Below are 115,343 nucleotides of genomic sequence, written 5' to 3' on the forward strand. Positions count from 1 at the left end.
AGTAGGTGTTTTTGAAATAATTTAGAAATTTTTTAAATTAATCAAAAATAAGTGTTGACACTACCACCGTTTCCGCTTAATATGTGCACCTCGATAGCGAGGAACATTAACGAGTTAGCAGTATTTATGATAACAAGTTAAGCAACAAACTATCGTGATAATAGAAATTTTCGGAGTGTGGCGCAGTTTGGTAGCGCATCTGGTTTGGGACCAGAGGGTCGTAGGTTCGAATCCTATCACTCCGACCATCTATTTTTAAGAGCCTTACAGGCTTTTTTTTATGTATAATGGTTTAGTTTCTGGTATATTTAGAACTGGCTTTAATGTATAAAAGTCCTCTAAGAGCGCCTGTAGCTCAGCTGGATAGAGCATCTCCCTTCTAAGGAGGTGGCCGCAGGTTCGAATCCTGCCAGGCGCACCATTTAGCCTGCAAATTTTGTCTTATCAGGCAATAGTTATGGCGGTTGTAGCTCAGTTGGTAGAGCCCCGGGTTGTGATCTCGGTTGTCGTGGGTTCGAGTCCCATCAGTCGCCCCAATTTTTTCTGCATTACCTCTCTTTAGTATTTCTAGCTTTACCTCACTATAAATCTCTTTATAAATAATCAGTCTCTGCCACTTTTGGCGATTTTTTGCGTCTATACGATTTGTTTTGATGACAAGTCTTCTGTATAAGCGACCTGTCTCTGTACCTTCTTCATTATTCCTTAATGGCTATTATATGAGCCAATAAAGATAAACTTTTAAGTTGTGCATCATGATAAAGTTTTAAAGACGGTTGGTATAGACGATTTATTCAATACAACATCAGTTATAGTCCATCTTCTATAAATTGGATACGGTGTCAGGCTCGCTTAGTCTACTATTTATAGTACTTTCACTAGCCTTCTTTATATCCAAATTATACTGAACCGACTATATCAAATAAAAATAGCTAGAGCCATGTCGTAGTCATAGCAAGCTTAGTGCTGCCGTACATAGATTTTGCTTGCTTATAGTATGGTTAAATCTATATTAGTCTAGAACACTACGTACATATCGTATATCAAGCGACACTACTACCGTGGCGATTCATAATTGTTTGGCTATAGGCGGTGACTGATCTTATATTATCGAAGGGGCAACTAATGGATGCATTGAGTGTACTGCTGCAAAATGTGCATTTGTTCGAAACCAAATATTATCGCCTGAATGGTACTGGTAATTGGTCTTACTCAATCACTCGGCAAGATACGATTTTATTTTATTTGGTCATGTCTGGTAGTTTTTGCATTGACGTTGGTAATGGTCTGCGGCAGGCACATGCTGGTGATATGATTATGATTCCTAATGCGCATAGGCATGTTAGCTACGCGTTGAACCATCATGGCGATGCTGCAGAATCGTTGGATGACTTACTGCCTAATTGTAAGAGTAATACGCTTGAAATCAATGGTAACGGTGATCCCAATTCATCTTTGATATTGATTGAATGCAAATATGACAAAGAAATGATACGTCCTTTACTATCTGTACTGCCTCCGATTTTGCCTGAAATTAATGATGCAGCCGATGGTAGGTTCGAAGTCATCGATGTCGAGATTAAGCTCTTAACACTAGAAGCTGAACGTGAACGCATGGGTAAGACTGCGGTCATTAATCACTGGGCAAGTATTATGATGATTGAGTGCTTACGTGTGTATATTGAAAGTCTGCCTGAGGCCACAGAAAACTGGCTCAAGGCGATGAAAGATCCATTTCTAACCAAAGCGTTGGCCGCGATGCATGAAGACCCAAGCCAAAGTTGGACGATTCATAATCTCGCCGAAGTAGCGGGTATGTCACGCTCAAGCTTTGCACAACGTTTCAAAGATACAGTTGGGATGCCGCCGTTGACCTATTTAATTGATTACCGCCTACGATTGGCAGCACGCTATTTGCGCTTACAGCAAAACAGTATCAGCCGTATTAGTTCGCTGGTTGGCTATGCGTCAGACTCGACCTTTAGCCAAGCATTCAAGCGTGTTTATGGGGTGTCCCCTAAAGTGTATCGTCAGCAATATCAAAAAAAAATAATGGCTTAGCTTGTGCTCATCGCACTTATTTACATTAAAAGCGTTAAGGGCACCACTGAGCCTTTAGCGCTTTTTTTATTTTTAACCATGGTGAATGAGATGTCGATAGAGACTTTTTATCTGACTGCTACGCCTGGTATTTTGATGATGTATGGCTGACAATGTGCTCGTGTTAAGGTACTATGGAATAATGAGTTGTCTAGGCGTGCGTGCTTATTTTTAGCGTATGATATTTCACTGTATGGCAGGAATATCGTATGGTCTAGATGATGTTTACTTTTGCTGCTGATGGTATGTTATGACTGAACCGACCGCAAAGCCAAGCGCACAAGCCAATAGCCAAAAAGGCTCTGCTGCGTCTGCCAAAAAACAAAGCAATACAAGTACAAACAACGCTACAGACAAGGTTGAGGATAATCCATGCCTTGTAGAAAGTACGGAACAAGACAATATAGCCGAGCCACTTGATAAGGCGACATTGCTAGCGCTGTTTACCTTACCAAATTCAGAAGAGATGGTGGCTGAAGGGGTAGAGGTTGAAGTAACGTCTAAAACTTCATCTACTGGGCTTGCTCATAGCCATTCGACCACGCAAAAACCTGCTGATAACCAGAATAATATTGCTGAACAGAGAGTGGCGCTTTATCAGGCTCAGCATGAGCGTACTCGGCTGTTATATATGGCTTCTGCCAGTACACGTCCGACTTATCTGGTACAAACGCTTAAGTTACAGTTTGCAGAACATCAGCAGTATCTACTTGCTCAACAGCTCGATAAGCGCGGTTTGATGGATACGGATGGGCTAGAGCGTCTTTGGCAGCAGTTACATGTGGTTGATGATATCATCGCCGATATTATCCGTCACATGCCAGCCCAACAACCAGTAGGGTGGCAGTTGACTACCCAAGATGGTCGCAACCCGTTGTGTTTTGCAACTGTGGGTAAGCTAAAATATGGTAAACCTATTCGTGATCAAGGCAGTCTCAATAGCTATGTGCTTGGCCACTTTGGTGTGAGTAGCTTTACCTATGACCGCGGCTATTATATTGGGCATGTCGTTGGTTACTTATTTAGCTGTTATTTCTGTGCTCATTTGTCTATCAGCTACGGCGTTACGGCCCTTAGTCAGCCGGTCGTTGCAGATTATGACTATGCCAGTCTCGAGACCCCGCATATGGTCAGGCTGTTGCAAGGGTTAGATGGTTATTGTAAAAAACGTATCTATCAATTGGCGGTTATCTGTGCGCGATTGAGTGTGTTTGCTAGTGACAAGCGTATTGAAAGAATGCTGATTGCAGAAGTAAATGACTTTGACAAAAAACTGCAACAACAGCATTTAGATGTTCTGCTATTGCAAGGAATAATGCCAGATAGTAGCGACTCTACGCCACTTCTTTAAGTTTTGACTCTCTCAAATTTATCGTTAGATATTATTATTGAGTATGGCTGTATTTGTATTGCTCTTTAGCGCTCTGTCTTTCCTAATTTTGCCAAAGATTCGAATGGTTGGAGCGAGCGTTATCACTGATTACTTGACTTGTTCCTTTCATTATCGAATGTCCAATATAGCTACTTTCTAAACCTTACCTTAGCTTTCTTAATATTTGCTTACTGTTGTATATTATTGACTGAGTCACATTTTTACTATGGTAAAACCAGTCATCAAGCTATAGTGAGCCTTATTTGAGAAGTCAGTATTATCCAGAAGCGATTCTTATAGAAATTAGCCATTATGCTATTCATTATTATTGAGAGTATCAGTACAGAGTTCTACTAAAAGAACCGTGTATAGGTGGGATGTTTGACTATTTAAATGAGTCATCGCTCAAAATCAATCAATAAGGCAATTATTGGTTGATGTTTTTTATCAAGAGATAAAATAAAAGCCGTTATATAAAGTCTTTACGTTATAAAACTTTGTATGAGACAGTCATTTTTAGATAATTTGGATACAAGAAAGCCGGTCTAGGTTTTTCCCATCAGTCCTTAAAAGTAGCAATCAAAGGTAGTTATTCATGTCAATCCAAACGTCAACATCAGCCGCAATAGAAAAGCGTGCGGCTAACAAATCTTACGTGCTTGCATTTACTGTGATGAGTGCTTCGTTAATGGCTGGATTGTCAATGACATCCATGAGTGCGCAGGCAGCTGGTTTGGGTGAGCTGTTCAATAACAGTAATACCAAATCAAAGTTTTTGCCTGTTGATGAAGCCTTTCAAGTGGTTAGCAGTACTAAGGCGACATCTAAAGGCACGCGCTTATCGATTAATTTTGATATCACACCAGGCCATTATGTCTATAAGAATAAATTAACCTTAAATTTTCCTAAAGGCGTGAGCGCCACGCCGTTTACTTTTAGTCAATCCCCTGTCTCAATTGATGATCCAACCTTTGGTAAGGTACCTGTGTTTACGCAAAGAAATATGGTGGCCACCACGATGCTGACCACGAAGAATAGCAAAGGTGCTAAGAATGTGCCGGTTGTGATTGGCTGGCAAGGCTGTGCCACTGCAGGTTTGTGCTATCCACCAGAAAAGGTAAAAACAACGGTCGATATTGCTGTTAGATAGCTAATAAGTCGCTCTATATCTTGGTCATAAATAGAATATTGGTAATAAATAGGTAGCCATTCATGTCGATTAAGGCAAAAGAAAAACCCTCATCGCTAACGCTAAGCCGTCCTGCTAAAGAGTCTTATCTACTGGCATTTGCGATAAGCAGTAGCTCGTTATTTGCAGGACTGTTACCTACTGGTGTAGTTGCTACTGGGTTGGCAGCGACGTCTATGACCACGCAAGCGGCCGGATTGGGTGACTTGTTTGGCAATAGTAAGAGTGACGCAAAGCAAAAATTCCTACCAGTCGATCAAGCATTTCAGGTCATTACCGACACTAGTGCTACAGGTAGTGGCACACGCTTAGCCATTAATTTTGATATAACGCCTGAGCATTATGTTTATAAAGATAAAATCAAGCTAACGCTGCCTGATGGGGTGACAGCAGCACCGTTCACCTTTAGTCAAAAGCCTGTACTGATTGATGATCCCACCTTTGGAAAAGTACCTGTATTTGATCAGATCAATATGGTCGCAACCACGACTTTGACGAATAAAAGTGGAAAAAGCGTAGACAATGCCGCCGTCGTCATTGGTTGGCAGGGTTGTGCCAAGGCAGGGCTATGCTATCCACCTGAAAAAATTAATACGACTATCAGTATCGCTGCTACAACGCAGCAGTCTGTAGAAAACAGCACCAATACCTCTAATGCTGATTTAGCAACTGACGCTAGTCTAGCAGATGACCCACAGGTGCCTGAAAATGATATTGATACAGACAATGCTGAAGCAGGGCAAGCACAGGCAGATGATGAGGTTATTGATTATGCTTTACTAGATGAAGGCTCGCTAGATGGTGAGCTGACAGCGACTAATACAATTTCCGGAGCAGATGGAGAGACCACGGCTAACAATGTTAATGCTCAAAGTGATACGGTAGCGGCTGCCAATAGTGTTGTCGATAGCGATCCTTTTGGCTTAGGAACGCATCCTGGCTTGGCACTGATTTTACTGTTTTTAGCAGGTCTTGGTTTGGCTTTGACACCATGTGTATTGCCCATGCTGCCTATCGTCGCCAATATTGTCGCTCGTGAAGAGAACCCAACGGTTAAACGTGGCGTTATCTTAACCACCAGTTATGCCATCGGTGTAGCGACCGCGTATGGTATTTTGGGCGCTGTCATTGCGGTGTTCGGTGAGTCATTGGGCATTATTGGTTGGCTACAAAATCCCATCATCCTAATCAGTTTTGCGATCGTCTTCGTTTTACTGGCGTTTTATATGCTAGGTCTGTTTAGTATCCGATTGCCAAGAGGCATCAGTAGTAAAATGCAAGGGTTGAGCCAAGCAGGTGATAGTAAGCTTGGGAGTACAGGTGGTAGTTTGATCGCTGGTTTCTTGTCAGCTTTAGTGGTGTCGCCTTGTGTCTCTGCCCCATTATTTGGTGCGCTGCTTGCGGTGTCTACGATTGGCAGCCCGTTGCTCGGTTTCGCTGCTCTATTCATGCTTGGGTTTGGTTTGTCTGCCCCGCTTATTTTAATCGGTGCAACCCAAGGCAAAATCATGCCAAAAGCTGGCGAGTGGATGAACTGGGTCAAGCAAGGTTTTGCCTTACTACTCTTTGCCGTGGCATTATTATTGATTGAACGAGTCTTTATATCACCAGTGATGCTAGTAGTGTGGGCACTATGGTTCATGGTAGTAGCGACATGGGCGTGGAGCTGGTTGGGTAAAGGTCGCATGCTCACCCAAGCATTCGGTTTACTCGCAGGTATTTGGGCGGCTTGTTTGATGGTAGGTGCCGCATTAGGTAACGATGATAGTTTACATCCGCTTGCATCATTGAGTGCATCGCCAACGACACAGTCGATGACGAACCCATCAGCTGCTAATAATGTCACAGATCAGACGGTCACTACGTTGGCTGAGTTGGATGTCATTATCGCTGCCAATCCAAAAGTCATAGTAGATGTCACCGCTGAGTGGTGTATAGAATGTCGCATCATGGACAAGAACTTGTTCCATAATCGTCCTCTACAGATGCAAGACTGGCAATTGGTTAAACTTGATATCACTGAGACTACTGCTGACTCTAAAGCTATTTTGTCACGCTATAAATTATTTGGCCCACCTGCTTTACTGTATTATCAAGAAGGTCAACTGGTCAATCAACAAGTTGGTGAAATTGGTCGTTCAGAGTTTGAGCAAACACTGACGATGCTTAATAACTGATAATGAGTAGCTCGTACCTAACGACTCATACTTAGCGACTTATCATCAATAAATCTTACTTAACAACATGAGCAAGTCTTTTGCTAAGGCTTGATAATTTGAAAGAGCCAACATACTACGGTGATAGTATGTTGGCTTTTTTAATGTGCTCAAAGATTATCTATCATAATGAGACTAAGCACTTGGTTTAACATCTTTTATTCATATCTACATTTGTATTATAAGGCAATAACGCTAGTATAATATCCATATTTTCATTACAATAAAGCAACAATGCTAAAGACGCATGTCCGATGACAGTTTTGGACTTTTATATCCGAATATTATGGGTCTTGTTCTATTTTAGCGATGACGATAATGGTCAACTTCATTACTTCATATACTTGCTGGCGATGATGCCAGTGGGACAAAGGATACTTATGTTTCCCCATATCACTGCACAGCGCCCATTTATGCCCCTTACCAAAGCGAGAAAAAATATCTTACTTCAAACAGAGAAACATCATCTGAACATTGCTATCGGAATCGCATTAGCTTGCTTGACAGTGCAAGTGCATGCTGCCGACAATACGCAAACTTACAATGAGTTGCCAATACCAGAGACAGCATTTGACTATGAAGATTCTGAAATACCACAAGGTATGGATGAGCAGTCAAAAACCTCAAGTACGGCTGAAACAAACCGCAAAGTAGTGAGCAAAGAGTTTGTTGCTGAGCAGGCAAAGTTGTTTTTTGATTGTACCCAAGTACAGATCAGTTCCGCACGCTTAGCCTGTTTTGACAAAGTTGCTGAGCAAGGTAAGACCCCAAGCTACACATCGACTAAACAGCCATTAGATTTGGCAAAAACCTTCAAAAGCACAATATCTGGTAATCCACAAGTGGTGTTGGCTGAGGCTGAGAGCACGATGAAAGGCACGACCGTTGAAGATGCCGAGACGGTTGTAGTGAGTAACCAGCGATATGCTGCAAGTAAATTAGAGGCAAGTAATAGCGCAGAGTTAACTAGTGAAACTCAAAATACGGCGCAGATTTTAGAAAATGTTGGTGTCACTCAAGCAGATATTGAAAAATACTCGCCACTCAGTCTAGCCTATGATCTAGATCAAAACAGTGAGCGCGGTACATGGACTATTAGACCGCACAATCCTAATTATCTTTTGCCCGTATTTTATACTGCTGATCCTAACTTGAGTCCAAGCACACCGTCACAAGATACAGTCAATCTTACTGCTAATGATAGACGTGAAACCGAGCTCAAATTTCAGCTGTCTTTAAAAACTAAAGTCGCTGAAGATTTGTTCGATACCAATGCTGATCTTTGGTTTGGTTATACGCAAGAGTCGCATTGGCAGGTCTATAACGAAGACAACTCACGACCATTCCGAGCAACTGATTATCAGCCTGAAATATTTTTGACGCAACCTGTAGCGGCTAACTTACCCTTTGGTGGGCGTCTGCGTATGTTAGGCGCAGGAGCAGTGCATCAGTCAAATGGACAGGATGATCCTTTGTCACGTTCATGGAATCGTCTTTACTTGATGGCTGGTGCTGAGTGGGGTAATTTCTCGGTTGTACCTCGTTTATGGGTCAGAGTAGACGATGATGATGATCAAGATGATAACCCAGATATCGAAGATTATATGGGCTATGGCGACGTCAAATTCTTATATGATTTGCCAGATCAACAGAGTATCAGTGGCACCTTGCGCTATAATCCAGATACCAATAAAGGCGCTGCTCAAATTGACTACGTCTATCCACTAAGCAAAAACGTTAATGGTTACGTACAGTTGTTCCAAGGGTATGGTGAGTCTCTTATCGATTATAATGACGAAACTACCGCTATCGGTATTGGTGTTATTCTCAATGATTGGAAAGGATTCTAGTAGCATGGGCATTGATAGTCATTTATGTGGCGATTAGCGCTCTATCAAACTGGGCTATGGCTGGCAGAGTATCTAGACGTACGCTGCCAGTTATGCCGTGTTTATCGTAGTTCATCACAGTCTCAGCTATTACAAAGCCAATCAGCGCTAAATAGTAATGATTCACTAAATACCAATGCAGTATTTAGACCCTCAAATGATAATCCTTTCTCTGCCAAATTGATGCAACAGGCTTATCGCCTCTTAAATAGAGGGCTACTGTGTGCTCACTGTCATCATAGTATAGCGTGGTTACCCAAGCCTTTCGAGGTTGATATTTCTGCTGGTACTTCATTGTCTATTCAGGCTGCCACCTATTATGACTATCCGATTCGTCAAGCCATTAGAGCCTTTAAACATCACGAAGATATAACCAAACTGCCAATACTGCTACATGCTATACGTCAGTTACCACGACCGCGTGGTTGTCATCATGATAATAGCGTGATTGTTGCAATGCCAACGACCGATCAACGATTAGTAAAACGTGGGTTCGATCCAGTGAGTATTTTATCAGCACAACTGTCTAAGCATTGGCGGATACCATTGTGGCACGGCATCATGAGAGTTGATGATACGATCAGTCAGCAAGGACTCACGCGTGCAGAGCGCTTAAGTAATTTAGACAATGCCTTTGTATTGATAGAAAATCCACCCGTCAAACGCTTATTACTATTCGATGATGTTGCAACCACAGGTGCCAGCTTACAGGCATTAGGACGTGTACTGTCTGTACCAAAAGCAACCACGTTAGGTAACCAAAATCATAATAAATATTCCTTGTCCGCCTATGCTCTAGCACATGGAAGCCAACCTTAATAGCTACTTTCATCTACTCAGAACATGCTAACATGTTGCTAATTTGTTACCTTAGCGCTATATTGTGAAAACTGTATATAGTAATTTGTTGGCTATCAACAAAACACTTCTCTCACCGCTGAATTGAATAATACGATAAAAATGACAAGTTCTAGATAGCTTGTACTATTGACGCATCCGCTATTACTTCGTTATTAGATAGCAACTAAAAATTGTGGAATAAAAATTGCAGGTTTTATGTTCTATAAACATAAAAAGTTTAGCGAAAATACTATAAAAATATGAGTCCATGATTAATGCTTTCAGCGGAACTTAGCATCGCTATCAGACAGACAATGGCCGTTATAAATAGGGATTTGATGTGAACGCATCTACAAATAGTCTACCAATCAGTTTACGAATGAACAGCTCCGGATTTACTCTAATTGAGCTGATGGTAACCATTGCTGTGCTTGCCATTATTGTTAGTATCGCGGCGCCTAGTATGAATACTCAGTTTGCCAATCAGCGTGTGAAATCTACTACTTCGACACTACTTACTGCATTAAAAGAAGCCAAGGTCGAAAGTATTATCCGCCGTCAAGATATAACGGTTATATATGATGACACTGTTAGCCCTCAGACGATTACACTGCAAGCTAATAATGTCGATATCTCTAGCTACGATATTAGTGACAGGAGTACGGTCACTCAGATGATTACACCGTCTACTGTAAATAACATTGTTTTTAAACCAAATAAGACAATAGATAATAGCGCGACAGTCCTATATACGATCTGTGATAGCGGGTCTGATAATGAGACACCTAAACAAGTAGAACTCACTACAATTGCTAATGTTAATACTATAAATGCTGGGAGCTGTTGATGAATACTAAAAGCACGCAAGCAGGCGTAGGACTAATAGAAGTGATGGTGTCATTACTGTTACTAGCTGTGGCTGTTTTAGGATTTAGTGCCATGCAAATGTCAGCGATAAAAGCAACAGATGAAAGCCTAATGCGCACACGCTCTTTGACTATTATGAGAGGAGGTGCAGAGACAATGCGCACCAACCCAAGTGGTATTAGTGCTTTTAAAACCGCTATAAATAGCACCTTAAATTCTATCAATGTTGATGGTACCGGTATAACGAAAGATAGCTGTATAAAAAATACAGATACTGCACCGACAGTAGCAGACAGTTGTACTATTGATCAGCTTGCGACACGTGATGGACTATTAATAAATTCGTATGCAGGTGAGAATGATATTAGCATTGGTATGGTTCCAGGCGGCTGTCCATCAACATCAGGCAACCAAGAACGTCAGTGCTTTGTAGCTAGTTGGGGAGACACAACAGTTGCATTAGATGATACTGCAGCAGATGCATGTGCTAATGCAAATGGTACTTATAAAAACGGCGCAGAGTGCTTTATTATGGAGGCTTACTGATGATATTTCCTCATAACCGTGAATATAGCCATTACAATCAGGCAGGTTTTACTTTAATAGAGCTAATGATCTCCTTAGTACTTGGTCTAATAGTATCTGCTGCTGTCATTCAAGTTTATATAATTAATGTAAAGACCAGTAGTATTCAAGCGAGTGGTAGCGAGTTACAAGATGCTAGTGTGTTTGGTCTACAGCAACTAGAACAACATATGCGCTTGGCGAATTTAGGAAATCCTTCTACTCAAATTGATAGTGCTACTGTAAACGGTGGCATCGTATTAACAGGTGTCAATCTTGGTATTACAGCAGCGACTTACAACGATACTGGTTATTTGACGAGACGAGCTGGTGATAGCACTAGTGGCACTAATGGCTGGACGGGCGTTTCAAACACTATTGTAGGTAGCGACCAGTTAACGATCCAATATACTAATATTACAGACGATACTTTAAGTGATTGTGAAGGGTCAGATATTGCAGTAAACGATATCGTAGTAGAACGTTATTTTTTGCGTCAAGCAACAGGTTCGAGCAGTACGGGAGTTATTAGAGACTTAGTTTTAGCCTGTGATGCGGGACGTGTTAATCAGTCTGGTGGCATAGACACGACGCCAACGGACTCACGTCAGTTCGGTCAAGCAGGTCAGGAGTTTATCGTTAATGTCGACCAGTTCAAAGTTTTATTAGGTACCCAAGAGGCGAGTGGTGCCAATGCTGGACAAGTGATGTATTTGCCAAGTAGCGCATACATGGCTATGTCTGACAAGCCCGCAATAATATCGCTCAAGATAGGTATTATTGTACATGGAAGCACGGCTGTATTCGGTAGTACTGACCAAGATGAATTTACTTTGTTAGGTCAAGACAATAAGCTAAAAACAGATGCTAATCGTACGCAACAAGTACGTTCGACTTATGAGACTACGACCTTACTGCGTAATGCCCGTGTAGTAAATGTCAGTACTAGCTTACAAAACTGAGTAGAGAGACTAAAGATGATTTATGACCGCTATCCATCAAGTTTGAAATCAAAAAGTGTCGATATTAACCTGACATATCGTAGTAGTGAGCAAGGTGCAACATTGATAGTGGTGTTATTGTTTCTAGTTCTCATAATGTTGGCAGGAGCAATAGCGGTCAGACAAAGTAATACAAATCTTAAGATTGCAACTAGCGATCAGATCAATACGGTTTTATTACAATCATCTGATAGTGCCAATCAAAAGTTAGAAGCGATGATCAATGGTAGTTCGACATCGACTGAATACAAAGACGCAACCAGTGTAGCAGGCGTGTTTGGTCATTTTTTATTAAATGAAGAAAACTCAACAAACGAGTTTATTTATTGCTTTAATCCTCGTACAAAAAGATATTTGACAGCAAATGCGACGGTGAGACAACCTACTGGTGGTTTCTGGAGTAGCTTAAACAATGGTATATGTGATTATACAAGTGCAGATGGCTATACTAGTGCCAGGCAAACTGTGTTGACGCAAGTCAGCGTAACAACGACTCCTACTGCTGCCGGTGCAGAAGCCTTTTCACATATGGTTCTTGGTAAAGAAGTGGAAGATAGAACCAGTAAAAAATATCAGTTTGATATTCGAGCCACTTCTGCTTTGCCCTCTTATAGTGAGCCTAAAGATACAGATGGTTCTTGTTTTGCAAAAACAAGTATCGGCGCTAATGTAGCATCAGGGAAAAACTCATTGAATGACTGTCTGCTAAAGGCTACTACGCCAAGCAAAATGCTATATGAGCAAGCTGATGTTGAGAACGTTTCTTCTGCTACCTTATGTATCCCATTTGGTACAGGATCAGGATCACTGGATACTCAATGTGTGCTCTCAACCACACCTTAGTCCGATAAATCACTAGCTTTATCTTATATACAAGGACAAAAGTCATGAAACGACTTGACAACGTACCGCTATCATCTAACAAACTTCAGGTATCACTAAAGTACTTAGTCGTCGTCATGGCATCTATGATGGTGATACCTGTGTCGCAGGCAGATGTGGCCGGAAAAAAAATTGGTGATTTAGAGATCTATAAAGCGGCTGAAGGTGGCAAGACTACCATTACCATGATGCTAGATACATCAGGTAGTATGACTATAAATCAAGTCAATTATGCTTGTGATTTACCTGGAGGAAAAACCTTTTCTGCAGTTGGAGCTGAGTGGTCAAATACTAATCCTAAATACATCAGAAATTTCTGTAGTAATAACGCCCGATATTTTTATCGTTTAGATGTAAATGATAAAAATAAATGGTACCGCTGTGGTTCTAGCAATGGCTCTGGGTCTAGTGATTATAGCTTTGCCGATTGCGATAAAAAGCTTAATCAGGCACCATCGATTGCAGGATATGAATATATAACTTCTGGTAGTGGCAATCAGTACTATTTTACAGGCGAAAAGGTATATGATCGCCTGACTCGTCTAAAAGATGCCATTTTTACTTTGATGGATAATACGCTGTTGGATTCCAAAAAAGTATCTATTGGGATAGGACAGTTCTCTACACAAAGTAATGAGAATAATATACTCAAAACTGCCGATGGTAGAAGTGGCAAAATTCTAGTGCCAGCAGCTTTGCTGAATAATACTCAACGTTTAGCAATTAAAACAGCAGTAGCCAATTTGGTTGGATTTAATGGTACACCAACAGCAAACGCTTATGCAGAAGTTGGCGCTTATATGTTAGGCACTAACACGCCTACTAGCAGTAGTTATAGTGGTTTTAATAATTCTGTAACATCTTCAAAAAATAGTAGCAACTATATCAGCCCACTGTCATCAGCTTCTAGCTGTGATGGCCGTGGTATTTACTTTTTAACCGATGGTGAGCCAAACACTGCTCCTGACCCTGTGCCTTTAATGAAGGCTGCATTAGGAACTAAAGGAAATGCTTTCTCGGTTACAGCATCGAATAGTTTGCCACAAGGCAGTAGTACAAGTAATGGTAGTTATGATAGTGGTACACCTGCGGTCGGGGCCTTTGCCAAAGCTTTACGTGACCCAACAAAGAATCCATTAGGTACAGATCGAGAAATATATACTGCAGTGGTTGGTTTTGGTTCAGTTTTTGATATTGATAGAGTAGCAGATGAAAAGAAAACAAATATAGAAGACAGAATCATTCGTAACTTACCTTATACTAATCCAAAAACAGGCGTCACCACAGATCGAGATTTTTATAATTGTGAAAAAATAGGAACCGTAGATGCAAGAAACGCGTGTAACTGGGGAGAAAAGTCTCATGATGAGTTAACTGGTGTTGGCGGCTTCGGTGAAGGTGGCTTTTACTCGGCACAGTCTACAGATGATATTGTCAATAGTATTACAGCCTTCGTCAGTGACTTGAATCAAGAACTACCAACTACTCCTTCAGGTACTATTATCATTCCTGATGATCCCTATCGTGCCAATAGTCAGCTCGCGGTTGCTTATTATCCAACATTACAGTCCAAGGTCGCTGAAAATTCAGTAATCTGGAAGGGTAATATGAAAAAATATAGCTTAAATGAAGGCACGTTGTATGGTCAAAATAATAGAAAGCTGTTTGAAAATGTAGCAGGGGAGTTAGATCCAGCGACTCAAGATCTATGGTCAGATAGGGATTACCCTAATGCTAATAGCGGTGTGGCATCTGGTGGGTTTTATGCACGACTTAATACACCAACGACAGGCGTCTCTACAGTCAGAGCTTTATACGTAGAAGATTTGAGAAGTACGACTGTTAATACTACCGATGCTGATGCTACGGTATTGAGAAAATTCGGTGTGAATAATGCAGGGCAAGTGACTTTAGATAATACGCCTTTGTCGAGTACTACGTTTAATGACTCAACGACTTATTCTGAAGATACTTTAAGAAAGTTACTTAACTTTTTAGGATTTGATACCCTTCCTAGCACAGCGACGCTTGTCAAAAACATGACGTTGACGACTGCTAACGCTTCAGTACCGATCAAAGTTGTTGGTGCAACGCTACACTCAACGCCAGCTTCAGTCTCCTATTCTGCTACTTTAGATGTTGATGGCAAAGTAACAGACCAACGTGATGATTATGTACTATTTGGTTCTACTGAAGGTGGCTTGCACTTAGTAAATGCTGACGATTATAGTGCGACAGGTGATGGTGGCAGAGAAAGGTTCGTTATTATCCCAAGAGAGATACTAAAAGACTCAAACAAATCAGCTGGACTCGTTAAAGATGCAACGAAGACTGATATAGGGTCACCAAATTTCGGTATCGATGCACCATGGCTAGTGACTGCTGATTACAAATATGACTTCCCCAACTTAAGAGTTGATATTGATACTACTAATGATAAAGGCCTTTTTGCTTATGGTGGCCTACGTCTAGGTGGTGAAGCTTTTTATGGTATGGATCTTCACGATCCAGACAACCCTAGTATGCTGTTTTCTATCACTCCAGCGACATCTAACTTTAGTAGAATGGGGCAAATTTGGTCAAAGCCTACTGAAGCAAAAATAAAAACCAGCGAGACTGATACTGGTACAGATGTGTTGGTGTTTGGTGGTGGTTATGATACGTGCTACGAAAACGAAAGTTTTCAGGTTGGCATCATCGATACAGCACTAGGTACTTGTTCAAATACATCATCGGCCAAAGGTAATGCTGTCTATATCATCAATGCCAATACAGGAGCGTTGATATGGTCTGCTTCTAGTGACAGTACTGCATCAAGAACGGTTAGTAGTATGACAAACAGTATCGTCGCTGGTGTTACTACCCTAGACCGTGATAATGATGGTTTTATGGATCATCTCTATTTTGCAGATTTAGGTGGTCAAATATTTCGTGCAGACTTTACCAATGCAGGTTTTGTTAAGCCTGTTACATCAGGAGCAGCATCACCTGAGAGCTCGTTTACCAACACAAGAGTTACTCGTGTACTAGCAAGTGCATACACAGGCACTGATACAAAATACAATTATCGTTTTTATGAGCGTCCTGTTGTGAGCTTTTATCGTAACTCAGTGAATAATACATTATTTGCTTTAGTGAATGCTATTTCAGGCGATCGCAGCTCACCTTTATCTAAAATACGTGATACCACAAAATCCGATCGACTATATGGCATCATCGATAATGATGTGACTAAAGCAGACACTATCTTTTATGCAAGCGATTTTGCGACGACCAGTGGTAATCAGGATGTCGTTGATTTAAATGATGCAGCATTAACTGCTTTGCCCGCGGCTCTCGGTACTCAGCCAACTGATGGTTATACATTTGATCAGAAAGATGCAGCGATCAATACTATGAGAACTGGTGCAAGACAAGGTTGGTACTATCCCCTCAATCGTTTTGATGGTTATAACAATGTTAGATATACCAAAGGTATTGGTAAATCAGAAGTGATCAGTAATTTCCTGTATACCACTGTATATAATCCAGATATGAGTTATGGAACCACAGATTCTTGTACAGCACAAATCGTTGGTGGCTCAGAGCGACAACTTTACTGCTTGCCTTATGGTATCTGTACAGATGATACGTCTGAAAACGGTACGGGTGGATTTGCTAGAGCAGGTCAGGGGATCCAAGAGCTAACACTAGGCCCTCGTAGTTCAACATTGTCTAATCAGCGTTTACTTATTGGTACGCAAACACTGACTGAACGTACTCAAGATAGAGTTGATTTTGGCACTGATTCGAGTAAAGGTGGTGATAGCCCTATTGATGAACGCCAAGGTCTGACAGTGGCTGACCAAATTCTAGGTGATGGGACAGCCGGTGAGTACATATTCAATGATCGCTTCACTCTACAGCCAAAAAGATGGTATGAAGTAGATTAATAGGGGTAATCGCATGAATATGAAAACATTAAAAAGTCAGTCTGGATTTACCCTTATTGAGCTGATGGTAGTCATTACGATAGTGGCTATCTTAGCCGCTATTGCTATTCCGTCTTATCGACAGTATCTTGTGAGGAATGTTGAGTCGCAAGCTCAAGCACGTATGCAGCAGCTAGAGATAGAACTGAATCGTTGGCGCGCCACCGCGCTGACATATAAAGGCTTTCAGCCAAGAAAACTGGCAAGTGATGGGTCGATCAGTCATGGCTATGACGATACAGTTACTAATACAATAGTATATGTGCCAGATGGAAGTGATAGTACAAACTATGATTATCAGATTACCCTCGTAGATGGTGCTACAGGCAACAGTTTGACACCTACAAGTACGGCTTACTCTACTGCTGGTAACTCATGGCGTATGTTAGCGGAGCCAAATGAAGGGTTTAAAAATTCAGATGCTCATATTATTATGACCACGAGTATAGGTGTACAGTGTAAAAGTACCGATAGAACAGTTACTAGCACTTCGATTGACTGCGGTACTGGGGAGGAGAAGTGGTAATGTTTATGGTCAATAAAACATCTAACAATTCATTACTACAGCAGCGTGGCTTTACATTAATAGAAATGATGATAGTCGTCGCTATTATTGGTGTGCTTGCAGCGATTGCTTATCCAAGCTACCAGCAATACGTCATCAAAACCAAACGTACTGATATGATGAGTGAGCTGCAAAACATAGCATCAGAGATTGAAAGCCGAAAACTAGTGCAAGGCAGTTATAGTAATGCACTCAAAACTGGATTAGAAGGTAACTATCCTAGTCAAGGTACTCCGCTATATACTGTAGTGATTACTCCTGACCCTCTTACTCCCAAATGGACTATTACAGCGACGCCAATATTAGGAAGTCAAATGGCAGTTGATAGTAGTCTTAGTTTAAATTATCAGAATATTAAGTGTCGCTCGACTACTTGCGGTACTGGTGATTATTGGAATAAATAAACTCGTAATTTGTAAATAATTGGCTTTGAAGTTCAAATGATTTTATCTGATACGTATATAGCATGTTTCAAATACTGTAAAAGGTCTGTCCTAGATATTTTTATTATCTAGGACAGACCTTTTTTATTCGGCTGTCAATAATATTGAGTCAGTAGCTTGACAAAAAATGTCACGCCACTTTACCTTAGACATCTAATTGTCACTTAAATTGACAATTTTCAGTAAGTTAACAGTAACAATCATTAGTAGACAAAAATTGTCATCAGCCTATATATGCTAATTTGTAGCTGTTTTTTCATTTTAAGCTTAGGATAAATACTGTTTAATACCTTATTTCTAGTGGCTTTACATACTATAAACCAAGTGAATATAAGCTATAGATAACTAGTATACATAAGCAAAACTGACTATCAGTAGCAGTACTTTCATAGTAAAAAATCAAGGTAGACTAAAAAGTTGGCACATTACCTGCAACAATAATAACAAGACAGTTAGATGAGTAAGTTAAGTCACTACTCAAACTAACAAACCCTATATTTATAATAGATGGCAGATAGTGATACCGAATAGTGTATCAATAGATTTGTTATCACCTTACCCTAAAGGACATACTATGAACGCTCAAAAAGGTTTTACCTTAATCGAATTAATGATCGTTATCGCTATCATCGGTATCCTAGCTGCGATCGCTATCCCTGCTTACAGTGATTACACAGCCCGTGCTCGCGTGACTGAAGCTGTTACTACGGCATCTTCTATGAAAGCAACTGTTTCAGAAAACATTATTAGCGCTGGTGGTACTACGATAAGTACAACAAATGATAACTGTGCAGGAGTTTCGCTTATTGGTGCTTCAAATGCTACAAATAACGTAATATCATCTGATTGTGCGCCGACAACAGGTATTATTCTTGTAACGACAACAGCAGACGCTAAATCAGTTCCTCTTACTTTAACACCTAAATATGATGGTGGTGGTGTAACATGGGAATGTACTACAGCTACTGGCTTCGAAAAATATGTTCCAGCTGAATGCCGTTAAACATAAGTTTAATTCAATATAGATGCTAATTTTTTATCTAATAATAGGGCTAGGTTATCTTAGCCCTATTATTATGTCACCATGGGTGAGTGCATTTCAGGATTTATGTGCTATCTCGGCCTTAATAATATTAATATCATCACAAATTTATCGTAATAATATCGAAATTGATAAAAGAGTCGTGTATGCCTTTGGCTTTATAGCATTCATTCCTCTAGTTCAATATTTATTCGGAATATTGTTTTTTACCCAAGAGTTTGTTTTATCACTTATCTATATCAGTGTTTTTTTTCTAAGTATAATTAGTGGTGCTAATTTTAATAAGTCATCAACAGATATAGAAAGACTCTCTGTTTTCTTCGTCTTCGTGAGTCTATTTTGTGTAGTACTACAGTTGATACAGTGGAGTGGTCTTTACCATTCTGTATTACTATTAGATAGTAGCTCGCGCCGACCCTTCGCAAATATAGGTCAACCTAATAATTTAGCTACTCTGCTATTCATAGGGTTCTTTTCTAATCTGCTCTTATTTAAAAATAACAAAATAAAAATACAGCTCTATACTGTAGTAAGTATTATTTTAATGACAGGTATAGTGCTTACTCAGTCTAGAACGAGCTGGTTGGTATTCATCGCCATACTATTTATCACTTTTTTCAAAAAACAACTGAACCTTTTTAGCACTATGTTAAGAAGTTCTATGCTGTTTTTCTGCTTTGCCGTGACTTTACCCTATATTACTTTGTTTTTCCAAAATGAAGGTCTAACTGTGACGGAAAGAATCAGCTCTGATTCTTCACGACTCTACATATGGAAACAAATAATCATAGCCATAATGGATAAACCATGGTTTGGATATGGCTGGAACCAAACTTCAGTGGCGCAAACATCGGTAACGCTAAAATATCCTCTTGATATCTGGCTTGAGTATTCACACAATTTATTTTTGGACATTATAGTCTGGACTGGCATACCTATAGGTATATCAATCATAGGGATTATGGTTATTTGGTTTCTGCAAACCTTAAAAAAAATAAACACTCCGAATCAACTAATATTCTTCCTTGTTATTACTGCTTTTTTTATACATTGTATGCTTGAATATCCATTTGCATATGCCTACTTTTTATTACCAGTTGGTCTTTATGTTGGTATTCTATATCAAGAAATATATGAAACTAAACAGGTAAAGGTGAATGCTCTGTTAATGACTCTAATGAGCGTATTAATAGTTACAGTTTTAATTATATCGAGAGATTATTTTTTATTTAATAACAAAAGAGCTACTTACGCTTCCGAAAGTCTATTTTCTCAACAGGTAAAACCTATATCATCAAAAGTATCACTATTAGATGCTTTAGATATGAACAATGATATTTTGTTTCTAGAAGAATGCTATGTTTTAAGAAGCAATCCTGTTAAACGTTTTAGAGATGTATTTTATCGTTATCCCACAAAACTAAACTTAGCTATGTATTATAAATCTACTATATATTATGAAGCATCTTCTAAGGATGCCGAACGATATATGACGATCAGTTATCCAGGTTATAAACAGAATCTAAATCAATACAGAAAATGCTCTTGATGTTATTTGATAAATTTTAAACAAATTGTAGTAGTCTTGATAAGAGAGATGCCTTATTTAATGTTTTTACAGGAATTTTAGGGATAAACATGAAATATATTATTGGTGCGGCACTGATTAGCGCTCTTATTTTCTTTTTAGGCGCTTTATTTATAAACGGTATTGGTGTTATGCCTTCTCAAAGTATATTAGAATATGGGCTCGTAGCTTGGTGCGTACTAATGGTCTTATGCTACCCTTTAGCTAAAAAAATTATGGTTTAAGCTGCGCAATATATTTTATACACCAATAAAAAAGTAATAATTTTTGAAGCTACTTATTTCCAAAAAATGAGACAATAAAAAACCACCTAATAGGTGGTTTTTTATTGCCGCAAGACGGATGAAGCTGTCTCAAAGAGTTACTCTACTTCTCTAAATACTGAATCTTACCTTCCACGCCATCCCACTTTGCCGCTTCTGGCAATTGGTCTTTCATCTCAGTGATATTCGGCCATTTTTGCGCTAACTCTTCATTGAGTTGGGTGAACATCTCTTGGCTTTTTGGTACTTCATCTTCTGAAAAGATGGCATTGGCAGGACATTCAGGTTCGCATAGCGCGCAGTCGATGCACTCATCAGGATCGATGACGAGGAAGTTTGGACCTTCATAAAAGCAGTCCACAGGACAGACTTCTACACAGTCGGTGTATTTGCAAAGGATGCAGTTATCTGTAACGACAAAGGTCATAGTGATGTCTACCTGTTATTGGCTTAGGGCTAAATAGAATAGATTAAAATAAAGCGTATTTTAACGCTTTTACGACTAATTGACAATTCCCTTTAATGACTAATGATTTTCTTTAAATGATAAAGTAAATCATGTGCTTGCTTGGGTGTTAGGCTGTCAGGATCAATTGCATGAAGTTCATCTTGTAAGCTAAACAACTGATTTTGTTGTGAAATAACTTCCATGCTTTTAGTTTGTATGTCTACCTTGTTGACTTCAGCGCTGTCAATACTATTGTAATGCTGTTCACGTTTATCCTTTACTGACTTAGCTAAGTCATTTTTATCATCAATAGGTTGTTCATTTTCCGCTTTTAGATTATCTAACTTTACATTATCTGCCGTTAAGTTATCTAATAAGTAGCGTTTAGCGTCATTCAGCACTTGAGTGGGGATACCCGCCATCTTTGCTACATGTAGCCCAAAGCTAGAGCTTGCTGCACCTTCGCGGATTTGATGCAATAGTAGCAACTGACCATCGATCTCACTGGCCGCAACGTGCACATTACGTATACTAGCGTGATCTTTCTCATTATTTTGCGCCAATTGTGTTAGCTCAAAGTAATGAGTGGCAAATAGTGTCAGGCAGCCAATTTCTACCAACCGATTGACACAGGCGTGGGCGATGGCAAGTCCATCCGTGGTGGCAGTACCGCGTCCCACCTCATCCATTAATACCAATGACTTATCCGTCGCCTGATTGAGAATATTAGCGGTTTCAATCATCTCCACCATAAAGGTCGACTTACCGCCTGCCAAATCATCAGCTGAACCAATACGGGTAAAAATACGATCGATATCACCGATATAAGCACTCGCTGCTGGGACAAAGCTACCGCAATGAGCGAGTAGAACAATCAGCGCAGTTTGGCGCATGTAAGTAGATTTACCACCCATATTAGGCCCAGTAATCATTAGTAGTCGCTCAGCGTTTTCATTGCTGCCTACTGTTTGACCAAGAATACAATCATTGGCAACGAACTGGGTAGGGTGTTTCGCCTTACTTTGAGTAACGCTATTCGTTGGCTGTAAGGCTGCTTCAACGACGACATGACGGCCTTGTTTAATATTGATGCTAGTTTGATTGTGAGTATTTATAGTGTGTTCTGAGTCGTTACTCATCACTGGACGCTGCCAATTATAATCCAAAGCGAGCTGTGCCCAGTTACATAGCACATCTATTTGCGCGATGGCGGCGCTAAGCTGTTGCAGTTCGGCTAAATGACTGCTCAAGACGGTTAATAGCTCTTGATACAACTGTTTTTCCCGAGTTAATGCTAACGTCTGTGCGCTCAGATATTCTGTCTCGACTTCTTTTAGCTCGTCTGTGATAAAACGCTCGCTACTTTTGAGTGTTTGCCGACGGATAAAGTGCGCTGGTGCATTTTTCGCCTGCATTTTGGGCAACTCGAAATAAAAGCCGCTAACTTTATTGAAGCCAACTTTTAGACTGGGCAGTTGGCTATCTTGACGGACGCGCTCGACCATTTCATCCAAAGTCACTTGGATATTGTCATGTAAATGGGTCAGGCGATCAAACTCTTCATCATAGCCAGTAGCGAGCATGCCACCATCCCGAATATGCGCAGGTGGCTCTATGACAATGGCGCGCTCAATCAGCTCAGCTACGGATTGTATGGCAGGTAACTGGGCTGGCAATTGCTGCATAAGCATCGGTAATAGACCAGCATTCTCATGGCTAATGCCTGATTCATTGAGTAAAGTAGTAAGTTGATTGCTACTGGCGATACCCTCGGCAAGTTTACGCAAGTCGCGGGGCTTAGCGCTCATCAGACCGATGCGACTACTGATTCGTTCAACATCACCGATGGCGTGTAGCGTTTCGCGTATGCTCGTGACCAGTGTGCTCTTGGTTTCGTTATTTGCTAATATTTGCTCAGAGCGATTTGGCGAATGTTCTGTATTTAAGAGACTATCTATTGCATCCAAGCGTAAGTTGATACGTGTATGTCGACGTAGTGGGCGCTTCATTTGCTGTACTAGCAGTCGTCTGCCCATTGGAGTCTGGCAGTGGTTTAATACGGATATCAATGAAGTTCCGTTGCTGCTAACAGGCGTAAACAGCTCAAGGTTCTGTTGGCTATTGGCATCGATAATCAGATAGTCGTCGCTATATTCGACGATTAATTGATTGACTTGTGGCACGTGGCGCTGCTGAGTTTGCCGTGCATAATGAATAAGCGCTGCACAGCTAGATTGAGCCAGTGGTGCATCACTAATACCCAATCCATCGAGACGTTGTACTTCAAATTGCTGGCATAGGGTCGAGCTGGCATGCTCAGGATGAAAGTCATTGACAGCGACTTCTATAATAGGGCAGTCAAGATTTTGACGTAACCACAGTATCCACGCTGCATCAGTATTGCCAATACTGTCACTGAGCACTTCACTAATAATGCATTCACTAGGAGCAAAGCGTGCGAGTACTGTCAGCATTTGAGTTTGCAAACCTGCGGTATCATCGTTATCTGCACTGAGAGTTTGTGTGGTCAAAGTCCCAGCGGCCAAGTCCATTTGGCTAATAGCTGCTTGTAGAGGCTGTTTGCTATTCGCCCTAGGAATGGAAATATCAATGGCGACGACCGTAGGCGTATGATTTGGCGCAATTAATGCATCATCTGTAATCGTCCCTGCTGTCAGAGTTTTGACCACTTCACGGCGCATGATGCTACCAGCGGCCGATTTACTTTTGTCTTTCTTCTGCTTATCGCCCATCGCAGGGGCATTATTGCTAACATTGCCAGTGGTTGATTCGTCAATTTGCTCACAGACAACGACTGTCTGCCCAGCAGCAATTAATCGTGCCATATAGCTATCGGCAGCATGGAACGGCACACCTGCCATGGCAATCGTGTTGCCAGCTTTATCCGTACCACGGCGAGTGAGCGTGATATCTAATATGTGTGCTGCACGCTTGGCATCGTCAAAAAACAGCTCATAAAAATCACCCATCCGGTATAGCAGCAGTGCTTGTGGATAGTTGGCTTTCATGGTTAGATATTGCACCATCATCGGCGTATGATCGGCCAAGTTATAAACGCTATCGCCTATCATTAAATGGTCAGCAGTTAATGGCTCAGAGCTGTGTTGAGCGCTAACTTTTTTTGACGTAGTATCTATTGATGGATTAGATTTTTGAGCGGATGGTTTAACGGTCATGCAGAGTCTCTTATAGTTTTAAATATAAATGGTGCTTAAACATTAAATGAATTTTTATTGATGATTTTCAGTAAAGAGGCATTAGATAAGCAGGTTTAAATATTAAATATAGGTATTGCATCAAAGAATAAGTGAGAAAAGTATTAGATGAAGCGTTCGTATGATTTTGGTTGAATCGTACTAAAAACCTTCCTTTATAATGGGTTATAACGAGCGAATTACACCGTAATAAATCCAATAGATTTAAGTGTACAAGCATCATTTTAACACGTCCTACTGAGCTTTTATGTTGGCAAATATCTACTCGTTGCCCTTGTATCCATCAGCACCATAACCATATATAATGGCGTCACACTTAATTGGGCAATACTTCATTAGGCGATACTTCATTAGATAGTACTTAGTCGGGTGATGACAAGGCAACGAGCTAAGCCTTGGCTAATGCGCACTAATTATCGAATATTTCCATAGGTCAAAAAATTATGTTATCAAAGATTATAGGCAGTGTCGTTGGCACTAAAAACGAGCGTGAATTGAAACGCATGCGTAAAGTGGTCAGCAAAATCAACGCACGAGAGGCCGAAATACAAGCCCTGTCTGATGAGCAATTACAGCAAAAAACCGCAGAGTTTAAAGCACGTCATCAAAACGGTGAGAGCTTAGATGCATTATTGCCAGAAGCTTTTGCCGTCTGCCGCGAAGCATCACTACGTGTCAATGGCATGCGCCACTACGATGTGCAGCTAATCGGTGGTATCACCTTGCACGAAGGCAAAATCGCTGAGATGAAGACCGGTGAGGGTAAAACCTTAATGGGTACCTTGGCTATGTACCTAAACGCGATCAGTGGTAAAGGTGTGCATCTGGTCACGGTCAATGATTACTTGGCTGCGCGTGATGCTGAATTGAACCGTCCGTTGTTCGGATTTTTGGGGATGACGGTTGGCGTTATTTATTCGCAGCAGCCACCACAAGAAAAAATCGCCGCTTACCAAGCCGATATTACTTATGGTACCAATAACGAATACGGTTTTGATTACCTACGCGATAACATGGTCTTTAAGTTAGAAGAGAAAAAACAACGCGCCCTAAACTTCTGTATTATTGATGAAATCGATTCTATCTTAATTGATGAAGCACGTACGCCGTTGATTATTTCAGGCCAAGCCGAAGATTCATCGCGTATGTATGCGCTGATTAATACGATTATTCCGGTACTTATTCGTTCAAAAGATGAAGAAGCCAATAAGAATAACGAAGAAGAAGATTTCTGGATTGATGAAAAGAACCGTCAGATTGAAATTAGCGAAAAAGGTTATGAAAAAATCGAGCGCTTCTTAATCGAGGTCGGTGAGCTTGGTGAAAATGAAAGCTTATATAGCCCAAGTCGTTTGCCGCTATTGGCTCACGTACAAGCCGCTATTCGTGCCCATCATGTGTTTGTCAAAAACGTTCATTACATCGTTGATGAAGGCGAAGTGGTCATCGTTGATGAAAATACTGGTCGTACGATGCCTGGTCGTCGTTGGTCAGAAGGTTTGCATCAAGCAGTAGAAGCCAAAGAAAATGCCGAAATTCAAGCAGAAAACCAAACGCTTGCGACCACCACATTCCAGAACTATTTCCGTCTGTATGAAAAGCTATCAGGTATGACGGGTACGGCTGATACCGAAGCGGCAGAATTTAAGTCTACGTATGATCTAGATGTCATCGTCATTCCAACGCATGAGCCGATTGCTCGTATTGATATGGATGACCAGATTTTCTTAACCAAGTTAGGGAAATACAAAGGCATCATCCGCGAAATCAAAGAGATTCAAGCCAAAGGCGCACCAGTATTGGTTGGTACGGCGACGATTGAAGCCAGTGAAGAGTTGTCTTATTTATTGGATCAAGAAAACGTCAAGCATAATGTTTTGAATGCTAAGCAGCATGAGCGTGAAGCCGAAATTATCGCTCAGGCAGGTAGCCCAAAATCGGTCACCATCGCGACCAACATGGCAGGCCGTGGTACCGATATTATCCTTGGTGGTAACTGGCAGTCATTTATTGAAGATATTGATTCTGTCAGTCCTGAAGAAATGCAGCGCCTAAAAGCCCAGTGGCAAGTTAAGCATGACCAAGTGGTAGCCGCGGGTGGTTTGCATATCATTGGTTCTGAGCGTCATGAATCACGCCGTATTGATAATCAGCTACGTGGTCGTGCTGGTCGTCAGGGTGATCCAGGTATGTCGCGCTTCTTCTTGTCATTAGAAGATGATCTCATGCGTATCTTCGCAGGTGATCGCGTCGTCAATATGATGCGTGCGATGGGTCTCAAAGAAGACGAAGCCATCGAACACAAAATGGTGTCCAAATCAATTGAAAACGCGCAGGGTAAAGTAGAAAGCCGCGATTTTGATGCTCGTAAAAATTTGCTGAAATATGATGATGTTGCCAATGAGCAGCGTAAAGTTATCTATGGTCAGCGTGATGATTTACTGGCAGAGATGGATTTGCTCGACGCTCTTGAAGTGATGCATCGTGAAGTCTACAACGCGATGATTAATCAGTTTATACCGCCGGGATCTATCGATGACCAATGGAATGTCGATGGTCTCGAAGATGAGCTAGAAGACGAGTTCAAAATTTCAATGCCGATTAATGATTGGCTTGATGAAGATCGCCGTTTAGATGAAGAAGGCCTGCGTGAAAAAATCGTCCAAACAGCGTTAGAGCGTTATCATGGTCGCCGCGATCAGATGGGTGAACAAGACGCTGCTCAGCTTGAGCGCCACTTTATGCTCCAGAGCTTAGATAAGCATTGGAAAGAGCATTTGACACAGATGGATCAGCTCCGTAAAGGTATTCATCTACGTGGCTATGCACAGAAAAACCCTGAGCAAGAATATAAGCGTGAATCGTTTGAGTTATTCCAAATGATGCTTGGTGCTATCAAATCTGAGACCGTACAAGACTTATCACGTGTACATATCCCAACCAAAGAAGAGCTAGAAGCGCTAGAGATTCAGCAACGTGAAAATGCGGCTCATATGCAAATGCAGTTCGAGCATGATGGTGTTGATAACCTAGATAGCAACGACAACAGTAACGAAAATAGAGCCGCTGGTCAGGCGCAAGCCCAAAGTAGTGCTCTAGGTGGCGGTGTTGCAGCAGCTGGTGTGAGTGGTGCTATAGCAACAGGTGATGGTGAACCAAATCCATATGCTGGCTCAAACATCAGTCGTAATGCACTTTGTCCTTGTGGTTCAGGCCTCAAGTACAAACAGTGTCATGGGAAAATATAGTTTCAATTGTCCATAAATAAATATCAAAAGTGGGTATTTTAGCATTAGTAGTGATGCATTAGTCGCGTATTATGAAAGGCCCTTATCTGCAGCGGATAGGGGCTTTTTCGTAGTCGCTAGTATCATTCTATAATTTTTCGATAGTAAAGCCGATCCGGTTAAAATTCTCAGTTATGCTGTATTGATTGCTTACAAATTCGGTATAGGCGTGAATTTATCGAGAGGCTATAGTGTTTAACATGTTTATTTGGGAGTGTATTATGAGTGTAGAGTTATTAAAACAGTTACGTGGCTCAGTAATGTTGACTGCGCTGCTTGCGGGCGCTCTATCTATTAGTGCCTGTCAGCAAAAGTCAGAGACAGACGTCGACATGGCGTATGGTGCCGATACTGAAGAAACAGTGCCGATGTCTGCTGAACCTGCTGAACCTAATAATATAGTTATCGATACATCAGATACATCTGTAGATAAAGTCGAAGAGGGTAGCGTTATTTCGGTAGATGAGGATAGCGATAGTGATGTTAACTAAACATAGTCGTGCAAAATAAGATAATCATAACTGTCACGATGCACTGTTGGTATAAGTTTTTCTCAATTGCTGCATATAAAGCTCGCTAAAGGTTTTAATAAATGTATCCCAGAAATACATCATCTTGTATAAAGTGAATCAATGATAGCAGTCAAAAAAAGCAACGTTATCGTTGCTTTTTTTATCTCTAATTTTGGGGAAATTGGTCAGACATTATTTATTTGTAGTACCAGATTCAGACTCATGTCCTAAAAACACTTCTTCTGTCACATCTAACTCTTCATGCTTAAGCGCTACTTGAATAGTGTCGGTATGCTTATGTGTGGTCTTGCTGATATCGACTTCTTGGATAACATACGTATCTTTGGTAATAGTGGCTACTTGGCGAGATAAGACTATTTCGATAGGTTCATCACCAATTTCAATTTGCTTACCGTTGACAGTGACGACGGCTTTACTATCAAGTGATGGCTCAACATGACGCAGTATGTCCTGCTTATCGTAATCACCAGATAACAGATCCTGACTGGCCGCATCATGGTATTCAGTGCGAATAGTAATATATTCTTCCACTAGCTCGATAGGGACATCAATGGTTTTGGTGCGCGTATGTTTGGTGACGATTACTTTGCCCACATCTAGGCGTTCTTTGTTGATGACAGGACGTTCTTCTAACAGCTCTAAGTAGCCAGATTTCTCTCCATTGCTGAGTTTTTTTATATCACGTTCTTGATTAGATAGTATGACTTGCTCATCATGGGTACTGTCTTTGTGAAATTTATTATTGTTATCAATCGTCATCATAATTTCCTTATAATTGGGCAGTATTTATAGTTATACAGCTAATGGAGCGTCAATACTAAGAAGTTTGGTTGATTTAACGTTATCATTAATTTTGTCAGACTCATTAGCAAAAAAGACCAGAGACATGCTCTGATCTTAATTAATTAAGTAAATATCTTTAGTTGCTTATTACTATCTTACTACCGTATTTTGCTTTAAATACACTTATGGCTAGAGCCTAGCAAAGATACGATGGCTTGGCATATTACATACCACGAGCACGGCGTACGTCTTCTGCAGTGATGCCATCACGGTCTATAATGTTACCTTCACGGTCGACTACGTTACCGTCGCGGTCAACATCCAACTCTTCACGCTGAATAGCCTCAACGATAGTTTCGGTATGGCGTTCAGTCGTTTTGCCAACATTTACTTCTTCAGTGACATAAGTTTCTTTACCGACACGAGCACGTTCAGCCTGTAGCTCAACTTCTACGGTCTCATTGCCATTTACTTCACCGATACGGCGGTCTGTTGGACGATCCACATTGGTACGTTGAATATTGGCATGCTCTTCTTCTAGCTCTACGTCTACGTTACGCTCTTCAGTCACGATATGCTTACCAACTTTTACTAGGCCTGCAACGATACGGTCTTTATTAACGGTCAAACGTTCTTCTAGTAATTCTAGTGTGTTTGGTGCGTCATAGGCATGGTCTTCAATTTCCATACGTTCAGCAACAGGAACGGTGTCAGCGACAAATGCTTGACGGTCTTTTTGATACTGGTCTTTATAGCTGTATTGATAGTCGTGATCATATACTTCCATCGCTTCAACTTGTGCTTGCGTTAAGCTATCGAAGAACACGTCATCTCCAACGATACGAGCCAAACCTGCTGGTACTAGCACTTCTTTTGAGCTGAACCAACCGCCTGCATCGACGATTAAGTAACGGATGCGACCAGTCGTGTCTTCTACTAGTGCGCCTTCGATTTTACCGATTTTTTCTTCATTGACACCATAGGCAGTTTTGCCTGTTGGATCATAATAGTCGTCACCGATAAGGTCTTGGTGAGTTGCTTGAATATCTTTTAAACGAATTAGTTGGCTCATTGTTGTATTCCTTTTTTATGAGTTAATTGTTAACAGTTATTGTAGAAATATCATATTTTTGAAAAGTTATTTTTATAATAAAACGTGTACTAAGTCATTAGGAGATGCTTCTACGTTGACTTGAAACAATCCTAACATCATGATTTTTGATGAGATATATGAGCAAGGTAGCAAAGTGTGCACTTGAAGTAATTGCGTGTAATAGGCTGTAAGTGGCATAACATAGCTAGGGGTATAAGTTAACGCGACTTTACAGAGAGCAATGTTCTATGCGTGTTGAGAATTGATAGACACAAAAAAACCGCAGAGCGATGAGCGCTGCGGTTTTTGAATACTAATGAAATTAATAAAATTCGAAGCTATCAATCCAGTTTGAAAATGCTAAGTCATTAACAGGTTCAAATCTTAGTTAGTTTGGAATACTAGGCAAGTTCTATTGCAACAGCAACGGCTTCACCGCCACCGATACATAGGGTAGCAACGCCTTTTTTGCCACCAGTACGCTTTAGAGAGTTGATAAGCGTGACTAAGATACGAGCACCAGAACAGCCTACTGGATGACCCAGTGCACAAGCACCACCTTCGACATTGACCTTAGCGTGCTCAATTTTTAGCTCGTCCATAGCAGCCATCGTTACCATGGCAAACGCTTCGTTGATTTCCCATAGATCGACATCCTCAACTGACCAACCAGCGCTAGCCAATACTTTCTCAATCGCACCAATTGGGGCAATGGTGAATTCGCTTGGATGACGAGAGTTAGAAGCAGTCGCGATGATACGCGCTTGGTAATCTAGACCTTCAGCTTTTGCTTGAGACTCTTTCATGACGACAACGGCAGCAGCACCATCAGAGATTGAGCTGGCGTTTGCAGCAGTGATAGTACCGTCTTTTGCAAAGGCAGGACGTAAGGTTGGGATACGGTCAGCATTAGCAAGCGCTGGCTGCTCATCAGTATCAACGGTTTGCTCACCTTTACGAGTTTTAAAGGTAACGGCTTCGATCTCGTCTGCGAAGTGACCATCTTTGATAGCGGTTAGCGCACGATTCAGCGATTCGATAGCAAACTCATCCATTTGCTCGCGTGTATAGCCTTTTTCAATTGCCATTTCTTGAGCGAACATGCCCATGAGCTTACCAGTTTCAGCGTCTTCTAGACCATCTAGGAACATATGATCTTTGACTTCTTTATGACCCATACGATAGCCGCCACGCGACCCTGGCATGAGGTAAGGTGCATTGGTCATAGACTCCATACCACCAGCAACGGCAACATTAAAGCTACCTGCTTTGATACCATCATGTGCCTGCATCACTGCTTTTAGACCTGAGCCACATAGCTTATTAATAGTGACAGCACCAGTAGCATCAGACAGACCAGCTTTACGCATGGCTTGACGTGCAGGACCTTGACCCAAACCTGCGGTCAGGATACAGCCCATGATAACTTCATCAATGCTATCAACACTCACACCTGAGCGCTCAACAGCAGCTTTGATAGCAGCAGCGCCAAGATCTGTTGCGCTCATATCTTGCAACGCGCCTTGGAAGCCGCCCATTGGTGTACGTGCGCCGTTTAGAATTACAATTGCATCATTTGACATTGTTATTATTCCTTTTTACGTATTTTAAATGAGAGTATCTTACGTTAATTAAAATCAAACATTTACTAATGATCAAACGCTGATAATCTAGCAGGTCTTTGACTTGCTTACGCTAGCTCATCTAAGCGAATGCGTACTACTTTATCGGTAATAGTATCTAGCTTTTCAATTTTTTCAATTGCCAGATTCATCTGACTCTCGACTACAGGCAGTGTCAAGATAATTACCGGTACTTGACCCACTTTATGCGCAGGCTTTTGCAAAATCGCATCAATATTGATACCAGCATCACTTAGAATGCGCGTGATATCCGCGAGTACACCCGGATTGTCGCTAGCATGCACACGCAAGTAGTAACCAGTGGTCATCTGCTCGGCACGCAATATCGGTGTATCTGATAGCTGCTCAGGGATAAAGGCCAAGTGCGGTACATGGTGACCATGGTTGTTTTGATTATTGCTACTTTGGTCGTCATTGTCTGTACTACCCAATACGCGAACCAAATCCATGACATCGGCCATGACAGCAGAAGCCGTCGCGCCAGCACCAGCACCATCACCACAATAGAGCGTCTGCCCAAGTGGGTGAGAGTTAACCAATACGGCATTTTTTACGCCATTAACATTGGCGAGTAACGCATCTTGCGGGATAAGCGTTGGATGTACACGTAGCTCAATACCAGCGGCATTATTGTCGCCTTGACCATCACGGCGTACGGCAAATCCTAAATGCTTGATACGGTAGCCAAGCTCTTCCGCATAGTTCACATCTTGTAAGGTAATACCAGTGATGCCTTCACAGTAGACTTTATCAAACTGTAATGGAATACCAAAAGCGATAGAGGCGAGTAGGGCCAATTTGTGCGCTGCATCAATCCCTTCAACATCAAAAGTTGGATCTGCTTCAGCATAACCCAGCTCTTGCGCTTCGTTCAATACGTCTGCAAACGGGCGACCTTTGTCACGCATTTCAGTCATGATAAAGTTGCCAGTACCGTTGATGATACCTGCAAGCCAGTCGATTTTATTGGCAGCGAGTGCTTCACGCATCACTTTGATGATTGGAATACCGCCTGCCACGGCTGCTTCATAAGCAACATGGACGTTATTGGCTTCAGCAAAAGCAAAAATCTCATTACCATGCTCAGCCAACAGTGCTTTGTTTGCAGTGACCACATGCTTGCCATTTTTAATAGCGTGCATGATGACGTCTTTTGCTAAGGTCGTACCGCCGATCACTTCGATCACAATATCGACATTTTCGCTCGCAGCAATTGCCATCAAGTCGCTGTTTTGAATAATATCGGGATCAATATCATCACGCTGACGGCGCGTACCGACTTCGGTAATAATAATATTGCGTCCGCTACGGCGTTTTAGCTCATCTAAGTTATCATTAATTAGATTGATCACGCCCGTTCCGACGGTGCCCAGACCAAGTATCGCTAGTTTGATGGAATTGCTCACAGTATCCTCAAGAGGTTAAATATAATGAACCAAGTATAAAGCCATTACGAGTCAAATTTGCGAATAGTATTCAGCATATTTTGACAGTAGTCGTATTATCGCGGCGCCATTATAGTTGAATAAAAAATGCTCAAATAAAAGTATGCTGCAGATTTTTCATAGCGCTTTATCGTATCATACCGACAAGCAGTTGTGACGTCTATACAATGTCGCAATCGTTATACAGTCTATTCTAGATAAGTCAGACATGTGGTTAGGTTTGTTCCATCCACTATGTGTCGTACTTTCACTCGCCTTGCCTATATCTGAATTATCTCGAACCAACGATAAGTGTCACAAATAATTAAATCATCTGATAAATTTTAGTTAGCGCCAGCAGCTTCTGCCAGTTGTGCTGCAGGTAAATAGCCGCCAATTTGTTGTCCTGCTTCAGTAAAGATAGCTGGAGTACCACGCACGCCAAGTTTGGTACCAAGCGCCATATGTTCTTGCACAGGATTGACACAGCTAGGCGCTTGAATATTGGCACCTGCTTTTGCTTGATTCATTGCGGCGTGACGATCTTCACTACACCAAATGGCTTCCATCTTTGGCACGGACTCTTGGCTGCGTGGCCATGCTAAATAACGCACTTCGACACCGCGCGCATTGATATCATCTATCTCTGAATGCAATTTACGGCAATAACCACAGTCGGCATCGGTAAAGGCATAAATGATAGCCTTCGTTTCGCCTTTTGCCGGATAGATAACCATGTCTTTTTTATCAACTGCTTTTAGTGCTTCTTGGGCTGTAGTAGCAACCAAGGCCGCACTAATATCGACAGGAGCACCTTGACCTACCGCGATGATTTGCCCTTGAATAATGTGCTTACCAACCTTGTCAGCAAAGAAAGGAGGTAACCCTTCTGCTGTTACCCAATAAATCCCGTCCATATCAGTTGGTACTGCTGAAATAATTTTCTCTTCGATGCCAGACGCTTTTAAGTTTGCTTGCAACGCATCTACCACAGTAGCATCGTTACCCGTTGACGTTTTAGTGGTGCTGACGTTGGTCTTTGTATTGTTGACAACACTGGTATTGCTGGTTGCATCCGCTGCATTATTTGAGCAGCCTGCCGCCACAACAACAAGCAAGGCACTCATCATAAAACGAGATAAGTTACTTTGAGGAAAGCGCTTACGAGCCAAGGTGTTTTTTACAAAGGGAAGTGGCATATGGGTGTCCTGTCGGCATCGAGCCTAGTCATAAATTTTTTTGAGAAAGAAGGTGATGAAATTACATATATGATAGTGCATGAAAAACCCCTTAAGATTTTGAATATTAAGGAGATTTAGGGAAGTATCGGTCATGTAAGGTAAGTGGTAATGCCGTCTATATTAACATATTTATGATAAATAACAGCCACAGGCTATTGGTCTATAGTCGGTTCAATATAATTTCGATACAAGGAAACCTAGTGCAAGTTATACATTAGTATGCTTAGCTAGGATGACGATGTGGCGGATTTATATGGACTTGACTATATATAGACTATGATTATAGTGCTACTGATAAAGGCAGACTCAAAAACTAAGATACATTTGTACTATTTAATATCTATGCTTGTATCGCTAGGCTATTAATATAAGTGGTTTAATTTAGGGCGTGTCATCAATTAGCACATAAATATATTTAGTGGCCTTAAAATGGCTAAATTTTGCTAAACATCGTCAGTAATTTTGCCAATATGTTCATATTAACGGCAATTTCTTCCTTGTTTATCTACAATTTTTCTCATTTTAAGCCTCACAATCTAATTGATGATACGCCCTAGTTCAGATACAAGGAAGGTGAGTAAAAGCATCGTAAATAGTAGGTTGAGCGACTCTAAAACCATATCTGGCTTATATAAGATTAACCGTAGCAGTATTTAACATTGTTTTTATCAGACTCTATATAATAATACGCTTATCACTATTTATTTCAAAAAATTCATAATAAGGAACACACATGGCAGGCGCCAGTTTATTACTCTTACTTGATGACATGAGCCTATTGATGGATGACGTAGCTGTCATGACCAAGGTAGCTGCTAAAAAAACAGCCGGTTTGGTTGGGGATGATTTAGCACTCAACGCTGAGCAAGTAACTGGCGTTAGACCAAGTCGTGAATTGCCTGTCATCTGGGCAGTGGCCAAAGGCTCGTTCGTCAATAAACTTATCTTAGTACCAGCTGCACTACTCATCAGTTACTTTATCCCCTGGTTAATTACCCCATTACTTATGGTGGGTGGTCTATACTTGAGTTATGAAGGGGCTGAAAAAGTTATTCATAAGTTTTGGCCAAAGCTATTACCACATGACGAAGTTCATGAAGCACGACGTGCGGCAAATGCCGATGATAATGTCGATATGGTCGCGTTTGAAAAAGAGAAAATCAAAGGGGCTATTCGTACTGACTTTATTTTGTCAGCTGAAATCTTAGTCATCTCTTTAGGCGCAATAACTGCAGCAGGAGCAGGTATCTTAGAGAAAGGGATTGTGCTTTCTATCGTTGCTATTGTTGTGACCATTGGTATTTATGGTCTGGTTGCTGGCATTGTAAAAATCGATGATGCAGGTCTACATTTGATTGAGAAGCCAGATGCTAGCGATGGTACTCGCAGGCTTGGTCAGTTTATGCTGTCTGCTGCGCCAAAGCTAATGAAGTTTTTATCGATTGCTGGCACGATAGCTATGTTCTTAGTGGGTGGTGGTATTATCGCCCATGGTATTGCACCTTTAGAACACTTTTTAGAAGGTGTTGTGCATCAGATAGGGGTACTAGAAGGTTTGGTCACTATGTTGCTGCATGGCATTCTTGGATTCGTGGTTGGTGCCATTGTTTTATTTATCATCACTGCCATCAATAAAGTGCGCGGTGGTAAAGAGTCTACTGCTCATTAAAATTTATAGATTCTAGCTAACAGTCAATAAAAAGCCCCGCATATTATATGCGGGGCTTTTTGCGTTTAGAGCAACTATTAACTATTAACTGTCTGAGTTATCACTATCCAACTGTTCTGCTTGCGTTGGCTTCTTATGATCCGTCTTAGGTTTACGAGTACGAGCCTTTGGGACTTTAGGTGTGGTTAAGTTGAACATACCTGTCTGAGGTAATAGTTGCTCAGCCACATTTTCGATCATGTTTTTATAACTGGCTATCGTGGTTTTTGACTTTGCCGCCTGAATTTCTTCTTTAGTAGGCTCTTCTACTTTAGCTTCAGGTGCTGGTTCGATAGCAGTGTCAGCAGTTGCTTCATCACTTGTGACGCTAGTCTCTTCGGAATCTACGTTTTCAACAGCCGTGTTTTCTTCAGCTGGCTGGTTGGTAGATTCTGATAAGGCTTGATCTGCCTCTAACAGCTGTTCGCTATCAGCACTGACGTCGTCCGTTTGAGCCTGACTGGCTAGCGCATTGGCCTCTACATTATGAGCATCTACTTCGTTCTCCGCTTTTTCAGAGACCATTTGCTCGGTATGAGTATCAGCCGCTTGTTCAGTCGGTAAACTTAACACTGCTGGCTCCTGATAATCAGGGTGCTGACCACGTGGATCATTGCTAGCACGTTTGCCGATGGTGCGAGGTTCAACGTCTGTTTTACCTTGCGTGGCTGCAAACTGACTGACTGCTTGGGTCATCGTTTCGAAGCGTGCTAGATAGTCCGCTGCCAATGGTTGATAGCCGTAGTTGCTAAAATTAAAGCTCTGAGTTGCAAGCTCGTTACTATCGATAGCACTTACAGTTGTACTGTTATCAGAGTTTTGTGCTTGCGCCATGTGCAAAGCAACTGTCTCGATAAAGCAGTTGATCACGCCATCTGCTGTTAAGCGAGTCTGCGCTTCTGGCAACGTAGCACGAATAAACTCACCAACCGTACCGCGAATCGCTGGCACGCTTACAGCTGCTTGCTCGTTGACTTGAGGCTTTGGCGTCACTTGTGCCTGCTGACTAAGCACAACACGTGGATCGTTGCTGGCTTGACCAAACTTCTCAGCAGTCACGTAGCGTGTCGCAAATAATGCTTCATGTGTCAGCTCAAGTGCTGAGTTGCTCTTGGTACTGTCATTATCATTGCTACTACTATTACTAGCCTCTACGCTAGAGCTAGTAGTCTGAGCGCTCGCAGCACTCTTAGCATTGTCACCCTCACTACTGCTCTTAGTAGTTTCATCAATAGCAGCTTTATTAGTAGTAGCTTCATCAGTCGTATTCGCTTGCTGAGACTTATCTACTACTGGCGTGCTATCTGCTTCGGCAACTACTGGCTTCACAGTGTCAGATGCGCTTTCTGTAGCACTTTTGGATACTGACTGCTCATCTACGACAGGTTTTTTGACATCGGTGTTAGCAGCAGCTTTCACGACGTTGTTTTGGTCATCATGGCTATTGTCTTTAACAGTGCTATCAACTTTAGCTTCGCTGACTTCTACAGCATTATTGTCCGTTGTTTTTTCAGCCGTTACCTTAACATCAGACGCTTTTCTATCAGTGCCTTTTTTATCAGCGCTTCTGCTATTAGTTTGCGGTTGAGCATTAGGCGCTTTGGCTACTTCATTTTTCGCAACGTCATTTGCTGAGCTTGGCTTTTCAGTAGGTTGAGGTTTTGCCTGTGTTGACTTACTGTCATCTAACGACAGATGCACAACTTCAGACGGCTTAAGCGCAGCAGGTGCTTCGTTGACTTGTAGCACGACTTCGTTAGGGTTCTGATTACGGCGCGTATTGGCTTGGTTTCTACCGCCGTTATTGCTTGCCGTCGCTTGCTGATTGTGTTGTTTAACATTTTCAGCTGTTAGCGTTTCACCGCGCTCTAGCTTGCCACGTGAGCCGCGTTGGGTGTGCGATTTACGTTTAGTACGAACTTGCTCCTCTGATGCTTCGCTTTCTTTGTCATCAGTAGCGCTGCGCGCGTTTGCATTGCGGTTACTGTTTTGATTATTGCTATCTTGACGATTGTTGCGATTGCGATCATTCGTACGTCTATTGTCATGCTGACGTTTGTCCTGATTGCTCGACTGTTTGTCGTCAGTATTATTTGCGACATTATTTGCGGCATTCTCTGACGTGTTGCTATCAGCATCGCTACTTACATTATTGCTACTCTCATCCGTTTGATCTTTTCTTTGACGCGGCTTAGAAGATCTAGATTTACGCGGTTTACGTCTTCTTCTGTCTTCATTATTACTATCATCGGTGTCGCTGTCAGAGGTACGACGATCCTGTTGACGATTGGTGTCGCTATTTGACTGCTGAGCCTCGTTCTTCTGATTACTGTGCTGCTGAGTTGCTGGCGCAGGGTTAGCTGCAGTAGTCAAAGCATTGTTATCAGTTTGTCCAAATGAGCCTAAGCTTTGTGCGCCAGTGTTTACTAGTGCTTCAATGGCTTCTGCTGCATCACGACTGCTTACGCTAGGGGTTGTCGATGCTTGTGGTGCTTGAGCAAATAGATTTGACAACCATGCTACGGCTTGTGGCTGTGCAGCCGTCTCAACATGTGCAGGAGCTGGTGCTTGAGCCGCTACTGGAGCAACAGGGGCTGCAACACTTTGGCTTTTGCTGGCTTGCGGTGCACGCGCAGATGAAACGTTCGTGGCACTTTTATTGTTGCGATGATCGTTGCTATGCTCAACGGTATTGCTTGGCTTATTATTAGTCTTATTATCTACTGCTTGACGTGGCTGGCGAGTAGGCTGTTGTTCTGGACGCTCTTTTTCAGCCGTTTGCCAGTCAACTTCATAGCCTAAATCGCTATGTTCTTGGGCGGTATCCGTAATACGCTCATAGCTCGATGGCGCAAAACCATCACGGTTGAAGTGCAGTTTGAAGTTTGGTGATTCCAAATGTGCGTGCGGTAATATCGTGATGCGAGTGCCACTGTCTTGCTCAAGATAGACTAAGCTGTCACGTTTTTCATTTAATAAGAATGCTGCGATGTCAGTTGGTACTTCTGCTTGTACTTCACCTTGACGTTCTTTAAGAGCGATTTGCTCAATTTGACGCATGATAGATAGTGACAATGAACGCAAGTCACGAATCATACCGTTACCATGGCAGCGTGGGCAAATATAGCCAGTTGATTCTTCTAGTGAGGGACGTAGACGCTGACGGCTCATTTCCATGAGACCAAATTTAGAAATATCACCAAACTGGACGCGTGCACGGTCATATTTGGTGGCATCAATCAGACGTTTTTCCACTTCTTTTTGATGCTTATTGTCATTCATGTCAATGAAATCAATGACAATCAAACCACCCATATCACGCAAACGTAGCTGACGAGCAATCTCATCGGCTGCTTCTAAGTTAGTGTGGTAAGCGGTCTCAGCGACATCTGAACCTTTGGTCGATTTTGCTGAGTTGATATCGATAGAGACCAATGCTTCCGTTTGGTCAATTACGATTGAGCCACCTGAAGGCAAACGCACTTCACGCTGATAGGCGGTTTCGATTTGTTTTTCGATATTAAAGCGCGAAAACATCGGCTCATAATCAGTATATTTGCGTAGCTTTTCTGCTTGTTTTGGCATCACTGCATCGATAAAGCCTGCCGCTTCAATATAAGCGTTTTCATTATCGATCCAAATTTCAGCGATGTCATCACGTAGATAATCACGAACGGCACGTGTGACAACGCCCGCTTCTTGGTGAACCAAGCGCGGTGATGGGTATTTTTGGTTTTGTTCTTGGATGGCTTGCCAGATGTTGAGTAGATGGTTCAAGTCATGTTGCAAGTCTTCTTGAGTTTTGCCAATGCCAGCAGTACGAATGATGACACTCATACCTTTTGGCAAATCAAGATTGCTCAGCATACGCTTCATATCTTCACGAAGTTTGCCTGAGATTTGACGTGAGATACCACCGCCGCGAGGGTTGTTCGGCATCAATACCAGATAGCGACCTGCTAATGACACATAGGTCGATAGGGCAGCGCCTTTGTTACCACGCTCTTCTTTTTCAACTTGGACGATTAATTCATCGCCTTCTTTGATCAGTTTTTTGATATTTTCGTCACGTGGGTTACCGCTTAGATATTCAGCAGAGATTTCACGAATCGGTAAAAAACCTTGACGCTGTGAGCCATATTCAACAAACACCGCTTCTAGCGACGGCTCGACACGGGTCACATGACCTTTATAGATGTTGGATTTTTTTTGTTCACGGGTACGGTTTTCTAAGTCGAAATCGTACAGGTGGTTGCCTTTACATAAGGCGACACGAATTTCTTCGTTTTGAGTAGCGTTGATCAAAATGCGTTTCATATTTGTATCCTATGAGTACGCATAACAACGACGAGACGGGCTTTAGGGCGTGATAGCAAGTATGGCTAATGTGTTATTAGCATTGGTAGACGTTAGTCAACGGTAGAACGTAAATGATGTATTTAATAAAGCGCTTGGGCTTTTTTAATAGCTTATTTTTACCTAAAGCAGGTTAGCAGTGCTAACGTAAATATAAATCATATAGGGTGTAAGGCTATTTATTCATATCTTATTATTGATAGGCTTGGTTTAAATGTTCATGCGTTAGCATACTATTAAATTTTCATTATCAGTAAGTTCTGTTGGTAGCGATGTCATCACGCTTTGTAAGAGCAGTCGACGGTCAGTTACTGGCTTAAAAATATTGAAAAGATATATCGCTGTTGCAGTCAATCCATCAAAGTCTAGCAATAATATCGCTGTTATGAGTACTATCATATAAAATAGTTATTCAGCAATTATCTCTCTAGGTAAAGCAATTGGTCATTCTTTATTTATCGTTCTTTCTAGTATAACGTCAATAATATCTTGGGTGTTTTAAGGTTAGGCATCGCGGCTTTGGTTATTAGCGGGGCGTACTTGGCAAACAGAATAAAGGACCAGGCTATCGGCGTGGTGCTGTATTTACATTGTTATCGTCATCTGTTTGACCACCAATACTTAGGCAGCTATCGATATACTTTTCGATCCTAATGCTAAATCACCCATACTTGCTCAGCTACGCTCGCATAAAGGACTATCAAAAAATGTCATTGTTATGCAGGTTGTGAGTCAATGTAGTGTTATTAGCGATTGATAAATAGGCATTTTGCCAAATTTATTAATGCTGAATTTATTAACACAAAGGTATTTAGTGTCACTATTTAATGTTATGGCACTGCATAAAAGTCAGTGCTGTTCTTTCAATTTATGGGCTAATATCTATAAATATCGGTAATGGATATTTTTAAACAGATAGTACACCCTAAAATTAGATGAAACGTACAATCTTGGCAGGGTATACAGCTTATACCTTGTTGCTAGCAAGTAGCAAAAATGGTGGCCAGCTATCTGAAACAACAATGATTATTGCCGCAGCCTCTGCTTAATTGTCGCTCAACATGCTAAACTATAGCAAATCTTTGTGTAAATACCTAACTAAAAATGACGAACTCAAAAATGACTGAAGACGCACCTACCCACGAAGCTCCTGCTATCTTTAATAGCAAAACACGGCCGCAAAGCGCTGACGATGAAATCAGCAACTTTGGTAAGGTTAATTATCTTGAAGTAACACGCCATCAGCACGACCAACGCTTGGATAACTTTTTGTTGAACCGTTTGAAGGGTTTGCCAAAACCGCATATCTATAAAATGATTCGCTCTGATGAAATACGTGTCAATAACAAACGCTGCAAAGCGCACGATAGAGTACAGCGTGAAGACGTGGTACGTATCGCGCCAGTGGTACTCGCTACTCGCGAAAAACCAATCATTAGCACCGAGTTTGCCAAAAGCTTGCTGGCACGCGTGGTTTATGAAGATGAAGGGATGCTAGTGCTGAATAAGCCTTCTGGCATCGCCGTTCATGGCGGTAGTGGTTTGGATTTTGGCGTTATCGAAGCCATGCGTGAAGTGACGGGTAAAAAATACCTAGAGCTGATACATCGTATTGATAAAGATACGTCAGGTCTGTTGATGATTTCTAAAAAACGCTCAGCACTAAAAGCATTGCAACAGCATCTAGTAGATAAAACTATTCAGAAGCATTACTTGTGTATCGCAAAAGGCCAACCAGCGCTAAACGAGCAACGTATTGATGCGTCATTACTACGCTATACAGTCGCTAGTGGTGAACGCCGCGTCAAAGTAGATAAGCAAGACCCACAATCTAAAGAAAGCCAGACAGATATTGTCGTTCATGGCCGTTTTATGATTGCTGATCAGCCAGTGAGCTTGATCGAAGCCAAGCCATTGACTGGGCGCACGCATCAAATCCGTGTGCATTTGGCTCATATTGGCCATGCTATTTTGGGTGATGATAAATATAACGTACATGACAAGTCAGGTGTTCATCGCCTGTGCTTACATGCATGGCGCTTAGATATCCCAGGTTATGAAACCATTACCGCACCGCTACCAGATGACATGGCAGATTGGCTACCAGAGCAGATTACATTGCCTGAATAAGTAGCACAGTCAACGCTTTACCTGTTAAGTATCCACCCTAAACGTCACGAACTCTTATTTTTCCTAATAAGCCGCCGTGACGTTTTCGTATCTACACTTTATTATCGCTATTCGCTAAGGCCTATTCATGAGTGAACAATCTGTAGTCAGTACTACAACTTCTACCGAAAGCGCTTCGTTATTAGTCAATCATCAGTTAGCAGATAAGACGCTGATTATCTTTGACTGGGATGGTACATTGATGGACTCAATTGGTTTAATCGTTGAGTCGATGCATGTGGCAGGGCAGGCACATGGGTTTCAGACGACCGATAAAGCCGTGCAGGACATCATTGGTCTTAGCTTGATGAATGGCATTGAGATTTTGTATCCGCAAGCAGATGAGTCGCAGAAGCTGGCTATTCAACAAAGCTATGCAGAGTACTATATTGCCAATAGCCACAGTACGCCGCTTTTTGCTCCTATAGAATGTATGTTGCAGACTTTGCAGCAACAAGGTAAAAAGCTAGCGGTCGCAACTGGTAAAAAGAGAAAGGGCTTAGATCGTGTGTTAGATGCTTCAGAGAGTCATCATTATTTTGTGATGACGCGCTGTGCTGATGAAGCAGGATCAAAACCTGATCCGCAGATGCTAACTGATATCTTGGATTATACACAGCAGCAAATCGCTGACGCTGTATTTATCGGAGACAGTATCTACGATATCCAAATGGCAACTCAACTCGGTATGACCAGTATTGCTGTCAATTATGGAACGGCCTCTAGTACTGAGCTCGCTGCCCAATATCCTACTTATCAAGTCGACACACCAGAAGCACTGGCTAAAATTCTATGTGGATAGTGTCAGGTTAAGTCGCTTAGCTATTTGATAGTGCCGCGACAATATGATTATCTGTGATAATAAAAAAAGGGTTTATCGATAATAACGATAAACCCTTTTTTTATGGCGGACTATGAGAGCTATTTGCTATCGTTTTGAGTGCCTTCTTTTTGAATAGCATCTTCTAGCTCTTCACCTTCTAATAGCGCAAAAGAGGATTCGATAATTTTGTCTGCATCAAGCTGATACTCATACCAGTTGCCCATAATACCTGCTAATTCATCAAGACCTTCTTTTCTTAGTGCTGAAAACAGCTGAATAGTACAATTCAAGCCAAGTTCTTTTAGCCTTTTACGAGTATTCAGCAAGGCATTTTTAGAGGCACCATACTTCAGTTTATCTGCTTTGGTTAGCAAGATATGTACTGGCAGTTCGCCATCATTTGCCCAACGTAGCATTTGCTCATCAAAGAATTTCAATGGATGACGAATATCCGTCATAAGCACCAAACCTGCAAGGCTCGAGCGTGATACCAGGTATTCTTCTAACTCAACCTGCCATTCTTTTTTCATCTCAAGTGGTACAGCTGCATAGCCATAACCAGGTAAATCCACCAAGCGTCTTTCAGTATTACCAATACTGAAAAAGTTAATCATCTGCGTACGCCCAGGTGTCTTAGACGAACGTGCCAATTGACGTTGGTTGGTCAAGGCATTGATGGCAGAAGATTTACCAGCGTTTGAACGACCAGCAAAAGCGACTTCTAACCCCATGTCAGGTGGGCAAAGACGAAAAGTAGGTGCTGACATCATAAATTCAGTTTGCTGAATTTTCTGACGGGATTTGGTGTTGAACACCGCATGTTCGGCGGCGACATCTGTAAACGGGGTATTCATAAATGGCTCATTAATCTTAAAAAATCAGATACGGTTATAAAATTTGATTTAGCTGGTTGTGAAAGCGGTGCATTCGACAAAAGACTGAGCAACGTTGTGCGTTGCAATTTTCAGTGTTCATGGGTCGTAAAAGCAGTCGTTTCAAATTACTGACCATTCTATACTATTAGTGGTCTTACTTATTGAAATAACTGCAATTAGCATCATATAAATAGCAACACAACATTAAAGTCATGGGTACAAGTTATCGCTATAGCAAATGCATTACCAAAGCGAAACTCGATTTATCTATATTTAGATGACATATATTGTTACAATATTCAATAAGATACAATAAATGGAAGACGTTTAATAGGAAGAGTGATTAAACGAATAAGACAGCAAAAGGGGTGTTATATGATTTCAATCACCACGCTTTTTAGCCAAGCTCGCCGTGTTTTAGTAGCTAGTGTTTCGACATTAGTACTAAGCACCGTTGTTATGACCAACGCAAACTCTGCTGATACCGCCACGACCTATAATAACTCATGTGCAGCCTGTCACGATAGTGGGGCGCTAAATGCAATTAAAAAAGGTGATAGTGCGAAATGGCAGCAGCTCATAAAGCAAAAAAGTATGCCAACGCTGATCAATTCAGTCAAAAGCGGTATGATTCAAATGCCTGCTGGTGGTCTCTGTGACGCTTGCAGTGATGATGACTATCGTAAGCTCATTGAGTATATGAGCAAGTAATAGATGCGGGAATAAGACAAAGTCATACTAAACAAAGCGCTGGGTTTTACGACCTTTATGCGCTTTTTATGTTTTGTGAGTATCCTAGGGCGTGTCCTCAATTCAATCGATAGTCATCTAAATGGGTTAAAAATGGCTAAATCTTGCCAAACGGCGTCAACTAGCTGACTAATATCTCGATATTATCTGCGCTATTTTCCTTGTTTGACTGCGATTTATCTCATTTCTATCACCATTTTTAAAATGAGGACACGCCCTAGCGTGCTTTGTTAGAAAAACTGACGGATGTGACGATTAAGTAGGCAAATGCTACAAAGTCTTGCTATAATAATCGAAAATAAACCCTGATGTTAGTAAGTACTTTCAGATTGTTTGTGGCCAAGACCTTAAATCATATACTTGCCTCGCTAATTATAAGGCAGTTTGTATCAGGTATCTTATTAGTACACTCATTCTCAATAATACTTACACCGAGTTAGTAGGATTTGTATCAATGAAAAAGTTAATCGCTGCTGCCAGCTTATGCGTTGCAAGTTTCAGCGTACAAGCTGCTATTATTGTTCCTGAACACGACGTCAATGCTGGTAAGCAAATCGCAGAAACCGTATGTGCTGCCTGTCATGGTGCTACTGGTGTTAGTGTTGTCCCTGCGCAGCCTAACTTAGGTGGCCAAAACGTCAAATATCTTTATAAACAGCTGGTCAATTTTAAAGCGGGTTACCGCAAGAATGGCATCATGCAATCGCAAGTTGCGAACTTATCGCAGCAAGACTTGGCCAATGTGGCCGGTTACTATGCTAGTCAAGCACCTTGGGGTGTTGGCTTCGGTAATCCTGCGACCAATCAAGCAGCCTCTAAGTTATTCTTAGGTGGTGACAAATCACGCGGCGTTATCGGCTGTGCGGGTTGTCATGGACCAGATGCTGCTGGTAATACTTGGGCAGCATTTCCAAAGCTAGGCGGTCAGCACGCAGAATACATATCTACTCAGCTAAAACTCTTCCGTGCCGCTGGTCGTGTCGATGATATCGACAGTGATGACCAAAAGAGAGTCAACGATGCAGCGAAAGAAGGCGAGATGGGTATGATGCAGACAGTTGCGTCGAAACTATCAGATCATGATATCCGTATCTTGTCAGACTACGTAAGTGCTGTTCACTAATTTATTAATACTTTTTACGAGTACGTAGTAGATGCTTCGTAAGTGCCGCTACTGATCTCTAGACCGTATAGCCGTCATTGTTTTATTATTAAACCCCGATTTCGGGGTTTTTTTATAACTATTCATCCCTTATATTATAGGGGCAGTATATATACAGGTGCTCTTCTTTGTACCGTATAATTATAAATTATCGTTATTCACTTTACATCAAACTCAAAAAGTATGATTAGCCGTGTCAAAGTCATTTAGCCTGCATTGTATAGCGCTTGCACTCATTTTTCTTGCTACTCTAATTTTTGTGAATGATATTAGCTCGTTTGGATTTAGATTATGATGATCCGTTATGCCTCTTACTTTATCGCAGCCCTGCTACCGTTACTCTTGTTTCGTTGGTTTGCACCTGCATCTGTTGGCGAGATTGATTTCTGGCTACTTTGGTTACTAGCAATGGTACTGGTATCATTGCCAGTCATTTATGCTGAAATAGCGTTGGCCTATCGTAGTGTCGAAGCACCATTAGCAGGGATGCAAAAGCTGACTCGTGAAGCAGATGCCAGTCCAATCTGGCGTAGTTTTGGCTGGTTGGCAGCACTAGTAGCTATCATCATCGCAGCATTGGTCGTATCTGGCGCAAGCTCTGGCATATTAGGCGCACTGAGTGACCTGAATAGTACACCTGATGTACCAAGCTTTGCAGTTGCTGCAGGCTTGATGGTCATCGCTCTATTATTGAGTTTGGTGGGCGTTGTTCCTTTAGCGATTGGACTCGGGTTGATGGTTGTCGGTTTGGTATTAGGCGTGGCCAATGGTCTACCTAGTATCGACTTTGCGATGACTGACATTAGTTTAAATGAATGGGCACGTGCAGTAGCATTAGCGCTAGTGAGTGTTGGTGCAGGGACAGGCTTATACTGGTTTGGTCAAAATCTAGTAACCAAGCAGACGGCAACAGCAGTAGACACAGACAATTATAACGCGCAAACGCCTGCTCGCAGTCGAGTGACAGCTGAGTATCGTGCAACCAAATTGGTACTACCGATTTGGATATTGCAGTTAATCGTTGGTGTGGTTGCACTATTAATTAGCGGCGTGTCATTACCACCAATTGGACAGCTGCTATATTGGGTAGGGGTGCTGTTCGTCGCGAGTTATCTGCTACATTATAGTACGCAACAGTTGGCACACAAGTTCGGGCTATTGGTCAGTTTGGGATTAACGTTGGTGCTAGCACTGGTGTTAGTCATTTCCATTCCAACCACATGGTTGGTCGGTATTTTGGTCATTATTAGTAGCGTGGCAGTATTGCTGTTATCGATCTTTGCAGGTTGGCAGATGAAAATCAGTCATTTGCGTAAGTCGTTGAACTTTGGCAATGAGGCGCTGTATAACTTATGGCGGATAGCGATACGTTTGGTCGTACCAGTTGCACTGTTATTGGCCTTGATAGGTTGGGTGATGCAGTGGATAAGCTAACAGCTGATCAAAATAGCGGTGTTGATAATAGTGATGTGTTGTCGTCAGAGCAGACGAAATTCATGACCGTATATTTGGCATATGCCGAAGATGAAAAGCGTCAGCATTATTTAGCGTTACAAGTTAGCCGTGATACCAGTCTGTATGATGCACTAGAGCAAGCAGGCTGGTTGGTAGAGTTTCCGGATTTAGCAAAATGGTGTGATGAGGTTGCTGATATTGCTACTCCGACTGCTAAGCGTTGGCATGTAGGAATTTATGCACAGAAGCAACCGCTTAGCTATCGTTTACAGCCTTTTGACCGTATTGAGGTATATCGTAGCTTAAGCGCTGATCCTATCTCTCAGCGCAAAAGTAAATCTCGCAGTTAAGCCTGTCACTATTACGAAGCTGGAAGACTTTCTATACCTTCGATACGACTGACCAAACCGTTATCATCAAAATAAATAACTAAGTGTTGGCTAGCATTTTTGACATCAGCAATACCTTTACGGCTGCCTTCTGTCCCTGCTTTATAGTCATAAATATAATCCCAACGCTTAGGTTCTAGAGTGTCTCTAATGGCTGGGCTACCAAGAATATAAAGTACTTGGTTTTGATTCATGCCTACTTGTAGATTTTGCGCTTGCGCCTGAGTAATAGCAGTGCCTTGTGGCAAATCAATCTTATAAACACTCAATAATGAGCAGCCAGACATAGCGACAGTAGCGCTAAGCATACTGGTGATGACAATCTTGCGTAATGTGCTTGTACGGCTCAACGGACGAAAAGTTAATGTCTTTATCATGGTAAGATGACTCACAAGAAATGAATTAGGCGCGGCCAAAGCTGGTTGGTGCTAGTCTGACCGACAATCTTGGACAAATGATACGTCATTTACTTGCAATTTCCTACCACTTACGACATTATTTACCAAACGCTACCTGAGTGGTGTTATCATTTGTATTTTAAATTCATATACTTGCATAAATATTTATTGAAAAATAATAGACTAATAATTCACTCAGAATAAGTAAGTTTACTGTTCTTAAAATGCTTCACATATTATAAAAAATAATCGCTAATGATTATTTATCTCATATTTTTGGTTCTTTATTTGCTAAGACTGTCACAGTCAGAAGGGATATTATGGCTTCTTTTACCAATCAAGATTTACGTAAAGCCGGATTAAAGGTGACGTTACCTCGTATCAAAATTTTAGAGCTGCTGGAAAGTGCAGCGCTGCATCACATGAGTGCAGAAGAGGTTTATAAAGCGTTGATTGAACAAGGCGAAGATGTTGGCCTAGCGACTGTTTATCGAGTGCTCACGCAATTCGAGCAAGCAGGTATCGTTGAACGTCACAACTTTGAAAACAATTTGTCAGTGTTCGAAATTACCCAAGAAGGTCATCACGATCATTTGGTTTGTGATGTGTGTGGAAAGATTGTAGAGTTCCACAATGAGGTAATCGAAGAAGAGCAGCTAAAGGTTGCAGAAAAACATGGCTTTAAGCTATCAGGTCATTCATTGGTGCTATATGGTATCTGCGATGAACAAGAATGTCAGGATAGTATCAAATAACCATCTTTGATTTTTTATGATTCTCAAGATACATCATTTCTCAGAGTTTATAACGATCTTTGAAATAGCAAAAGCCCTCATTATTAGTAATGAGGGCTTTTTTGTGGTCAAGAGTGCAAGTGTTCTAGCAAAGACTCTATTGCCGCTTCAAACAGACAGCAGTATTTAAGTGATATTTAAAGATAAACTGTCAGCACCTTCATCTAGATTGCCTGTACCATTTTTGCTATTCAGCTTAATTTGAAGGCGTAAATCGTTAGGAGAGTCCGCATGGAGAATGGCTTCTTTATACGTGATTTCTCCTTGCTCATACAAGTCAAAAAGTGCCTGATCAAAAGTCTGCATGCCACTATCGCGTGAGCGTTTCATGACATCTTTAATCTCATGAACCTCGCCTTTACGGATATAATCACTGATGAGCTGTGAGTTCAATAGAATCTCAATAGCAGCGCGACGTCCTTTACCATCAGGTGTTGGAATGAGCTGCTGCGCGATGATTGCTTGCAAGTTAAGTGATAAATCCATGAATAGCTGATTGTGGCGATTTGCTTCAAAGAAGTGAATGATACGGTCAATTGCTTGGTTAGCATTGTTAGCGTGCAAGGTTGCAAAAACCAAATGCCCAGTTTCTGCATATTGAATGGCATAGCTCATGACTTCAAGGTTACGAATCTCACCAATCAAGATAACATCTGGCGCTTGGCGCAAGGTGTTTTTTAGACCTGCTTCAAATGAGTGAGTGTCGATACCAACTTCACGCTGAGTGATGATACATCCACGATGTTGATGGACAAACTCAATAGGGTCTTCGATAGTGATGATATGACCATGAGAGTTTTGGTTACGGTGTCCTATCATGGAGGCAAGAGTGGTGGATTTACCAGTACCCGTTGCACCCACAAGTAAGATAATACCGCGTTTTTTCATCGCCAGCTCTTTTAGTGCTGGTGGTAAACGTAGCTCTTCAACTGTTGGAATTTTATTTTCGATTTTTCGTAAAACCATTCCTGCCATGTCACGCTGTATAAAAGCACTGACACGAAAACGGGCTTGTTGTGCTTCATCTGCAATAGCAAACTGACACTCGTTGGTTTCATCAAATTCTTTTATCTGGCCTGGTGTCATGACACCTTTGACCAATCGCATGGTTTGTTCTGAGCTTAAGGGTGTTTTACCGACAGGTAGAATTTTCCCATTCACCTTCATGGAAGGTGCTACATCCGCGGTAATAAAAAGGTCAGAGCCGTTCTTATTGATCATTAACTGTAATAGTTTATCAATGTCCATATCGTACCTGCATTCGACGTAAAGCAATTAAGAAAATATCTAAAATTATGATCAAAAGACCACTAATGATGAACCATAAAAATAATGCTATAAAAATGCATCAGGCTGTTTAGCATAAGGACGGGCAACATCTTTACTGATCGTACCTTTTGAGACTAGGTTTTTAAGTGTCTGATCCAGCGTAATCATCCCATCACCTGCACCTGTTTGGATAGCAGAGTACATCTGAGCAACTTTGTTTTCACGTATTAAGTTACGAATGGCAGGAGTACCTAGCATGATTTCATGTGCTGCAATACGTCCACCTGCCTGACGGCGTAGCAGCGTTTGCGATATCACGGCTTGGAGTGATTCTGATAACATGGCACGAATCATGTCCTTTTCTGCTGCGGGAAATACATCGATAACACGGTCAATCGTTTTTGCCGCTGAGCTGGTGTGCAGAGTACCAAATACTAAGTGACCGGTTTCTGCCGCAGTCAAGGCCAAACGAATGGTCTCAAGGTCACGTAGCTCACCAACCAAAATAATATCAGGATCTTCACGTAATGCAGAGCGTAGAGCAGGCTCGAAGCCTAAAGTATCACGGTGAACTTCACGTTGGTTGATCAGACTTTTTTTAGATTCGTGGACAAATTCGATAGGGTCTTCGATGGTTAAGATATGCTCTTTACGGCTTTCATTGATATAATCAATCATGGCCGCTAGTGTTGTTGATTTACCAGAACCTGTTGGACCCGTGACCAGTACCACACCACGTTTTAAGTCTGATATGCGCTTGAATACTTCGCCCATACCTAGATCTTCCATGGTCAAAACCTTGGAAGGAATGGTACGAAAGACAGCGCCAGCACCGCGATTTTGGTTAAAGGCATTTACCCGAAAGCGTGCTAGATTAGGAATTTCAAAAGAGAAATCCGTTTCAAAGAACTCCTCAAAGTCTGCACGTTGCTTATCATTCATAATGTCATAGATGAGCTGATGTACGACTTGGTGAGTCATATCTGGCATATTAATACGTGTCATTTCACCATCGACACGAATCATGGCAGGCATACCGGCTGAAATATGTAAATCCGATGCTTTATGCTTAACGGTAAAGCGCAGCAAATCTTCAATGCTTAAGTTGTTTTTTTCAGCCATAATCAGGTATTCCTATCAATCAATAAGGGTAGAACAAACGAGCATAAAGAGGCATGGTTGAGAATCGACAAAAGACCTATCTTAGGTTCACTATACGAATAAAATATAATTTAGTACTTTTACCATTACTATTACATTCAGTAGCATATGTTAAACCATGTAACAATATAATAACAAGACTGCTGACATTTAACCATCTACTACGCTAATAAAATGTAAATTAGCCATTCAACCCTGTAGTTTATAGATTTCGAGTTCATCTATAGCTGAATTCAAATAATTTCGATACAAGGGAACCGAGTGTAAGTTATACATTAGTATGGTTAGCGAGGATGAGGATGCAGCGGATTTATATGGATTTGGGCTAGATATGGAATTATGGCTATAAAAAATGCGACTATGACCAATAATAGATATCGGTACAATAATTAAAAATTACGGATTTAAAAACGGATCAAATTACCTTTGCGAGTGATACATGAATAAAACTGAGAATAATATGGATAATTCAAGCCTTATTGATAACTGGCAGCAAGTCAGTAAACAAATACATCAGACAAGTGATCGTGCTGGAAGACAAGCTGATAGTGTTGTTTTATTAGCTGTGTCCAAAACCAAGCCAGCCGATATGATTTCTGCTTTGGCTCAGAATGGGCAGCGTCATTTTGGTGAAAATTATCTACAAGAAGCTCTCAAAAAAATTAATACTTTAAAGTCGCAACCCGAAGGTAAGGGAATTGTTTGGCACTATATTGGCAGTATCCAACGTAACAAGACCCGCGATATTGCTGAGAGTTTTGATTGGGTGCAAACGGTTGAGCGTGACATTATTGCCAAACGTTTAAATGATCAACGTCCAACTGAATTGCCACCATTGAACGTACTAATTCAATTAAATATCGACAATGAAGAAAGTAAATCAGGTTGCCTGCCAGATCAGCTACTGGAATTGGTAACCACTATTAAAGCATATGACAGACTACAGCTACGTGGTCTAATGATCATTCCTGCCAAATCAGATACTGGTGCATTTGCTCGTACTAAGCAACTATTTGAAGAGGTTAAAGAAAAATATCCAGAGCTGAATGGTTGGGATACACTGAGTATGGGTATGAGTGGCGATATGACGGAAGCCATAGCCAATGGCTCGACGATGGTGCGTGTCGGCACTGGCATATTTGGTGCACGAGCTTAATCTTAATTTGCTAATGCTAGGTAATTGGTAGGGTATGTCATCAATGAGATCATCAGGACGAAAATAAGAATGTTTTGATTGATGACATTATCCTAGATTCATTAGGTGCTATTTATCAGGTGCTATTTGTTAAACAATCTCATCGATTTTGGTCACCAGCATTTGAGTTATTTTGAGATTGTCAGTCGCGATAATCTCAAATCGATAATTGGCATACTCGACCGTGTCTGTTTTCTTTGGAATTTTGCGTAACATATACATCATAAAACCACTGAGTGTCTCATAGTTTTGACTGCGGGGCAGATTAACAATATCTAAAGCACGAACCACGTCCTCAATAGGCGTCATTCCATCGATTAACCACGAGTTATCTGTCCGTTGCACAATGGGCTGCTCCTCTAGCGTCACAAGCTCACCCATGACGATACTCATCACATCTTTGAGCGTGATAACACCCACGACTAGTCCATACTCATTGACGATAACGGCAAAGTCAGCGCCAGTAGATTTGAACATCTCCAACACTTCAAATAAAGACAAAGTATCGGGCACAAAGAGGGCAGGCATTAATAGCTCTTTGCTCGTTAAGCTGACTTCTTGTCGGTTAAGCACTAACGCGAGAAAGCTGCGTGATTCTACATAGCCCACAATGTGTTCTAAATCATCGTCATGACAAACCAAGAATTTGTTGTGCGGTTGATCGATCATCACTTCGACCACTTTTTCAGTACTTGTCTTGGTATCAAAATAAACGATGTTTTCGCGCGGGTTCATCACTGAAGTTACCGTGCGTTCTTGCATATCAAAGATGTTTTCTATCAGATGGTGTTCCTGCTTTTTGAGTACCCCAGCTTCAGCACCAGCATCCATCACGGCATAAATATCTTCTGGCGTCATATCGTCTTGGCGTGTGGTGGAGATACCTAGTACTTCAAAGAGCACATTGGCTGCACCATCAAATATCCAAATTACTGGTTTCAAAACAAAAATCAAAAGCATCATTGGTCGTACGAGTCGCACGGCGATATTCTCTGTGTTTGACATTGCCAATCGTCTGGGCATTAAGTCGGCGAGCAGAGAAAATAAACTAGTAATCAGTACAAAGGATATAACGGATGATACTGCTTCATTGTTCACCAAAACCCGCAAGTAAGGGCTGATGGCTGACTCACCTACTGCACCAGCTGAAATCGCGACAGCGTTCAAAACGACTTGTACAACAGTAATAAAGCTACCAGGGTTCTCCTGCATTTTAAGGACGTCAAATGCGCGAACATCCCCTTCTTTTGCCATGATTTGTAGCTTAATTTTGCGACCCGCTGCGATAGCAATCTCGGCAGCAGAGACAAAGGCACTGAGAGCCAGTAGTAAAATAAGAAAGACACTAGCAGTTAGCAAACTCATGAGATACTCGGTAAAAAGGATAAGGATTAACAAGAAAGGTAATTGGTTGAATGTAAAAAATAAGCGGTTAGGGTTAAAAGGTAGGTGTTATTGAGAGAAACTCGGTTTATAGAACCTAAAAAAGCTGGGCAAGCACCCAGCTAGTCATAAAGTAATTTAGTCTTTGGCAAACATGGGGCTGTCAGCGCCGCCTAAACCTCTAGGTAATAGAAGTCAGGTAAATAGAGACGCTGAATGTTGATTAACCTTATGTTATTTAACCTTTGATTGACCATTTATTTACTAGAGGATAACGGCGTTCGCGTCCAAAAGCTTTGTGGCTAATTTTAGTGCCAATCGGTGATTGCAGACGCTTGTACTCGCTATTGTCTACCATTTGAATGACTTTTGCGACCATCTCAGCATCAAAACCTTTATCGATAATATCTTGATAGCCCATGTCTTCATCGATATATGACATAAGAATGCCATCTAAAATATCGTAGTCAGGCAAGCTATCTTGATCTTTTTGATCTGGACGCAACTCGGCAGATGGTGGACGAGTAATAACACGCTCAGGAATGACTGGGGTATCTTCTAAACGATTGCGATAACTGGCCAGTTTATAAACCTGTGACTTGTAAACATCTTTTAGTACATCGAAGCCGCCTGCCATATCACCGTATAACGTCGAGTAGCCAACTGCCAACTCAGACTTGTTACCAGTGGTGATGACTAAGTGACCAAATTTATTAGACAATGCCATCAGAACCACACCACGCGCACGTGCTTGAATGTTTTCTTCGGTAGTATCTGCAGGTGACTTGTTAAATAGAGGCGCTAGGGTATGACGGATACCTTCGACAGCATCAAAGATAGGACAAACGGTATAAGACACATTTAAACGACGTGCCTGTGCTTGTGCATCTTCTAAGCTGATTTGCGATGTATACTCGTAAGGCATCATTACTGCATATACCTTGTCAGCGCCCAAAGCGTCAACGGCGATACATAGCGTCAATGCCGAATCAATACCACCTGATAGACCAACGATAATGCCAGAAAATCCTGAGTGGTTCACATAGTCACGTAAGCCGACGACCAATGCTTGGTACATTTCAGACTCACGGCTCAAGGTCAAAGGTGCTTTGACTTGGCTATCAAACTTAGCAGTCTTGACGTCTAAAGTAGCTAGCAGTAACTGATTCATAAAGCGCGGTGCTTCGTGTGCAACACTACCATCAGCTTGTACGGCCATAGAACCACCGTCAAATACTAAATCGTCTTGACCACCAACGGCATTGACATAAACGATAGGTAAGTTGTTTTCACGGCTGCGTTTGGCAAGCATGGTTTTACGGTTTTCTTGTTTTTCGATTTCGAAAGGTGAAGCATTTAAGCTAACGACCAGATCGGCTCCTTGTTTTTTAAGCTCAGCAATCGGGCCTTTTTCCCATAAGTCTTCACAAATGAGCAGGCCAATAGTAATGCCTTTATAATCAAACAAGACTTGATTGCGACCTTTATCAAAGTAACGACGCTCATCAAAAACGCCATAGTTTGGCAAAATTTGCTTATGATAAAAGCCTTTCTGATGGCCGTTATGTAGGATAGCAGCAGAGTTAAACGTGCCATGATGATCGACATGTGGATAGCCAACAATCATTACGATATCGTTTATATCACTTAAGCTGGATAAGGCGCTTTTGACACGACCCGATAAGCTTGGGCGTAGTAATAAATCTTGTGGAGGATAGCCAAGTAGTGCTAGCTCTGGGAAGATAATGACATCCGCACCTTGCTCGCGTGCTTCTAATGCTAATGTACGCATTTTTTCGGCATTGGCAGTGATGTCGCCAACCAAAAAATGTGATTGGGCCAAAGCAAAAGTAACGGTGTCTTGTGTTTTCTTAGTCTTATTGGCCTCGGTTGAGGGCGTTATATTGGGATTATCAGTGTCTTTTGACATTTTTATTGTTCCTATCGATATATTATTTAAAATTTGATGGGTCAGTATTGATTTAAAATAAAATCAAAGTAAGTCCGAAATTAACTAAAAATAGCACTTTTTCATATCGAGTTCTAATATTGAACCTATATGATGAGCTTAAATTACGTGTAGGCTTTTATATGACGTTGGCAAAATACAGTGCTGACGAACGCTTACGCATAATATCCAAAATTATGACGCCGCTCTAAAGGTTAGATCTTATGATAGTCTATAGAAGGGCGATAAAAGAGGGTTGTGGCATATAGTTTGAAAAATACTGTGTCTGTATAACGGTCAAAATAAATAAGGCCAAACAAACTTAACTATATTGAAAAGCTTAAAATAATGACTTTAGTATAACATCAATTGTCGCGACAAATAGAACGCGCCAGTGAATTACCTTTCAAGGTATTGCTTTAAAGTGTGAATGTAGAATCAGTTATTAATGTATTGTTTTTACATACTAAACCCATGTATTGGCTTCTATCTATTCGTGTCATCATCTAGTAAGCTTACGCATAGAAAGTTGTAAGTAAAGATTACAACATAGCGTTATAATAGTCATCGTATTTTGTTGCATAATAAGCGGTGATAATCGCTTTGTTTTTATCTCACTTTAGTCAAAATTATAGCCAATATCTATGTTACGGTATCCTATGATCTAACGCTCTCAAATTAGATTTTTACCCATATGTTTATGTTGGTGATTGACAACCCTCGCTAATGGATGCAGTTTATGGACACGGTCTGTAAATTGCGGTTCATCTCACATTTATAAACTCGTCAGCAGAGTCATAATAGGTCTTTGCTGTGTGTACTTGGTTTATACGCTATGATTGAAAATTGGACAAAAGAGTTTATTATTCAGCGTTTACTGGCCATTACCTTATTGGTCGTGCTGTTTGTACTGTGTTTTCAGGTGATACAGTTTTTTATCGTGCCAGCACTGTGGGCAGCGATTTTAGCGTATGTGACTTTTCCTGTTTATAACTTTTTTTATGAAAAAGTAAAGCTAAGCCCTAATGTCAGCGCTGCCATCATGACGATGAGTATCTCGTTAATGATAGGCGTGCCACTTGTCATTGGTGTGTTTATCCTACAGCAAGAGGCGCTCAGTTTAATCAGTAATTTGATCTATCGTATAAAGGTCGGCTATTTAGATGTGCCTGACTCTGTTAAAGATTTACCTATCGTCGGTCAGCAAGTCAAAGATGTACTGTGGAGAATCAATAAAAACCCTGAAGGGACATTAGAGACGTTTCGCCTTTGGGTACAGTCACATTTATATTATGGCAAAGTCGCCTTTGATGTGGTGTTTAGTGGTCTTGCCAAGTTGGGTATGGCCCTGATGACGTTGTTTTTCTTTTATCGTGATGGTACCAGCTTGGTTCGCCAGATCCGTCAAGCACTGCGTAATATAATTGGCAATCGTATTGATGGTTATATTGACTCTGTGGGCACGACCACGCGTGCAGTGGTTTATGGTATTGGTTTAACGGCCTTGGCACAGGCACTGCTTGCAGGTGTCGGTTATTACTTCGCCAGTGCGCCAAGTCCGATTTTATTGACTATTATAACCTTTATTATCGCATTGATTCCGTTTGGTACCCCATTCGCTTGGGGCGCTGTCTCTATTTGGTTAATGAGTCAAGGTCATACGACAGAAGGTATTGGCTTGGCACTATGGGGTGTATTGGTGATCAGCTGGGTTGATAACTTAATCCGTCCTATTGTGATTAGTGGTGCGACCAAAATTCCTTTTATTATTATTTTTATCGGTGTGCTAGGTGGTTTGACTGCTTTTGGTTTTGTTGGTCTGTTTATTGGGCCTGTGGTATTGGCCATAGGACTTGCCGTTTGGCGTGAATGGATATCGCAGCATAAAAATGAGATATTTTCGCCACAAGAGATAGAACTGTCTGATGACGACGCATTGCCACCAGTGAATGAGTCGCAATAAATAACAGCGATTCTACTACTAGAACCACTATTATTTGACTATGTTATAAAAACGATGAAGGGTAGGGTGAATACTATTAATCATATTACTATTTTGGCTGATAGCAATATCGCCAGTTTGGACAAGTTTTTTAACGCCTCTACACTTGGCCAAGCATCGGAACAGGCCGTAGATATCATCACTGTTGCTGGGCGTGATATTAGTGCGTCATTACTTGCAGAACTGCAACCTGATATTCTGTTGATACGTTCTGTGACGAAAGTGAATGAGGCATTGTTGGCGAATAACGACAGTGTTCAGTTTGTGGGTTCTGCAACCATCGGTACGGATCATGTCGATCAAGATTATTTAAGGCAGCGCCACATTACTTTTGCCAATGCTGCTGGCTGTAGTAAGCATTCGGTCGCGCAGTATGTATTGACGGCAGCATTAACGTTGCGTCCGCAGTATTGGCAGCAATCAATCACTCTGGGCATCATCGGTCTGGGCAATATTGGTAGTACGCTTGTGCAGTATGCCAATGATTTAGGCTGGCAAGTATTAGGTTATGATCCGTTATTACCCAAATCCAAGATAAATAACGCTAGTTTAGAGCAGGTGCTGAGCCAAAGCGATGTGGTCAGTCTGCATGTGCCTTTGACCGATAAGAAGAATGAGGAGAATCCTAGAGGCAGCAATTATCCAACGCGTCATCTCATTGATGCAGATACATTGGCCATGATGCCTGCTGATACAATACTGATTAATAGCGCGCGTGGGCCTGTGATTGAGGCAGATGCGCTGGTAGCAGATATTGAGCGTACGGGGCGACAAGTGTTGCTTGATGTGTTTGAGCACGAGCCTCAGATTGCTGAGCAATTATTATCCAAGCTTGCTATTGCGACTCCGCATATCGCTGGCTACACGGTAGAAGGTAAGCTGCGTGGTACGCAAATCATTTATGATGCGCTATGTGAGAAACTGGCTGTTATACCTACCCAAACGATGCATGCGCTATTACCGCTTAACTTATTTCTATGGTCTGAATTGAAAGCACATCCAGACAGGCTGATAAAGTTCTATGATATTCAGCAAGATGATGCCTCATTGAGAAGCAAAGAAGTTGAGGGGCAGGTTAATGGTGCTGACTTTGATGGTTTGAGACGCGATTATCATCTACGTCGTGAGTGGCAGTTTTAAAAAATTCAAACACCCAATTACCAATCGTAGTAGATCACAAATGACTCAAGCAAATAACATTTCTTCGCAGCCTATTACTTCTAAATCTATTAGCTCTACGCCTAGCTATGCACCGACCATGACATTGGCGATGGCGCAGCAGCGTGCGCAGTTTCTGAGTAATATCCGTCAGTTTTTTGCCAAGCGACAAGTATTAGAGGTGCAGACACCGCTACTGTCGCAAGCGGGTAATACCGATACTTTTTTGCAGTCAGTCGCTGCGCAGGTCACTTATAAAGACAAACCCCAAACCTATTATTTGCATACGTCACCTGAATTCGCGATGAAGCGTTTATTGGCCAGTTGGCAAGTACCTATTTATCAGATTTGTCCTGTTTTTCGAGACAATGAAATAGGGGTACGGCACAATATCGAATTTACGATGCTCGAATGGTATCAGCCAGATTATAGCTTGGATGATATGGCGACTGAACTGGGTGAGCTATTAGAAGCGCTTTATGGCAATGCAGTCGTAATGAGCCATTACCGTTATGTTGATGCCTTTATGGATTTTGTTGGTATTCATCCGTTAACTGCTAGCCTCGCCACACTACAGGCAGTAGCAGAAGATAAAGGCTTAACAGGTTTTGACTTTAATAGTGAGTTGAGCAGTGAAGTAAATACGGAAGAAGACCGTCGCCAAAGCTGGCTAGATTTGTTATTTAGTCATGCGGTTGAGCCAAATTTAGGCCATGATCTACCAACATTAATTATAGAATATCCACCAGCGACCGCCGCATTGGCCAAAACAGCTTTGGACAAAGACGGTAATAAAATTGCCAAACGTTTTGAGCTATATATTAATGGTATCGAGATTGCCAATGCTTATGATGAGTTGGCAGATGGGCAAGCGTTAAAAGAGCGTTTTGAGCAAGATAACCAATTGCGTCAGCGTCATAACCTGCCACAAATGCCAATCGATGAGCATCTACTAGCGGCGTCTGATGATTTGGTACCTTGTAGTGGTATCGCATTTGGTATAGACAGACTGATAATGGTCATCACAGGAGCTAGCAGTCTAGAAGAAGTGATTCCGTTTCCAAGCGGTTTGGCATAGTTTTTCTACAGAAAGTAGCTATTATTACTCTTTTAATGACTTATTCTCAAACGACAGCCATAAAAAAGCGAGTAAACCTTTCGGCTTACTCGCTTTTCTGCTTCAATGATTATAACTTTGCGATAGCTTCATCAATGGCTGTCTTACCATTTTGCATGCTAAAGACGGTCTTGATAGTATTGTCTGCCTTTAATACAGCGGCCAAAGTAGTGGCGACATCTTCAATCGAATTTTCGCCTGAGCTGTCATTATTGACGGTAATTTTGCCAGTGGCTTCACGCTCTTTTAACGCGCCTGCCTGTACGATGGTGTAGTCCAAAGTGCTGTTGTTGATTAACCATTGGTCAGCATAATGTTTACAGATATAGTATTCTTTTAAATCGGCAATTTTATCCCATTTACTGGTATCTAATGAGAATACCGTACTGAGCATAATATAGCGTTTGATGCCTTTGTCTTGTGTCGCTTGAACGGTCTTAACTGCACCATGTAAGTCTACTTCTAAGACGTCTTTGCCACCTGAGCCTGCAACAAAATAAACAGCATCAATATCTTCATCTATTTGCTTTTGAATTGAGTCTTTTTCAGCCGTAATATCTAAATCTAACTGGCTATAATTGTCATCTTTAAATAGCTTTTCTTCCTGACGGGTAGTACCAATCACTTGATGGTCGTCAGCCAATAACTGCTTAACCAAATCAGTACCTACTCGACCACTTGCGCCAATTACTAAAATTTTCATCGTCATTCCTATTTTTATTTACGTTATCTTTATTTAAAAACTGAACATAGCGTAACAAGGATAGGCGGTACGCTTCGTTATGAAGCGTGCCGTTTGCATAGAGTTTGGTTATATAGTGTATAGGGTTTGCAAGGAGAGAGATAAAATAAGTATCGCTAGTAACGGACGTTAGCATGGTAAAAAACCAGATGAAGAATGTCTGGCGAATGTTAGAAATTAGCGCACCAGTTTATTTAATCCATCAGCAAACGCTTTTTTATCGCGGTCACCGTAAGGCTTCTGTCCGCTCATCTCTTGTAGCTCCAAGACGCCAGTGCCACGCATGGTATCCATAAAATCACGCATATTGAGCTTTTGCTTGATATTATTTTTATCGTAGATCACACCGCGAGTGGTCAAAACCATGCCACCTTTGTCCAAAATATCATTGGCTAACGGTATGTCGCTAGTAATGGCCAGATCGCCTGGCTGTATTTGCTCAACGATATAATCATCGGCCTTATCAAACCCTGACGGCACCACTGTCATAGTGAGCAGTGGTGACTTGCGCAGTTTAATCGACTGATTGGCGACGAATATCGCCATGGTTTGTGTGCGTTCAGCCGTTTTGATAATCAAGTCTTTGGCTATCAATGGTACTGAATCCGCATCCACCCAAATCTGCATTATTTCTTAGCCTTTTCTGTTTTCGACTTAGCGTTGATAGCTTTATCTGACGGGCCGTCTTCAATAGCCAATACTTTACTTTCTACAGTATTGTTAGAGTCAGTCTTGGTTAGACTATCTTCCACTTTTGGCTGGCTATCAATCGCAGAAGGTTTGTTCTCAAGTCCCATTTTATTGGGTAGCGTCGCGACGAGCTTGGCTAATGCAGGCTCTAAATCGGCCACATCGTTCGGCATCAGAGTAATATGCGCAATCTTACGATCGTCACGTTCTTCTTTGTGGTAGCTATGATAGTGCGCACCATCGATATTTAGCACGGCGCTGATATCAGGATATTGTCCCAAGATATTGAGCATAATCGCTGGGTGTACATTATCCGTATCACCTAGTGGTAGATTGACGACTGCGCGAATATGGTTTTCAAACTGACTGGTAATAGCACCTTCAATACTCCAGTGCCCAGAGTTGTGTACGCGTGGCGCAATTTCGTTAGCAAGCAATGCGTCATTACCGCGTTCGTCTTTGGTCACAAATAACTCAAGCGCCATGACACCAACATAGTCTAAATGGTTCATGACGGTGGTAATAGCATCGGTTGCTTGCTTGAGCAAATGGCTAGTTCCAACGGCAGGGGCTTGGGTTTTGGCTAAAATACCATGGTGATGATGGTTTTCGACCAAGTCATAGCAACGAACCTGACCGTTTTGTGCACGTGCCGCAATCATAGACACTTCACGGCTAAAGTTAATAAAGCCTTCGGCAATTAATGGTGCTGGCGTCGGTGTGAGTGAGCCTTTTCCAGTGACTGCGTCTTTGAGATCTTGCCAAGCGGCTTTAATATCGCTGTCTTGTTTGATGACGAATTGACCTTTACCATCATAACCACCGCGGCTGGTTTTTAGAACAATAGGCAATCCTAATTCATCACAAGCTTGTCTTAGTTCAGCTTCAGAATTGACAGCCATAAAGGGTACGGTGGCAATATCAAGCGAGTTAAACATCTGCTTTTCTTTTAAGCGATCTTGAGCGATATCTAGCGCAATCAATGGTGGGAACATGCCTTGCTTGCTACCAGATTTTGATAAGGCAGTAAGCTGTTCGACAGTCGCCGTCGGCGTGTTTTCAAATTCTAATGTAAAAACATCAGCGGCTTCGATAAATGCTTCTAATTGCTCGCTATGAAACACGCGACCGTATAGGCTGGCAGGGCAGTCAACACTGTCTTCTAAAAATACACATTGGTAGCCTAGGGGCATGGCTGCTTCGGCAAGCATCATACCAAGCTGACCACCGCCTAAAATACCGATGGTACGAATGGTTTGGGTAACAGGATAAGCGTTTGCTGTAGTCATGGCAGGCTCTTTGAATAAAAGTGAATAAGGTTTTTGTATATTAAAATCTAAAAATCAATGGGTGAAAATAGGAAAAGGTGCACTGTATGCACCTTATATCTAATTGGACTTGTTTAAAAAACACAGTGTGATAGCTTTTATTTTTGGGCTACCACTCTTAAAGACTCTGCTATAAAAGCCATTCTATACTTACTTAGGCGTTGATAATACCTGGCGTTGGACTAGCAAGAATGGTTTCAGTTTGAGACTGTCGCATCTGATCTAGCTTAGTAGCAATCGTGTCATCATGCAAGGCCAAGACTTGAATCGCAAGCAGGGCAGCATTGTAAGCACCTGCTGAGCCAATTGCTAATGTCCCAACAGCGACACCTTTAGGCATTTGCACGATAGACAGTAGGCTATCCCAACCGCTAAGCATAGATGACTTTACAGGAACACCAAAGACAGGGAGTGGTGTTTGGCTGGCACACATACCAGGCAGATGCGCCGCGCCGCCTGCACCAGCGATGATAATTTGTAGTCCGTTGCCTTTCGCATTTTTGGCATAATCAAATAATCTATCAGGCGTACGATGTGCTGAGACCACTTCGCATTCAAAAGCGATATCGAAATCTGCTAGTAATTGTGCAGCGGCGCTCATGGTCGCCCAATCAGACTGTGAGCCCATGATGATGCCAACTTTAGGTTGACCAGCAGGAGAGGTGATAGGTCCGTTTTGCTCAACAGTAGTAACAGTTGCCGATGTGGTGCTCATGCGTTGATATCCTCAAAAAGACCATCATACAAAAATTTAGCCGCCTTCGTAAAGCCAAGTTTACGGTTTAATACGATAGATGCGTCAATATCGCTAATATTACGGGTTTATATGGATATTTTCATCATGGCGATATTGTATGAAGTTACTGGCTTGTAATGGTAACGGCTGCTCGGTATCGAGCTGATAGCAAGTAAGGTAGCCACTGTCTATTGCTGCTGAATAATCGGTACAAGCGACTTGCTTGCTCAGTGGTTCGGGCATGCCCGTTAGCCAATAGTGACCGACAAATACAGGTTTGTGCGTCTTTAATGCAAAGTCGATGTTTTCGGCCATGGCATCTTTTGGTATTTGAGCCATTGCTGATGAAGGCGCACGTGAAATCTCATGCAGTGTGCGCGACTCTAATTCATCAAGCCACCAACGTACCCGCACTCGCGTACGTTCAGTGCCTTCTTTATCGACCATGACCAGACCGTCAGGCAATGGGGTTTCTACACCTTTTAATACGCGCTCTAATGCGTCGAACTGTGTGGTATCTTCTTTGGCAGTGGCGATTAAGCTTTGTGGCGTTAGACAGTTATTATCCGTTAATAAAGGTTTTAGCACCGCCATACTATCGACATCCCAGCAGGCATGCACAAAGCAAGCATAGTCAGTTTCAATCCATAATGGAATTTCAGATAACCGCTGTAGCCAATATTGATGGCTCTCTGAGCCAAATGGTAGTTCGGCTAAAAATGCTTCATGTTGGCGTGTATGCACATCATTGTGCGAGCGCAGATATTGGGTAGGACGATCAGGATTAGGTGTAGCAAAAGCCAGCGCATTGTATTCATGGTTACCCATCACCGCATCAGCTACATCAGCATCTAGCATCGCAAAGACAATCTTTAATGTCGCCACTTGCTGTGAGCCACGGTCGATTAAATCACCGATAAATAACGCTCGATGGCCTGCTGGCGGTATAAAGCACTCACCATTGTGAACATACCCTAACTGTAGCAGTAGGCCAACCAATTTGTCTGCATAGCCGTGAATATCACCGATAACATCTATAATCATAATGAACTATCAAATCTTAATATATATAAAGTCGAAGAATACGAAACTGACAAGGCTAGGATAACGACTCTCTGTAATGATTTCAGAAAGCTACTATCGTTAAGAGCTACTGTTGTTAAAAGCTACTGTTGTTAAAAGCTACTGTTGTTAAAAGCTACTGTTGTTAGAAGCTACTATCGTTATAAGTTATGGTCGTTGAGAGTAGCCCTGTACCATTGCTGTTTTATTATCTCTAATCCAAGAGCTATCTATTTAGAAGCTAGGAGACAATAACGCATTGATAAAGTGTGATAACACCCGTGGCTCTAGCACAATCGTCGCTATGACCCCGAAGGCGCCACCCCACATATGTGCCATGTGATTGATATTGGAGCCGCCACGTTTGTCTGCATATATACTATAAGCGACATAAGCGACTGCAAATAAGATTGCAGGGATAGGAATGACTGCAAACAGATAGATTTTTTCCCACGGTGCTAGCAAAATAAAGGCGAATAATACCGCTGATACACCGCCCGAAGCACCAAGGCTTAAGTAACTGGCATTTTTTTTATTCTTAAGGTAGCTTGGAATCATCGCAATGATAATGGCCAGTACGTAGAACACCACAAAACCATAACCGAATAAGAATGACTGATATAATCCTTCAATCGCGCGACCAAAAAAGTACAAGGTAAACATGTTGAAGAGCAGGTGCATACTATCGGCATGAATAAAACCATGCGTCACAAAACGATCCCATTGACCATTATTTACCGCTGGTGGATAAAAAATAAGTCGATTGAATAACGCTTTATTTTGCCACGCTAATAAGCTAATAATAACGGTGATTATAATGATAAGGGTCGTATGATTGAACAAAGGAAAATCCTTAGGCCGCGCCTGATATGTGACAATATTATTATAAATGGCAGTATTATAAATGCTGGCAGTGTTCAAAGCCTAAGCGTTACGGCTGAGTAAAAACCTACATATGACCAATAATTAATGATTAAATGTCGAATATTAATAATGAAGTCATACTAACAGTAGTTATGATGATACGAAAACTTATTGTGTGACAAAACAATGCATTTTCAGGCTGTTATAGTGAATAATATAACAATGTATCAGGCAGAATAAGTAATGCTTCGTATAATGACAGTAACTAGTGCTAATAGTAATGATGATTGATAGTAAGTAGAGCTGATGGCAGCAGTCTCATCAATGATAGAAATATGCTAAGAATACGTCATTAGTAGACAAAATTAAAATTAAAACCAACACTCAATTCTTTTTACACGTATAAAGCGAAGGCCGAAAGAGGCAATAATCTATGAGTATTATCGACCAGTTAGAAAAAACCGTTACCCCAGCTGTATTAGGTCAGAGTGATAGCAAAGATAGCGTGGCGCATGTCAGTCTACTTGAGCAGTTTTATGCCATTTTAGCCGCACGCCTAGCATTGCCTCAGGTTTACTCGCAACTACTTCGCACCGATCAATTGCTGGCGACCAACAATGGCACAGAGACGACATTGTTTAAGCAGTTATGGCAAGATAATGAAATGCAGCAGACTATCATCCAAGAGCTTGCCGCTACGCATCATATTGATGAATCAATGACAGCAGAGTTACTTATCAATTCATCACCACTCGCTTATCGTGAGCTAAAAATATTGGCCAATGGACAGTTTTTGCCAGCATTTTTGCAGGGTGAGCAGGCGGCGCTACGTCAGTACTTACCGATATGGTCAGCACCTATTATTGCCGCCAATTCAAGTCTGAACAATGAGTCAGGTTCAAAAACCATAGCGGAAATAAGTCCTGTATTAGAGACTGATAACGTTTTAGGTAAACTTGATAAGCCCAATGTAGAGACAAGCGCAATCAGTGCAATGGCAGCAGCTGATATAGATAGCGCTGAGACAGAAAAAGAAAGCGATGACCTGAGTCCCAACTTGGATACCATTCATGTCAACCCATCAGCACATCATCTGGCAGAAAACAGTAGCATCAAGCGAGCAAAATTACGCACCCGTAATCAACGCAATGATTTATTGGTAAAGGTGTTTTTATTAGTCCTCGCGATTGCTGCTATGGCACTGGCTGCTTGGGCTCTACTAATCAAGCCAAACAACGTACCACCTGTGGAGCCAATTGAGACAGTACCTGCCGTCGTTGCACCTACGCCACCTGTAGAAGTGTTGACACCGGTCGAGCTCATCGTGGGAATGGATAACAGCGGGGGGCTCACTAGCTGTAGCGCTGTCGTGGGTGATGAAGCGCTACAGAGTGCGTTGCAACAAGCGTTTAATACCAGTTTTGGTCAGCAATCAAGCACTTGTGAGTTGACAGTGCGGGCAGGCGTCGCCAATAGTATGGCAAATCTACCGACAGAGATGCTGCCTAATATTTTAAACATGCTTAGAGCGGTGCCATTTGCACGTCTAGAATTGCAGAATGATCGCCTCACGTTAGCAGCGCCAGATAGTACTTTATTACAACGACTGGTCACGGATATCCGCACGTTGGCGCCAGCGATGATAGTAGATAGCAAAGAGCCACTGCCATTACCTGACAATGGTAATAATGGCAATAATGGCAATAATGATAACGTGAACGGTATGTCAGGAATGAATGAGATGGGCGGTCAGTTTGCAAACGATGAGGCTGCTTTAAATAATCAGTATGGTAACGGTGATAGCAACGGCGGGTCTGGAGAGTTCCAAGCAGCAGATGACAACACAGGCGATCGTATGGCACCAGCCCCTAATAATGGCATGAACAATAATACTATGAATGAGCCTGTTAATAATACTCGCAATATTCCCAACAATGCACCGACGAATAACCGCCCATCAGGCCCTATTTCCGAATCAGAATTAGATGATTTGGCGGGTACCTCTTTTATAGCTGAGCCTGCCCAAGTCAGAAACTAACGGGTTTGATAAGAGTTGTTTGATTGTTTTTACTTTAGGATTAACAATTCAGATAGATAAGCAGTATGGGGTGGTGGTATGAGTTTCTCGTACCACCATTTTTTTATCTAAGGTGCTATGTGATATAGGATATTGTGTGTGATAGGTTTATATGTGACAGTGGCGACATTACCTAACGTATCATTCGCACAACAACGTGTTGATTGTTAAAGCTGATTTAATACTTTTATAATAATGAAAAACTGAATACAGCAATAATGACACCGACCGTTATAGCTTTTATCTGTCATCAAAATCTTATCTAACAATATTTTTAAGTATTTTAAGCCTATAATCAGGTATTAATAAATAGGGAGTTATATTATGGATATTACCAGTCATTTGACCCGAACAGTAAGTCCAGCAGTATTGGAGGATGATCGTAGCCCAGCTAAAAAAAATCTACTTGAGCAGTTCTACGCTATTTTTGCTGCCCGCCTAGCGGATAATGCTACCTATGACCGTTTTGCCAATGAGAGTATTACTCGTGATGATCAAGAGTTCTATGATCGTGTATGGACAGACAGCTCGCAACGTGACCAAATCGCTCGTGAGCTGGCAGGCAAGCACAATGTCGATGCGATAGCCTCTCGCGGACTCATTGCTATGGCCGCGCCACTTGCTTTTCATGAAATAAAAAGCTTGGCAGGTACAACGCCTGTACCACAGTTTTTGCATGATAATCTAGACAGCTATCAGCACCACATTCCTACATGGGCAAGCGCTGTCTTACCAGTCAGTACCTTGGCCGCTGAGCCTGTGGTTGAAGTGCCTGTTTCTAATACAGCTACTACAGAACCATTGCCACGTGAAGACGAGCCAAAAGACAGCTTTTTGAAAGCGCTACTACCAATTATTGGCTTGATTATTTTGGGTGCATTGGCTTGGGCCTTACTACGTGGTTGCCAAGAAAATCCTGAGCCTGTTGCTACACCAGCGATGGCGCAGCAAGTCGCGGGTGTCAATAATGTAGAACTTGCTTCATTACGTATTGCCACCGATGAAAACAGTGAATTATATGCTTGCCGTATGCGTGTGGGTGATGAAACGTTGCAGACCAACATGATGAATGCACTCACGGCTGCATTTGGTGATGAAGCCAATAAATGCCGCGCTGATGTCGATGATAAATTTGCGATAGATATGCCAGCCACAGCTCAGCTGACGACCATTTTGCCTATTCTCAAAAATGTACCAAATGCGAGTATGCTGATCGAAGGCGATACTATCACCGTTAATACGTCTGATGTACTAGCACTGGACCAGCTAATCGCTGATTTAAAAGCCGCTGCTCCAGCCATGAAGGTACAAGCGGAAAGACCGTTAGACTTAAAAAATGAGATAGAGAGTAGTCTATTCGCTGCAAACAATGCTATGAAAAATCTTGGTGACAATCCCGATCCAAGTGATGTGGCTCGTGCGCTAAGTATTCAGGTTATCAATTTTACTGTAGATGATGCGACACTTCCTGAAGTTAATAAAGAGTTGCTTGACCGTGCTGCAAAAATTATTAGCGAAGCACCGGATATAAAACTGATGATTGTCGGTCACACAGATGGTCAAGCATCGGACGAATATAATAACAAGTTGTCTCTTGAGCGTGCTGAGTCTGTCAAACAGTACTTGGTTTCCAAAGGTGTTGATGCTAGTAAGTTGACGGTAAAAGGTATGGGCGAATCAGAGCCTATCGCTGATAACTCAACCGAACAGGGTCGTTTCCATAACCGCCGTATTGAGTTTGTCGTTGACGATCAGCCTATTGGTGCAAACGATGGAATGATTATTGGTAATGATGCGCTTGACCCAGACTTGAACCCACTAGACAGTGATAACGATGATGTATTGCCTGATAGTGATGATGCGAGTCAGGGCACAGTAGTAGATCCAGCCAATTAATCGATATTATTTCGATTGAAGTACTACTAATAATAAAAAACCGCACCTTGATTAAGACGCGGTTTTTTATTTTTTTATTTATAAATGATAAAGGGCTATTTATAGTCAGTAGGGTCTTTTGGCGCATTGGTACTATTAGGTGTTTGCCCATCAGCTTGAGGACTAAAAAAGGCCTGAGTCACATTTTGCTTGGCCTGTTGCCAATACTCAAACTGCTGGCAAGTAGATTCCAGATCCCCTTGCCATACTGGTATGTCGCCACACATCGTTTTGATGCGATTTTGGTTGGGATAAGGGAGGTCTTGCGCTGCTTGAGCCGCTTCATGTGCGGCGACTCGATCATTACAAACCAGTGCAATGTCACACCCTGCCTCAATCGCCGCTTTTACACGTGCGCTGACATCGCCCGCTGCTTTGGCACCTGCCATGCATAGGTCATCAGAAAATAAGACACCATCAAAATCAAGCTGATTACGAATGATGTCTTTTAGCCAAATTTTAGAAAATCCTGCTGGCTTATCATCGACTTGCGAAAAGATAACATGAGCAGGCATTAACGCATCAAGCGATGTGAGCGTTTGCGCAAACGGCTGCATATCGCTATTCATAATCTCATCAAAACTACGTGTATCGATGGCTTCAGCCACATGTGAATCAGGCGCAACTGCACCGTGTCCGGGGAAATGCTTGCCTGTGGTTGCCATGCCTGCCGTTTTCATGCCGCGCATAAACTGTGTCGCTAGGGCAGTGATCGCTTGTGGCTCATTATGAAAGCTGCGATCACCAATGACTTGACTGATGCCGTCTCTATCAAGCACTGGTGCAAAACTGAGGTCAATACCCACGGCCAATACTTCTGTCGCCATTAGATAGCCACAATCATAAGCAAGGCTCAGCGCAAGGCTAGGGTCTTGGTTGAATAATTCACCAAGCTTGCCCATCGCTGGCAAAGGGGTGAAGCCATTGCGCAGACGCGCGACGCGACCGCCTTCTTGGTCGACACCGATTAATATATCAGGGTTGTGATAGCGTATGTCATCGCACAAGGCTCGCACTTGCGCAGCATCTGCCACGTTTCGAGCAAATAAAATTACTCCGCCAACTTGTGCCTGTTTGAGTAAACTAACATCTTCAGCAGTCAGTGCGGTACTATCGATATCAATCATTAAGACGCCGTACATTGCGTAATCCTTATGGTGTTATATATTGTTATATGATGGGTAGCGCTAAAAGTAGCAAGTGATGAATCAAAACTGTCTTATTATGACAGCTATTATTAACTGAGCATAATGTGGCACAGGTATCGACTCAAATCAATTTTTGGATAGCCATTAAAGCAGTACTAACATGTGCAAATAACGATGCACAACAAATATCATAGAAAGTTTGGTATGTGCAGGTGTAGCGTGTAATATTGCTTATACAGTTTGAGACAGTCGAACCATAATGCTCATGATAATATTGATTGATTTTGAACACTATTTGAACATTGTATTGGCAGTTTTTGACGAATTTTAGGGGCTATTATTAGGACGCTATAATCGAAAAATATCTAACATGCATTATCAGTGATAAACATGCTAACGCATAGAAAGAGTGACATTTATAGGCAGCGAGATATTTAAGCACTTTTGATCTTTATAAAACAAATAATATTATTAACGCAAAATAACTAGGGATACATGATGAAAAAACAACCAGCACAGTGGTTACTCAGTGCAGCGTCAGTGGGCATCGCCGGTATTATTCTTACCCAGAGCTATGGAACGGCAGTCGCCGATACCAACACTGAAAGCTTCGTACAAACTCCCGAACAAAAAGTCACCACTCGCCAAGTAGCGGCATTGCTGGATCGTAGTCATTATCTGAATCAACCGCTCGACAGCAAAACGGGTAGCGAGATTCTATCCATGTATATTGATAGCCTTGATCCAAACCATACTTTGTTTTTGCAGTCCGATGTCGATGAGTTTAAGAAAAAATATGCCGATGACTTCGGTGCTCGTCTCAAACGAGGTGATCTATCTGCAGGCGTAGATGTTTTCGAGCGATATCGCAAACGTTCAAATGAGTATTTTGCGATGGCAAGTAAAATGCTAAAAACGAAGATCGACTTGACTGGCAAAGACACCATCGTACTCGACCGTGAAAAGCTCAATCATTTCAAAACTAAAAAAGAGCAACGTGACTACTGGACACGTCAGCTAAGATTTCAGTTGATGAGTATTACGCTGGGCCAAGAAGACGAAAAAGCTAAAGAAGAAGTGTTTTTAAGCAATCCAGACATCACTCGTGGACAAGACTTGGTACGTAATGATCAGCGGACGCCAAGCGAGATTCTACAGAATCGTTTGTCACGTCAGCAAGAGCAGTTCAAGCGTCTCACAGATGATGAGATCATGGAAACGGTCTTGAATACAGCAATGCTGACTTACGATCCACACAGTAATTACTATGCACCGATTCAGGCGACTGAGCTGCAAATTCAATCTAGTTTACAACTAGAAGGAATTGGCGTTTCTATCCGTCCAGATCGTAAAAACCCAGATTATACTCGCATTGTCACTTTAGTAGATGGCGGTCCAGCAGCTAAATCTGGACAAATCAAGCCAAATGATTTGATCGTTGGTATCGCAAAAGACGGTGAAACTATGACCGATGTGGTTGGCTGGTCAACGCGTGAGATTGTGAGTTTGATTCGTGGTAAGCGCGGAACCTCAGTGACCATCAAAGTACGTCAGCCTAATACCCCTGATGCTAGCGCCCGCAACGTCACGGTCGTCCGTGATATTATTCAACAAGAAGAATCAGGTGTTACTCATCGTGTCGTAGAAGTGCAGCGTCCTAATATTGATAAAACACCAAAACGTATCGGTGTCCTTGAGATTCCAAGTTTTTATCTGAATTATCAAGCCCGCCGTAACGGTGAAGACTACCGTAGCGTCAGTATCGATACCGAAAAAGCACTAAAAGCGCTCAATAAAGAAAATATTGATGGTTTGGTTGTCGATCTACGTAATAACCCAGGTGGCTCATTAGATGAAGTCGCTAGAATGCTTGGCTTCTTTATTAAGAGTGGGCCGATGGTGCAAATTCGTGACAATCGCGGCAATGTTCAGGTCTACCGTGACGATGATGGTGGCGAGCAACTTTATAGTGGCAACATGACGGTCATTACCAACTTAGCATCTGCATCAGCCAGTGAGATATTTGCGGCTGCTATTCAAGATTATGGTCGTGGTCTGGTCGTCGGTAGTACGACGACAGGTAAAGGCTCTGCCCAAATTCAATTGGATAGTTTGGCGCTAGGGTCAGCCACTTTAACGCAGCGTAAATTCTACCGTATTACTGGTGGTAGTACGCAGAATAAAGGTGTGGTGCCTGATGTTGAACTGGTCAATATCTATGATGATGCTACCTTTGGTGAGCGTGCACAGAAAAAAGCCTTACCGTGGGATACTATCAAAACAGCCCCTTATAAGCCTGAAGGCAAGTTTACCAACGATACATTAGCGACACTCAATCAGCAATCCAAAATCCGTCAAGAGCAAAATCCACAGTTTGTTTATTTATCAGCGCTAAATGATATTCGTGATATGGAAGATGAGAAAAAACCTATTCAGCTAGATATCAATAGTCGCCGCGCCAAAATGCAACTGATTGAAAAACGTTCGTTGGAAGCTGAAAACAAACGTCTCATCTCAACTGGTGAGCGTCCTTATGCCAATTGGAATACTTATCAAGCGGCAATGGATGCAAAATTTGAAGAGCGCAGTCGCATGAAGGCTAGTGAACGTCCAGAATTACCTGAAGACGAAGCTTTCATCAATGAAGCCGCTTATGTCATGCTGAGCGCTGAACCGAAAGCGTTGCTTAGTCCTCAAGAAAAGCTATAAGCTATAGTGCTGTAGATGGCAAAAATGTATTATTCAAATCCATGTAAGCATATGCTTACATGGATTGACGTTTATACCTCTTACTAACCATGGGGCAATCTGCGATTATAACTGTACGGCACGGCTGAACGAAAAGGTTCATTGGTACTAGGGATTGGTATCTTACAGGTCGCATCAAGGATAGGTGGTTTGCTGGTTAGGGATGATAGGGCTGGATGCCCGAATAGTTACAAGATGCCCCGGGATTAGGTATCTTATAACGATGACATGGATGGTTAGTGATAAAAGCCGCATAACGCTTGTCGTTATGCGGCTTTGTTACGTCTGGAGGAAGGCCATTGCAATTGATAGATTTTTTGGCTGTAAGCTTATCTGATGCAATATCGTCTCAGTAGTATTTTTTACAAATTGTAGGTATAAAAATAAGCATAAAAAAAAGGGTCAATAGCGATGGCTACTGACCCTTTTTAGATGAAATGACAGTCACATTGGTGACTTATCGCCTCATCCTTTCTTAATCTTCTCTAGAAGAGATTAGTGCTCAACGCCACCAGCACCATGTACATGGCCATGGTTTAGCTCGTCTTCAGTTGCTGCACGTACTTCTTGGATTTCAACATCAAACGTCAAACGCTTACCAGCCAATGGATGGTTTGCATCAACGGTTACTTCTTCATCGTTTACAGCAGTAACGGTAACTAGCATTACTTGGCCACCAGCTTCTGACTGAAACTGCATACCAGGTTGGATGTCTTCAACGCCTTGGAAGTTGTCACGTGGTACGTGTTGTACTGCTTGCTCTTGATACTCGCCGTAGCCATCAGCAGGTTCAACAACTGCATTGACTTGTTCGCCAGCAGATTTACCTTCTAGCTGTTGCTCTAGGCCTGGGATGATGTTGCTATGGCCATGCAAATAAGCAAGTGGTTGACCTTCTGGTGATTGGTCAAGAATGTTGCCTTCGTCGTCTTTTAGTGTGTAATTGAATTTGACGGCGGTATCTTTTGCGATAGTAGTCATAAATTATCCTAAATATATCTGTGTAAAAAATTAAATACGGTTGCAATAAACCTAAAAAATCCAATTAGCAGGCCAAATAGCCACGTCATGAGTCAATTATCATCAGTTTATTAAAGTAACTTTAGCAGTTAGCATCTTTAATTGAGATGACACATATAACTTTCAAGGTAAAAACAAGAAAAAATGCCATTTAATCTCAATAAATGTCACATTTTATCAAAATAAACACTGTTTTAAGCAGTTTACAGTGAGCTATTGGATATTCGTGGTTTGGCGGTTGCGTTTTTGGGTGAGGGCTTCTAACATAATGATAAAAACAAGGATGAAAAAGACGATGACTTCTGTTACCAATACTGCAAATAATCAATTCATAGATAGCAATACCAACAATAATGATGTGAACAATACCAACGTAATCGCTGATATCAGTTATCGATTCAATTTTGATCGTTTCTTTGAGCATTTGATCGATGTGTCGCTGAGCTTTACGGCAACGGCCAATTCTCCTCAGCTTTGGCTGCCAGCATGGATACCGGGCAGTTATCTGATGCGTGAGTTTGCCCGCAACATCACCGCTGTGCACTATCAGGTGTTATATGGTCAAGCAACGGATAGCAAAACAACTAGTCAAACAACAGATAGTGACACACCACTTAAGACTTATCGTGCGCAGAAAATAGACAAACATACTTGGCAGTTACCTCAAGTAGAGGCAGGGCAGACAATAGAAGTTCACTATGAAGTGTACTGTTATGATCTGTCGGTACGTACTGCCTATGTTGATCAGCAGCGCTTATACGGCAATTTCACCTCGCTTGCCTTGGCAGTTGACGGGCAAGAGCATACGCCTGTCAATGTGAGCTTAATTATTCCGGCTGCGTTTTTTGCAGATAAAGAAGAAGCGCGTGTCGTTCTGGCATCTGGTTTAAAATCTACCCATTTGAAACTCGATGGTCAGCATGCTTACGGACTACAAGCAGATAGCTATCACGAGATGATCGATTATCCTTTTGAAATCGCAGAGCAAGATAAGTTTGATTTTATTATTCAAGATAACGAACATCAGACGCTACATCATAGTTTTTACCTTGCTGGTAAGCATAATGCCAATATGGGCAGGTTGCAGCAAGATATCACTCAGATTTGCCAGACGTATTTAGGCTGGCTAGGTGACGCACCTTTCCATGATTACACGTTTATGACGTTTGCCAGTGGTCAAGACTACGGTGGCCTTGAGCATATCAACTCTACCAGCTTGATTACCCCGCGCCGTGACTTGCCAAGTATCAATGAGCCAAAAATACCAAGCACAGATTATCAGCGGTTTTTAGGTTTATGCAGCCATGAGTATTTTCATTCATGGTGGGTCAAAACAGTACGTCCTGATGTCATGCTAGAGGTTGATTTGCGCCGTGAGGCTTTTACGCCATTACTTTGGGTGTTTGAGGGTTTTACGTCTTATATCGATGACTTTATGTTGCAAGCGTCAGGTGTGATTGACAAATCAAGCTATCTCAAGCTATTGGCGGAACAAATAAATCGCTACTATCAAACCGCTGGGCGTGCGTATCAGAGTGTCGCAGAGTCGAGCTTTGATGCTTGGATTAAGTTATACCGCAATGACGAAAATACGGGTAATGCGGGTATCAGCTATTACAATAAAGGGGCGCTGGTTGCGTTATGTTTGGATTTGATGCTGCTACAAAAGAGCGCTGGTCGCTATCGTCTGTTTGATGTGGTTAAGGCCTTTTATACTCAAGCCAAGCAAAACGATAACCAACGTGTTGGCATCAGCAGTGCCGATATGGGTGCGGTAATTGGGCAGTTTATGCCATTAGCGGATTGGGAGGATTTTGAGCATCGTTATGTCAATGGTGTTGAAGAGTTACCAATTGAAGCGCTGTTGGCTGCTAATGGTACTAACATGCGTACCAATACCAAAGAGACCGCGGATAAGCATTTGCCGTGGGGTATGCGTTGTACTGAAACGCCTGCCGGACTAAAGGTTAATCGCGTACAGCGTGATAGCGCGGCTGCCAGAGCTGGGATTTCAGCGCACGATGTCATTGTGGCGATTGATGGCATCAAAGCCGATAGTAAACAGTTAGCTTCGTTTAGCAATGCAGCACAGAATGTTGAATGTTACTTGTTTCGCCGTGATGAGTTGATATGTGTCAATGTACTACCGAAAGTGGCTATGGGATTACAACAGTCAGCCAGTGCTGATAGTAGTACGAATGATATTAATGAAAAAGTATTTCCGCATAAAGTAAGTCTACACTTAGCAAAAAATGATATATCGTCAGGCATTAGTGACGAGCATTCTCTAAATAATGCGGGCTGGCAAGCGTGGCTTAATGCGATAGAGCGTTATCAGAATTAAGGGCATTGAGTTAAGTACACTAATTTGAGTACGTTAATTTAAGGTTATCGATTTTAGCCACTCTACCTAAGTATTCAGTTTGAGCATTCATAGAAAATAAAACCTCTGCTAAATGATTATATTTAGCAGAGGTTTTGCGTCATACACTATCAGTATACTTTGGGGTTTTCTTCAAACATCAGAGGTAACTCAGTCTCTAAGAGTCAGGTGTTTCAGTTTTTGCGTCTACTTCACCTTCATCAAGTTTATCTTCTGTACTTTCATCTACTTGAGAGTCTGCAATCCAATTTTGCATCCGTTTGATTTCGGGTTGCTGAGTGTCGATGATATCTTGTGCCAGTTGACGCATCTCTTCGTCAGTACCATATTTTAGCTGGATAGTGGCCATTTCTACTGCGCCCAGATGATGTGGTAGCATGCCGCGCGTGAATGCCATGTCAGGGACGGGATCGGCAATACCCAGTACCATCTCACCATTCAAGACATCCATACTTCTAGCATAGGCTTGTTGCATAGCTTCGGTATTGGGTTTAGGTTTTGCTGTATCAGGATGGCTGGCAAGCCATTTATTCAAAATATCGATTTCAATCTGTTGAGCGTCAATAATTTCTTGAGCGAGCTGACGTACTTTTTCATCAGTACCGTATTTCAGTTGGATTCTTGCCATGTCTATCGCGCCACGATGATGTCCAAGCATGCTTTTAGCGAATGCAGTGTCAGGGTCGTTGTAACCCATACCGATCATCATTTCATCATGCATTCTAGTCATTGATTTTGTATAGTCTTTGAGCACATCAGTCATTTGGCTTTCGTCAATGATGTCTTCATTTTCCGCTAAGTCATTAACTTCGGCTTCATCTTGAGTCTCTGCTATATCAGTCACTGGCGTGGCGACTTCTTCGTCAGTGGTCGCTTCATTGTTTTCTGTTGTCGGCTGACAGGCACTCAGTATGAGCGCAGCAGAAATACTGGTGGCCAACAATAAAAAACGATGAGAAGCAATCATGATGTATTCCTAGAATAAAAATTTAATAATAAATGAATGAAATCTATTACAGACAACCACTCATGTTTCGAAGCTTAGCAGATAAACCTTACCCGTTCGAGACGCTATATTTAATAGGTCGTAACGAAAGCTCATTTATCGTAGGGGAGGCTGCTTGAAGCCAAAATATAAAGTCCTAGACGCTGACGTGCTCGTTTTTAATAGTCGTTTTCTACGTACTTATTTATTTTAGAAAATAACTGGTTTGAGGTGGCCGTATATTATCAAACTCGACAAAGAAAACATAACCTTGCTTTTTATAGAAATCTAACGCTTGCAATGATGTCGTCTATAACCGATAGTTTATTGCTCCTTTGGAGAGGAGGTCATATTCTAGATATCGTAATAATTTCGAATCAAGCCCTTTTGCACGGGTGGATTCAGATACTCATAATTATTCAACATAGAACCAGCGCCCTTTAATTTCTCCAAGAATATCGCCTACTGTCTGATGATCCTTGTTTTTACCAACGCAGCAGCTCTCTTTCGATATACTGAGCCAGTATGGTTTTCATTGAATCCATTTAGTCCAACTCTGATTGATACAAAATCCGCTTCGCCTGATTTTGTATCTGTAGCTTACAGAAAAGAAGTACCACCCCATTAAGGTATAGGTAACGTAAGAGATACGTCTTTTCAAACCACCTTAAGAATTAGACGTAGAGCACAGTAAAAATGCTATACGTTGTGAGTCAACCTTCAAGCTCTAATTAAATTACAGTATTTTGAAGAAATAAACGGTGCCTTCTAGCTTTCCTGTAGAGCTACGTGCGAATTGCGGAATTTGACCCACCTCGGTATAGCCAATAGAACGATATAACGAAGATGCGACGTCACCTACACGGGTATCGAGTACAAGTAATGACAAATTGATCTCAGACGCTACAGCTTCCATTAGCGACATTAGTTTCTTACTAACACCTTTACCTCGAGCGTCTGTATGAACCATGAGTTTTTCGACTTCTCCTCTATGTGAGCCATTAGGCTTAGAACAGAGTGAGAGTTGGACTGCGCCTATTACACTTCCATCGTCATATGCAAGAAACAACTTCCTAAGTCCTGATGCAAGTTCTGTTTCTACAGATGACCAATATAATTTTATCTCTTGCTCATCGATTGGCGTTAAGAAACCAACAGACGCACCACTCTCGATACTGTCAATTAGCAATGGATGTAATTGTTCGACTAGACCTAAGGTGGTACTTATTTCTTTTATTTCCATAGAACGCTCCTTATCATTTAACGTTTTAATATATAAAATCCTATCACGTGTCCATCAATCATAATATCGACGAACATTTTGGGTGTTTTATATCTATCTATGATTAATGTCTTATCATCAATATGATTTTTATCCCAACCAATCTTTTTAATAGTGTTGAAAGATTTTTCTTATATAATGCTTTAACTAGCAATTTAGCAAACTAACTATTGAGTAATACCCAATTGCCTACAGCGCTCACTATCTAAATGAATTCGTACAAACTCTCCAACAGCTAAATCACTTAACTCAAACCCTGCCACTGACCAGCGTATCAAACGTAAGCAAGGTAGCCCCACATGCGCAGTCATGCGTCTTACTTGACGATTTTTACCTTCATATATCGTCAATATCAGCCATGAGTCTGGCACATTTTTACGCTCACGTATCGGTGGATCACGTTGCCAAAGCGGCATTGGCAATTCATCTTCACTGACATGTTTAATCTCAGCAGGTAGGGTTTTGCCATCTTTGAGAATCACACCTTTTTGGAGCTTACTAAGCTGCTCAGGCGTAGGGATGCCTTCAACTTGTACTAAGTACGTCTTGCCTTGTTTGCGACCAGCATTGGCTTTGGGTGGATGGGTGATTGCTTTGTTAACTCGACCATCATCAGTCAGAATCAGCAAACCTTCTGAGGTCGCATCAAGCCTACCAGCCACCCGCAATGATTTGTCCGTAAAATACTCCGATAGCGTGGTGTGGTTGTTATTGCTGTCATCTCTGAACTGACTTTGCACGCCATAAGGTTTATTGAATAGTACGAGACTAGAGGTCGACATAAACAGCTATTTCCTAAATATAAATGAGTCAGTATTACTTACTATCCAAATGATGATACACCTTAACATTCAAAATAAAAATGAGCACACACTCTGGGTATAACGTGTCCCGCTGAAAAATAAGACGGTACGAGCTAAGTGCTTCCATTTCATCTATATTTTGATAGGTTTGTCATGTTTTTTGAATACTATATATTTTTCTAATTAAGGTAAGCGTCTATTATAAAGTGTTTTTCTATTGTTCACAGGGCCACTCATGTTTTTTGCTGAGATGAATACAGGGCGTAGGCTGTATGATGGCAGCCAGAAAAGGGCTCTACAATATAATCGTTCCAATACAACTTAGATATGCTGTGAAAGACCATAAAAAACACCTCAACGCCCTAAGGCGGTTGAGGTGTTTGACTTACTAAGACTTAAACTCGCTTAATCGCTTTTGGATATAAACCCCAACAGCGACTAAGCTTAACTGTCTAAGTGCAATCGCTTAGAAATTACAGCGATGCCAGTGTTTCGTTGAACAAAGCACTTGGACGCATGGCTTTCTTAGCCAATTCTTCATCGGCATAGTAGTAGCCTTTGATGTCTACAGGCTTACCTTGAGCTTGGTTAAGCTCTTTGACGATAGCCTCTTCGCTGTCTTTAAGCTTTTGCGCAAATGGTGTAAATTGTGCTTTTAGCTCGCTATCTTGATCTTGTGCTGCCAGCTCTTCAGCCCAGTACATGGCCAGATAGAAATGACTACCACGGTTATCTAATTCACCTGTTTTACGTGATGGTGATTTGTCATTCAACAGCAGTTTTTCTGTCGCTGTATCTAGCGTGTCAGCCAATATTTTGGCTTTAGTATTGTTATCGTTCTCGGCTAAATGCTCCAAAGATACGGTCAAGGCCAAAAACTCACCCAATGAATCCCAACGTAAATGGTTTTCTTCTACGAGCTGCTCAACGTGTTTCGGAGCTGAACCACCTGCACCTGTTTCAAACAGACCACCACCTTTCATTAGTGGTACGACTGATAGCATCTTGGCACTGGTGCCTAGCTCTAGAATTGGGAACAAGTCAGTTAGGTAATCACGCAAGATGTTACCAGTGGCAGAGATAGTATCTAGACCACGAGCAACGCGCTCTAGAGTATAACGCATGGCACGAACTTGTGACATGATTTCAATGTGTAGACCCGTAGTATCATGATCCTTCAAGTAAGTCTGAACTTTTTTGATCAGTTCATTCTCATGTGGACGATATGGGTCTAACCAGAAGATAACAGGCGTGTCTGATTCGCGCGCACGGCGAACAGCCAGTTTCACCCAATCTTGGATAGGATCATCTTTGACCTGACACATGCGCCAGATATCGCCTTTTTCAACACGTTTTTCGAGTAATACTTCATCAGTATCTACATCAACAATACGTGCAATACCCGCATTGCTTGACTCAAAAGTCTTGTCGTGTGAGCCGTACTCTTCTGCTTTTTGTGCCATCAAACCAACGTTAGGAACCGTACCCATTGTCGTTGGATCAAAGTTACCATGCCATTTGCAGAAATTGATCATTTCTTGATAAATACGGGCAAAGGTAGATTCAGGCATAACGGCTTTGCAATCATATAGTTTGCCATCAGCGCCCCACATTTTACCGCCATTACGAATCATAGCAGGCATTGATGCATCTACGATAATGTCGCTTGGAGAATGGAAGTTGGTGATACCTTTTGAAGAATCAACCATGGCCAGACGTGGGCGATGCTCTTGGCAAGCATGCAAGTCTTGCTCAATCTCTTCACGCTTTGAGGCTGGCAAAGTTGCAATTTTGTCAAACAAATCAGCCATACCGTTATTGACGTTAATGCCTAGCTCGTCAAACGTAGCGCCATGTTTTGCAAAGGCTTCTTTGTAGTAGATACGAACCGCGTGACCAAATACGATAGGGTGTGACACCTTCATCATAGTGGCTTTTACGTGTAGTGAGAATAGAATACCGGCTTCGCGGCAATCTTCCATTTCACGCTCATAAAAGTCTAGCAATGACTGCTTGCTCATAACCATTAGGTCAATCACTTCTTTATCGAGCAAAGCAATCTTAGGTTTCAAGACTTTGTTGGTGCCGTCATCAAGTAACAACTCCATACGTACGGTACGAGCTTTATCTAAAGTAATAGATTGCTCGCCATCATAGAAGTCACCGCCATGCATGTGTGACACGTGCGTGCTTGACCACTGCTTCCATTCACCCATAGAATGCGGATGCTTGCGAGCATAGTTTTTGACGGCTTTAGGGGCGCGGCGATCTGAGTTACCTTCACGTAGTACAGGGTTAACTGAGCTACCTAAGCTTTTACCATAACGCTTACGAAGTTCTATTTCTTCGTCAGTCTGTGGATCTTCTGGGAAACTAGGTAATGCAAAGCCTTTGCTTTGCAACTCTTTGATACAGGCTTTAAGTTGCTGTACAGAAGCACTGATGTTTGGCAGTTTGATGATATTGGTGTTTGGATCTTGTGTCAGACGACCAAGCTCAGCCAAATTGTTTGGTACGCGTTGCTCTTCCGTCAAATATTCTGGGAATTCAGCCAATACTCGCGCTGCAACAGAGATATCAGTTGTCTCAACAGCAATCCCTGCCGTTTTAGTAAACGCTTCAACAATAGGCAAGAATGAAAGGGTTGCTAGAGCAGGGGCCTCATCAGTTTTTGTATAGATAATTTTTGACATTGTAATCGGGTATCCCTTTAGTTGTCGTTAAGAATAATACGTACACATAAATTCGAATATCGTCGGATGATACTATGCAATAACGAACTATGTGGTTAGATCAAGTACATCATATGTGGCCTCAGAAATATTGGAGACCATTTAAATTTTTCTTTTACGCACGTCTATTAGCGTTCATCAAATAGGCCTCTTAAAACAGTACGATGCTTTGACTGCCTATACAAAAGGGCTTGAAGGTGAACTGCTGACTTCATATTATAGTTAATCCACTATAAATCGGCTATGATGTCAATCTTGTATAATGAACTAAGTATACTGTTTTCGCTCATATCCTATGTATCTGAATTATATTAAGCTAATAACAACCTTATTCTACCAGTCATCAGCTTCGATATCATCTTTTCCATGCAACTACTGTCTTTTCATTGGCATTTATAACGAGATGGAGAGTAGGATATAAGCATCATTATAAAACATAGCCACCTCTATTATAGTAGGTGGTTTTTTATTGCATATAGATGAATTTTTGCAAATTGTGACAGCAAACTATCAAAAATTTGCTAGGCTAGGTCACTAATCAATCGGTTATCGATAAATATATAGCGACTATAATAATGACAAACAGTATGAGTTTAGAGTATGCGCTGATTAATGATACCAGTTGGCAGAGCCAAGCAGACTGGCAGACACCAGATACGCCCTTTATGTCGTTTGCTTTTTGGCAGGCGTTGGCAGATACGGGTGCGATAGGTGAGCAGGCAGGTTGGCTACCAATATTTATTTTGGTGCACCGTGTCGCCGATTATTCTGATAGCGGCGACAGCAACGACAAAAAAGACAGCAATGGCAATGCAATAGACGGTGTAAAAGGAAGTGCATTGCATCCTGTTGCAGTATTACCCGTATTTATAAAGGGTCATCATCGCGGCGAGTTCGTGTTTGATCATGCATGGGCAGAAGCCTATGCACGCTATGGCATTGATTATTATCCGCGATTGGTCACTAGCGTTCCTTATACACCGATTACGGGTCAGCGCTTGTGGTTGGCTACAGGTGAAACCTTAAGTGAAGAAGTTATAAAGACAGCTATCGCAGGTGTTGATGATATTGCTCAACAAGTAGGTGCATCTAGCTGGCATGGACTGTTTGTCACGCCTGAGCTTGCCTCTGTCGCGACCGCAGAGCTGCCGACCGATATCGATATAGAGCAGGCATTAGCAGCTCAAGATAATGGCCTAGAGCCAACCGCAATTGAGATGCCCATATTGGAACGTCAAGGCTGTCAGTTTTTGTGGCAAAATAAAGACTTGCTGCAAGAGAGTCAGCCATTTGCAGATTTTGATGCATTTTTGATGACCCTAAAAGCCAAAAAACGTAAAACCATCCGTGCTGAGCGTCGCAAAGTTGCTGAGCAAAATATCAGCTGTCAGCGTAAGTGTGGGGCGGATATTACCGATGCCGATTGGAAAGCGTTTTATCACTGCTATGTGATGACCTATGCAGTGCGAGGTCAACAGCCTTACCTAACGATAGATTTTTTTATGGCATTAGCACAGAGCATGCCTGAGCACCTGATGCTCGCCCAAGCACTGAATAACGATGGCGAAATTATTGCTAGCAGTTTGTTCTTATACGATAAACCTGATAGCGACAATGTTAATGGTGATGTTGATAATAATGCTACCTTATATGGACGCTACTGGGGTGCGTTGGGCGAGTACGACAGTTTGCACTTTGAGCTGTGCTACTATCAGGGTATCGAGTTTGCCATTGAGCAAGGTCTGACGTATTTTGATCCGGGTACGCAAGGGGAGCATAAACTGATTCGTGGTTTTATCCCAACCACGACACACTCGCTGCACCGTATCTATGATCCACGTTTTGTACCCGCGATTGCAGGTTTTTGTCGCAAAGACCGTGAGTATATGGCGCAGTATCGTCAGCAGGCATTTGAGGCTTTGCCTTTTAATGCGGACAATATGCCAGATTTTGATATGAACCATTAGTCTTTTAATATGAACAATTAGTGCCAGCTCCTCTTATTTAATCCTTCACAATTAGCCGTTAACTATGTCCAGTACTCAAATATCCTGTTTTAGCAATCCGTCACCTCCTAGTGAGCTACTACCGTGGCTCAATGCTAAAGGCTCTCTCACTGCCATGTTGGAAGTAAAAGCAGGGCAGCCATTGCGTGTAGAGCGCAGTTTTGAGGGCTATCGGCAGCTGTCTCTGATACAAAAACAGCAATTGGGTCTGCAGGGTGCTGCGCTTAATCGTCCGATGTTGGCTTGGGTGCGTGAGGTGCAGCTTTATGGCAATGATGAATTACCATGGGTAGATGCACAAAGTATCTTTCCGCTATCCAGTCTAAAAGGCCGCGCCCGCCGTCTACAGCAGCTCAAAGGCACACCCATCGGTTATGTGCTATTCAAGCGCAGCCGAACACTACCTAATCAGCGATTTATTCAGCAAACTGCCACAGGTTGGCAAAGGCAAACCCGTTATGATTGGTATGGTCGTACGTTAATGATCAGTGAAACGTTCCTGCCGACGTTCTTATAATCACTTCACTATAATAGTCACTACACTATAAAAGTATTACTGCGTTAGCCTCGCTTGAGGTATTTAATATACATCTACACTCGGCTGCCTTGTACTACTTTTAAATTGAATCAACTATATCTAGCCATGGTTAAAAATATTTTATGCTTATATACGTGTAAAAATTCAGATAACTAAGAATTCAAAGCAGGTAAATCCTTTATTTTATTGGCTATTTATCTGTGTTATATGGTCATTTAATTCCCTCATCTTAAGGTGAGGTTTTTTTGCGTTCGCAGCACAAATTTTCATGTTACACTTAATCTTTAGCGATGATATCGGTACATACGTGTATCGAATTTATTGCCGAATTGGACAACTTCATGGCGGGCCACTCGCCTGCATTTATTCTTATTTTATCTCTGCTAATAGACCCCATTCACAATAATGGTCATGCCATAAAACAGATTGCCGAAAAACAATAGATTGCTGAAAAAAGTGCAGAGGTATCACGCGTACTTCTAGCGACGTTGACGCAGTAGTTGTTTTATTGTGGGCAGGCTATAAGCTTCTTTTAAATGACATTTTTTCAATGACAGTCACTACTTAGGACATTAAATATGTTTAAAAATATCTCTCTTCAAAGTTTTGATCCAGTACTTGCTGAAGCGATGGCCGCAGAAAGCGTTCGTCAAGAAAATCACATTGAGCTTATTGCTTCTGAAAACTACTGCTCACAAGCAGTGATGGAAGCGCAAGGTACTGACCTAACCAACAAATACGCTGAAGGCTATCCTGGTAAGCGTTATTATGGTGGTTGTGAGCATGTGGATGTTGTAGAACAATTAGCCATTGACCGTGCTAAAGAGTTGTTCGGTGCAGAGTATGTGAACGTTCAACCACATTCTGGTAGCCAAGCAAACTCAGCGGTATTTTTAGCATTGCTAGAAGCAAATGACACAGTATTGGGCATGAGCCTAGATGCTGGTGGTCACTTGACTCATGGCGCACACATCAACTTTTCAGGTCTGAACTACAATGCCGTACAGTACGGATTGGTAGATGGCACTGGTCTTATTGATTATGACCAAGTAGACGCTCTAGCACGTGAGCACAAGCCTAAAATGATTATTGCTGGTTTTTCAGCTTACTCGCAAGTAGTCGATTGGCAGCGTTTCCGTGACATCGCGGATGAAGTAGGCGCTTACCTGTTAGTAGATATGGCTCACGTTGCAGGCCTAGTTGCTGGTGGTGTTTATCCAAACCCAGTACCTTTCGCTGATGTGGTTACGACTACCACGCACAAAACCCTACGTGGCCCACGCTCAGGTATGATTTTGTCTCGTGACGAAGTACTTGCTAAGAAACTAAACTCTGCGGTATTCCCGGGTAACCAAGGTGGCCCATTGATGCATGTTATCGCTGCTAAAGCGGTTTGCTTCAAAGAAGCATTAGAAGCCAACTTCTCTACTTATCAGCAGCAAGTGGTTAAAAATGCTAAAGCGATGGCAAAAGTCGTTCAAGATCGCGGTTATGAAGTCATCTCTGGCGGTACTGAAAACCATCTAATGCTGATCAGCCTAGTTAAGCAAGAAATGACGGGTAAAGAAGCGGACAAATGGCTTGGCGAAGCTCACATCACTGTGAACAAAAATGCCGTACCAAACGATCCAAAATCTCCGTTCGTAACGTCTGGTATCCGTATCGGTACACCAGCCATTACTACTCGCGGCTTCAACGAAGCACAAGCGGGCGAGTTAGCAGGTTGGATTTGTGACGTACTAGACAGCCGTGGTGACGAAGCGGTCGCTACTGAAGTACGCGGTAAAGTAGAAGCGATCTGTGCAGAATTACCAGTTTACGAAAAAAACCAGTAAGCTCAAATCCGTACTGATTTAGCCAACTCTGATTCAGAGTTGTACAATAAAAACCGCTTATCTTTTGCTAGGCGGTTTTTCTTTTTTGATAAAAGGATAATTTAATGACGCTACGTATTCATGCCCTATACCATGTTGATTTTGAAGAACTCAGTTATATTAAACAGTGGGCAGATAATCAAGGTCATAGCATTACTGTCACTCGTTTCTACGAAAACGATTCATTGCCTTCTCAAGACAGTTTTGATTGGTTGGTTATTATGGGCGGGCCAATGAGCATTCATGATGAAGCTGACTTTCAATGGCTAGCGGATGAGAAGGCCTTTATTCAGCAAAGTATCAAAGAAGGAAAAACAGTAGTTGGTGTTTGCTTAGGGGCGCAGTTAATAGCGGATAGTTTGGGGGCAAAAGTTGCTCCGTCAGGTATAAAAGAGGTTGGTTGGATGCCAATTCAATTAACCAAAAAAGGCTTAGAGCATCAGTTACTAAAAGATTTACCAAAGCAAGAGTTTACGGTTTTTCATTGGCATGGCGATGGTTTTGAGTGTCCTCAAGGTGCGACTGCAATTGCAAAATCAAACGCTTGGGACAATCAAGGTTTTATCTATCAAACGCCAAAACATAAAGAGTTAGGTACGTGGGTGCTTGGTTGGCAATGTCATTTCGAAGTGACTAAAAATAGTATGGTGGATATGGTGATGCATGGGCAGGATTATATACAAGACGCCATGACTGACTATCCTCACACAGTTCAAGCGGGTGATGAAATCCTAGAGCTAGGGGACACGTATATTGCAGATAACAATGCATGGCTTTCTATAATGCTGGATAACCTAGTAAAGTATGGTTAAGGGTTTGTAGACGATAAAAGTCCGCTATAAATGAAAGGATTAAAATTTCAGAAAATTAGATCATGTAATGCAAATCTGTGTTGAGATTGTCATGTCGCCCTTTCAATGATATTTAGGTCTGTTGTTTATACTAAGAATAGCTACCGACATTTTTCGATAATTATAGTGAGTTTGATTGATCTTGGCTGTCAGCTTTAAAGCGCTAAGTTGATGTTTAATTGAGAAAAATATGCAAATGTTTTTGTTTATATAAAATTATTAGTATATAGTCGACATTGAACATTTAGTAATAATACTGATACAAAGTATAATAAAAAATTACACTTTGTATCAGTATCGCTGTAAATGATTATATGAATATTATTTTCACTAAAGGAATTTATATGAAAAAACAATATTTAGTCGCAACGATCCTATTACTTAGTACTACTATTGCGCAAGCAGAAGAACAATCAGGTTTAGCAGCATTTGGTGCTGGCCTCGATGGCTTTATGGCCAATATATTTGGCTGGTTCGTTGATCTTATTTTCTTTTCAGTACCTCTTGGTGAAGTAAGCTTTCCGCTAATTGTAGGCTGGTTGTTAGTTGCCGCATTAGTCTTTACCTTTTATTTTGGCTTTATTCAGTTTCGCCATATAGGCCTGTCTTTAGATATTGTCAGAGGCAAATATACTGATCCAAACCCTGCTGTCAAAGAAGAAGGCGAGGTTAGCCATTTTCAAGCACTAGCCACTGCTTTGTCAGGTACGGTTGGTCTTGGTAATATTGCTGGTGTCGGTGCCGCACTCGCTATTGGTGGACCTGGTGCTACCTTTTGGATGATTATGGTTGGTCTGTTCGGTATGGCGACCAAGTTTGTAGAGTGTACGTTAGGTGTTAAATACCGTACGATTCTGCCTTCTGGTGCCGTATCAGGTGGACCTATGTACTACTTGAGCCGCGGTATGGCTGAACGTGGTATGGGTGGATTTGGTAAGGTGTTAGCCGTCGGTTTTGCCCTTATGTGTATATTGGCCACTTTTGGTGCTGGTAACATGTTTCAGGGTAACCAAGCCTTTGCAGTCATGAGCTCTACTTTTAGCATTCCAACGGATTACAGTATATTCTTTGGTATTGGCTTAGCGTTTTTAGTCGGTATGGTTATCATTGGTGGTATGCCGCGCATTGCAACCGTTACCGAAAAAGTCGTGCCTTTTATGGCTTTATTGTATATCACAATGAGTGTCATCGTACTGGTTGCAAACTTTAATCATATTGGCGCTGCGTTTGGCGAGATTTTCACGGGTGCCTTCACTGGTGCTGGCGTGGCTGGTGGCTTTATTGGCGCGTTAATTCAAGGTTTAAAACGTGCAACTTTCTCTAACGAAGCAGGTGTTGGTTCAGCCGCTATTGCTCACTCAGCGGTAAAAACCAAAGAGCCTGCTACTGAAGGTTTAGTAGCGCTGCTAGAGCCTTTCATTGATACGGTTGTTATCTGTACTATGACGGCGCTCGTTATTACTATCTCTGGGGTGAACACTGTCGCAAACTTGCAAACCCAAGCGCTTACTGGTGTGGATCTAACCCGTGCTGCCTTTATGGAAACGGCGCCTATCTTCCAGTATTTCCTAGCTGTCGCGGTATTATTGTTTGCTTTTTCAACGATGATCTCATGGTCATATTATGGTCTAAAAGCTTGGACTTACCTCTTTGGCGAAGGTAAAGGCGGCGAGATGATATACAAACTTATCTTCTTAGTCTTCGTTGTTATCGGTACCATCGTACAGTTTAGCTTTGTTATCGACTTCTCAGATGCGGCTCTGTTCGCTATGGCAATCTTTAACATCATCGGTCTATACTTCTTGATGCCAATTGTGAAAAAAGAAGTTAATTCTTTCATAGCTCGTGTGAAAAGTGGTGAAGTTAAAAAGTATAAATAATGGGTTTGATTGAACACTCTATTATAACTTGATGATTAAAAAAGCCCGCTAAGATTAGTCTTGGCGGGCTTTTCGATGGCTGACATTCGTTATTTGCTAGATAGCTATTAAGTTTTGATCTGTGACAGCATCAGCCTACATAAACGGCAATTTAGTAAATATCTGCAATACCGTCGCATTAACGATATCGACAAAGAAAGCACCAACCATCGGTACAATCAAAAATGCCTTAGGCGAGGGTAGATAACGATCCGTAACTGCCTGCATGTTGGCAATTGCTGTTGGCGTTGCACCCATACCAAAACCACAATGACCTGCTGATAGCACCGCCGCGTCGTAGTTTTTACCCATCACTTTAAAGGTAACGAAGTAAACGTATAGAATCATCACAAACGTCTGTACCAGCAATATAATCAGTACAGGGCCTGCCAAATCTGTTAATTCCCATAGCTTCAATGACAACAGCGCCATGGCTAAAAATAGGCTCAATGATGCATTACCAATCACATCAATGGCACGATCAAACATATCAAAGTTAAAAATCATCGTTAATGAATTACGCAGAATCACACCGCCTGCCAGTGCCCATACAAAGGTAGGTAGCTCAAACGAGGTACCTTCAGCAACGATAGTCATCAAATCAGCAAATGCCAATGCACCCGCAAATAGCGCCAAGGTTTCGATGGTTGATGATGCGGTAATCAGACGAATGTTATCAGGCTTTTCAAACATTTCCTGAGTACCATCATCATCATTTTCACTGTGCTTGGTACTGTATAAGGACTGTGCACCTGCCACTTTTTCAACGTCACTTGGGTTTGCATTTGCTGGTGTCGGCTTTAATCCAAGTTTATTAATCAATCGACGCGCAACAGGGCCACCAACGATACCACCTGCTACCAAGCCATACGTAGCCACAGCAATGCCGAGGGTAGTTGCACCAACCACACCATACTCTTGTTCCAATACAGCACCCCATGCGCCAGCTGTACCATGACCGCCTGTAAGTGCGATAGAGCCTGTGACGAGTCCTAGCAATGGATCTAGTCCTAAAGCGCTTGCCATTGTCACGCCAACCACGTCTTGCAATATAATAAATACCGACACCACGATAGTGAAAATCAGTAACGGTGTACCACCTGCTTTTAATCGACCAAAATCAGCACTTAGACCGATAGAAGCAAAGAACATCAGCATGGTGGCTGTTTGTAACCCTTGATGAAAATTAAAACTGTAGCCCCAAATAAAGTTAAGAGCATACACAATGACCGCAGCAATCAGACCACCTGCTACTGGTTCTGGAATATTAAAATCTTCTAAAAACTTGACTTTTTTGACCAAAAATCGTCCAAGCAATAGTACCAAGGTGGCAAAGATTAGGGTGTAATAGCCATTTAAAGTAATTTCCATAGGTTAATCCTTTCTATAAAACTAAATTAACCTGAATTTGGGATAAATATGGCTTTATCTCGAATTCAGGCTTGTTTGATGATTTATCGGCTAGGCGTCATCCGTAGACGGCATGATCACCCACAATTGCGGCTTGCCAAAATCTGTGTAGGCATCTTCTATGATGCTTTTGAAGACATTAAAATCTTCCGTGTCTATTTTTTTCACCGATGTTAGATCTAACATTAGATGTGTCACGTCGCTATCTGTTAAGCAATCCCACGCACTATCCCAATTGTGTGAAAAATAACTGGGAAAATCACAGGCATTGGCTAAATTTGTTAATAACGTGTTTTTATTTAGTACGTCGTCCGCTGCTATGGTAACAGCCTGTGTCGGGATGCCAGCACTTAGTGCTGTAGCGTTTTGGTTACTATTCTTGTCTATATAATGTATGGCTTGGCTCATATTATTTTACGTCCAGTCTGCGAAAGCTATCATAGTGGTCAACGGTTAAATAATAGACAGTTGGCGGATTGCCACCCGTGACGATACGTCTTGCACCGCGATGCGATATGCCAGGGGTTGGCACGGTATATTCACGATAGTAGCCTTTCGACTGTGTTGGTAGCTGTCCCTCACGGTTATAGAACGTCGTGCCATCCTTATTAGGATAAGGGAATGGACCGCCTTGCTTGATCAGCATGATGGTCTGATCTATTTGCGCATCACCCGTTACCGCAGAGTTAGATGCTGGATTTGAGTTGTCAGAGTACGTTTGAGGTATCGTTGTAGGTTCTGCGCTACCAGCAAAGAAAGTAGACTGTAAATCATCAAAGAAGTAAAACGCGACCGCGATAATGGCGATAAGACTAAATAAGGTAGACAGCGGGCTTTTTTTATTTTGACGCTGGTTTCTAGTATTGCGACCAGTATTTTTTCGGCTAGCATTGTTATTATTGGAGTTGTTCTGCCTAGAATCGTTCTGATTAGCATTGTATGACGTGCTTTTAGCGGTATCTGTATTTCCACTTTCTTGAATGCTGAGCGAAGCAGGGGTTACTTCGGTTGCTCTCAACTGGTTTTTGTCATTACGTGCACTATTGAAGTAGACTCTTTGTCCGACCGTTATCGGCTGTGGCATTCGCGCTTTGCTAATATGAAAAAATACGTCTTCACTTTGATCGTCAACATCAATAAAGCCATAGCCTTTATCTGAATTCCAGTGTTTGATTTCACCACTTTGCATGAGCCTACTTTCCTATCGCATGTTTGTGTTATGGTGCAAAATTACGATTGCGCCGCCTCTATAACCTATTCGTCCCTAATAAAAAAACGCCAGCAACGGAGCTGACGTTTTTTGTGAATTATACTGTAAGTAAGCAGATAAGTGCTAGGTTGAGACGCTATCCGTTAAGCACGTGTCTCACCGTGGCCATACACGATCCATTTTTGTGAGGTAAGACCTTCTAATCCCACAGGACCACGAGCATGAATCTTGTCTGTTGAGATACCAATCTCGGCACCCAATCCATATTCAAAACCATCAGCAAAACGGCTAGAGGCATTAATCATGACGCTTGCAGAGTCGACTTCACGAATAAAACGTTGCGACTTGGTATAGTTATCCGTAATGATGACATCGGTATGATGACTGCCATGCGTATTGATATGCCCAATCGCTTCATCAATGCCAGAAACGACTTTTACCGCTAGGATAGGCGCTAAATATTCGGTGTCCCAATCTTCGGCAGTGGCAGCTGATAGATGACCTTTAAGCGCAGCATTGTCATTTAGGATAGCTTGTGACTTGTCATCGAGACGCAGTTGCATGGCATCGTCAGCAGCGATGATAGCTTCAGCAATTTTTGGCAATAGCTCATCGGCGACTGACTCATCGACCAGTAGTGTCTCCATGGTATTACACGTACCGTAGCGATGCGTTTTTGCATTGACGCTGACTTTGATAGCGATGTCGGCATCTGCATCACTGTCAATAAAGGTGTGACAGTTACCGTCTAAATGCTTAATCACAGGCACACGGGCATCACGGCTGATACGCTCAATCAAGCCTTTACCGCCACGTGGTACGATGACATCGACATAGTCCGTCATGGTGATGAGCTCACCGACAGCGGCGCGATCAGTGGTTTGTAATACTTGCACGCTATGTCCAGATAGATTGACCTTCTCTAGACCTTCTAAGATACATTTGGCGATAGCTTGGTTAGACTCAAAAGCTTCAGAGCCACCACGTAGAATAATGGCATTTCCTGATTTTAACGCCAGTGAAGCCGCTTCTAACGTTACATTGGGACGCGACTCATAAATCATACCGACCACACCAAGTGGTACACGCATCTTACCCAAATGAATCCCTGATGGTTGATAGGTCATATCAGTGACTTCACCGATAGGATCTGGCAATGATGCCACGTCTTTTAGACCTTGTAGCATGCCATCAAAGCGCGCATCATTTAGCTCCAGACGATCAAGCAATGCGGCATCTAAATCGTTGTTTCGACCATTGTCCATATCGATTTTATTGGCTGCTAAAATATCTGGCTTAGCGGCTTTTAATACATCATGAATGGCCATGAGGGCAGCGTTCTTATCACCAGTATTGGCAGCAGCGAGGGCACGTGAGGCTGCGCGAGCCTGCTTGCCGACAGATTGCATGTATGCGGTAATGTCTGTGGTATTCGATTGACTCATAAATTATTTTCCTTATAACTATAAATGTTTTAAACAGATAAAAGCGCCCAAAAAGGCGAAAGTTTGGCAAAAAGTGACATTTGAATGCTTATCCAGCATTATGCTATTTAACATAGAGCAGATGAGGTCGATAGTAAAGTTGATTTTGTGAACAGCGCCCGTTTTATAAAGCGTTTATGAGCACTGTTTTGATGCTCTTCTTGTTTTATTCACATGCATTTCTAACATGGTTACTGTTAAAGGTTGGTTAAAAATCAAATACATCGTTACATGGTTTTAACAGAACTGCGTTGTAAGTACTAAGGTAGCGACGATCGATCGTCAGTATAGTAAGTGCTAAGACTGGTATTTTTAAAAATATCAATACAACGCTATCAATCAGATAATTTTTATTGATAGCTAAGCATTAACTATAACGAGCGGAGCATTATTATGGCTACTACAAATGATAATATCGAAAAAAATGGAATGGCTAAAAGCTGGCTGACGATAGGGTTAGTGGCAGCTGCATTGACGTTGAGTGCTTGTGGTAAAAAAGATGAGGCACCTATGGAAACTGAGCCGGCGGCTGATGCACAGACGGCAGTAGAGGAAGATGCGGCTATCGCAGGTAATGGTGATGATATTGCAGTTGCTAGCGCCGATAATGGCATGGCAGTGGGAGATAATGACGATGTAGCGGTAGCAACTGCCGATGATACAGAGATGTTAGACGGTACTGAAAGTGAAGAGCATGTTTCGACATACTGATTTTTAACGTGCTAAGTTTTGATATGCTGGATTTTGACATGCTAAGTCTCGACGTACTAAGTTTGGACATATTAATTTTTGACATATTAAGCAGCTATCACTTATCCACATTAGATATTGAAAGTGGGTAAACAGATAAAACAACGCCTAGTACGTGAAAGTGATAAAATAAGGCTCAGCACTGCAAATGCAGTCTGAGCTTTTTTATGTCAGCTATTCAGTGGTTTATAAATGCTGAGTGGCAGATTGCTTAAACGCAGGATTTGCCTTTTTACTGTGTAATAAGAGACAATGTGTCACTTTTTCTCTTTGTATGACGAGTTATAAGCGTATCACGACCTTATTAGGGTTGATACTTATACTCCATACCACGATTTTTTACGTATTTTCATTCATATTTATTGGAAGTCTGCTGAACCATGCTTGATATTGAAAAAAATCCGACTCGGCCTATCGCCCTAGATTTACAAGACATCCATAAAAGCTATGGCTCATTGGCAGTGCTAAAAGGGGTATCCCTTACCGCATATGATGGTGATGTTATCTCAATTTTGGGCTCATCTGGCTCAGGTAAATCCACCTTATTGCGCTGTATTAACTTGCTCGAAAAACCCAATCAAGGTCGTATCATCATTGGTAACGATGAACTCATGCTAAAGCCTGCCAAATCAGGTGAGTTGCAAGCGGCAGAAATCAAGCAATTAGAACGCTTGCGTGCGCGTGTAGGCTTTGTCTTTCAAAATTTTAACCTGTGGCCGCACAAAACGATTTTGCAGAACATCATCGAAGGGCCTACGCAGGTCTTAAAAATCAAAAAAGACCAAGCCATTAGCGATGCTGAAAAGCTGCTAGACAAAGTGGGTCTACTTGATAAAAAAGATGCTTATCCAGCGAACTTGTCTGGTGGTCAGCGTCAGCGTGTGGCTATCGCACGCGCATTGGCGATGCAGCCGCAAGTGCTACTGTTCGATGAGCCAACCTCTGCTCTAGATCCTGAATTGGTCAATGAAGTACTCGCTGTCATGCGAGAGCTGGCAGAAGAAGGCCGTACGATGCTCATCGTCACCCATGAGATGCGCTTTGCCCGTGAAGTATCAAGTAAAGTAGTGTTTTTACATCAAGGTGTGATTGAAGAGATTGGCACTCCTGAGCAAGTATTTGACAATCCTACCTCTGAGCGAGTCAAAGACTTCATGGCGTCACATCGTCAAAACTAGTCATCGTTTTAAACAGCGCTAGCAATTAGCTGCATGTATTTATGATTGTCTAACAAGTACTGATTCTCTACCTAAAACAATAGGATGGTAAAGCTCTTACCATCCTATTGTCGTTTTAAATTAAAAATTACGGATTAGTAAGTATCGTTAACTGTTTATTACTCGTTAATGACAGTTGGTATGCAAAACGTTTGTTTTTGATATTTTACTCAGGTATTATCAAAAGGCTTATAGGTAGCCACCTATGACGGCTATCTGCTCATTTTGCTGTCTATATTGCTTGTCTGACAGGGACGTCAGAGAACAGAATATCAGAACCCTACATTAAAACCCATCAGAATTTAAGGAATGTATGATGTCGAATTCTCGCCTATTGTGGTCGTCGATGACCGTTACTGCCGCATTGATGTTGAGTGCTTGTGGTCAATCTTCTAATGAAGCCGCTGATAGCAATGCTGACGCCCCTGCAGCAGAAATGGCTGGCAAGACCATTCGTATCGCTACCGAAGGTGCTTACCCTCCTTTTAATTATACCAATGCTGACGGTACTTTGGCAGGCTACGATATTGACGTCGCCAATGCCTTATGTGATCAGATGCAAGTTAAATGTGAAATCGTGGCTCAAGATTGGGACGGTATCATTCCAGGTCTATTGGCACAGAAATACGATGCCGTTATCGCAGGTATGTCGATTACCCCTGAACGTCAAGAAAAAGTAGACTTCAGCGAGCCTTACTTCGCCAACACGATGGTATGGTTGACGGATAGTGCTAGTGGTTTTGATCCTATGTCGATCAAAGATTTGACCCTTGGTGGCCAACGTTCGACCACGCCTGGCGCTTATCTACAAGATAACTATGAAGGCAAAGACGGTAATACCGTGCAGTTGTATGACAACTATGACAATGCTTATTTGGATCTAAAGTCTGGTCGTAGTGATGCCGTATTGGCTGAAAAAGTTTCTGCCAAATCATGGTTAGCGGATAATACTGAAGGCTTCGGTATCGTTGGCGATGAAATTGATAACAATGACAATATTGCTATTGCTGTCCGTAAAGGTGATGCACTCAAAGCTGATTTTGACAAAGCCTTAAGTGAAATCCGTAGCAACGGTGAGCTGGCTCGTCTTGAGCAAGCAAACTTTGGTCAATAAGCTGTAATAAATGAGCTTTCATACATCAGTCATGAGTGACTACCGGCTAGTAACTATATTAAGGAACAACGAGAATGACAAATTCAATGACATCATCAATGGGTAAAAAAGCATTATGGCTTGTCCCACTAAGCGCTGCAATGCTTCTGCTGGCAGGTTGTAACAATAGCTCAGCACCAGCAGAAAGCGCTGAAGCTGATACAGCTAGCGATGCGCCTTTGAACATTAAAATTGCGACAGAGTCGAGTTATAAGCCATTTAGCTATACCGATGCTGATGGTAAACTGATTGGCTATGAGATTGAGCTGGTCGATGCGTTATGTGCGCAAATGAAAGCTGAGTGTGAAGTTATTTCTCAAGATTGGGATGGTCTAATCCCTGGCCTAAATGCACAGAAATTTGATGCAATCATCGCTGGTATGTCGATCACCTCTGAGCGTAAAGAAGTCGTGGATTTCAGTGAGCCGTATTTTCACACTGGTATTATCTTGATTGGTAAAAAAGGCGACGATATCAGCGTTGCTGATCTAAACAATCAGCCTATTGCTGCGCAGCGTTCTACCGTTTCTTCACAGTACTTGCAAGACGAACACACCGAAGCTGACATCAAGCTTTATGACACTCAGGACAATGCGTATTTAGATCTGACTTCAGGTCGTGTGCGCGCGATGATGTCTGACAAAGTCACTGGTAACGATTGGCTAAAAACCGACGCTGGTAAAGACTACGAAGTAAAAGGTCAAGAAATCAGCACTGAAGAAGATGCTATGGGTATCGCGTTCCGTAAAGGTGATCCATTAGTGGCTAAATTCAATACTGCTTTGGCTGAGCTAAAAGACAATGGTACCTATGATCAGATCACCGGTAGCTATTTTGGTACTAGCTCAACGGCTGCCGCACAAAAAGCAGTAGCAACAACTGATAGTGTCGAAGAAGCGCCAGCTGATGCGATGGCTACTGAAGAAAAATAATTGCTGAAGAAAAACAGCCGCAAGCGACTACTGATGTATCTCACCGTTTATCACTATCTTTAGCTGATACAAGGGTGAGGTCGCAGTACCGTGAGCAATAGTGCCGTGAACAATAGTATCGTGAACAAATACAGTACCGTGAACCGATAGCGATGAGCAATATTTCTATTAACAAACTCCAAGGATGATCATGAAAAACCATTTTGACCAACACAATGCAGTCACGAACGCATCAGTTATCAATGGTATAAAGGCACGACGATTTTCAGTGCCTTTAGTGACGATGGCTGCGCTTTTAACTTTAGCAGGCTGTAGTAATGGTCAAGATGATGCGAGTGATGATGCCACTCAAGTGACTGCTGAGGCAGAAACGACGGGTGAAGTGCTACGTATTGGTACTGAGGGTGCTTATGCGCCTTTTAACTATACCAATGCGGATGGCACTCTTGGTGGTTTTGATGTAGATATTGCCAATGCTCTCTGTGCCGATATGAAGATGACTTGTGAAATTACGGCGCAAGATTGGGACGGTATTATTCCTGGTCTAAAGGCGGGTAAATATGATGCGATTGTGGCGGCTATGTCAGTCACCCCTGAGCGTGAGCAACAAGTCAGCTTTACTGAGCCATACTTTAGCAATACGTTGGTTTTTTTAGCCAAAAAAGACAGTAGTTTTGATCCCAGCAATAGCAGTGATATCAATGCAAATTCTATCGCTGCTCAGCGCTCGACCATCTCTTCGCAGTGGTTTGAGAAGGCATATCCAGACGCTGATATGAAGCTGTATGATACGCTCAGTAATGCGTTTTTGGATTTGGGTTCAAACCGTGTTGATGCAATGGTATCTGATAAATTGCCAGCGCTAGAGTGGCTTGGTTCAACATCAGGCAGTCAGTATGGTCTCAAAGGTGAAGAGATTGATATCAATGATAACTTTGCGATCGCGGTTCGTCCAGGTGACGAACTACAAGCAAAGATTAATCAGGCGTTAGCCAATATTAAAGCAAATGGCACTTATGATGATATCAATAACAAGTATTTTGCGGTGCCAGAAACCAGCACAACAGCAACTGAGACTGATACGGTAACGAAACCTGCCGAGTAAGCTCAGTGAATTGTTCAATAACTCGCTAAATACTCTATTGAGCGTGTAGCTATAATCTGACGTAATAACCGTTTGAATGGTTATGTCTCATCAGACAGTGTTTGATTTAACGAGTAAGATTGTATTTAACAAGTAAGAAGGGTATTGCCTTAATGGTAGTACCCTTCTTTTTTTCTAAAAAAAAGTTGGATATTCGCTATATTGACTGCTTGGTTTATAAAAACAGTCCTGATTTGACTCGTTTTTAAGAAGATAAGTGCCTATTTAAGCACTGCTTTTACATGTGAGTATTAACATAGCTTGCAGTGAATATGATAAAATCAGCCCTCATTTCTACCGCGTCAATTTTCGCAGTAATTTTCGTATTATTTTGACGTCAATATATGACGCAAAATACCTGTACCTAATTTGGTATAAAATACGATTATTAGCAGCGCTCAGCTATTGATGCTGATTCTTTTAACTCATATTTTGCAAATTGCTAATATAAAGAGACAGAGTGGATAATTGTGTTTGATTTACAAGGATTTGGCGCGCTACTACTGAGCGGCGCTACCGTCACCATCAAGCTCGCCGTTACCAGTTTAATTATTGGTATGGCTTTGGGCTTGCTTGGTGCGACCGCTAAGCTGTCTAATGTCTGGCTGCTACGTAAGCTTGCGACTGTATATACGGCGACGATGCGTGGTATCCCTGAGTTGCTATTGGTGCTGTTCATCTATTATGGCGGCTCGATACTGCTGATGACGATTCTCAAAAAATTCGGCTATAACGAATATGTTGAGATTAGTGCTTTTTGGGGTGGCGTCATGGCGCTATCGATTGCTTTTGGCGCTTATGCGACTGAAATCTTTCGCATGTCGATTCAAGAGATTCCCGTCGGACAACGTGAAGCCGCGCAAGCGATTGGTATGCGTCCTTTTCAGACGTTTTATCGCATCACTTTGCCACAAGTTTGGCAGATTGCATTGCCAGGATTGGGTAATTTGTTTTTGGTCTTACTCAAAGATACCGCATTGGTATCGGTCATAGGCCTCAAAGACATTATGTATCAGTCATCACGTGCCGCTCAATCAACGCAGCAGCCCTTTACTTTTTATATGGCAGCAGCGATTATTTATTTGGGTCTGACCATGTTGATTACTGGCTTTATGATGTGGCTTGAATGGCGCGCCAATCCAGCAGCACGCTATGCTAAAAAGCTGAGCCGTCAGTCCACTCATCGTCAATCGACCATAGGATAGGGGAGAAATACTATGGATTGGAATTGGCAGGTCATTTTTGATAATATTCCTGAGTTATTAGAGGGCGCTGTGTTGACCGCACAGCTGGTCGTTGTCTCCGGTATTATCGGCCTATTTTTTGGTTTGGTTTTAGCGCAGTTACGCTTATCAAAGAGCTGGCTGGTGCAAATACTACCATTCTCTTATATCTTCTTTTTCCGTGGCACGCCGCTATTGGTACAGATGTTTTTGATTTATTATGGTCTGGGTCAGTTCGAGGCAGTACGTGAATCGTTTTTATGGGAACCCGTACTTAGCCAAGCGTATTGGTGTGCCATTATTGCTTTCACGTTAAATACCAGTGCTTATTTGGCAGAAATCATTCGCGGCGCGATTCAGACCATCCCTGTTGGTGAGTTGGAAGCGGCTGATGCTATTGGCATGTCAAAGTGGCAGAAGCTGACACGTATTACTTTGCCTCGTGCCTTTGGTATTGTGATTCCAGCCTACAGTAACGAAGTCATCTTTATGCTAAAAGGCAGTGCATTGGCATCTACCATTGCGTTGATGGATATCACAGGTGTTGCTCGTACGATTAGTGCGCGTACTTACACCTTGATGGAGTTGTTCTTCGCTGCTGGTATCGTGTATCTGCTATTGTCATGGGTGATTTTGTTTAGCTTTAGATTGTTTGAAAAGAGAATGAATCGCCACACAAGTTATGTACCACCAGACGTGATTACCAGTACGATTCCTTAAGAAGTTGTGGCAAAAATTATTTATCATAAGCATAATGCTAGGACACGACACGCCCTAGACTAAATAGTGCGGTATGTACATTTACGAAAATAACAATAATTTGCTGTGAGCGCCTATTATGAGCCAGTCACCACATATGTCTTTAGCCGATGCGATTTCTGCTAGCGTCCATGATGATACCAGTGTCGCCAATGTTAACAACAGATTGCGTGCCCCCATCGGCAAGGTGGTCTGTGTTGGTCGTAATTATGCCGAACATGCCCGCGAGCTGGGAAATGAGATACCAAAATCGCCCATCTTATTTATGAAGCCGGCATCATCAGTGGTCAGTATACGCAATGCCATTGCTCGTCCTGATTCAGCAGTATATGGCGATACGCATTACGAAGCGGAACTTTGTATTCAGCTGTCAGCCGATCTATCTGCGGCAACTGCTGAGCAAGCCAAGCAAGCGATTGGTGGTGTGACGTTGGGATTAGACTTAACGTTACGTGACTTGCAAAGTAAGCTAAAAGAAAAAGGCCATCCATGGGAGCGTGCCAAGTGCTTTGATGGCTCTTGTGTACTGGCTGATTGGGTTGACCCACAAGCCTTTGGGGATTTTAGCCAAGTAAACTATCAGCTCATCATCAATGATGAGATCAAGCAAGATGGTGATAGCGCCTTAATGCTGTTTTCAGTTTACGAGTTACTTGCAGAAATTAGCCACGCGTTTAGCTTACAAGCAGGCGATGTGATTATGACTGGCACCCCAAGTGGTGTTGGTATATTGCAAGCCGGTGATCAAGTAAAACTTAAGTTAGGCGCACATGAGTGGGTATCACAAGTAGAGTAAGCTTGCTCAGCCCACGGTTAGTATCAAATAAAACAAAAAAATCCCAAGTTAGCGCTTGGGATTTTTTTGTTTTCTATCATCACCAAAACTTCTTGTCATCAGATTGTCATCTAACGTTCAACATACTGTCATGAATGCTGAGTAGGATAGCGGCTACTTCATATTTTTTTGGTGCTGTTAATAGCAGTGCCATGATATTTTTTATGACAATCCAGCCGAATAGCAAGGTGACTGATAATGACCCTATTAAGCAATAAGCCAGTAAATAACGATCAGCAAGTAAACAACAATCAAAACCTCGCTCATGAAGTCGTTGAAGATTCTAATCCTACTAATAATATGGATTTTCAAATCATTATCAGTCGTCGATTGAACCGCCGTAGTCTATTAAAAGGTGGCACGGGATTAACCGCTGCTGCCTTTTTTGGTGCATTACCATTGGTTGGTCATACCAAAGGTGCCAATAGCACCATGACAGTTCGTAGTGGCGATGATGCTGCTGTTCCAGCACATGGTAATCGAAGCCGCCCAGAAACATTAAAGTTCACTGCCGTGGCACATTCGACCGCAGCAGAAATGAGCGTGGCTGATGGTTACAAGGCAGAAATGATATTGCCACTGGGCACACCGCTGATGTCGGGTATCGAGGACTGGAAAGACAACCGTGAGCAATCTGCTGAATCATTTGATTGGCGCATGGGCGACAATCATGATGGCATGTGGTTTTTTGGCAAAACAGGTAACAATTACGATGTCAAAGCCTCTGAAAGCGGCTTGCTAGTCATGAATCATGAATACGTGAACAGCGCCGAATTAAGCCCGTTTGGCTATGATGTAAAAAAAGACAGCAGTGCTGAGCCTATTTTTCAAGAAGTTCGCCGAGCCACGGACGTGCGCCGTGAGGTCAACTGTCACGGTGTTTCTGTGGTCGAGATGAAGCGCCGAGATAGTGGTAAAGGGTACGAGATGGTTCGCGACTCTAAATACAACCGCCGCATCACCAGTAGTACTCCATCACAGCTCACTGGCCCTGTTGCAGGATCTGACTTGGTCAAGACTAAATTTGACCCTACTGGGCTGAAGACACGTGGCATCAATAACAACTGCGGGGCAGGATTGTCGCCTTGGGGTACTTATTTGACCACCGAAGAGAATTTCTTAGGGGTATTCGCGCGCGGTAAAGATGCCAGCCAATTAAGTGCTGCCCAAAATTATGGCCGCGAGCGTTATGGTGCAAAAGAAGACCATGCTACTTGGGGTTACTTGTGGCATACACCAAAAGCAGCAGACGCTACCATGACTGACGAGTTTGCGCGCTGGAACATGACCGTCGCAGGTAAAACGGCCATTGATGATTATCGTAATGCATTTAATACCTTTGGCTATATCACCGAAATTGACCCGTTTGATAAAAATGCCATGCCTCAAAAACGTACAGCTTTGGGTCGTTTTGCTCATGAAAACTGTGCGTTTGCACCTGTGAAACAAGGTCGCCCTGTTGTGTTTTATATGGGTGATGACTCACGCGGTGAGTATATTTATAAGTTCGTGTCAAAAGCCAAGTGGTCAAAAAGTGATATCGGTGGCGGCCTAAAAGCGGGTGACAAATACATGAACGAAGGCACGCTGTACACGGCAATCTTTAATGAAGATGGCAGTGGCACATGGCAGCCGTTGGTTTATGGTCAAAACGGGTTAGATAATACCAACAGTGTACAGCCGTTTAATGGTCAAGATGACGTATTAGTCTTTGCACGTGCAGCTGCCGATGTGTTGGGTGCTACGAAGATGGATCGCCCTGAATGGGTATCTGTCAGCCCCGTTACTGGCGAAGTGTATGTAACTTTGACCAATAATAAAAACCGCGGCGTCGATGACGATCAGCCTGTTTCAGCCAGTAATCCTCGCAGTTACGATGTGAATGGTAAAGCCGCTGGTAATGATAATGGTCATATTATCCGCTGGGCCGAAACAAATGGCGATCATGCAGCCACCAGCTTTGAGTGGGACATTTATCTATTTGCGTCACCTAGTGACAAGTCTGCAGAAAACCTATCGGGATTGAATGCTAATAACGATTTGTCTTCTCCAGACGGTTTGTTTTTTGACCCGCGCGGCGTATTGTGGATTCAAACAGATGATGGTGCATATACAGACACGACCAACTGTATGCTATTGGCAGCATTGCCAGGTAAAGTGAATGATGGGTCAGTTAAAACAGCCTCGACAGAGCAAGAGACTCGCATAGGCTTGGCAGCGACTGATGACAATCTTAAGCGTTTCTTTGTCGGTCCTGAAGGTTGTGAAGTGACAGGTATCACCATGACCCCAGATTTTAAAACCTTGTTTATCAACATTCAGCATCCGGGTAATGCTTGGGGCGCGGTCAAAGGCGGTAGTACGCCACGATCTGCCACGGTAATGATTACCAAAAATGATGGTGATGTGATATTGGCAGAATCCTTCTCGTAAATTATTTACGCTATATAGAACGAACGATAGTGATATATATTTAACCTATTTATCAATAAAAAATCTCAAGCAATGGCTTGGGATTTTTGTGTTGGGGCACAGCATAGTCAAAGAACTCTGAAATGATTACAAGGCAGCCGACTGTAGATTGTACAAGTAGTATATCTAGAGAGAGTAACGTTGTAGCGGTTTGGCAGTTCGCTGGCTATATTAAAAAAACAAGCAACATCAACTGCCTATCAGTCCTTTCCAACAATATTTCCTAACAATTAATACACTTCAAAATCCAATGACTTCTTCTATTTACGCTGTTTAAAGACTAGTATAGAAAACTATCCTTTTCGCTAAATGTGCCAACACAATGAACGCTATGAGCAACATGATGAACCCTCCAAATTTGCGTTATAAAGACCGTGTAAGCGATAGCATTGGTCGAGACGACAGCGATACTATCCGACACGAACTTGAAGCACATTTTGTACTAAACAACAGCGAGCCACTGCACAGTGATTTGTACGAGCAGATAGATCAACTCGAAGCCATTGATGTGGATGAGTTGGTCAAGCTATTGGCCGATGGCAGTCAAGAAACGGTAACGAAACCCGTGTCTTTGACGGATTTTTTTGAAGGCTTAGCGCAGCTTGCGACAGTTGGTGTGGTAGAGGTGACTGATATTGTAGAAGCCATTCACCGCGAAGTGATTTTGCGTCCTCTAGGTCGTTTTAACGAAAATCATTTAAACAAGTGGCAGCGCGGTATCACTGGCCGCATTTATGGCACGATACGTCATGTTATGCTGATGGTGGGTAATAATCTGGCATCGGTGCTCAGAGTATATAAAAACATCATTATGCAAAAGACATCTCAGCCATTGCCTGAGTCCTTAAAAAAACTGGTCAATGTGTTAAATGGTGTCATGGGTGATCATTTGGTCAATAGCCAAAACCCGCTCGCCATCCCGATGGTGCTGTACGATAAAGACGGCAACCCGCAATGTGAAGTACTGTCAGAACATGAAAAACTGCCAGAACGCGAAAAACTGTCAGGGCGTGTGGTCATCCTATGTCATGGTCTATGCATGAGCCATTTAAGTTGGCAGTCACAAGAGGGTAATGGTCTTGGTAGTGCGATTAGTCTTAGCCAGCCTGATACCACAGTGCTATATCTTGATTATAATACGGGTCGGCGTATCTCACGCAGCGGTCGTAAGTTTTGCCGAATATTGCAAGAGTTGGTCGATGATAATCCTAATATCAGTCAGCTAGATTTGGTCGGTCATAGTATGGGCGGCTTGGTCTCTCGTAGCGCGCTGTTTTATGGCGAGCAAGATCACTTGGATTGGGTGAAGCGAGTCGGTAATCTCATCACCTTAGGCTCGCCACATCACGGTGCTGTGCTCGAACGTATTGGTAATTATGTGCAAGAAATTATTGCCAAGCTACCGTTTGCAGGCTCGCTTGCAAAGCTGGGTGACATGCGTAGCGCGGGCATTATTGATCTGCGTCATGGCAGTATCCGTGATGTTGATTGGAAATCTTTAGAAGGACGTAGTGTGCTGCCACAAGACTTTCGTCATCCTACTGGTTTGCCAAGTGGTATCAAAACCTACTTTGCCGCCAGTGCCTTGGTCGAGACGCACTATGACTCTAAGATGACGGACTTGTTAGGAGATGGACTGGTGTCTGTAGCCTCTGCGCTAGGTGAAGATGATACTGAGCATGCGCTGTTTGTGCCAGATAGTCATAAAGCAGTGTTTTATGGTGTGAGCCATATGAATCTAATCAATAGTAGAAGAGTGCGTGAGCAAGTGGTCGCGTGGTTATTGGATAATGGTCAGCGTGACTATACCGGTGAAGATCGGATATATTCTTATCCTAGAAGTTGGGATGTGGCGGTGTAAAAGATTTTGAGTTTTCTGACTGTTCTTAGCACCATTAATCCCAATATTTTAAAAACTTAGTATAAAACAAAAACCCCTCAAGCATCACGCTTGAGGGTTTTTTTATAAACACTGATTTATAGTAAGTAAGAAAACTTACTCAGCGAATATCGCTGCCACATCATCTTTATTAAACTTATAGACTTCACCGCAAAATCCGCAATCCATCTCAAACGTGCCGCCTTGCTCTTCCACGATATCTAATGCCTCTGCTTCGCCAACTTGCTCAATGGCCATCTCACATTTTTCGCGTGAGCAGGTACAACCAAATGATAACGGCGCAGGTTCAGGTGCGACGATGTTTTCTTCATGATATAAGCGATATAGAATCTCGTTAGCATCGAGGGTGGTCAGCTCTTCGGCCTTGACCGTACGCGTCAATACAGACAAGCGTATCCATAAATCATCATCGATACCCGCATCTTGGTTTTGCTCAACTTCATAAGTCTCTGCGGCAGTACGAGGCAGCATCTGTACCAATATACCACCCGCTTGCAGGCCGTCAGACGCCAAATTAATCAACGTCGGAATCTGTGCAGATTGCTTTTGATAATGCGCCAAGCAGTCAGCCAAATTGTCATGGCTACGCTCAACGATACCTTGATATGGCTCGCCACCTTCAGGCTGAATATTGATAAACAATACGCCTTGTCCAGGTTCGCCTAGTTCAGCAAAGGCTTCTTTGGCATGGATCATATTGTCCCACGCTTGTACTTGCTCATCCGTTTCAGCTTTCCAGCTGGCAAGCGCGCGGATGACACCGTTTTGATCGCACTCTGCCATTGCCCAGTTGAGCAAGCTGTCGCTGTCTGATGACTGTAACTGAATGGACAAACGACCATTTATTTTAACGGTACTGATGAGCAAACTGGCAGCGGTTAGCATCTCACCCAATAAGCGTTTGATGGCTTCGGGATAAGGCTTTTGTGCAATTGTGCTCGCGTAGCTACGTGATAGGCGCACCACGTCACCACGTACGGGAGAGTCTTCGATGAAGAAGCGTTGGCGCACATCGTTGTCATGGTGGTTGCTAGTGGCTTGGCTATCCATATTTGGGGCTTGAGTGTCTTGTGTCATAGGTCATTTGTAGTATTAAGAAGTTGTTTGCTTTATGGGGATTCATCGTGATTTATCAATCATCTCTCTCGTACAGTTTGCATATATTTGTGGTTTATCGTCAGTCTAAATATCATCAAATCTACCTAGTTTTGGCATAAGAAAGCCACTCGTAGGTCGTATCTGTATGGCATAACGCTAGGATGAATCTGTGAAAAATTAATTGTCTTGACCGACATGTCTATAGGTATATGACAGCGACTAGGTGGCTGCACCTGCTGAAACGTACATATGTGGAAAAATGAATCCTTTACTAAAAAAGTTTACTACCAGCATTAAATTTGTTGTACAGTAACATTCAGTTGCATTGTGATAAACAACAGCAACAACCGTATGGATACATGGTAACTAGGTTAGGCAATACGCACTATGTTGTCCAACACTCATTAAATCTCGTAATAATGTGATAAAGGATGTTTTTCATGACTTACTTCTTTTCTAAACCGTTGACTTTGGCTGCTCTAGTGGCATTAGGCCTAACAGGCTGTAATAACAGCAGCGACACTAGCACTGACGCGCCAGCAGATGATGCAGCAGCGACAGAAACCATGAATGGTACGCTACAAAAAATTAAAGACTCGGGCACTATCGTTGTCGGCTATCGTGATTCTTCTATTCCTTTTTCATATGTTGCCGATGATCCTAATCAGCCTATGGGCTACGCACATGATCTAGAGATGAAAGTGGTTGAGGGTATTAAAGAAAAACTCAACATGCCAGATCTAGAAGTTCGTTATAACCTCATCACCTCACAAACTCGTATTCCTTTGGTTCAAAACGGTACGGTCGATTTTGAGTGTGGTTCAACAACCAATAACGTTGAGCGTCAAGAGCAAGTGGCTTTCTCTAATGGTTTCTTTGAGATTGGCACACGTCTATTGACCAAAGCAGACTCTGGCATCAATGACTTTGAAGACCTAAAAGGTAAGCGCCTAGTGACTACCGCTGGTACGACTTCAGAGCGTTATATTCGTCAGTATAATGACGAGAAAAAGATGGATACCGATATTATCTCTGCTAAAGATCATGGCGAAGGCTTCTTGATGCTAGAGAGCGGCCGCGCTGATGCGTTTATGATGGATGATGTATTGCTAGCAGGCGAAAAAGCCAAAGCTAAAAATCCTGATGAATGGGTCATCGTTGGTACGCCGCAATCGTTTGAGATTTATGGTTGTATGATGCGTAAAGACGATGCTGAATTCAAAACAGTTGTAAACGACGCGCTGAACAAAACCTTTAGCTCAGGCGAAATCAATAGCATCTATGACAAGTGGTTCCTAAACCCAATTCCACCAAAGAATGTCAACTTGAACTTTGAGATGTCAGACAACCTAAAAGCACTTATCGCCAATCCGCATGATAGCGATCAGCCAAAAGTAGCAGCAGCACAGTAGTATTTGTCCTTCAATCTAGCTTGCTTACGTGTTCAGATCGAACTTATCGCTCATCTGACACGTAAGTTTTTCAATCGCTGTTCGGAGAGACAATCATGAATTATAGCTGGAACTGGGGTGTGCTCTTTGAGCATACGGGTATTGGCAACGAGCTGTATATCCACTGGATGATTACTGGTCTTGGCTGGTTATTACTGATTGGTAGTATTGCTTGGACCATTGCTATGGTCGTCGGTACTGTCTTCGGTATTATGCGTACTTTACCTAACAAAACAGCTCGTCGCATTGGCACCGCTTATGTGACCTTTTTTCGTAATATTCCGCTGCTTGTGCAGCTATTTTTTTGGTTTTATGTGGCACCTGGATGGTTGACGCCAGCGCTACAAGAATGGTGGTTTAGAGATCTATCACCGAATACATCCGCGATGCTCTCAGCCAGTATTGGTTTAGGACTGTTTACAGCAGCTCGTATTGTCGAGCAAGTACGTACCGGTATCGAGTCGCTACCAAAAGGACAGATAAACGCAGCGTATGCACTAGGCTTCACTATTCCACAAGCTTACAAGCAAGTACTGCTACCACAAGCATTCCGTATTATCTTACCACCGCTTAGCTCTGAGCTGACCAACTGTTTTAAGAATGCCTCTGTCGCCTCATTGGTTGGTGTCATGGAGCTCATCAGTCAGACCAAAACCATCAGCGAATACACACAGAATAGCCTTGAGATTTATACTTATGCGACGATTATCTACCTCGTCTTTAATCTCTCGCTAATCGCTATTATGGGTCTGATCGAGCGTAAATTAAGAGTACCAGGGCTTATCGCAGGGAGTCAGAAATGAATATGATGACCGAACTTGCGACCGCGTATCCAGGCTTAATGGGTGGCATGATTACCACGCTAAAAGTCCTGTTTTTGGCTATTATCGGTGGTATCAGCTTAGGTACTGTATTGGCGCTCATGCGCTTATCAGGTATCAAAGCATTAGAGATCCCCGCTAAGCTGTATGTTAATTATTTTAGATCCGTACCGCTACTGTTGGTGCTACTGTGGTTCTACTTTGCCGTCCCGATGATTTATTTTTGGGCAGCGGGTAAGTATTTACAACTAGATGCAGCCTTTGCTTCTTGTGTTGTCGCCTTTATGATGTTCGAAGCGGCTTACTTCTCAGAAGTCGTCCGTGCGGGTATTCAGTCTATCGGTAGTGGACAGGTCAATGCAGCTAAAGCATTGGGCATGACTTATGGGCAGACCATGCGTCTGGTGATTTTGCCACAAGCCTTTCGCAAAATGCTGCCATTGATTTTGCAGCAATGTATTATCTTATTCCAAGATACGACCTTAGTATTCGCTATTGGTCTGACCGACTTCTTCCGAGCGGCATACGTACGTGGTGAGCTAATGGGTCTATTGACGCCTTATATCTTGGGCGCTGGTGCCGTATATTTTGTCTTGAGCTTGGCAGCTTCGGTAGGCGTACAACGCGTACAGAAAAGGTTAAGGTTTTAATAAAGGACTGTTAAGCGTTAGAGTCGATCAATGCATGGTTATCTGAACATCGTTATCTGATCTCATTTGATAGACTCTAATGCTTTCAAAATTTAACTGCATTTGTCATTAATGTATCGTTGATTCAGTTTAAAAGAGAGACAAGGCAACTGAGTGCAGATGTATATGTAATACTTCAAGCGAGGTTAACGCGGTAACTCTTTTATAGAGGATTGACTATATTTTGACTGAATGCAATTGGGCAAGATTAAGAATAAGGCTAGGAGCCAACGATGAATAATGCTAAAACGTTTATAAATGACTTTGGTGGGCTAGTCACAGACAGTGGTCATGCTAGCAATGAGATGGTCGTTGAGATAGATAGCGTTAGCAAGTGGTATGGTGACTTTCAGGTACTGACTGACTGTACCGCTCATGTCCACAAAGGCGATGTCGTCGTGGTCTGTGGTCCATCGGGTAGCGGTAAATCCACCTTGATTAAGACCGTGAATGGGCTAGAGCCTTTTCAAAAAGGCAATATCATGGTCAACGGTATCTCTGTCGGTGACCCAAAAACCAACTTACCTAAGCTACGTAGCCGTGTCGGCATGGTATTTCAGCATTTTGAGCTATTCCCTCACTTAAGCATCATTGATAATTTAATGGTTGCGCAAATCAAAGTATTGGGCCGTAAAGAAGCGGAAGCCAAACAAAAGGGCATGGCTTATCTAGATCGAGTAGGGTTGACGGTTCAAGCCAATAAATATCCTGCTGAGCTATCAGGTGGTCAACAGCAGCGTGTCGCTATTGCTCGTGCACTAGCGATGGATCCCATAGCGATGTTGTTCGATGAGCCAACGTCAGCACTCGATCCTGAGATGATTCAAGAAGTGCTCGATGTGATGGTGGAACTGACTCGTGATGGTATGACGATGATGTGTGTGACGCACGAAATGGGTTTTGCCAGTCAGGTAGCCAATCGTATTATCTTTATGGATGAAGGTCATATCGTTGAGAACTGTAGTAAGGATGAGTTCTTTGAAGGCGCGAAAAGTGAGCGTGCACAGCAGTTCTTATCGAAGATTCTCAATCATTAAATAGATTCTGATTTACGATTATTTATAGCGCTGTTTCTAACATAAAGACATGTTCTAACACTTATTTTTCTTTCCACTGCTAATGGTTATACGAAGCGCCCTATTAGAGACGGTTAAATGCTATCTTTAATAGGGCGCTTTGTATTCAGTTTCTTTTATATAGCTATTTGAAAAACGACTTGGAGCCTATGATGTTCACCCCCAAAGCATTTAAAGAGGAAGACTTTGAGACTATAAAAACCTTTATCAAAGAGCAGCCTCAGGCTACTATCATCGTACAAACAAATACTGGACTAGATGCTTGTCATATTCCGATGTACTGGCAAGATGATGGCAGTCAATACGGTTGTCTATATGGGCACATGGCTAAAATAAATACTTTGAACAATAGTGGTAATATTGATGCACCATGGCTGGTTATATTTCAAGATGCTGGTCATTACATCAGCCCCAATTGGTACCCAAGTAAATCAATAACCCATAAAGAAGTACCCACATGGAACTATCGTAGCGTGCATATCACAGGATTAGTTCGCCTGATAACTGAGCCTGAAATGCTGATTGAAATCTTAACGAAGCTAACCACAGATTTTGAAGCCAACCAACCTATTCCATGGTCACTCAGTGATGCGCCAGTGAACTACATTCAAGCACTTTGTCGAGCGATTGTTGGTATTCGCATCAATATCACGGATGTTCAAGCACAGTTTAAACTTAGTCAAAATAAGACTGCTGAAAATAGAGCAGGCATAATCGCAGGACTAGGGCGACTGCAAACGGAAAAGGCAGATGAAATGGCTAAGCTAATTGATTAGACAAGCTTGAAAATATAGTGTTTATGATACTGATGGATTTAATTTTACTTAATGATATCAACTTAATTAGGATTGACTATGACGCTAAAGCGAACCGTTGGCATACTACTGTTTAATGAAGTAGAGGTGTTGGACTTTGCAGGACCTTTTGAGGTGTTTTCATTAGCTGAAAATGCTGATAACAATAAGTATTTTGACGTTATCACTATAGCTGAGAACCAAGCGCCAATATCTGCTAGGAATGGTCTGCAAGTTATTCCTGATTATAATTTTACCAACCATCCAGACATTGATGTACTAATAATCCCTGGTGGTTATGGTGCTGAAAAAATAGAAATACATAATAAAGTAGTGATTGACTGGATCAAGACTCAAGAAAATTTGGCAGAGCTTACACTTTCAGTGTGTACAGGAGCGTTACTATTGGCAGAAGCAGGTTTGCTGGCTGGTAGGTCAGCCACCACGCATTGGATGGATTTGGATAATCTGGCATCGTATCCTAGTATCAACGTTATCTCTGATACTCGCTTTGTAGATGCCAGTGATGATACATGTAATATTGTCACATCAGCGGGAATAAGTGCAGGCATCCATGCAAGTCTATACTGTATCGAAAAACTAATAGATAGTGAAACCATGCGTGCAACAGCACATCGCATGGAGTTCGATATTAACTAATTAAGTGAGTTATTGGATAGATGAGTGCATGGCTGTTTACTGATACAATAGCGGTCAATATTCTAACAACTAAAATAATCTCTTATTTATATTGGAGCTAATATGAGCGCTGAAAACTCAGAAGTATTAAACAACGGTATCGTCATTATTGGTGCAGGTTTGGCTGGCTGGCATGTCATCGATGCCATTCGTGCGAAAGACAAAGATATTCCGATTACGTTGGTGACAGCTGACAGTGGCGATCGCTATCATAAACCAATGCTGACGATGGCGATTAGCCAAAAGAAAAGTGCAGCAGATTTGGTCAGAGCAACGGGCGTTGATGCCGCAGAATCTGCAAACGTTAAGCTACTTGCCAATACACAGGTTACGGATGTTGATACGGCTACTCAACAGTTGCAGCTAGTCTCTGCACAGCGCTCAGATCCAGCCAACACGGATTATGCCACGATCAGTTATGGCAAGTTAGTACTGGCGATGGGTGCGCATCCTATCTTCCCAAAAAGCTTGCCAGAGGATTTGGTATGGCACGTCAATCATATTGAGCGTTTTGGACAGTTGCAAGAAAAGCTAGCAACAGGTAGCCAGCACGTTGCTATCGTCGGTGCAGGTATGGTTGGGACGGAGATTGCAGAAGACTTACTCAAAGCAGGTCATCAGGTGACGCTCATTGATTTAAACGATGCGCCACTATCACAAATGCTACCACCACAAGCGACGGCTCGTATCGCTCAAGCGGTCAAGTCGCAAGGAATCAACTTTTTAGGGGGTTGTCAAGTATCTGCTATTACTCGTATCAGTGATAGCAGCAATGGTAGCGACAGTGATGGAAAGCTACAAGTCAGTTATGAGGCGCTAGGATCAGCGACAGACAGTACGACTGTTGAGCCAATTGAACCGCTCATCGTAGATCATGTGATTGCCAGTACAGGTCTGACGGTCAATGATAAGCTGCCTGCTGCTGCTGGTGTCGAGTTCAATCGCCGTACTGGTATCGTGGTAGATGCGCCAACCTTGCGTACCAGTACAGCCAATATTTATGCGATTGGTGACTGCATGTCTATCGATGGCGTGCCGTGTCGTTATGTGGCCCCATTACGCGCTCAGGCTGCTACCATTGCCGATGATGTATTGGGACTAGAGCATGACGGTTATGAGCATAAGCCACCAATGATTCGCCTGAAAAACAAAGCAATCTCTGTCATGGTAACAGGTGTGCCGCAAGCGACTGGCAACTGGCAGGTCAAGACAGAAAGTGATGAAGAGTTGGTCATGGACTTGCTAAATGATAGTGATGACGTTAGCGCTACGTTGACCATCAAGTTGCCACCAATCGTTAAAGTTTAATGATCTTAAGGTTGAGTTTATTTTAAGAAGTTAGCTTTTAGACTCAATTCTAATAACTAAGCCAATCATACTAGCCATAGTATGATTGGCTTTTTTGTGTCAACAATTTGCCATATTTTTGTGATAGTTTTAGTGAAGTACCTATCTTTTATAAGATAAAGTTTTAATTAAATGATACGAATTGTATTACTATGATTGACAGCTGTTTGTTTACAACGGTATAGTAGTGACAATCTATATAAGACCTATTCAAGGAAGAGTAACGGGTCTACAGGCTATCAGTACGTACTATCTATAAATGACCAATACGATAAAAAGTAAAACGAAAGGACTCGTTATGACGCAAACTCCTGATTTTGATGCGACTCAAATTGATTTTGATACTATTCTAAATAGCATTCCTAGTATTAATATGGGCGCACGCTCAGCAAATGCACCGCTTACCCAAAGCTATGATAAAGGTCCTGATGTGCCGCTTATTGAGGCGACTATCGGTGACTTTTTTGATGCTATCGTGTCTAAGTATCCAGAGCGCGAAGCTTTGGTTTCTCGCCATCAAAACATCCGCTGGACCTACCGCGAGCTACAACAGCAAGTCAATCA

88 protein-coding genes and 3 tRNA genes (1 of these 91 running past the window's edge) are annotated in these 115,343 nt (G+C 42.1%); 60 read left to right on the forward strand and 31 right to left on the reverse strand.

Annotated elements, in window-relative coordinates; genetic code table 11:
• The first annotated feature begins 171 nt into the window (after positions 1 to 171).
• From ACZW67_RS00005 to ACZW67_RS00095, 19 genes are all read left to right on the forward strand, one after another.
• Positions 172 to 248 (forward strand) — tRNA-Pro (locus ACZW67_RS00005).
• A 96-nt stretch (positions 249 to 344) separates the two neighbouring features.
• A tRNA-Arg gene (locus ACZW67_RS00010) sits at positions 345 to 421 on the forward strand.
• Between the two features lie 39 nt (positions 422 to 460).
• Positions 461 to 536 (forward strand) — tRNA-His (locus tag ACZW67_RS00015).
• Positions 537 to 1,125: 589 nt separating this feature from the next.
• Positions 1,126 to 2,061 (forward strand): helix-turn-helix transcriptional regulator, encoded by a 936-nt coding sequence (locus ACZW67_RS00020; RefSeq protein ID WP_465181677.1) that lies wholly within the window; start codon positions 1,126 to 1,128, stop codon positions 2,059 to 2,061.
• A gap of 289 nt (positions 2,062 to 2,350) precedes the next feature.
• On the forward strand, positions 2,351 to 3,451 hold the full coding sequence (locus ACZW67_RS00025) for a hypothetical protein (protein WP_465181678.1): 1,101 nt from the start codon (positions 2,351 to 2,353) through the stop codon (positions 3,449 to 3,451).
• 616 nt (positions 3,452 to 4,067) lie between these two features.
• Complete coding sequence (locus ACZW67_RS00030) at positions 4,068 to 4,622, forward strand: protein-disulfide reductase DsbD N-terminal domain-containing protein (RefSeq protein WP_465181679.1); 555 nt, start codon at positions 4,068 to 4,070, stop codon at positions 4,620 to 4,622.
• A gap of 62 nt (positions 4,623 to 4,684) precedes the next feature.
• Positions 4,685 to 6,838, forward strand: a complete 2,154-nt coding sequence (gene dsbD / locus ACZW67_RS00035; RefSeq protein ID WP_465181680.1) for a protein-disulfide reductase DsbD — start codon at positions 4,685 to 4,687, stop codon at positions 6,836 to 6,838.
• Between the two features lie 419 nt (positions 6,839 to 7,257).
• Positions 7,258 to 8,727 carry a phospholipase A gene (locus ACZW67_RS00040; protein ID WP_465181681.1) on the forward strand — a complete coding sequence of 490 codons (1,470 nt, stop codon included), beginning with the start codon at positions 7,258 to 7,260 and terminating at the stop codon, positions 8,725 to 8,727.
• Positions 8,728 to 8,751: 24 nt separating this feature from the next.
• On the forward strand, positions 8,752 to 9,585 hold the full coding sequence (locus ACZW67_RS00045; protein WP_465181682.1) for a ComF family protein: 834 nt from the start codon (positions 8,752 to 8,754) through the stop codon (positions 9,583 to 9,585).
• Between the two features lie 361 nt (positions 9,586 to 9,946).
• On the forward strand, positions 9,947 to 10,453 hold the full coding sequence (locus ACZW67_RS00050; protein WP_465181683.1) for a pilus assembly FimT family protein: 507 nt from the start codon (positions 9,947 to 9,949) through the stop codon (positions 10,451 to 10,453).
• Positions 10,453 to 11,019, forward strand: coding sequence for a type IV pilus modification protein PilV (gene pilV, locus ACZW67_RS00055; protein ID WP_465181684.1), 567 nt, complete (start codon positions 10,453 to 10,455; stop codon positions 11,017 to 11,019). Before ACZW67_RS00050 ends, pilV begins: the two co-directional genes overlap by 1 nt.
• Complete coding sequence (locus ACZW67_RS00060) at positions 11,019 to 11,999, forward strand: PilW family protein (protein WP_465181685.1); 981 nt, start codon at positions 11,019 to 11,021, stop codon at positions 11,997 to 11,999. The genes pilV and ACZW67_RS00060 overlap by 1 nt, the downstream gene beginning before the upstream one ends.
• Positions 12,000 to 12,014: 15 nt before the next feature.
• Entirely contained in the window at positions 12,015 to 12,881 is an 867-nt protein-coding gene (locus tag ACZW67_RS00065) for a pilus assembly protein PilX (protein WP_465181686.1), read from the forward strand.
• Positions 12,882 to 12,925: 44 nt separating this feature from the next.
• Complete coding sequence (locus tag ACZW67_RS00070) at positions 12,926 to 16,852, forward strand: pilus assembly protein (protein ID WP_465181687.1); 3,927 nt, start codon at positions 12,926 to 12,928, stop codon at positions 16,850 to 16,852.
• A gap of 13 nt (positions 16,853 to 16,865) precedes the next feature.
• A complete protein-coding gene (locus ACZW67_RS00075; RefSeq protein ID WP_465181688.1) occupies positions 16,866 to 17,417 on the forward strand; it encodes a type IV pilin protein in 552 nt (183 codons plus the stop codon).
• Positions 17,417 to 17,860 carry a type IV pilin protein gene (locus ACZW67_RS00080; RefSeq protein WP_465181689.1) on the forward strand — a complete coding sequence of 148 codons (444 nt, stop codon included), beginning with the start codon at positions 17,417 to 17,419 and terminating at the stop codon, positions 17,858 to 17,860. Before ACZW67_RS00075 ends, ACZW67_RS00080 begins: the two co-directional genes overlap by 1 nt.
• Before the next feature lie 613 nt (positions 17,861 to 18,473).
• A complete protein-coding gene (locus tag ACZW67_RS00085; RefSeq protein WP_465181690.1) occupies positions 18,474 to 18,902 on the forward strand; it encodes a pilin in 429 nt (142 codons plus the stop codon).
• A 73-nt stretch (positions 18,903 to 18,975) separates the two neighbouring features.
• Positions 18,976 to 20,490, forward strand: a complete 1,515-nt coding sequence (locus ACZW67_RS00090; RefSeq protein ID WP_465181691.1) for an O-antigen ligase family protein — start codon at positions 18,976 to 18,978, stop codon at positions 20,488 to 20,490.
• An 89-nt stretch (positions 20,491 to 20,579) separates the two neighbouring features.
• Positions 20,580 to 20,753: a hypothetical protein gene (locus ACZW67_RS00095; RefSeq protein WP_465181692.1), complete on the forward strand. Its 174-nt coding sequence runs from the start codon at positions 20,580 to 20,582 to the stop codon at positions 20,751 to 20,753.
• A gap of 142 nt (positions 20,754 to 20,895) precedes the next feature.
• Here ACZW67_RS00095 and fdxA read toward each other — a convergent pair whose 3' ends face one another.
• Entirely contained in the window at positions 20,896 to 21,219 is a 324-nt protein-coding gene (gene fdxA / locus ACZW67_RS00100) for a ferredoxin FdxA (protein WP_110921842.1), read from the reverse strand.
• Positions 21,220 to 21,311: 92 nt separating this feature from the next.
• Positions 21,312 to 24,437: a DNA mismatch repair protein MutS gene (mutS, locus tag ACZW67_RS00105; protein ID WP_465181693.1), complete on the reverse strand. Its 3,126-nt coding sequence runs from the start codon at positions 24,435 to 24,437 to the stop codon at positions 21,312 to 21,314.
• A 482-nt stretch (positions 24,438 to 24,919) separates the two neighbouring features.
• On the opposite strand from mutS, the gene secA reads away from it, so the two are divergent.
• Entirely contained in the window at positions 24,920 to 27,724 is a 2,805-nt protein-coding gene (gene secA / locus ACZW67_RS00110; RefSeq protein WP_465181694.1) for a preprotein translocase subunit SecA, read from the forward strand.
• A 260-nt stretch (positions 27,725 to 27,984) separates the two neighbouring features.
• On the forward strand, positions 27,985 to 28,254 hold the full coding sequence (locus tag ACZW67_RS00115) for a hypothetical protein (protein ID WP_465181695.1): 270 nt from the start codon (positions 27,985 to 27,987) through the stop codon (positions 28,252 to 28,254).
• Between the two features lie 213 nt (positions 28,255 to 28,467).
• Here ACZW67_RS00115 and ACZW67_RS00120 read toward each other — a convergent pair whose 3' ends face one another.
• The 5 genes from ACZW67_RS00120 to ACZW67_RS00140 form a co-directional block, all read right to left on the reverse strand.
• A complete protein-coding gene (locus tag ACZW67_RS00120) occupies positions 28,468 to 29,055 on the reverse strand; it encodes a YsnF/AvaK domain-containing protein (RefSeq protein WP_465181696.1) in 588 nt (195 codons plus the stop codon).
• Positions 29,056 to 29,302: 247 nt separating this feature from the next.
• The gene (locus tag ACZW67_RS00125) at positions 29,303 to 30,151 is read right to left on the reverse strand and encodes a DUF2382 domain-containing protein (RefSeq protein WP_465181697.1); all 849 of its coding nucleotides are present in this window, start codon (positions 30,149 to 30,151) and stop codon (positions 29,303 to 29,305) included.
• A 422-nt stretch (positions 30,152 to 30,573) separates the two neighbouring features.
• Entirely contained in the window at positions 30,574 to 31,755 is a 1,182-nt protein-coding gene (locus tag ACZW67_RS00130; RefSeq protein WP_465181698.1) for a thiolase family protein, read from the reverse strand.
• A gap of 107 nt (positions 31,756 to 31,862) precedes the next feature.
• Positions 31,863 to 33,221: a homoserine dehydrogenase gene (locus ACZW67_RS00135; protein ID WP_465181699.1), complete on the reverse strand. Its 1,359-nt coding sequence runs from the start codon at positions 33,219 to 33,221 to the stop codon at positions 31,863 to 31,865.
• Between the two features lie 362 nt (positions 33,222 to 33,583).
• The gene (locus ACZW67_RS00140) at positions 33,584 to 34,438 is read right to left on the reverse strand and encodes a DsbC family protein (protein ID WP_465181700.1); all 855 of its coding nucleotides are present in this window, start codon (positions 34,436 to 34,438) and stop codon (positions 33,584 to 33,586) included.
• Positions 34,439 to 35,213: 775 nt separating this feature from the next.
• Between ACZW67_RS00140 and ACZW67_RS00145 the strand changes: the two genes are divergently transcribed.
• Positions 35,214 to 36,149, forward strand: a complete 936-nt coding sequence (locus ACZW67_RS00145) for a DUF808 domain-containing protein (RefSeq protein ID WP_465181701.1) — start codon at positions 35,214 to 35,216, stop codon at positions 36,147 to 36,149.
• Positions 36,150 to 36,233: 84 nt separating this feature from the next.
• Here ACZW67_RS00145 and ACZW67_RS00150 read toward each other — a convergent pair whose 3' ends face one another.
• Complete coding sequence (locus ACZW67_RS00150; protein ID WP_465181702.1) at positions 36,234 to 40,505, reverse strand: Rne/Rng family ribonuclease; 4,272 nt, start codon at positions 40,503 to 40,505, stop codon at positions 36,234 to 36,236.
• A 1,158-nt stretch (positions 40,506 to 41,663) separates the two neighbouring features.
• On the opposite strand from ACZW67_RS00150, the gene ACZW67_RS00155 reads away from it, so the two are divergent.
• Together ACZW67_RS00155 and ACZW67_RS00160 are read left to right on the forward strand one after the other, a co-directional pair.
• On the forward strand, positions 41,664 to 42,674 hold the full coding sequence (locus ACZW67_RS00155; RefSeq protein WP_197099765.1) for an RluA family pseudouridine synthase: 1,011 nt from the start codon (positions 41,664 to 41,666) through the stop codon (positions 42,672 to 42,674).
• A gap of 127 nt (positions 42,675 to 42,801) precedes the next feature.
• Positions 42,802 to 43,515 (forward strand): HAD family hydrolase, encoded by a 714-nt coding sequence (locus ACZW67_RS00160; protein ID WP_465181703.1) that lies wholly within the window; start codon positions 42,802 to 42,804, stop codon positions 43,513 to 43,515.
• 119 nt (positions 43,516 to 43,634) lie between these two features.
• Here ACZW67_RS00160 and yihA read toward each other — a convergent pair whose 3' ends face one another.
• Positions 43,635 to 44,390 carry a ribosome biogenesis GTP-binding protein YihA/YsxC gene (yihA, locus tag ACZW67_RS00165; protein ID WP_465181704.1) on the reverse strand — a complete coding sequence of 252 codons (756 nt, stop codon included), beginning with the start codon at positions 44,388 to 44,390 and terminating at the stop codon, positions 43,635 to 43,637.
• Between the two features lie 396 nt (positions 44,391 to 44,786).
• Between yihA and ACZW67_RS00170 the strand changes: the two genes are divergently transcribed.
• From ACZW67_RS00170 to ACZW67_RS00185, 4 genes are all read left to right on the forward strand, one after another.
• Positions 44,787 to 45,122: a c-type cytochrome gene (locus ACZW67_RS00170; protein ID WP_194195997.1), complete on the forward strand. Its 336-nt coding sequence runs from the start codon at positions 44,787 to 44,789 to the stop codon at positions 45,120 to 45,122.
• Between the two features lie 493 nt (positions 45,123 to 45,615).
• The gene (locus ACZW67_RS00175; protein ID WP_194195996.1) at positions 45,616 to 46,284 is read left to right on the forward strand and encodes a c-type cytochrome; all 669 of its coding nucleotides are present in this window, start codon (positions 45,616 to 45,618) and stop codon (positions 46,282 to 46,284) included.
• A gap of 330 nt (positions 46,285 to 46,614) precedes the next feature.
• Entirely contained in the window at positions 46,615 to 47,757 is a 1,143-nt protein-coding gene (locus tag ACZW67_RS00180; protein WP_465181705.1) for a hypothetical protein, read from the forward strand.
• Positions 47,745 to 48,128: an RnfH family protein gene (locus tag ACZW67_RS00185; RefSeq protein WP_465181706.1), complete on the forward strand. Its 384-nt coding sequence runs from the start codon at positions 47,745 to 47,747 to the stop codon at positions 48,126 to 48,128. Before ACZW67_RS00180 ends, ACZW67_RS00185 begins: the two co-directional genes overlap by 13 nt.
• 11 nt (positions 48,129 to 48,139) lie before the next feature.
• On the opposite strand, the gene ACZW67_RS00190 is transcribed toward ACZW67_RS00185, so the two are convergent.
• A complete protein-coding gene (locus ACZW67_RS00190; protein WP_194195994.1) occupies positions 48,140 to 48,559 on the reverse strand; it encodes an outer membrane protein assembly factor BamE in 420 nt (139 codons plus the stop codon).
• Positions 48,560 to 48,885: 326 nt separating this feature from the next.
• Between ACZW67_RS00190 and fur the strand changes: the two genes are divergently transcribed.
• Positions 48,886 to 49,320: a ferric iron uptake transcriptional regulator gene (gene fur, locus ACZW67_RS00195; protein WP_110921825.1), complete on the forward strand. Its 435-nt coding sequence runs from the start codon at positions 48,886 to 48,888 to the stop codon at positions 49,318 to 49,320.
• Between the two features lie 165 nt (positions 49,321 to 49,485).
• Here fur and ACZW67_RS00200 read toward each other — a convergent pair whose 3' ends face one another.
• Entirely contained in the window at positions 49,486 to 50,607 is a 1,122-nt protein-coding gene (locus ACZW67_RS00200) for a PilT/PilU family type 4a pilus ATPase (RefSeq protein WP_110921824.1), read from the reverse strand.
• A gap of 87 nt (positions 50,608 to 50,694) precedes the next feature.
• Positions 50,695 to 51,750 carry a type IV pilus twitching motility protein PilT gene (locus tag ACZW67_RS00205; protein WP_465181707.1) on the reverse strand — a complete coding sequence of 352 codons (1,056 nt, stop codon included), beginning with the start codon at positions 51,748 to 51,750 and terminating at the stop codon, positions 50,695 to 50,697.
• A 478-nt stretch (positions 51,751 to 52,228) separates the two neighbouring features.
• Here ACZW67_RS00205 and ACZW67_RS00210 point away from each other — a divergent pair, with 478 nt between their 5' ends.
• The gene (locus ACZW67_RS00210) at positions 52,229 to 52,945 is read left to right on the forward strand and encodes a YggS family pyridoxal phosphate-dependent enzyme (protein ID WP_465181708.1); all 717 of its coding nucleotides are present in this window, start codon (positions 52,229 to 52,231) and stop codon (positions 52,943 to 52,945) included.
• Positions 52,946 to 53,074: 129 nt separating this feature from the next.
• Here the strand turns inward: ACZW67_RS00210 and paeA are convergent, their stop codons facing one another.
• Both paeA and ACZW67_RS00220 read right to left on the reverse strand, forming a co-directional pair.
• The gene (gene paeA, locus ACZW67_RS00215; RefSeq protein WP_110921821.1) at positions 53,075 to 54,349 is read right to left on the reverse strand and encodes a polyamine export protein PaeA; all 1,275 of its coding nucleotides are present in this window, start codon (positions 54,347 to 54,349) and stop codon (positions 53,075 to 53,077) included.
• A gap of 256 nt (positions 54,350 to 54,605) precedes the next feature.
• Positions 54,606 to 56,297, reverse strand: a complete 1,692-nt coding sequence (locus ACZW67_RS00220; RefSeq protein WP_110921820.1) for an NAD+ synthase — start codon at positions 56,295 to 56,297, stop codon at positions 54,606 to 54,608.
• 853 nt (positions 56,298 to 57,150) lie between these two features.
• Here ACZW67_RS00220 and ACZW67_RS00225 point away from each other — a divergent pair.
• The 3 genes from ACZW67_RS00225 to epmA are packed head-to-tail and all read left to right on the forward strand — an operon-like array spanning position 57,151 to position 60,553.
• Positions 57,151 to 58,278, forward strand: a complete 1,128-nt coding sequence (locus tag ACZW67_RS00225) for an AI-2E family transporter (protein WP_110921819.1) — start codon at positions 57,151 to 57,153, stop codon at positions 58,276 to 58,278.
• Positions 58,279 to 58,332: 54 nt separating this feature from the next.
• Positions 58,333 to 59,457 carry a 4-phosphoerythronate dehydrogenase gene (locus tag ACZW67_RS00230; RefSeq protein ID WP_465181709.1) on the forward strand — a complete coding sequence of 375 codons (1,125 nt, stop codon included), beginning with the start codon at positions 58,333 to 58,335 and terminating at the stop codon, positions 59,455 to 59,457.
• A gap of 40 nt (positions 59,458 to 59,497) precedes the next feature.
• Positions 59,498 to 60,553: an EF-P lysine aminoacylase EpmA gene (gene epmA, locus ACZW67_RS00235; RefSeq protein WP_465181710.1), complete on the forward strand. Its 1,056-nt coding sequence runs from the start codon at positions 59,498 to 59,500 to the stop codon at positions 60,551 to 60,553.
• Positions 60,554 to 60,662: 109 nt separating this feature from the next.
• On the opposite strand, the gene ACZW67_RS00240 is transcribed toward epmA, so the two are convergent.
• From ACZW67_RS00240 to ACZW67_RS00265, 6 genes are all read right to left on the reverse strand, one after another.
• On the reverse strand, positions 60,663 to 61,295 hold the full coding sequence (locus tag ACZW67_RS00240; protein ID WP_465181711.1) for an NAD(P)H-binding protein: 633 nt from the start codon (positions 61,293 to 61,295) through the stop codon (positions 60,663 to 60,665).
• Positions 61,296 to 61,511: 216 nt separating this feature from the next.
• A complete protein-coding gene (locus ACZW67_RS00245) occupies positions 61,512 to 61,961 on the reverse strand; it encodes a YaiI/YqxD family protein (protein WP_197099776.1) in 450 nt (149 codons plus the stop codon).
• Positions 61,961 to 63,313 (reverse strand): 5-(carboxyamino)imidazole ribonucleotide synthase, encoded by a 1,353-nt coding sequence (locus tag ACZW67_RS00250; protein ID WP_465181712.1) that lies wholly within the window; start codon positions 63,311 to 63,313, stop codon positions 61,961 to 61,963. Before ACZW67_RS00250 ends, ACZW67_RS00245 begins: the two co-directional genes overlap by 1 nt.
• A gap of 193 nt (positions 63,314 to 63,506) precedes the next feature.
• Positions 63,507 to 64,067: a 5-(carboxyamino)imidazole ribonucleotide mutase gene (purE, locus tag ACZW67_RS00255; protein ID WP_465181713.1), complete on the reverse strand. Its 561-nt coding sequence runs from the start codon at positions 64,065 to 64,067 to the stop codon at positions 63,507 to 63,509.
• 99 nt (positions 64,068 to 64,166) lie between these two features.
• The gene (locus ACZW67_RS00260) at positions 64,167 to 65,132 is read right to left on the reverse strand and encodes a metallophosphoesterase (RefSeq protein ID WP_465181714.1); all 966 of its coding nucleotides are present in this window, start codon (positions 65,130 to 65,132) and stop codon (positions 64,167 to 64,169) included.
• 252 nt (positions 65,133 to 65,384) lie between these two features.
• Complete coding sequence (locus tag ACZW67_RS00265) at positions 65,385 to 65,993, reverse strand: rhomboid family intramembrane serine protease (RefSeq protein ID WP_110921813.1); 609 nt, start codon at positions 65,991 to 65,993, stop codon at positions 65,385 to 65,387.
• Positions 65,994 to 66,447: 454 nt separating this feature from the next.
• On the opposite strand from ACZW67_RS00265, the gene ACZW67_RS00270 reads away from it, so the two are divergent.
• Positions 66,448 to 68,052: a hypothetical protein gene (locus ACZW67_RS00270; RefSeq protein ID WP_465181715.1), complete on the forward strand. Its 1,605-nt coding sequence runs from the start codon at positions 66,448 to 66,450 to the stop codon at positions 68,050 to 68,052.
• A 363-nt stretch (positions 68,053 to 68,415) separates the two neighbouring features.
• Positions 68,416 to 69,987, forward strand: coding sequence for an OmpA family protein (locus ACZW67_RS00275; RefSeq protein ID WP_465181716.1), 1,572 nt, complete (start codon positions 68,416 to 68,418; stop codon positions 69,985 to 69,987).
• Positions 69,988 to 70,082: 95 nt separating this feature from the next.
• Here ACZW67_RS00275 and nagZ read toward each other — a convergent pair whose 3' ends face one another.
• Positions 70,083 to 71,168, reverse strand: coding sequence for a beta-N-acetylhexosaminidase (gene nagZ, locus ACZW67_RS00280; RefSeq protein ID WP_201588580.1), 1,086 nt, complete (start codon positions 71,166 to 71,168; stop codon positions 70,083 to 70,085).
• Between the two features lie 504 nt (positions 71,169 to 71,672).
• Here nagZ and ACZW67_RS00285 point away from each other — a divergent pair.
• Positions 71,673 to 73,883 carry a carboxy terminal-processing peptidase gene (locus ACZW67_RS00285; RefSeq protein ID WP_465181717.1) on the forward strand — a complete coding sequence of 737 codons (2,211 nt, stop codon included), beginning with the start codon at positions 71,673 to 71,675 and terminating at the stop codon, positions 73,881 to 73,883.
• 534 nt (positions 73,884 to 74,417) lie between these two features.
• Here the strand turns inward: ACZW67_RS00285 and ACZW67_RS00290 are convergent.
• Entirely contained in the window at positions 74,418 to 74,903 is a 486-nt protein-coding gene (locus ACZW67_RS00290; protein ID WP_194195977.1) for an FKBP-type peptidyl-prolyl cis-trans isomerase, read from the reverse strand.
• A gap of 334 nt (positions 74,904 to 75,237) precedes the next feature.
• On the opposite strand from ACZW67_RS00290, the gene ACZW67_RS00295 reads away from it, so the two are divergent.
• Positions 75,238 to 77,286, forward strand: a complete 2,049-nt coding sequence (locus tag ACZW67_RS00295; protein WP_465181718.1) for a M61 family metallopeptidase — start codon at positions 75,238 to 75,240, stop codon at positions 77,284 to 77,286.
• Between the two features lie 196 nt (positions 77,287 to 77,482).
• Here the strand turns inward: ACZW67_RS00295 and copM are convergent, their stop codons facing one another.
• The 4 genes from copM to ACZW67_RS00315 form a co-directional block, all read right to left on the reverse strand.
• Positions 77,483 to 78,292: a CopM family metallochaperone gene (gene copM / locus ACZW67_RS00300; RefSeq protein WP_465181719.1), complete on the reverse strand. Its 810-nt coding sequence runs from the start codon at positions 78,290 to 78,292 to the stop codon at positions 77,483 to 77,485.
• Positions 78,293 to 79,046: 754 nt separating this feature from the next.
• Positions 79,047 to 79,553: an N-acetyltransferase family protein gene (locus tag ACZW67_RS00305; protein WP_465181720.1), complete on the reverse strand. Its 507-nt coding sequence runs from the start codon at positions 79,551 to 79,553 to the stop codon at positions 79,047 to 79,049.
• A 206-nt stretch (positions 79,554 to 79,759) separates the two neighbouring features.
• On the reverse strand, positions 79,760 to 80,374 hold the full coding sequence (locus tag ACZW67_RS00310) for a pseudouridine synthase (protein ID WP_465181721.1): 615 nt from the start codon (positions 80,372 to 80,374) through the stop codon (positions 79,760 to 79,762).
• Between the two features lie 494 nt (positions 80,375 to 80,868).
• Positions 80,869 to 83,088, reverse strand: a complete 2,220-nt coding sequence (locus ACZW67_RS00315) for an NADP-dependent isocitrate dehydrogenase (protein ID WP_465181722.1) — start codon at positions 83,086 to 83,088, stop codon at positions 80,869 to 80,871.
• A 626-nt stretch (positions 83,089 to 83,714) separates the two neighbouring features.
• Between ACZW67_RS00315 and ACZW67_RS00320 the strand changes: the two genes are divergently transcribed.
• The 5 genes from ACZW67_RS00320 (at position 83,715) to ACZW67_RS00340 (ending at position 90,276) form a co-directional block, all read left to right on the forward strand.
• Positions 83,715 to 85,094 carry a GNAT family N-acetyltransferase gene (locus ACZW67_RS00320; protein ID WP_465181723.1) on the forward strand — a complete coding sequence of 460 codons (1,380 nt, stop codon included), beginning with the start codon at positions 83,715 to 83,717 and terminating at the stop codon, positions 85,092 to 85,094.
• A gap of 64 nt (positions 85,095 to 85,158) precedes the next feature.
• A complete protein-coding gene (locus tag ACZW67_RS00325; protein ID WP_465181724.1) occupies positions 85,159 to 85,650 on the forward strand; it encodes a chorismate--pyruvate lyase family protein in 492 nt (163 codons plus the stop codon).
• A gap of 599 nt (positions 85,651 to 86,249) precedes the next feature.
• A complete protein-coding gene (gene glyA / locus ACZW67_RS00330) occupies positions 86,250 to 87,506 on the forward strand; it encodes a serine hydroxymethyltransferase (protein ID WP_197099789.1) in 1,257 nt (418 codons plus the stop codon).
• A gap of 104 nt (positions 87,507 to 87,610) precedes the next feature.
• A complete protein-coding gene (locus tag ACZW67_RS00335; RefSeq protein WP_465181725.1) occupies positions 87,611 to 88,357 on the forward strand; it encodes a type 1 glutamine amidotransferase in 747 nt (248 codons plus the stop codon).
• Between the two features lie 383 nt (positions 88,358 to 88,740).
• Positions 88,741 to 90,276 (forward strand): alanine/glycine:cation symporter family protein, encoded by a 1,536-nt coding sequence (locus ACZW67_RS00340; RefSeq protein ID WP_465181726.1) that lies wholly within the window; start codon positions 88,741 to 88,743, stop codon positions 90,274 to 90,276.
• A 135-nt stretch (positions 90,277 to 90,411) separates the two neighbouring features.
• Here ACZW67_RS00340 and ACZW67_RS00345 read toward each other — a convergent pair whose 3' ends face one another.
• The 4 genes from ACZW67_RS00345 to ACZW67_RS00360 all read right to left on the reverse strand — a co-directional run bounded on the left by ACZW67_RS00345 (position 90,412) and on the right by ACZW67_RS00360 (position 94,380).
• The gene (locus ACZW67_RS00345) at positions 90,412 to 91,686 is read right to left on the reverse strand and encodes a sodium/glutamate symporter (protein ID WP_197215820.1); all 1,275 of its coding nucleotides are present in this window, start codon (positions 91,684 to 91,686) and stop codon (positions 90,412 to 90,414) included.
• Positions 91,687 to 91,776: 90 nt separating this feature from the next.
• On the reverse strand, positions 91,777 to 92,133 hold the full coding sequence (locus ACZW67_RS00350) for a barstar family protein (RefSeq protein WP_465181727.1): 357 nt from the start codon (positions 92,131 to 92,133) through the stop codon (positions 91,777 to 91,779).
• A gap of 1 nt (position 92,134) precedes the next feature.
• Positions 92,135 to 92,914 carry a ribonuclease domain-containing protein gene (locus ACZW67_RS00355; protein ID WP_465181728.1) on the reverse strand — a complete coding sequence of 260 codons (780 nt, stop codon included), beginning with the start codon at positions 92,912 to 92,914 and terminating at the stop codon, positions 92,135 to 92,137.
• A 164-nt stretch (positions 92,915 to 93,078) separates the two neighbouring features.
• Complete coding sequence (locus ACZW67_RS00360; protein WP_465181729.1) at positions 93,079 to 94,380, reverse strand: glutamate-5-semialdehyde dehydrogenase; 1,302 nt, start codon at positions 94,378 to 94,380, stop codon at positions 93,079 to 93,081.
• A gap of 432 nt (positions 94,381 to 94,812) precedes the next feature.
• Between ACZW67_RS00360 and ACZW67_RS00365 the strand changes: the two genes are divergently transcribed.
• The 10 genes from ACZW67_RS00365 to ACZW67_RS00410 all read left to right on the forward strand — a co-directional run bounded on the left by ACZW67_RS00365 (position 94,813) and on the right by ACZW67_RS00410 (position 106,765).
• Positions 94,813 to 95,130: a hypothetical protein gene (locus ACZW67_RS00365; RefSeq protein ID WP_110921792.1), complete on the forward strand. Its 318-nt coding sequence runs from the start codon at positions 94,813 to 94,815 to the stop codon at positions 95,128 to 95,130.
• Positions 95,131 to 95,549: 419 nt separating this feature from the next.
• The gene (locus ACZW67_RS00370) at positions 95,550 to 96,347 is read left to right on the forward strand and encodes an ABC transporter ATP-binding protein (protein WP_110921791.1); all 798 of its coding nucleotides are present in this window, start codon (positions 95,550 to 95,552) and stop codon (positions 96,345 to 96,347) included.
• Positions 96,348 to 96,699: 352 nt separating this feature from the next.
• Positions 96,700 to 97,500 (forward strand): transporter substrate-binding domain-containing protein, encoded by an 801-nt coding sequence (locus ACZW67_RS00375; RefSeq protein WP_465181730.1) that lies wholly within the window; start codon positions 96,700 to 96,702, stop codon positions 97,498 to 97,500.
• Between the two features lie 74 nt (positions 97,501 to 97,574).
• Entirely contained in the window at positions 97,575 to 98,471 is an 897-nt protein-coding gene (locus ACZW67_RS00380; protein WP_465181731.1) for a transporter substrate-binding domain-containing protein, read from the forward strand.
• Between the two features lie 283 nt (positions 98,472 to 98,754).
• Complete coding sequence (locus ACZW67_RS00385) at positions 98,755 to 99,576, forward strand: ABC transporter substrate-binding protein (protein ID WP_465181811.1); 822 nt, start codon at positions 98,755 to 98,757, stop codon at positions 99,574 to 99,576.
• A 509-nt stretch (positions 99,577 to 100,085) separates the two neighbouring features.
• Positions 100,086 to 100,820, forward strand: coding sequence for an ABC transporter permease (locus ACZW67_RS00390; RefSeq protein WP_465181732.1), 735 nt, complete (start codon positions 100,086 to 100,088; stop codon positions 100,818 to 100,820).
• A gap of 12 nt (positions 100,821 to 100,832) precedes the next feature.
• A complete protein-coding gene (locus ACZW67_RS00395; RefSeq protein WP_465181733.1) occupies positions 100,833 to 101,558 on the forward strand; it encodes an ABC transporter permease in 726 nt (241 codons plus the stop codon).
• A 118-nt stretch (positions 101,559 to 101,676) separates the two neighbouring features.
• Positions 101,677 to 102,393 (forward strand): fumarylacetoacetate hydrolase family protein, encoded by a 717-nt coding sequence (locus ACZW67_RS00400; protein WP_465181734.1) that lies wholly within the window; start codon positions 101,677 to 101,679, stop codon positions 102,391 to 102,393.
• 237 nt (positions 102,394 to 102,630) lie between these two features.
• The gene (locus ACZW67_RS00405; RefSeq protein ID WP_465181735.1) at positions 102,631 to 104,865 is read left to right on the forward strand and encodes a PhoX family protein; all 2,235 of its coding nucleotides are present in this window, start codon (positions 102,631 to 102,633) and stop codon (positions 104,863 to 104,865) included.
• Between the two features lie 379 nt (positions 104,866 to 105,244).
• Entirely contained in the window at positions 105,245 to 106,765 is a 1,521-nt protein-coding gene (locus ACZW67_RS00410; RefSeq protein ID WP_465181736.1) for an esterase/lipase family protein, read from the forward strand.
• Between the two features lie 135 nt (positions 106,766 to 106,900).
• On the opposite strand, the gene hslO is transcribed toward ACZW67_RS00410, so the two are convergent.
• Entirely contained in the window at positions 106,901 to 107,881 is a 981-nt protein-coding gene (gene hslO, locus ACZW67_RS00415) for an Hsp33 family molecular chaperone HslO (RefSeq protein ID WP_465181737.1), read from the reverse strand.
• 461 nt (positions 107,882 to 108,342) lie between these two features.
• Here hslO and ACZW67_RS00420 point away from each other — a divergent pair, with 461 nt between their 5' ends.
• The 8 genes from ACZW67_RS00420 to ACZW67_RS00455 form a co-directional block, all read left to right on the forward strand.
• Positions 108,343 to 109,314, forward strand: coding sequence for a glutamate/aspartate ABC transporter substrate-binding protein (locus tag ACZW67_RS00420; protein ID WP_197099804.1), 972 nt, complete (start codon positions 108,343 to 108,345; stop codon positions 109,312 to 109,314).
• Positions 109,315 to 109,409: 95 nt separating this feature from the next.
• The gene (locus ACZW67_RS00425) at positions 109,410 to 110,156 is read left to right on the forward strand and encodes an amino acid ABC transporter permease (RefSeq protein ID WP_189582821.1); all 747 of its coding nucleotides are present in this window, start codon (positions 109,410 to 109,412) and stop codon (positions 110,154 to 110,156) included.
• Complete coding sequence (locus ACZW67_RS00430; RefSeq protein ID WP_197129135.1) at positions 110,153 to 110,824, forward strand: ABC transporter permease subunit; 672 nt, start codon at positions 110,153 to 110,155, stop codon at positions 110,822 to 110,824. Before ACZW67_RS00425 ends, ACZW67_RS00430 begins: the two co-directional genes overlap by 4 nt.
• A 344-nt stretch (positions 110,825 to 111,168) precedes the next feature.
• Entirely contained in the window at positions 111,169 to 111,900 is a 732-nt protein-coding gene (locus ACZW67_RS00435; RefSeq protein WP_465181812.1) for an amino acid ABC transporter ATP-binding protein, read from the forward strand.
• 191 nt (positions 111,901 to 112,091) lie between these two features.
• Entirely contained in the window at positions 112,092 to 112,715 is a 624-nt protein-coding gene (locus tag ACZW67_RS00440) for an FMN-binding negative transcriptional regulator (protein ID WP_465181738.1), read from the forward strand.
• A 78-nt stretch (positions 112,716 to 112,793) separates the two neighbouring features.
• Complete coding sequence (locus tag ACZW67_RS00445; RefSeq protein ID WP_197215836.1) at positions 112,794 to 113,393, forward strand: DJ-1/PfpI family protein; 600 nt, start codon at positions 112,794 to 112,796, stop codon at positions 113,391 to 113,393.
• 102 nt (positions 113,394 to 113,495) lie between these two features.
• Complete coding sequence (locus tag ACZW67_RS00450; protein WP_465181739.1) at positions 113,496 to 114,740, forward strand: FAD-dependent oxidoreductase; 1,245 nt, start codon at positions 113,496 to 113,498, stop codon at positions 114,738 to 114,740.
• A gap of 337 nt (positions 114,741 to 115,077) precedes the next feature.
• On the forward strand, positions 115,078 to 115,343 hold the start of the coding sequence (locus ACZW67_RS00455) for an AMP-binding protein (protein ID WP_465181740.1). The gene runs 1,510 nt beyond the window's last position; 266 of the gene's 1,776 nt are visible here — the first part of the coding sequence; its start codon is at positions 115,078 to 115,080; the stop codon falls past the right edge of the window.

The organism is Psychrobacter sp. TPE 89C, assembly GCF_055522395.1.

What these genes read in the sequence shown, in the direction of transcription:
- ACZW67_RS00200 (WP_110921824.1), bottom strand. Translation starts at nt 50,607, where the DNA reads ATGGACATTGATAAACTATTACAGTTAATGATCAATAAGAACGGCTCT.
- ACZW67_RS00355 (WP_465181728.1), bottom strand. Translation starts at nt 92,914, where the DNA reads ATGCAAAGTGGTGAAATCAAACACTGGAATTCAGATAAAGGCTATGGC.
- mutS (WP_465181693.1), bottom strand. Translation starts at nt 24,437, where the DNA reads ATGACCGTTAAACCATCCGCTCAAAAATCTAATCCATCAATAGATACT.
- ACZW67_RS00360 (WP_465181729.1), bottom strand. Translation starts at nt 94,380, where the DNA reads ATGAGTCAATCGAATACCACAGACATTACCGCATACATGCAATCTGTC.
- ACZW67_RS00075 (WP_465181688.1), top strand. Translation starts at nt 16,866, where the DNA reads ATGAATATGAAAACATTAAAAAGTCAGTCTGGATTTACCCTTATTGAG.
- purE (WP_465181713.1), bottom strand. Translation starts at nt 64,067, where the DNA reads ATGAGCACCACATCGGCAACTGTTACTACTGTTGAGCAAAACGGACCT.
- ACZW67_RS00155 (WP_197099765.1), top strand. Translation starts at nt 41,664, where the DNA reads ATGACTGAAGACGCACCTACCCACGAAGCTCCTGCTATCTTTAATAGC.
- ACZW67_RS00070 (WP_465181687.1), top strand. Translation starts at nt 12,926, where the DNA reads ATGAAACGACTTGACAACGTACCGCTATCATCTAACAAACTTCAGGTA.
- ACZW67_RS00425 (WP_189582821.1), top strand. Translation starts at nt 109,410, where the DNA reads ATGAATTATAGCTGGAACTGGGGTGTGCTCTTTGAGCATACGGGTATT.
- ACZW67_RS00320 (WP_465181723.1), top strand. Translation starts at nt 83,715, where the DNA reads ATGAGTTTAGAGTATGCGCTGATTAATGATACCAGTTGGCAGAGCCAA.
- secA (WP_465181694.1), top strand. Translation starts at nt 24,920, where the DNA reads ATGTTATCAAAGATTATAGGCAGTGTCGTTGGCACTAAAAACGAGCGT.
- ACZW67_RS00225 (WP_110921819.1), top strand. Translation starts at nt 57,151, where the DNA reads ATGATTGAAAATTGGACAAAAGAGTTTATTATTCAGCGTTTACTGGCC.
- ACZW67_RS00295 (WP_465181718.1), top strand. Translation starts at nt 75,238, where the DNA reads ATGACTTCTGTTACCAATACTGCAAATAATCAATTCATAGATAGCAAT.
- ACZW67_RS00395 (WP_465181733.1), top strand. Translation starts at nt 100,833, where the DNA reads ATGGATTGGAATTGGCAGGTCATTTTTGATAATATTCCTGAGTTATTA.
- ACZW67_RS00205 (WP_465181707.1), bottom strand. Translation starts at nt 51,750, where the DNA reads ATGGCTGAAAAAAACAACTTAAGCATTGAAGATTTGCTGCGCTTTACC.
- ACZW67_RS00065 (WP_465181686.1), top strand. Translation starts at nt 12,015, where the DNA reads ATGATTTATGACCGCTATCCATCAAGTTTGAAATCAAAAAGTGTCGAT.
- ACZW67_RS00125 (WP_465181697.1), bottom strand. Translation starts at nt 30,151, where the DNA reads ATGAGCCAACTAATTCGTTTAAAAGATATTCAAGCAACTCACCAAGAC.
- hslO (WP_465181737.1), bottom strand. Translation starts at nt 107,881, where the DNA reads ATGACACAAGACACTCAAGCCCCAAATATGGATAGCCAAGCCACTAGC.
- ACZW67_RS00310 (WP_465181721.1), bottom strand. Translation starts at nt 80,374, where the DNA reads ATGTCGACCTCTAGTCTCGTACTATTCAATAAACCTTATGGCGTGCAA.
- ACZW67_RS00145 (WP_465181701.1), top strand. Translation starts at nt 35,214, where the DNA reads ATGGCAGGCGCCAGTTTATTACTCTTACTTGATGACATGAGCCTATTG.
- ACZW67_RS00240 (WP_465181711.1), bottom strand. Translation starts at nt 61,295, where the DNA reads ATGAAAATTTTAGTAATTGGCGCAAGTGGTCGAGTAGGTACTGATTTG.
- ACZW67_RS00440 (WP_465181738.1), top strand. Translation starts at nt 112,092, where the DNA reads ATGTTCACCCCCAAAGCATTTAAAGAGGAAGACTTTGAGACTATAAAA.
- ACZW67_RS00245 (WP_197099776.1), bottom strand. Translation starts at nt 61,961, where the DNA reads ATGCAGATTTGGGTGGATGCGGATTCAGTACCATTGATAGCCAAAGAC.
- ACZW67_RS00250 (WP_465181712.1), bottom strand. Translation starts at nt 63,313, where the DNA reads ATGACTACAGCAAACGCTTATCCTGTTACCCAAACCATTCGTACCATC.
- ACZW67_RS00375 (WP_465181730.1), top strand. Translation starts at nt 96,700, where the DNA reads ATGATGTCGAATTCTCGCCTATTGTGGTCGTCGATGACCGTTACTGCC.
- ACZW67_RS00085 (WP_465181690.1), top strand. Translation starts at nt 18,474, where the DNA reads ATGAACGCTCAAAAAGGTTTTACCTTAATCGAATTAATGATCGTTATC.
- ACZW67_RS00030 (WP_465181679.1), top strand. Translation starts at nt 4,068, where the DNA reads ATGTCAATCCAAACGTCAACATCAGCCGCAATAGAAAAGCGTGCGGCT.
- ACZW67_RS00220 (WP_110921820.1), bottom strand. Translation starts at nt 56,297, where the DNA reads ATGTCAAAAGACACTGATAATCCCAATATAACGCCCTCAACCGAGGCC.
- dsbD (WP_465181680.1), top strand. Translation starts at nt 4,685, where the DNA reads ATGTCGATTAAGGCAAAAGAAAAACCCTCATCGCTAACGCTAAGCCGT.
- ACZW67_RS00405 (WP_465181735.1), top strand. Translation starts at nt 102,631, where the DNA reads ATGACCCTATTAAGCAATAAGCCAGTAAATAACGATCAGCAAGTAAAC.
- ACZW67_RS00350 (WP_465181727.1), bottom strand. Translation starts at nt 92,133, where the DNA reads ATGAGCCAAGCCATACATTATATAGACAAGAATAGTAACCAAAACGCT.
- ACZW67_RS00270 (WP_465181715.1), top strand. Translation starts at nt 66,448, where the DNA reads ATGAGTATTATCGACCAGTTAGAAAAAACCGTTACCCCAGCTGTATTA.
- ACZW67_RS00365 (WP_110921792.1), top strand. Translation starts at nt 94,813, where the DNA reads ATGGCTACTACAAATGATAATATCGAAAAAAATGGAATGGCTAAAAGC.
- ACZW67_RS00115 (WP_465181695.1), top strand. Translation starts at nt 27,985, where the DNA reads ATGAGTGTAGAGTTATTAAAACAGTTACGTGGCTCAGTAATGTTGACT.
- ACZW67_RS00230 (WP_465181709.1), top strand. Translation starts at nt 58,333, where the DNA reads ATGAAGGGTAGGGTGAATACTATTAATCATATTACTATTTTGGCTGAT.
- fdxA (WP_110921842.1), bottom strand. Translation starts at nt 21,219, where the DNA reads ATGACCTTTGTCGTTACAGATAACTGCATCCTTTGCAAATACACCGAC.
- ACZW67_RS00340 (WP_465181726.1), top strand. Translation starts at nt 88,741, where the DNA reads ATGAAAAAACAATATTTAGTCGCAACGATCCTATTACTTAGTACTACT.
- fur (WP_110921825.1), top strand. Translation starts at nt 48,886, where the DNA reads ATGGCTTCTTTTACCAATCAAGATTTACGTAAAGCCGGATTAAAGGTG.
- ACZW67_RS00345 (WP_197215820.1), bottom strand. Translation starts at nt 91,686, where the DNA reads ATGGAAATTACTTTAAATGGCTATTACACCCTAATCTTTGCCACCTTG.
- ACZW67_RS00315 (WP_465181722.1), bottom strand. Translation starts at nt 83,088, where the DNA reads ATGTCAAAAATTATCTATACAAAAACTGATGAGGCCCCTGCTCTAGCA.
- ACZW67_RS00370 (WP_110921791.1), top strand. Translation starts at nt 95,550, where the DNA reads ATGCTTGATATTGAAAAAAATCCGACTCGGCCTATCGCCCTAGATTTA.
- ACZW67_RS00450 (WP_465181739.1), top strand. Translation starts at nt 113,496, where the DNA reads ATGAGCGCTGAAAACTCAGAAGTATTAAACAACGGTATCGTCATTATT.
- ACZW67_RS00140 (WP_465181700.1), bottom strand. Translation starts at nt 34,438, where the DNA reads ATGCCACTTCCCTTTGTAAAAAACACCTTGGCTCGTAAGCGCTTTCCT.
- ACZW67_RS00275 (WP_465181716.1), top strand. Translation starts at nt 68,416, where the DNA reads ATGGATATTACCAGTCATTTGACCCGAACAGTAAGTCCAGCAGTATTG.
- ACZW67_RS00325 (WP_465181724.1), top strand. Translation starts at nt 85,159, where the DNA reads ATGTCCAGTACTCAAATATCCTGTTTTAGCAATCCGTCACCTCCTAGT.
- ACZW67_RS00130 (WP_465181698.1), bottom strand. Translation starts at nt 31,755, where the DNA reads ATGTCAAATGATGCAATTGTAATTCTAAACGGCGCACGTACACCAATG.
- ACZW67_RS00025 (WP_465181678.1), top strand. Translation starts at nt 2,351, where the DNA reads ATGACTGAACCGACCGCAAAGCCAAGCGCACAAGCCAATAGCCAAAAA.
- ACZW67_RS00080 (WP_465181689.1), top strand. Translation starts at nt 17,417, where the DNA reads ATGTTTATGGTCAATAAAACATCTAACAATTCATTACTACAGCAGCGT.
- ACZW67_RS00285 (WP_465181717.1), top strand. Translation starts at nt 71,673, where the DNA reads ATGAAAAAACAACCAGCACAGTGGTTACTCAGTGCAGCGTCAGTGGGC.
- ACZW67_RS00120 (WP_465181696.1), bottom strand. Translation starts at nt 29,055, where the DNA reads ATGACGATTGATAACAATAATAAATTTCACAAAGACAGTACCCATGAT.
- ACZW67_RS00380 (WP_465181731.1), top strand. Translation starts at nt 97,575, where the DNA reads ATGACAAATTCAATGACATCATCAATGGGTAAAAAAGCATTATGGCTT.
- ACZW67_RS00400 (WP_465181734.1), top strand. Translation starts at nt 101,677, where the DNA reads ATGAGCCAGTCACCACATATGTCTTTAGCCGATGCGATTTCTGCTAGC.
- glyA (WP_197099789.1), top strand. Translation starts at nt 86,250, where the DNA reads ATGTTTAAAAATATCTCTCTTCAAAGTTTTGATCCAGTACTTGCTGAA.
- ACZW67_RS00175 (WP_194195996.1), top strand. Translation starts at nt 45,616, where the DNA reads ATGAAAAAGTTAATCGCTGCTGCCAGCTTATGCGTTGCAAGTTTCAGC.
- ACZW67_RS00170 (WP_194195997.1), top strand. Translation starts at nt 44,787, where the DNA reads ATGATTTCAATCACCACGCTTTTTAGCCAAGCTCGCCGTGTTTTAGTA.
- ACZW67_RS00210 (WP_465181708.1), top strand. Translation starts at nt 52,229, where the DNA reads ATGAATAAAACTGAGAATAATATGGATAATTCAAGCCTTATTGATAAC.
- ACZW67_RS00305 (WP_465181720.1), bottom strand. Translation starts at nt 79,553, where the DNA reads ATGGAAATAAAAGAAATAAGTACCACCTTAGGTCTAGTCGAACAATTA.
- pilV (WP_465181684.1), top strand. Translation starts at nt 10,453, where the DNA reads ATGAATACTAAAAGCACGCAAGCAGGCGTAGGACTAATAGAAGTGATG.
- ACZW67_RS00430 (WP_197129135.1), top strand. Translation starts at nt 110,153, where the DNA reads ATGAATATGATGACCGAACTTGCGACCGCGTATCCAGGCTTAATGGGT.
- ACZW67_RS00420 (WP_197099804.1), top strand. Translation starts at nt 108,343, where the DNA reads ATGACTTACTTCTTTTCTAAACCGTTGACTTTGGCTGCTCTAGTGGCA.
- ACZW67_RS00410 (WP_465181736.1), top strand. Translation starts at nt 105,245, where the DNA reads ATGATGAACCCTCCAAATTTGCGTTATAAAGACCGTGTAAGCGATAGC.
- ACZW67_RS00095 (WP_465181692.1), top strand. Translation starts at nt 20,580, where the DNA reads ATGAAATATATTATTGGTGCGGCACTGATTAGCGCTCTTATTTTCTTT.
- ACZW67_RS00150 (WP_465181702.1), bottom strand. Translation starts at nt 40,505, where the DNA reads ATGAAACGCATTTTGATCAACGCTACTCAAAACGAAGAAATTCGTGTC.
- ACZW67_RS00435 (WP_465181812.1), top strand. Translation starts at nt 111,169, where the DNA reads ATGGTCGTTGAGATAGATAGCGTTAGCAAGTGGTATGGTGACTTTCAG.
- ACZW67_RS00260 (WP_465181714.1), bottom strand. Translation starts at nt 65,132, where the DNA reads ATGATTATAGATGTTATCGGTGATATTCACGGCTATGCAGACAAATTG.
- ACZW67_RS00020 (WP_465181677.1), top strand. Translation starts at nt 1,126, where the DNA reads ATGGATGCATTGAGTGTACTGCTGCAAAATGTGCATTTGTTCGAAACC.
- ACZW67_RS00385 (WP_465181811.1), top strand. Translation starts at nt 98,755, where the DNA reads ATGGCTGCGCTTTTAACTTTAGCAGGCTGTAGTAATGGTCAAGATGAT.
- paeA (WP_110921821.1), bottom strand. Translation starts at nt 54,349, where the DNA reads ATGAGTTTGCTAACTGCTAGTGTCTTTCTTATTTTACTACTGGCTCTC.
- ACZW67_RS00040 (WP_465181681.1), top strand. Translation starts at nt 7,258, where the DNA reads ATGTTTCCCCATATCACTGCACAGCGCCCATTTATGCCCCTTACCAAA.
- ACZW67_RS00045 (WP_465181682.1), top strand. Translation starts at nt 8,752, where the DNA reads ATGTGGCGATTAGCGCTCTATCAAACTGGGCTATGGCTGGCAGAGTAT.
- ACZW67_RS00060 (WP_465181685.1), top strand. Translation starts at nt 11,019, where the DNA reads ATGATATTTCCTCATAACCGTGAATATAGCCATTACAATCAGGCAGGT.
- ACZW67_RS00290 (WP_194195977.1), bottom strand. Translation starts at nt 74,903, where the DNA reads ATGACTACTATCGCAAAAGATACCGCCGTCAAATTCAATTACACACTA.
- copM (WP_465181719.1), bottom strand. Translation starts at nt 78,292, where the DNA reads ATGATTGCTTCTCATCGTTTTTTATTGTTGGCCACCAGTATTTCTGCT.
- yihA (WP_465181704.1), bottom strand. Translation starts at nt 44,390, where the DNA reads ATGAATACCCCGTTTACAGATGTCGCCGCCGAACATGCGGTGTTCAAC.
- ACZW67_RS00160 (WP_465181703.1), top strand. Translation starts at nt 42,802, where the DNA reads ATGAGTGAACAATCTGTAGTCAGTACTACAACTTCTACCGAAAGCGCT.
- ACZW67_RS00180 (WP_465181705.1), top strand. Translation starts at nt 46,615, where the DNA reads ATGATGATCCGTTATGCCTCTTACTTTATCGCAGCCCTGCTACCGTTA.
- nagZ (WP_201588580.1), bottom strand. Translation starts at nt 71,168, where the DNA reads ATGTACGGCGTCTTAATGATTGATATCGATAGTACCGCACTGACTGCT.
- ACZW67_RS00445 (WP_197215836.1), top strand. Translation starts at nt 112,794, where the DNA reads ATGACGCTAAAGCGAACCGTTGGCATACTACTGTTTAATGAAGTAGAG.
- epmA (WP_465181710.1), top strand. Translation starts at nt 59,498, where the DNA reads ATGACTCAAGCAAATAACATTTCTTCGCAGCCTATTACTTCTAAATCT.
- ACZW67_RS00335 (WP_465181725.1), top strand. Translation starts at nt 87,611, where the DNA reads ATGACGCTACGTATTCATGCCCTATACCATGTTGATTTTGAAGAACTC.
- ACZW67_RS00090 (WP_465181691.1), top strand. Translation starts at nt 18,976, where the DNA reads ATGTCACCATGGGTGAGTGCATTTCAGGATTTATGTGCTATCTCGGCC.